99 protein-coding genes and 2 tRNA genes (2 of these 101 only partly in view) are annotated in these 113,714 nt (G+C 74.3%); 31 read left to right on the forward strand and 70 right to left on the reverse strand.

Annotated elements, in window-relative coordinates; translation table 11 throughout:
* Positions 1 to 989: the beginning of an HAD-IB family hydrolase gene (locus ABEA04_RS21730; RefSeq protein WP_345463989.1), read on the reverse strand. It extends 1,294 nt beyond the left edge of the window; 989 of the gene's 2,283 nt are visible here — the first part of the coding sequence; the start codon lies at positions 987 to 989; its stop codon lies beyond the left edge, outside the window.
* A gap of 161 nt (positions 990 to 1,150) precedes the next feature.
* On the opposite strand from ABEA04_RS21730, the gene ABEA04_RS21735 reads away from it, so the two are divergent.
* Positions 1,151 to 2,590, forward strand: coding sequence for an MFS transporter (locus tag ABEA04_RS21735; protein ID WP_345463992.1), 1,440 nt, complete (start codon positions 1,151 to 1,153; stop codon positions 2,588 to 2,590).
* Between the two features lie 29 nt (positions 2,591 to 2,619).
* Here ABEA04_RS21735 and ABEA04_RS21740 read toward each other — a convergent pair whose 3' ends face one another.
* From ABEA04_RS21740 to ABEA04_RS21755, 4 genes are all read right to left on the reverse strand, one after another.
* On the reverse strand, positions 2,620 to 4,551 hold the full coding sequence (locus ABEA04_RS21740) for an ATP-binding protein (protein ID WP_345463995.1): 1,932 nt from the start codon (positions 4,549 to 4,551) through the stop codon (positions 2,620 to 2,622).
* Between the two features lie 80 nt (positions 4,552 to 4,631).
* On the reverse strand, positions 4,632 to 5,210 hold the full coding sequence (locus ABEA04_RS21745) for a GNAT family N-acetyltransferase (RefSeq protein ID WP_345463997.1): 579 nt from the start codon (positions 5,208 to 5,210) through the stop codon (positions 4,632 to 4,634).
* 30 nt (positions 5,211 to 5,240) lie between these two features.
* Positions 5,241 to 6,350 (reverse strand): carboxylate-amine ligase, encoded by a 1,110-nt coding sequence (locus tag ABEA04_RS21750; protein WP_345463999.1) that lies wholly within the window; start codon positions 6,348 to 6,350, stop codon positions 5,241 to 5,243.
* 607 nt (positions 6,351 to 6,957) lie between these two features.
* Positions 6,958 to 7,031, reverse strand: a tRNA-Pro gene (locus ABEA04_RS21755).
* A gap of 104 nt (positions 7,032 to 7,135) precedes the next feature.
* On the opposite strand from ABEA04_RS21755, the gene ABEA04_RS21760 reads away from it, so the two are divergent.
* On the forward strand, positions 7,136 to 8,026 hold the full coding sequence (locus tag ABEA04_RS21760) for a hypothetical protein (protein WP_345464001.1): 891 nt from the start codon (positions 7,136 to 7,138) through the stop codon (positions 8,024 to 8,026).
* Positions 8,027 to 8,054: 28 nt separating this feature from the next.
* Here the strand turns inward: ABEA04_RS21760 and ABEA04_RS21765 are convergent, their stop codons facing one another.
* From ABEA04_RS21765 to ABEA04_RS21850, 18 genes are all read right to left on the reverse strand, one after another.
* Positions 8,055 to 8,672, reverse strand: a complete 618-nt coding sequence (locus ABEA04_RS21765; protein WP_345464003.1) for a hypothetical protein — start codon at positions 8,670 to 8,672, stop codon at positions 8,055 to 8,057.
* A 108-nt stretch (positions 8,673 to 8,780) separates the two neighbouring features.
* The gene (locus ABEA04_RS21770; protein WP_345464006.1) at positions 8,781 to 12,224 is read right to left on the reverse strand and encodes an error-prone DNA polymerase; all 3,444 of its coding nucleotides are present in this window, start codon (positions 12,222 to 12,224) and stop codon (positions 8,781 to 8,783) included.
* Positions 12,225 to 12,347: 123 nt separating this feature from the next.
* On the reverse strand, positions 12,348 to 13,997 hold the full coding sequence (locus ABEA04_RS21775; protein WP_345464009.1) for a DNA polymerase Y family protein: 1,650 nt from the start codon (positions 13,995 to 13,997) through the stop codon (positions 12,348 to 12,350).
* Positions 13,994 to 14,680, reverse strand: coding sequence for a hypothetical protein (locus tag ABEA04_RS21780; RefSeq protein ID WP_345464012.1), 687 nt, complete (start codon positions 14,678 to 14,680; stop codon positions 13,994 to 13,996). The genes ABEA04_RS21775 and ABEA04_RS21780 overlap by 4 nt, the downstream gene beginning before the upstream one ends.
* Positions 14,681 to 14,846: 166 nt before the next feature.
* Entirely contained in the window at positions 14,847 to 16,238 is a 1,392-nt protein-coding gene (gene der, locus ABEA04_RS21785) for a ribosome biogenesis GTPase Der (protein WP_345464015.1), read from the reverse strand.
* Positions 16,235 to 17,032 (reverse strand): lysophospholipid acyltransferase family protein, encoded by a 798-nt coding sequence (locus tag ABEA04_RS21790; RefSeq protein WP_345464420.1) that lies wholly within the window; start codon positions 17,030 to 17,032, stop codon positions 16,235 to 16,237. The genes der and ABEA04_RS21790 overlap by 4 nt, the downstream gene beginning before the upstream one ends.
* Positions 17,033 to 17,037: 5 nt before the next feature.
* The gene (gene cmk / locus ABEA04_RS21795; RefSeq protein WP_345464018.1) at positions 17,038 to 17,811 is read right to left on the reverse strand and encodes a (d)CMP kinase; all 774 of its coding nucleotides are present in this window, start codon (positions 17,809 to 17,811) and stop codon (positions 17,038 to 17,040) included.
* Positions 17,812 to 17,840: 29 nt separating this feature from the next.
* Entirely contained in the window at positions 17,841 to 18,227 is a 387-nt protein-coding gene (gene aroH, locus ABEA04_RS21800) for a chorismate mutase (protein ID WP_345464021.1), read from the reverse strand.
* A 46-nt stretch (positions 18,228 to 18,273) separates the two neighbouring features.
* On the reverse strand, positions 18,274 to 18,672 hold the full coding sequence (locus ABEA04_RS21805) for a VOC family protein (protein ID WP_345464024.1): 399 nt from the start codon (positions 18,670 to 18,672) through the stop codon (positions 18,274 to 18,276).
* The gene (locus ABEA04_RS21810) at positions 18,669 to 19,475 is read right to left on the reverse strand and encodes a helix-turn-helix domain-containing protein (protein ID WP_345464027.1); all 807 of its coding nucleotides are present in this window, start codon (positions 19,473 to 19,475) and stop codon (positions 18,669 to 18,671) included. The genes ABEA04_RS21805 and ABEA04_RS21810 overlap by 4 nt, the downstream gene beginning before the upstream one ends.
* A gap of 674 nt (positions 19,476 to 20,149) precedes the next feature.
* Positions 20,150 to 20,911 (reverse strand): pseudouridine synthase, encoded by a 762-nt coding sequence (locus ABEA04_RS21815; RefSeq protein WP_345464030.1) that lies wholly within the window; start codon positions 20,909 to 20,911, stop codon positions 20,150 to 20,152.
* Positions 20,908 to 21,579: an SMC-Scp complex subunit ScpB gene (scpB, locus tag ABEA04_RS21820; RefSeq protein WP_345464033.1), complete on the reverse strand. Its 672-nt coding sequence runs from the start codon at positions 21,577 to 21,579 to the stop codon at positions 20,908 to 20,910. Before scpB ends, ABEA04_RS21815 begins: the two co-directional genes overlap by 4 nt.
* Entirely contained in the window at positions 21,576 to 22,430 is an 855-nt protein-coding gene (locus tag ABEA04_RS21825; protein WP_345464036.1) for a segregation and condensation protein A, read from the reverse strand. Before ABEA04_RS21825 ends, scpB begins: the two co-directional genes overlap by 4 nt.
* Before the next feature lie 7 nt (positions 22,431 to 22,437).
* Complete coding sequence (locus ABEA04_RS21830) at positions 22,438 to 22,830, reverse strand: hypothetical protein (RefSeq protein ID WP_345464039.1); 393 nt, start codon at positions 22,828 to 22,830, stop codon at positions 22,438 to 22,440.
* Positions 22,815 to 23,765, reverse strand: a complete 951-nt coding sequence (locus ABEA04_RS21835) for a ParA family protein (protein ID WP_425577066.1) — start codon at positions 23,763 to 23,765, stop codon at positions 22,815 to 22,817. The genes ABEA04_RS21830 and ABEA04_RS21835 overlap by 16 nt, the downstream gene beginning before the upstream one ends.
* Positions 23,766 to 24,055: 290 nt before the next feature.
* Entirely contained in the window at positions 24,056 to 24,862 is an 807-nt protein-coding gene (locus tag ABEA04_RS21840) for a sulfite exporter TauE/SafE family protein (RefSeq protein ID WP_345464043.1), read from the reverse strand.
* Between the two features lie 46 nt (positions 24,863 to 24,908).
* On the reverse strand, positions 24,909 to 26,300 hold the full coding sequence (locus ABEA04_RS21845; protein WP_345464046.1) for a GntP family permease: 1,392 nt from the start codon (positions 26,298 to 26,300) through the stop codon (positions 24,909 to 24,911).
* Positions 26,297 to 26,878: a gluconokinase gene (locus tag ABEA04_RS21850; protein ID WP_345464049.1), complete on the reverse strand. Its 582-nt coding sequence runs from the start codon at positions 26,876 to 26,878 to the stop codon at positions 26,297 to 26,299. Before ABEA04_RS21850 ends, ABEA04_RS21845 begins: the two co-directional genes overlap by 4 nt.
* 132 nt (positions 26,879 to 27,010) lie before the next feature.
* On the opposite strand from ABEA04_RS21850, the gene ABEA04_RS21855 reads away from it, so the two are divergent.
* Positions 27,011 to 27,724, forward strand: a complete 714-nt coding sequence (locus ABEA04_RS21855) for a FadR/GntR family transcriptional regulator (protein ID WP_345464052.1) — start codon at positions 27,011 to 27,013, stop codon at positions 27,722 to 27,724.
* A 121-nt stretch (positions 27,725 to 27,845) separates the two neighbouring features.
* Here ABEA04_RS21855 and ABEA04_RS21860 read toward each other — a convergent pair whose 3' ends face one another.
* The 5 genes from ABEA04_RS21860 to uvrB form a co-directional block, all read right to left on the reverse strand.
* Entirely contained in the window at positions 27,846 to 29,189 is a 1,344-nt protein-coding gene (locus ABEA04_RS21860; protein WP_345464055.1) for a hypothetical protein, read from the reverse strand.
* A 25-nt stretch (positions 29,190 to 29,214) separates the two neighbouring features.
* Positions 29,215 to 29,730, reverse strand: a complete 516-nt coding sequence (locus ABEA04_RS21865; RefSeq protein WP_345464058.1) for a RodZ family helix-turn-helix domain-containing protein — start codon at positions 29,728 to 29,730, stop codon at positions 29,215 to 29,217.
* Between the two features lie 67 nt (positions 29,731 to 29,797).
* Positions 29,798 to 30,439 carry a hypothetical protein gene (locus ABEA04_RS21870; RefSeq protein ID WP_345464061.1) on the reverse strand — a complete coding sequence of 214 codons (642 nt, stop codon included), beginning with the start codon at positions 30,437 to 30,439 and terminating at the stop codon, positions 29,798 to 29,800.
* 178 nt (positions 30,440 to 30,617) lie between these two features.
* The gene (locus tag ABEA04_RS21875; protein ID WP_345464064.1) at positions 30,618 to 30,920 is read right to left on the reverse strand and encodes a hypothetical protein; all 303 of its coding nucleotides are present in this window, start codon (positions 30,918 to 30,920) and stop codon (positions 30,618 to 30,620) included.
* Positions 30,917 to 33,040 carry an excinuclease ABC subunit UvrB gene (gene uvrB / locus ABEA04_RS21880; protein WP_345464067.1) on the reverse strand — a complete coding sequence of 708 codons (2,124 nt, stop codon included), beginning with the start codon at positions 33,038 to 33,040 and terminating at the stop codon, positions 30,917 to 30,919. The genes ABEA04_RS21875 and uvrB overlap by 4 nt, the downstream gene beginning before the upstream one ends.
* A 90-nt stretch (positions 33,041 to 33,130) precedes the next feature.
* Between uvrB and ABEA04_RS21885 the strand changes: the two genes are divergently transcribed.
* From ABEA04_RS21885 to ABEA04_RS21895, 3 genes are all read left to right on the forward strand, one after another.
* Positions 33,131 to 34,294, forward strand: a complete 1,164-nt coding sequence (locus tag ABEA04_RS21885) for a hypothetical protein (RefSeq protein WP_345464070.1) — start codon at positions 33,131 to 33,133, stop codon at positions 34,292 to 34,294.
* A 182-nt stretch (positions 34,295 to 34,476) separates the two neighbouring features.
* A complete protein-coding gene (locus tag ABEA04_RS21890) occupies positions 34,477 to 35,535 on the forward strand; it encodes an AbrB family transcriptional regulator (protein WP_345464073.1) in 1,059 nt (352 codons plus the stop codon).
* 84 nt (positions 35,536 to 35,619) lie between these two features.
* On the forward strand, positions 35,620 to 36,201 hold the full coding sequence (locus ABEA04_RS21895) for a dihydrofolate reductase family protein (protein ID WP_345464076.1): 582 nt from the start codon (positions 35,620 to 35,622) through the stop codon (positions 36,199 to 36,201).
* Positions 36,202 to 36,213: 12 nt separating this feature from the next.
* On the opposite strand, the gene ABEA04_RS21900 is transcribed toward ABEA04_RS21895, so the two are convergent.
* Positions 36,214 to 37,818 (reverse strand): TROVE domain-containing protein, encoded by a 1,605-nt coding sequence (locus ABEA04_RS21900; RefSeq protein ID WP_345464079.1) that lies wholly within the window; start codon positions 37,816 to 37,818, stop codon positions 36,214 to 36,216.
* 373 nt (positions 37,819 to 38,191) lie between these two features.
* On the opposite strand from ABEA04_RS21900, the gene ABEA04_RS21905 reads away from it, so the two are divergent.
* Positions 38,192 to 40,222, forward strand: a complete 2,031-nt coding sequence (locus tag ABEA04_RS21905) for an eCIS core domain-containing protein (RefSeq protein WP_345464082.1) — start codon at positions 38,192 to 38,194, stop codon at positions 40,220 to 40,222.
* Position 40,223: 1 nt separating this feature from the next.
* On the forward strand, positions 40,224 to 40,604 hold the full coding sequence (locus ABEA04_RS21910) for a hypothetical protein (RefSeq protein WP_345464085.1): 381 nt from the start codon (positions 40,224 to 40,226) through the stop codon (positions 40,602 to 40,604).
* A 28-nt stretch (positions 40,605 to 40,632) separates the two neighbouring features.
* Here the strand turns inward: ABEA04_RS21910 and ABEA04_RS21915 are convergent, their stop codons facing one another.
* Positions 40,633 to 41,889: a phospholipase D-like domain-containing protein gene (locus tag ABEA04_RS21915; protein WP_345464088.1), complete on the reverse strand. Its 1,257-nt coding sequence runs from the start codon at positions 41,887 to 41,889 to the stop codon at positions 40,633 to 40,635.
* A gap of 89 nt (positions 41,890 to 41,978) precedes the next feature.
* Between ABEA04_RS21915 and ABEA04_RS21920 the strand changes: the two genes are divergently transcribed.
* On the forward strand, positions 41,979 to 43,169 hold the full coding sequence (locus ABEA04_RS21920) for an MFS transporter (protein ID WP_345464091.1): 1,191 nt from the start codon (positions 41,979 to 41,981) through the stop codon (positions 43,167 to 43,169).
* Between the two features lie 4 nt (positions 43,170 to 43,173).
* On the opposite strand, the gene ABEA04_RS21925 is transcribed toward ABEA04_RS21920, so the two are convergent.
* The 7 genes from ABEA04_RS21925 to ABEA04_RS21955 form a co-directional block, all read right to left on the reverse strand.
* Entirely contained in the window at positions 43,174 to 44,112 is a 939-nt protein-coding gene (locus ABEA04_RS21925) for a DNA-3-methyladenine glycosylase family protein (protein WP_345464094.1), read from the reverse strand.
* Positions 44,113 to 44,159: 47 nt separating this feature from the next.
* The gene (locus ABEA04_RS21930) at positions 44,160 to 44,741 is read right to left on the reverse strand and encodes a DM13 domain-containing protein (RefSeq protein ID WP_345464097.1); all 582 of its coding nucleotides are present in this window, start codon (positions 44,739 to 44,741) and stop codon (positions 44,160 to 44,162) included.
* A gap of 31 nt (positions 44,742 to 44,772) precedes the next feature.
* The gene (locus ABEA04_RS21935; RefSeq protein ID WP_345464100.1) at positions 44,773 to 45,582 is read right to left on the reverse strand and encodes an ABC transporter permease; all 810 of its coding nucleotides are present in this window, start codon (positions 45,580 to 45,582) and stop codon (positions 44,773 to 44,775) included.
* Complete coding sequence (locus ABEA04_RS21940; protein ID WP_345464103.1) at positions 45,579 to 46,397, reverse strand: ABC transporter permease; 819 nt, start codon at positions 46,395 to 46,397, stop codon at positions 45,579 to 45,581. The genes ABEA04_RS21935 and ABEA04_RS21940 overlap by 4 nt, the downstream gene beginning before the upstream one ends.
* Positions 46,387 to 47,340 carry an ABC transporter ATP-binding protein gene (locus ABEA04_RS21945; protein ID WP_425577062.1) on the reverse strand — a complete coding sequence of 318 codons (954 nt, stop codon included), beginning with the start codon at positions 47,338 to 47,340 and terminating at the stop codon, positions 46,387 to 46,389. The genes ABEA04_RS21940 and ABEA04_RS21945 overlap by 11 nt, the downstream gene beginning before the upstream one ends.
* A gap of 70 nt (positions 47,341 to 47,410) precedes the next feature.
* Positions 47,411 to 50,023, reverse strand: coding sequence for an eCIS core domain-containing protein (locus ABEA04_RS21950; protein ID WP_345464106.1), 2,613 nt, complete (start codon positions 50,021 to 50,023; stop codon positions 47,411 to 47,413).
* Between the two features lie 31 nt (positions 50,024 to 50,054).
* A complete protein-coding gene (locus ABEA04_RS21955) occupies positions 50,055 to 51,947 on the reverse strand; it encodes an ATP-binding protein (protein WP_345464109.1) in 1,893 nt (630 codons plus the stop codon).
* 83 nt (positions 51,948 to 52,030) lie between these two features.
* On the opposite strand from ABEA04_RS21955, the gene ABEA04_RS21960 reads away from it, so the two are divergent.
* On the forward strand, positions 52,031 to 52,552 hold the full coding sequence (locus ABEA04_RS21960) for a hypothetical protein (RefSeq protein WP_345464112.1): 522 nt from the start codon (positions 52,031 to 52,033) through the stop codon (positions 52,550 to 52,552).
* A 462-nt stretch (positions 52,553 to 53,014) separates the two neighbouring features.
* On the opposite strand, the gene ABEA04_RS21965 is transcribed toward ABEA04_RS21960, so the two are convergent.
* Both ABEA04_RS21965 and ABEA04_RS21970 read right to left on the reverse strand, forming a co-directional pair.
* Positions 53,015 to 53,470 (reverse strand): HNH endonuclease, encoded by a 456-nt coding sequence (locus ABEA04_RS21965; RefSeq protein WP_345464115.1) that lies wholly within the window; start codon positions 53,468 to 53,470, stop codon positions 53,015 to 53,017.
* 68 nt (positions 53,471 to 53,538) lie between these two features.
* Positions 53,539 to 55,200 (reverse strand): HsdM family class I SAM-dependent methyltransferase, encoded by a 1,662-nt coding sequence (locus ABEA04_RS21970; protein WP_345464118.1) that lies wholly within the window; start codon positions 55,198 to 55,200, stop codon positions 53,539 to 53,541.
* Between the two features lie 94 nt (positions 55,201 to 55,294).
* Here ABEA04_RS21970 and ABEA04_RS21975 point away from each other — a divergent pair, with 94 nt between their 5' ends.
* From ABEA04_RS21975 to ABEA04_RS22005, 7 genes are all read left to right on the forward strand, one after another.
* The gene (locus ABEA04_RS21975) at positions 55,295 to 56,596 is read left to right on the forward strand and encodes a nicotinate phosphoribosyltransferase (RefSeq protein WP_345464121.1); all 1,302 of its coding nucleotides are present in this window, start codon (positions 55,295 to 55,297) and stop codon (positions 56,594 to 56,596) included.
* Positions 56,593 to 57,195: an isochorismatase family protein gene (locus tag ABEA04_RS21980; RefSeq protein WP_345464124.1), complete on the forward strand. Its 603-nt coding sequence runs from the start codon at positions 56,593 to 56,595 to the stop codon at positions 57,193 to 57,195. The genes ABEA04_RS21975 and ABEA04_RS21980 overlap by 4 nt, the downstream gene beginning before the upstream one ends.
* The gene (locus ABEA04_RS21985; protein ID WP_345464127.1) at positions 57,192 to 57,905 is read left to right on the forward strand and encodes an NUDIX hydrolase; all 714 of its coding nucleotides are present in this window, start codon (positions 57,192 to 57,194) and stop codon (positions 57,903 to 57,905) included. The genes ABEA04_RS21980 and ABEA04_RS21985 overlap by 4 nt, the downstream gene beginning before the upstream one ends.
* A gap of 126 nt (positions 57,906 to 58,031) precedes the next feature.
* Positions 58,032 to 58,379: a hypothetical protein gene (locus ABEA04_RS21990; RefSeq protein WP_345464130.1), complete on the forward strand. Its 348-nt coding sequence runs from the start codon at positions 58,032 to 58,034 to the stop codon at positions 58,377 to 58,379.
* A 4-nt stretch (positions 58,380 to 58,383) separates the two neighbouring features.
* The gene (locus ABEA04_RS21995; RefSeq protein ID WP_345464133.1) at positions 58,384 to 59,247 is read left to right on the forward strand and encodes an FHA domain-containing protein; all 864 of its coding nucleotides are present in this window, start codon (positions 58,384 to 58,386) and stop codon (positions 59,245 to 59,247) included.
* Between the two features lie 267 nt (positions 59,248 to 59,514).
* Positions 59,515 to 64,134 (forward strand): ATP-dependent helicase, encoded by a 4,620-nt coding sequence (locus tag ABEA04_RS22000; protein WP_345464136.1) that lies wholly within the window; start codon positions 59,515 to 59,517, stop codon positions 64,132 to 64,134.
* Entirely contained in the window at positions 64,121 to 64,912 is a 792-nt protein-coding gene (locus ABEA04_RS22005; protein ID WP_345464137.1) for a DNA-formamidopyrimidine glycosylase family protein, read from the forward strand. Before ABEA04_RS22000 ends, ABEA04_RS22005 begins: the two co-directional genes overlap by 14 nt.
* A gap of 218 nt (positions 64,913 to 65,130) precedes the next feature.
* Here ABEA04_RS22005 and ABEA04_RS22010 read toward each other — a convergent pair whose 3' ends face one another.
* The 12 genes from ABEA04_RS22010 to ABEA04_RS22065 form a co-directional block, all read right to left on the reverse strand.
* A complete protein-coding gene (locus ABEA04_RS22010) occupies positions 65,131 to 65,439 on the reverse strand; it encodes a helix-turn-helix domain-containing protein (protein WP_345464139.1) in 309 nt (102 codons plus the stop codon).
* 139 nt (positions 65,440 to 65,578) lie between these two features.
* A complete protein-coding gene (locus tag ABEA04_RS22015) occupies positions 65,579 to 66,136 on the reverse strand; it encodes a CinA family protein (protein WP_345464429.1) in 558 nt (185 codons plus the stop codon).
* Positions 66,133 to 72,477, reverse strand: a complete 6,345-nt coding sequence (locus ABEA04_RS22020; RefSeq protein ID WP_345464141.1) for an ExeM/NucH family extracellular endonuclease — start codon at positions 72,475 to 72,477, stop codon at positions 66,133 to 66,135. Before ABEA04_RS22020 ends, ABEA04_RS22015 begins: the two co-directional genes overlap by 4 nt.
* A 328-nt stretch (positions 72,478 to 72,805) precedes the next feature.
* Positions 72,806 to 73,411 carry a CDP-diacylglycerol--glycerol-3-phosphate 3-phosphatidyltransferase gene (gene pgsA, locus ABEA04_RS22025; protein WP_345464144.1) on the reverse strand — a complete coding sequence of 202 codons (606 nt, stop codon included), beginning with the start codon at positions 73,409 to 73,411 and terminating at the stop codon, positions 72,806 to 72,808.
* Positions 73,408 to 74,787 carry a 30S ribosomal protein S12 methylthiotransferase RimO gene (rimO, locus tag ABEA04_RS22030; protein WP_345464432.1) on the reverse strand — a complete coding sequence of 460 codons (1,380 nt, stop codon included), beginning with the start codon at positions 74,785 to 74,787 and terminating at the stop codon, positions 73,408 to 73,410. Before rimO ends, pgsA begins: the two co-directional genes overlap by 4 nt.
* Before the next feature lie 97 nt (positions 74,788 to 74,884).
* Positions 74,885 to 75,925 (reverse strand): 2-hydroxyacid dehydrogenase, encoded by a 1,041-nt coding sequence (locus tag ABEA04_RS22035; protein ID WP_345464147.1) that lies wholly within the window; start codon positions 75,923 to 75,925, stop codon positions 74,885 to 74,887.
* Positions 75,922 to 76,545, reverse strand: coding sequence for a histidine phosphatase family protein (locus tag ABEA04_RS22040; RefSeq protein WP_345464149.1), 624 nt, complete (start codon positions 76,543 to 76,545; stop codon positions 75,922 to 75,924). The genes ABEA04_RS22035 and ABEA04_RS22040 overlap by 4 nt, the downstream gene beginning before the upstream one ends.
* Entirely contained in the window at positions 76,536 to 78,047 is a 1,512-nt protein-coding gene (locus tag ABEA04_RS22045; RefSeq protein ID WP_345464152.1) for an FGGY-family carbohydrate kinase, read from the reverse strand. Before ABEA04_RS22045 ends, ABEA04_RS22040 begins: the two co-directional genes overlap by 10 nt.
* Entirely contained in the window at positions 78,044 to 79,546 is a 1,503-nt protein-coding gene (locus ABEA04_RS22050; RefSeq protein ID WP_345464155.1) for an FGGY family carbohydrate kinase, read from the reverse strand. Before ABEA04_RS22050 ends, ABEA04_RS22045 begins: the two co-directional genes overlap by 4 nt.
* Complete coding sequence (locus tag ABEA04_RS22055) at positions 79,539 to 80,837, reverse strand: sugar ABC transporter permease (protein WP_345464158.1); 1,299 nt, start codon at positions 80,835 to 80,837, stop codon at positions 79,539 to 79,541. The genes ABEA04_RS22050 and ABEA04_RS22055 overlap by 8 nt, the downstream gene beginning before the upstream one ends.
* Entirely contained in the window at positions 80,834 to 81,715 is an 882-nt protein-coding gene (locus ABEA04_RS22060) for an ATP-binding cassette domain-containing protein (protein ID WP_345464161.1), read from the reverse strand. Before ABEA04_RS22060 ends, ABEA04_RS22055 begins: the two co-directional genes overlap by 4 nt.
* Complete coding sequence (locus ABEA04_RS22065; protein WP_345464164.1) at positions 81,712 to 82,791, reverse strand: substrate-binding domain-containing protein; 1,080 nt, start codon at positions 82,789 to 82,791, stop codon at positions 81,712 to 81,714. The genes ABEA04_RS22060 and ABEA04_RS22065 overlap by 4 nt, the downstream gene beginning before the upstream one ends.
* A gap of 238 nt (positions 82,792 to 83,029) precedes the next feature.
* On the opposite strand from ABEA04_RS22065, the gene ABEA04_RS22070 reads away from it, so the two are divergent.
* From ABEA04_RS22070 to ABEA04_RS22080, 3 genes are all read left to right on the forward strand, one after another.
* The gene (locus ABEA04_RS22070; protein WP_345464166.1) at positions 83,030 to 83,836 is read left to right on the forward strand and encodes a DeoR/GlpR family DNA-binding transcription regulator; all 807 of its coding nucleotides are present in this window, start codon (positions 83,030 to 83,032) and stop codon (positions 83,834 to 83,836) included.
* Positions 83,833 to 85,455, forward strand: a complete 1,623-nt coding sequence (locus tag ABEA04_RS22075; RefSeq protein WP_345464169.1) for an MFS transporter — start codon at positions 83,833 to 83,835, stop codon at positions 85,453 to 85,455. Before ABEA04_RS22070 ends, ABEA04_RS22075 begins: the two co-directional genes overlap by 4 nt.
* A gap of 709 nt (positions 85,456 to 86,164) precedes the next feature.
* On the forward strand, positions 86,165 to 86,533 hold the full coding sequence (locus ABEA04_RS22080) for an FKBP-type peptidyl-prolyl cis-trans isomerase (RefSeq protein ID WP_345464172.1): 369 nt from the start codon (positions 86,165 to 86,167) through the stop codon (positions 86,531 to 86,533).
* Positions 86,534 to 86,649: 116 nt separating this feature from the next.
* Here ABEA04_RS22080 and ABEA04_RS22085 read toward each other — a convergent pair whose 3' ends face one another.
* Together ABEA04_RS22085 and ABEA04_RS22090 are read right to left on the reverse strand one after the other, a co-directional pair.
* Positions 86,650 to 86,901, reverse strand: a complete 252-nt coding sequence (locus ABEA04_RS22085; RefSeq protein WP_345464175.1) for an RNA-binding S4 domain-containing protein — start codon at positions 86,899 to 86,901, stop codon at positions 86,650 to 86,652.
* 5 nt (positions 86,902 to 86,906) lie between these two features.
* Positions 86,907 to 88,202, reverse strand: coding sequence for a DUF445 domain-containing protein (locus tag ABEA04_RS22090; protein ID WP_345464178.1), 1,296 nt, complete (start codon positions 88,200 to 88,202; stop codon positions 86,907 to 86,909).
* A gap of 106 nt (positions 88,203 to 88,308) precedes the next feature.
* Here ABEA04_RS22090 and ABEA04_RS22095 point away from each other — a divergent pair, with 106 nt between their 5' ends.
* Positions 88,309 to 89,760: an MXAN_6640 family putative metalloprotease gene (locus ABEA04_RS22095; RefSeq protein ID WP_345464180.1), complete on the forward strand. Its 1,452-nt coding sequence runs from the start codon at positions 88,309 to 88,311 to the stop codon at positions 89,758 to 89,760.
* A 111-nt stretch (positions 89,761 to 89,871) separates the two neighbouring features.
* Positions 89,872 to 91,359 carry a peptide MFS transporter gene (locus tag ABEA04_RS22100; protein ID WP_345464183.1) on the forward strand — a complete coding sequence of 496 codons (1,488 nt, stop codon included), beginning with the start codon at positions 89,872 to 89,874 and terminating at the stop codon, positions 91,357 to 91,359.
* Positions 91,360 to 91,424: 65 nt separating this feature from the next.
* On the opposite strand, the gene ABEA04_RS22105 is transcribed toward ABEA04_RS22100, so the two are convergent.
* From ABEA04_RS22105 to ABEA04_RS22115, 3 genes are all read right to left on the reverse strand, one after another.
* A complete protein-coding gene (locus ABEA04_RS22105) occupies positions 91,425 to 91,895 on the reverse strand; it encodes an SRPBCC family protein (protein WP_345464186.1) in 471 nt (156 codons plus the stop codon).
* A 10-nt stretch (positions 91,896 to 91,905) separates the two neighbouring features.
* Positions 91,906 to 93,075 carry a thiolase family protein gene (locus ABEA04_RS22110; protein ID WP_345464189.1) on the reverse strand — a complete coding sequence of 390 codons (1,170 nt, stop codon included), beginning with the start codon at positions 93,073 to 93,075 and terminating at the stop codon, positions 91,906 to 91,908.
* A gap of 104 nt (positions 93,076 to 93,179) precedes the next feature.
* Positions 93,180 to 94,007, reverse strand: a complete 828-nt coding sequence (locus ABEA04_RS22115) for an aspartyl protease family protein (RefSeq protein ID WP_345464192.1) — start codon at positions 94,005 to 94,007, stop codon at positions 93,180 to 93,182.
* Positions 94,008 to 94,094: 87 nt separating this feature from the next.
* On the opposite strand from ABEA04_RS22115, the gene ABEA04_RS22120 reads away from it, so the two are divergent.
* Complete coding sequence (locus ABEA04_RS22120; RefSeq protein ID WP_345464195.1) at positions 94,095 to 94,718, forward strand: TetR/AcrR family transcriptional regulator; 624 nt, start codon at positions 94,095 to 94,097, stop codon at positions 94,716 to 94,718.
* Positions 94,715 to 95,707: an NADP-dependent oxidoreductase gene (locus ABEA04_RS22125; protein WP_345464198.1), complete on the forward strand. Its 993-nt coding sequence runs from the start codon at positions 94,715 to 94,717 to the stop codon at positions 95,705 to 95,707. Before ABEA04_RS22120 ends, ABEA04_RS22125 begins: the two co-directional genes overlap by 4 nt.
* A gap of 65 nt (positions 95,708 to 95,772) precedes the next feature.
* Here ABEA04_RS22125 and ABEA04_RS22130 read toward each other — a convergent pair.
* From ABEA04_RS22130 to ABEA04_RS22155, 6 genes are all read right to left on the reverse strand, one after another.
* A tRNA-Met gene (locus ABEA04_RS22130) sits at positions 95,773 to 95,849 on the reverse strand.
* Between the two features lie 57 nt (positions 95,850 to 95,906).
* On the reverse strand, positions 95,907 to 99,080 hold the full coding sequence (locus ABEA04_RS22135; RefSeq protein WP_345464201.1) for a UPF0182 family membrane protein: 3,174 nt from the start codon (positions 99,078 to 99,080) through the stop codon (positions 95,907 to 95,909).
* Positions 99,077 to 99,706: a PPA1309 family protein gene (locus ABEA04_RS22140; RefSeq protein ID WP_345464204.1), complete on the reverse strand. Its 630-nt coding sequence runs from the start codon at positions 99,704 to 99,706 to the stop codon at positions 99,077 to 99,079. Before ABEA04_RS22140 ends, ABEA04_RS22135 begins: the two co-directional genes overlap by 4 nt.
* Complete coding sequence (locus ABEA04_RS22145) at positions 99,703 to 100,791, reverse strand: YlbL family protein (RefSeq protein WP_345464207.1); 1,089 nt, start codon at positions 100,789 to 100,791, stop codon at positions 99,703 to 99,705. Before ABEA04_RS22145 ends, ABEA04_RS22140 begins: the two co-directional genes overlap by 4 nt.
* Before the next feature lie 90 nt (positions 100,792 to 100,881).
* Entirely contained in the window at positions 100,882 to 101,247 is a 366-nt protein-coding gene (locus ABEA04_RS22150; RefSeq protein WP_345464210.1) for a hypothetical protein, read from the reverse strand.
* Between the two features lie 65 nt (positions 101,248 to 101,312).
* Positions 101,313 to 101,750, reverse strand: a complete 438-nt coding sequence (locus ABEA04_RS22155; RefSeq protein ID WP_345464213.1) for a molybdenum cofactor biosynthesis protein MoaE — start codon at positions 101,748 to 101,750, stop codon at positions 101,313 to 101,315.
* A gap of 36 nt (positions 101,751 to 101,786) precedes the next feature.
* On the opposite strand from ABEA04_RS22155, the gene ABEA04_RS22160 reads away from it, so the two are divergent.
* Both ABEA04_RS22160 and ABEA04_RS22165 read left to right on the forward strand, forming a co-directional pair.
* Positions 101,787 to 103,169: a zinc-dependent metalloprotease gene (locus ABEA04_RS22160; protein WP_345464216.1), complete on the forward strand. Its 1,383-nt coding sequence runs from the start codon at positions 101,787 to 101,789 to the stop codon at positions 103,167 to 103,169.
* The gene (locus tag ABEA04_RS22165; protein WP_345464219.1) at positions 103,166 to 103,762 is read left to right on the forward strand and encodes an NUDIX domain-containing protein; all 597 of its coding nucleotides are present in this window, start codon (positions 103,166 to 103,168) and stop codon (positions 103,760 to 103,762) included. The genes ABEA04_RS22160 and ABEA04_RS22165 overlap by 4 nt, the downstream gene beginning before the upstream one ends.
* Here ABEA04_RS22165 and ABEA04_RS22170 read toward each other — a convergent pair.
* The 3 genes from ABEA04_RS22170 to ABEA04_RS22180 form a co-directional block, all read right to left on the reverse strand.
* Complete coding sequence (locus ABEA04_RS22170; RefSeq protein WP_345464222.1) at positions 103,687 to 104,226, reverse strand: M48 metallopeptidase family protein; 540 nt, start codon at positions 104,224 to 104,226, stop codon at positions 103,687 to 103,689. The genes ABEA04_RS22165 and ABEA04_RS22170 overlap by 76 nt on opposite strands.
* 162 nt (positions 104,227 to 104,388) lie before the next feature.
* Positions 104,389 to 105,429, reverse strand: coding sequence for a PHP domain-containing protein (locus ABEA04_RS22175; protein WP_345464225.1), 1,041 nt, complete (start codon positions 105,427 to 105,429; stop codon positions 104,389 to 104,391).
* 352 nt (positions 105,430 to 105,781) lie between these two features.
* Positions 105,782 to 106,573: an enoyl-CoA hydratase/isomerase family protein gene (locus ABEA04_RS22180; protein ID WP_345464228.1), complete on the reverse strand. Its 792-nt coding sequence runs from the start codon at positions 106,571 to 106,573 to the stop codon at positions 105,782 to 105,784.
* A 91-nt stretch (positions 106,574 to 106,664) separates the two neighbouring features.
* Here ABEA04_RS22180 and ABEA04_RS22185 point away from each other — a divergent pair, with 91 nt between their 5' ends.
* Positions 106,665 to 106,823, forward strand: a complete 159-nt coding sequence (locus ABEA04_RS22185) for a DUF5679 domain-containing protein (RefSeq protein WP_011754982.1) — start codon at positions 106,665 to 106,667, stop codon at positions 106,821 to 106,823.
* A gap of 85 nt (positions 106,824 to 106,908) precedes the next feature.
* Complete coding sequence (locus ABEA04_RS22190; RefSeq protein ID WP_345464232.1) at positions 106,909 to 107,724, forward strand: hypothetical protein; 816 nt, start codon at positions 106,909 to 106,911, stop codon at positions 107,722 to 107,724.
* A gap of 4 nt (positions 107,725 to 107,728) precedes the next feature.
* Here the strand turns inward: ABEA04_RS22190 and ABEA04_RS22195 are convergent, their stop codons facing one another.
* From ABEA04_RS22195 to ABEA04_RS22210, 4 genes are all read right to left on the reverse strand, one after another.
* Entirely contained in the window at positions 107,729 to 107,917 is a 189-nt protein-coding gene (locus tag ABEA04_RS22195; protein ID WP_345464235.1) for a hypothetical protein, read from the reverse strand.
* 373 nt (positions 107,918 to 108,290) lie between these two features.
* Complete coding sequence (locus ABEA04_RS22200) at positions 108,291 to 108,713, reverse strand: WhiB family transcriptional regulator (protein WP_425577063.1); 423 nt, start codon at positions 108,711 to 108,713, stop codon at positions 108,291 to 108,293.
* A 132-nt stretch (positions 108,714 to 108,845) separates the two neighbouring features.
* Positions 108,846 to 109,088, reverse strand: coding sequence for a hypothetical protein (locus tag ABEA04_RS22205; protein WP_345464238.1), 243 nt, complete (start codon positions 109,086 to 109,088; stop codon positions 108,846 to 108,848).
* Positions 109,089 to 109,199: 111 nt separating this feature from the next.
* Entirely contained in the window at positions 109,200 to 111,278 is a 2,079-nt protein-coding gene (locus tag ABEA04_RS22210; RefSeq protein ID WP_345464240.1) for an ATP-dependent DNA helicase UvrD2, read from the reverse strand.
* Positions 111,279 to 111,371: 93 nt separating this feature from the next.
* On the opposite strand from ABEA04_RS22210, the gene ABEA04_RS22215 reads away from it, so the two are divergent.
* Positions 111,372 to 111,617 (forward strand): mycoredoxin, encoded by a 246-nt coding sequence (locus tag ABEA04_RS22215; RefSeq protein ID WP_345464243.1) that lies wholly within the window; start codon positions 111,372 to 111,374, stop codon positions 111,615 to 111,617.
* A gap of 47 nt (positions 111,618 to 111,664) precedes the next feature.
* Here ABEA04_RS22215 and nudC read toward each other — a convergent pair whose 3' ends face one another.
* Positions 111,665 to 112,585: an NAD(+) diphosphatase gene (nudC, locus tag ABEA04_RS22220; protein WP_345464246.1), complete on the reverse strand. Its 921-nt coding sequence runs from the start codon at positions 112,583 to 112,585 to the stop codon at positions 111,665 to 111,667.
* A gap of 33 nt (positions 112,586 to 112,618) precedes the next feature.
* Between nudC and deoD the strand changes: the two genes are divergently transcribed.
* Positions 112,619 to 113,329 carry a purine-nucleoside phosphorylase gene (deoD, locus tag ABEA04_RS22225; protein WP_345464248.1) on the forward strand — a complete coding sequence of 237 codons (711 nt, stop codon included), beginning with the start codon at positions 112,619 to 112,621 and terminating at the stop codon, positions 113,327 to 113,329.
* 17 nt (positions 113,330 to 113,346) lie between these two features.
* A protein-coding gene (locus ABEA04_RS22230) for an FAD-dependent oxidoreductase (RefSeq protein WP_345464251.1) crosses the window boundary here: on the forward strand, positions 113,347 to 113,714 show its 5' portion. Its footprint extends 718 nt past the window's final position; the window shows 368 of its 1,086 coding nt (coding positions 1-368); it begins with the start codon at positions 113,347 to 113,349; the stop codon falls past the right edge of the window.

Here is a 113,714-nt window from a genome sequence, read left to right on the forward strand (position 1 = left end):
GCGACCACATGGTCGACCGGCACGATGTCGACGGTGTTGTCGGCGGCGCCGGGGAACTCGGGCAGCTCGCCGCGGCCGTAGGCCAGGATCAGCGGCTCGGCCATCTTGAAGCCCTCGATCCAGCCCGGGTGGGGCGTCTCGAGGGCCGACTCGATGATGCTGGGGCGCACGATGGAGACGAGGTGGCCGGCGTCGCCGGCGGCGGCGTGGGTCTCGACGACCCGCTCGCCGAGGGCCTTGGTGAAGGTGTAGCAGTCGGTCCAGCCGAGGCTGCGGGCGCGCTCGGTGCCGAGCCGCACCAGCTCGTCCTTCACCCACTCCTTGCGCTTCTCCTCCGTCGCGCGGGCGGCGGTGAGCAGACCGGCGCGGCCGTGCTCGCGCTCGGCGCGGGCGCGGGCCTTGGGCAGCGCGGTGCCGTTGCGCGACTCGTGCTCGACGCGGTCGCGCTGGGCGAGGCCCCAGGCCAGCTCGGCCTCGAGGTCGACGTCGTGCGGCACGGGCCCCTCGGGGACGGCGCCGCGGCGTCGTCCGGCCACGTAGGCGGTGGAGACGTGCACGTAGTGGACGTCGGGACCGACCTCGACGATGCGGCGCAGCAGGTCGCGGGTGCCGGTGACGTTGGTGGTGAACGCCTGGTCGACCGGCGGGTTGAACGAGACGTCGCCCGCGCAGTGCACGACGGCGTCGACGTCGGCCGGCAGCGCCGGGACGTCGGCCATGTCGCCCTCGAGGACGGCGATGCGGTCGGCCATGAGCGCCGCGACGTCGCCCGCCGCCTCGACGGCGTCGGCGAAGATCGGCTTGCCGAGCAGCGAGCGGATGCGGTCGGTGCCGGGTGTGGTGCCCTTGGGGCGCACCAGCAGCGTGAGCCGGACGCCGGGCACGTCGGTGAGCAGCCGGTGCATCAGGGCCTCCCCCACGAACCCGGTGACACCGGTGAGCACGACGTGGCTGCCGTCGAGACGTTCGACGATCCCGCCGTCGGGCATCGGCCCTCCCCGTTGTGCTGTGCTCCGTGCTCGGACAGGCCAGAAACCTACCCGGTCGCACTCGGCGTCCCGGCTGCCGGTCGACCCGTCAGACATGTCTGACGGGTCAGCGTGCTCATGACGTTTTGGTTGCGGTCGGCAACCACTGTCAGGCTGGTGGGGTGCTCGACTCCGCTGCCGCGCGCTCCTCGCGGCCGATGCTGACCGTCGTCGTCCTGTGCCTGGGCGGCATGACCGTCTCGCTGACCCAGACCCTCGTCATCCCCATCCAGTCGCAGCTGCCCGGGCTGCTCGGCACCGAGCCCTCGAACGCCGCCTGGGTCGTGACCGTCACGCTGCTCGCGGCGGCGGTGACGATGGTGGTCGCCGGCCGCCTCGCCGACCTCGTCGGCAAGCAGCCGGTGCTGGTCGGCAGCGCCGCGATGCTCGTGGCGGGCTCGCTGGTCTGCGCCCTGTCCGACACGCTGGCGCCGGTGCTCGCGGGCCGGGCGCTGCAGGGCATCGCGATGGGCTTCATCCCCGTCGGCATCTCGCTGATGCGCGAGGTGACACCGCCCGAGCTGACCTCCACCGGCGTGGCCGCGATGAGCGCCACCCTCGGCGTCGGCGGCGCCATCGGCCTGCCGTTCTCGGCCTGGATCGTCGAGGTCGGCGACTGGCACACCTTGTTCTGGGTCTCGGCGGCGCTGGCGCTCGGCGTCCTGGTGCTGGTCGCGACGCTGGTGCCCAACACCCACGACGCGCACGGCGGTCGGCTCGACGTCGCCGGCGTCGTCGGGCTCGCCGTCGGCCTGCTCGCCTTCCTGGTCGGCGTCTCGAAGGCCACCGACTGGGGCTGGGGCAGCGCCCGCACGATCGTCGCGATCGTCGGCGGCATCGTCGTGCTGCTCGCCTGGGGTCGCTACCAGCTCGGGCGCGAGGAGCCGCTGGTCGACCTGCGCGCCACGGCCAAGCTGCCGGTGCTGATGACCAACCTGGCTGCCATCGCCGTCGGCTTCGGGATGATGGCCCAGTCGATCGTGATGCCGCAGCTGCTGCAGCTGCCCACCTCGACCGGCTACGGCATGGGCCAGTCGATCCTCGCCGCGGGCCTGTGGCTCGCCCCGGGCGGCCTGATGATGCTCGTCTTCGCGCCCGTCTCGAGCGGGTTGATGACCCGTGCCGGCGCCCGCCGCACGCTCATGATCGGCGCCATCGTGCTCGCCGCGGGCTACGGGCTGGCGACGGTGCTCATGGACGCGCCCTGGCAGCTGCTCGTCGCCTCGTGCGTCAGCTGCGCCGGCGTCGGCATCGGCTACGCCGCCATGCCCACCCTGGTGCTCGACGCCACCGAACGCAGCCGCGCGGCGGCGGCCGTCGGTCTCAACGCCCTGATGCGCTCCACCGGGACGACGCTCGCCGCCGCCGTGATGGGCACGATCCTCGCCAGCCGGACGACGGCGTTCACCGTCGACGGCCAGACCTACGCGGTGCCCACCGAGGGCGCCTTCGTGCTCTGCTTCGCCATCGGCGCCGTGGCCGCACTGGCCGGTGCCGCGCTCGTCGCGCTGGTGCCGCAGTCCCGTCCGGCCGAGCAGCCCGTCGCCGCCGCGCGCGGCTGAGCCCGCCGGCGCCGGCGTCCCGGACGCGGTCAGTCGAACTGGAGGTGGCTGACCGGTAGGCGCACCGTGAAGGTGGCGCCCTCGCCGAGGTCGGAGTCGAGGCGGATCGACCCGCCGTGCCGCTGCACGATGCGGCGCACGATGTTGAGGCCGAGGCCGGTGCCGGGCCGCACCAGGGCGTCGGGGTTGGTGGAGCGGAAGAACTCCGAGAAGAGCTCCTCCTGGTCCTTCTCGCTGATGCCGATGCCGGTGTCGCTGACGATGAACCGGACGAGCCGCTGGTTGGCCTCGGTGGTCACCTCGACCCGACCGCCGGACGGCGTGTACTTGACCGCGTTGTCGACCAGGTTGATCACGACCCGCTCGAGCTCCTCGCGGTCGCCGCTCATCAGGGCAGGCATGCTGCGCGAGGTCACCTCGACGTGGACCCCGGCCGCCTCGGCGCGCGGCCGGGCCTCGGCGACGACGTCCAGGGCCGTCTGGTGCAGGTCGATGACCGAGCGGCCGCTCTCGCTGCCGCCGCTGATGCGTTTGAGGAACAGCAGCTGCTCGGTGAGGCTCAGCACGCGGTCGAGGTTGCGGCGGATGACGTCGAAGTGCTTGGCGATGCCGGAGTCCTCGGGCATCTCGTCGCGGATCAGCTCGAGGTGGCCGAAGATCGAGGTCAGCGGCGTGCGCAGCTCGTGCGAGACGGTGGAGATCAGGTCGTTCTTGTACTGGTCGAGCGCCTCGAACTGCTGCACCAGCACCCGCTCGCGCTCGAGCAGGCGGCCGGTGAGCACGGCCTGGCCGAGGTGGCGCGCGATGCGGACGGCGGCCTCGAGCTCCTCGACCGACCAGCCGGGGTCGTCAGAGCGGATGGCGACGACGTAGCCGAAGCAGTCGCTGCCGGCCCCGATGGGGAGCATCATCAGGTGGCGGACCTCGGCGCTGCCCCCGAGGTGGCCGAGGATCCGGTGCTGCTCGGCGCCGATCGGGTCGAAGTGCCGGGCGCGGCGGCGCACCCAGCCGGCGTGCCCGTCGGCGACGTCGACCCGCTCGAACTGGTCGAAGGCGGTCGAGGTGCTCGACGTCCAGGTGTCGCCCCGCGCGGAGGCGATCGAGATCTCACCGGCCTGCCACAGGGCGCGGGCGTCGCTCAGTGCGTGCGCCAGGATCTCAGGCGGCGCCTCGACCATGGCCTGGCCGTGGGCGCGGGCGGCGAGGCCGGGCCGCGCGTCGTCCTGCGGGTCGAGGACGCGCAGCCAGAGCGCGGTGGCGCCGAGGGCCTCGGCGATCGGCGTGGCGGCACCGGCGGCCAGCAGCGCAGGGTCGTGGTGCTCGGCGATGCTCGCCACCGCGGTCTGCACCGCGGACGCGAGCTCGACACGCTCCTGAAGCGCCGCTGAACGGCTGGCGTTGTTGAGGGCGAGCCCCGCGAGGTCGCCGTACATCTCGAGCAGCTCGCGGCGGGCCTGGTCGGGACGACGTCCGTCGACCGGCAGGTCGACCGAGAGCAGGCCGAGCAGCTCTCCGTCAGGGGCGCGCAGCGGGCAGCGCAGGGTGTCCTCGGCCTGCCACAGCTGCGGGTCGGGCTCGGCCCCGCCGTCGAGGTCGATGCCGTGGGGCGGGGTGGCGTCGGGCGAGACCCAGCCCCCGAACCCCGGGGCGAGCCGCCCGGCCGGGATGAAGAGCAACGAGCCGTGGACGTCGGAGACCTTGAGCTCGACCTCCATCTCGGCCAGCGGCACCTTCGTGCCCAGCAGGTGCTCGCGGGCATCGTCGTTGCCCGCGACCGAGACCACCTCGAAGTCGAGGTCCTGGGTCAGCCAGCTGATCGCCGCGACCCGGAAGCCGACCGCCTCGACGACTCCCTGGGCGACCGCCTCGAGCGCCGCGCGCACGTCGGAGTCGAGGTTGATGCGCCGGATGATGCGGTACATCGGCCGGAACACGTCGACGTCCCGTCGGGCCTGGGCCATCGACACGCCTCCTCCGCTCCGACTTCCCGGCACGCACTCTAGGGGAGAGACGGTGGCCCGCGTGGCGCCTTCGGGTGGTGTCACGGCGTGCGTCGCATCACCAGCCGCGGTCGCCCGCTGCCGGTGGCGTCGGTGGTGCCGACCACCTCGAAGCCGGCCCTCTCGAACATGGCGCGGGTGCCGACGAAGGCCATCGTCGTGTCGATGCGGTCGCCGTCGGCGTCGACGGGGTAGGCCTCGACGGCCGGCGCCCCCTGCTCGACGGCCCAGGCGACGGCACCCTCGATGAGCGGCGTGGTGTGCCCGCGCCGGCGGTGACCACCGCGGACGACGACGCAGATGATGCTCCAGACGTCGAGGTCGTCGACGGGCCGGATCAGCTTCGACCGCGTGAGCCGGGAGTTCTCCGACCGCGGCCCGATGCTGCACCACCCCACCGGCGTCCCGTCGTCGTCGTAGCCGACGACGCCCGGCGGGTGGCGCCGGCGTCCGAGCGCACGGGCGGCCTGCTCGCGCGAGCCCTCGCCGAGATCGGTGATCTCGGCGGCCGTGAGGCGGTGCGACAGGCACCAGCAGTGCGTGCCACGACGGTTCGGGTTGACGACGTCGGCGAAGTCGTCGAAGCGGTCGGGGGTGACGGGGTGCACGGTGAGGGTCACGGCTGCTTCTCCTCCTGCGGTGGTGTGCGGCTACGCGGTTGCCCAGGACCCGCGCGTGCGGGTGACGAGGTCGGCGACGACGCCCTCGACGGTGCCGGTGCGCTCGAAGGCGGCGCGCTGACGGCTGGCCCCGGTGCCGGCGAGCACGCGGGCGAGGCCGGTGCCGACGAGGTCGGCGTCCCCGGTGTCGGCGAGCGGGGCGGCGACGTGGTCGGCCAGTGCCTCGAGCGCCGTGGACGCCGGCACCGGACGCTGCGTGGCGGGGTGCAGCAGGTCGGCCGACAGGCCCCAGCGCGAGGCGCGCCACCGGGCGGCGCGCAGCAGCTCGGTGCGCCACGCCGGGGCGGGGACGTCGTCCGCGGCGTCGCGGGCGCAGCGCTCCACCAGCGCGCGCACCAGGACCGCGACCAGCACGGTGTCGTCGGGGTCGGTGGGGACGTCGGCGACGCGCACCTCGACCGTCGGGTAGCGCTCGGCGAGGCGGGCGTCGAAGTAGAGCATCCCGCGGTCGAGGGCGGCGCCGCTGGCGAGCAGGGCGTCGGTCGCCTGGCGGTAGCCCTCGACGTCCCTGAACGGGTCGGTGGGCCCGGCCGTCGGCATCCGGCCCCACACCTGCAGACGCCACGACGCGTAGCCGGTGTCGTGACCGTCGGCGAACGGGGAGTTGGCGCTCATCGCGACCAGCAGCGGCAGCCAGGGCGCCATCCGGTCGAGGACGGCGACTCCTTCCTCCGGTGAGCCGATGCCCACGTGCACGTGGAGCGCGCAGGTGCCCCCCTCGCGGGCCAGGTCGCCGTAGGCCTCGCTCATGCGGCGGTAGCGGTCGTCGTCGCTGAGCCGGGTGGTCTCGGGCTCGAGCGGCGCGGTACCGCTGGCGACGACGGCGAGCCCCTGCTGCTCGGCGGCCTCCCCCACGGTGGCGCGGGCCGCGCGCACCTGCTCGCGCAGGGCCCCGGCGTCCTCGCACACCCCGGTCTGCACCTCGACCATGTGGCGCACCAGCTCGGCCTCGGCCTCCGGCCTGCCCGCCGTCGCCTCGACCCCGCGGATCACCCGGTCACCCAGCGGCACCGCCCGCCCGTCCGCCGGGTCGACGACGACCAGCTCCTCCTCGACGCCGACGGTGCGCGGTGCGGTCATGCCTCGTGGGTACCGCACCGCCGGGCCCACCGTCACCCCCCGTGGCGATGGGTGGGTGGCGTGGGCCGGCGTGCGGGTGCTGGTGGGCGGTGCATGGGCCATCGTCTCGGGGGTGCGATCGGTGGCTGGTGCACCGCTCCCCTGTCCGAGTCGGGTGGGCGGTGCGTGGGCCACCGTCTCGGGGGCGGGACCGGTGGCTGGTGCACCGCTCCCCTGTCCGAGTCGGGTGGGCGGTGCGTGGGCCACGCATTCCTCGACGGATTCGGTGGCCAGCGCACCGCTGCACCGGCGCGACCCGGGTGAGCGGTGAGCCAGTTCCCGTTCCGGGGCGCAGAACGGTCACTCACTCACCGCCGCACCGGTGCGACCCCGACCAGCGGTGAGCCAGTTCCCGTTCCGAGACGCAGAACGGTCACTCACTCACCGCCGCCCCGGCCCGCCCCCAGCGAGCGGTGAGCCAGTTCCCGTTCCATGACCCGAAACGGTCACTCACTCACCGCCGCCCCGGCCCGACCCCGACGAGTCGAGCCGCGGGGACGCCGCGGCGGCCCGAAATGACGACCGCCCCGCCTGCGTCGATGTGCAGAACGGGGCTGGTCGGATGCGGTCGGGCTGACAGGATTTGAACCTGCGACCCCTTGACCCCCAGTCAAGTGCGCTACCAAGCTGCGCCACAGCCCGCAGCCCCTCGCGGGGCGTCGGGAACACTACCGCAGGCCCCGGGCCGGACCGGCATCGGGTTTCGACCCGGGAACCGCAGCACCGGCGGCGCCGTCCAGTCGCACATGAGGACGACGACGCGGACCGCCCGGCTGATCGGCGCGGCGGCGGTCGCGCTGGCCGCGACGGGGTGCGCACTGACGGGCGGGTACGGCGCGGGCACCGGGGGCACCGGCGGCACCGGCGGGCCGCAGCCCAGCGGGGAGGCCGACGAGGTCGCGCTCGAGGTCGTCACGTTCTCGGCGTGGCCGGGGTGGCGGGTGCCGTCGGCGCCACCGTTCCCCGACCTCGTCGTCTACGGCGACGGGTCGTTCGTCGTCACCACCTACGACGAGGCCACCGAGCGGCACGAGCTGCGCGCGGGCCGGCTGGACGACGCCCGCCTGGCCGACCTGCTCGCCGGCGCCGAGGGGCTGCTCGGCCGCGACTACGGCGAGCCGGGTCTCGACGGCAGCACCACCACCCTGCGGTTCGGACCCGGCACCGACGCGGCCGGCCAGGAGGTCGGCGTCTGGGTTCCCGAGCTGGTCGACGGTTACGAGGGCGCGGCCCGCGACAGCCGTGAGGCGTTCAGCGCCTTCCTGGACGACGTGGACTCCGCCGCCGAGACCGACGGCTCCGTGTGGCGGCCCGACCGGTGGCTGCTGCTCAGTCAGGCACCGCCCGTCGACGACGACGCCGACCGCCCGGCCCCGGTGTGGCCCTTCGCCGTCGACCTCACCGCCGCCCGGCCGGTGCCGGACGCCGCCTTCGCCTGCCAGGTCGTCGGCGGCGACGCCGGCGCCCGGATCGTGGCGGAGCAGGAGCGGTCCGAGGAGCGCCGGGCCGACACCGGGGCGGCCCAGGGCTGGCGGGTGACGGCCGCCGGCGACACGACCGTCGACGTCGTCGTCCTGCCGCGCCTCCCCGGCGTCGGGTGCCGCGACCTCGGCGACTACCGCTACCGGCTCGACTGACGCACCGGCACGACCTCGACGCGGCGGGTCACCCCAGACCCGCCACCAGCTCGAGGACGCCGGTGGTGATCTCTCGCGCCTGGTCGTCGGGCAGCCCGCCCGAGAGCAGCGAGGCGCGCACGATGGTGTCGCCGACCAGCACCAGCCCGATCGCGTCGGGGACGGCGCCCTCCCCCGGTCCGGCGACCACGACGGCGCCGTCGCCGATGCCGTCGAGCGTCTCGGGCTCGCCGTCGATCGGGCCGACGGCCGTGGTCGCGACGTTGGCCGCCGCGCCGTCGAAGCCGTCGGCGAAGTCGTCGACGCCGAACTGCTCGAGGAAGACCGACGGCAGGGTGGGGTCGTCGAGGGCGTAGGTGCAGCCGCCGCCACCCGGCGGCACCTCGGCGGACGCCGTCCCCTCGCCCAGCACCGGGCCCATCTGCTCGGCGGGGATGGCCGAGCAGTCGCTCACGTCGAACGTGGCGCCAGATCCGCCGTCGTCCGGGGCGGCGTCGTCGTCGACGGGGGCGGCCGCGGTCGGGGTGGCGTCCACCGGGTCGGAGGCGCCGTCGCCGTCACCGTCGCCGCCGTCACCACCGCAGCCGGTGAGCGTGCAGGCGGTGAGCAGGGCGGTGGCGGCGAGCGCGCGGCGGAGCTGGGGCACGGCGGGACCTCGTTCGTGGGGTGGAGGACGTCGGAGCCCTCAGACTCGCCACCCGCCCGACCGGCCGCATGACCAGTTCGGGTGGTTCGCCATGGCCCGGTGCGCGCGTCAGCGGAAGTCGCGCGAGCTGGCCCGCGCCTGCAGGATCGCGCCGGCGCCGGGGACGACGGCGTCCAGCGCCTCGACCCGGTCGGCGACCAGGTTGGTGGCTCCCTCGCTGCGCTCGACGATGCCGCGGATGACGACCGCCACCCGGTTGCGGGCAGCGTCGCGGTGGGTGCGCATGACGCCGACCGAGCAGACCACGTTGAGCATGCCGGTCTCGTCCTCGAGGTTGAGGAAGGTGACGCCGCGGGCGGTGCCGGGCCGCTGCCGGTGGGTGACGAGGCCGGCGACGTGCACCCGACGTCCGTTCTCGCAGGTCTCGTCGGAGTGCAGGTCGGCGGCCGAGCGGATGCCGGCCGCGCGCAGCTGGTCGCGCAGGTGCTCGACGGGGTGCCGCTCGGGCGAGATGCGGGTGGCCCACAGGTCGGCCAGGGTCAGCTCGACCTCGCTCATCGGCGGCAGGGACGGCGCGTCGGCGGCCGGGGTGGTGCCGGCCAGCTGGCCGTCGCTCTCGGCGAACCCGGAGGCCCACAGCGCCTGGCGCCGGTCGAGACCGAGGCTCGCGAGCGCCCCGGCGGTGGCCAGCGCCTCCAGCTCGGTGCTGCCGAGGCCGGCCCGGCGCGAGAGGTCGGGGACGTCGGCGAACGGCGCCTCGGCCCGGGCGGCCACGATGCGCTCGGCCGCGTCGGTGCCGATGCCGCGCACCTCGTCGAGCCCGAGCCGCACCGCCAGCCGCTCGTCGCGGCGGTGGGTGAGCGTGGGGTCGGGCGAGTCGGCGCTCCACTCGGTGCGCGCGAACCGCGGCGTGCAGCACGCCTCGAGCCCGGACGGCGCCACGGACGCCGAGCCCGTGGAAGGGGCGACCGGCTCGAGCCCCGCCTGCACCCCCGAGAGCAGCAGGTCGGGACGCCGGATCTCGACGCCGTGCCGCCGCGCGTCGCCCACCAGCGACTGCGGCGAGTAGAAGCCCATCGGCTGGTTGCGCAGCAGCCCGGCGAGGAACGCGGCCGGGTAGTGCAGCTTGAACCACGAGCTGGCGTAGACCAGCAGCGCGAAGCTGAGCGCGTGCGACTCGGCGAAGCCGAAGTTGGCGAAGGAGAGGATCTTGACGTAGATCGCGTCGGCGCGGTCGCCGACCAGGCCGCGCCGGGCCATGCCGGCGTACAGCTTCTCCTTGATGCTCTCGATGCGCTCGACGCCGCGCTTGGAGCCCATGGCGCGGCGCAGCAGGTCGGCGTCGTCGCGGGTGCAGTCGCCCAGCGCCACCGCCATCGCCATCAGCTGCTCCTGGAACAGGGGCACGCCCTTGGTGCGCTCGAGCACCGGCACCAGGTCGGGGTGCTCGTAGCTGACCGGCTCCTGCCCGGTGGCGCGGCGCACGTAGGGGTGGACGGCGCCGCCCTGGATCGGGCCGGGACGGATCAGCGCGATCTCGATGGCCAGGTCGTAGAACTCGCGTGGCCGCAGCCGCGGCAGGGTGCCGATCTGGGCGCGGCTCTCGACCTGGAAGACGCCGATGGAGTCGGCGCGGCAGAGCATGTCGTAGACCGCCGGCTCCTCCTTCGGCATCGTGGCGAGCGTCCACGGCTCGCCGAGGTGCTCGTCGACCAGCCGCATCATGTGGTCGAGCGCCCCGAGCATGCCGAGGCCGAGCAGGTCGAACTTGACCAGCCCCATCGACTCGCAGGCGTCCTTGTCCCACTGCAGCACCGTGCGCTTGTCCATGCGGGCGCGCTCGATGGGGCACACCTCGGCGATGGGCCGCTCGGTGAGCACCATGCCGCCGGAGTGGATGCCGAGGTGGCGCGGGGCACCGAGCAGCTGCTCGGCCAGCTCGACGACGGGGGCGGGGATGAGAGCAGCGCTCTCGGGGTCGACCACCGAGCTCCAGCCGTCGACCTGCTTGCTCCAGGCGTCCTGCTGGCCCGAGGAGTGGCCGAGCGCCTTGGCGGCGTCGCGCACCGCCATGCGCGGGCGGTAGCTGATGACGTTGGCGACCTGCGCGGCGTTGCGGCGTCCGTAGGTGTCGTAGACCCACTGGATGACCTCCTCGCGGCGGTCGGAGTCGAAGTCGACGTCGATGTCGGGCTCCTCGTCGCGGTGCGCGGAGATGAACCGCTCGAACGGCAGCCGGTAGAAGACGGCGTCGACGGCGGTGATGCCGAGGGCGTAGCAGAGCGCCGAGCTGGCCGCCGAGCCGCGGCCCTGGCACAGGATGCGCCGCTCGCGGGCGAAGGCGACGATGTCGTGGACGATGACGAAGTAGCCGGCGAAGTCCTTGGCGCAGACCACCTCGAGCTCGTGCTCGATGCGCTCGCGGGCGACCCGGGCGTGCGGCTCGTGGACGTAGCGCTCGGCGAAGCCGCGCTCGGCCAGCACCCGCAGCCAGGACGACGCGTCGTGGCCGTCGGGGATGCCGTGCTTGGGCAGCCGCGGCGTGGCCTGCAGCAGGTCGAAGGCGCACGCGTCGGCCACCTCGACGCTGCGGCGGACGGCGTCGGGGAAGCGCGCGAGCGCCTGTGCCGTCTCGGCGCCGGAGCGCAGGTGGGCGGCGCCGGAGACGTCGAGCCAGCCGTCCATCTCGGCCAGGCTGCGCCGCGCCCGCACCGCCGCGGTGACCGCCGTCAGCCGCGCGGACGCCGGCGTCGCGTGGTGCACGTTGCCGGCCGCCACCACCGGCACCCCGCAGGCGCGGGCCAGCGCAGCCAGCTCGTCGTTGAGCTCGTCGACGTGCGGACCGGGGTGGGGCGAGAGCTCGACCAGCACGCCGTCGTCGCCGAACCGCTCGACCAGCCGGGTCAGCTCGACGGTGGCGGCCCGGCGTCCGACGGCACCGCCCAGCGCCAGTGCCTGCCGCACCGCGCCCTTGCGACAGCCGGTGAGCACGACCCAGTGGCCGCGGCCGGTCTCGGCGAGCTCGTCGAGGTCGTAGACCGGCTTGCCCTTCTCGTCGCCGCGCAGGTGCGCCTCGGTCATCGCGGCCGAGAGCCGGTGGTAGCCGCCGACCCCGCGCGCCAGCACCAGCAGGTGGCTGCCCTCGGGGTCGGGGACACCGTTCTGCGGACCGCTCAGCCCCAGCGACAGCTCGGCGCCGTAGACCGTGCGCAGCCCGTGGACGGCGGCCGCCTCGGCCAGCATCGGGGCGCCGTGGAAGCCGTCGTGGTCGGTGAGGGCGAGGGCGTGCAGCCCGAGCCGCACGGCCTCGTCGACCAGCTCGGCCGGCGAGCTGACGCCGTCGAGGAAGCTGTAGTGGCTGTGGCAGTGCAGCTCGGCGTAGGGCACCGTGCCCGCGTGCTCGTCCGGCCGCTCGATCGGGGCGGCGCCCGCGTCGCCGGGACGGGCGCGCTTGCGGCGCGAGATGGGGGCGTCGTCGGCACCGTGCCGCGGCACCCCCGAGAGCCGTCGCTCCAGCTCGCGCCACGGGACGGCGGGGTTGTTCCAGCCCATCAGCGGCCGCCTCGCCCCGCCGCACGAACCGAGCGATCGCACGGTTCAGCACCCCGGACCGACCAGACCCACGCACCAACCGAGCGATCGCACGGTTCAGGCACTGCGGTCTCGGTCTCAGTCTCAGTCATAGCCGGCCTCGACCTGCCAGCCGTCGGGGGTGCACTCCAGCAGCCAGGCGCGGCCGTCGGCGCCGACGACCTGGAACCGGGCGGCGAGGCCGGTGCCGCCGTCCCACCACGACTCGTCGGCCGGCCACGGCCCGGCCCAGCCGGTGACCGGCACCCACGGCAGCCAGGACGGCGGGATCGGCAACGCGCCGCCGACACCGCCAGCACTGCCGGCGCCGCCCACTGCCCCCACGCTGCCGGCCCGCATGCGGAACCGGCACGGGTCGCCGCTGACCGCGCCGCGGGCGGTGATGCGCACCGGCCGGTCGCCGGCGTCGAGGACGTCGGCGGGCAGCGGGGTGGCGAAGACCCGCACCGGCGCCGGTCCGGGCAGCCGGCCCGGCCACGGCCGGTCGAGCGGCCGCAGCCCCACGGCCCGCTCGCCCCACGGCGCCAGCGCCTGCCGCGCCGCCGGGCCGCGCCCGCCCTGCAGCACCGGACGGCGCACGGCGTCGAAGCCGAGCATGGCCTGCACCCGGGCCACGCCCTTCTCGACCAGCTCGTCGCCCCCGCCGCCCCACAGCCCGTCGGCGTGGGCGGCGTCGGGCTCGACCGCCTCGGGCACGAACCGCACCCGCTCGATCGGGGCGCCGATGCGCCCGGAGGCGTGGCGCGAGCGCAGCGCCGAGCCCGCGCCGCTGGTGGCGCCGGCGGCCTGCAGCTGCCAGTGCACCCGGTCGACGAGGTCGCGGGAGGTGAAGAAGCGCGGGTGCAGCCAGGTGCGCGAGGAGACGGTGGCGCCGTCGCACTCGGCCTCGACCCGCACGCCGGTGGCGACGAGCTGGCGCTGCGCCAGCCCGGCCACGAACCGCTCGGCGGTGGTGCGCACGCTGAAGCAGACCGCCTCGACCGACTCCAGCGGCGGCTCGAAGGCGATCTCGGTCTCGAGCTCGGGCGGTGGCTGTCGGGCGGCGAACCGCGAGGCGTCGGCGCCGCGCGCGCTGCGCCACACCCGCGCCCCGTAGCTGCCGAACCGCTGCGCCACCGCCGCGCCGGGCAGGCCGGCGAGGTCGCCGAGGGTCTGCAGGCCGAGCCGCCGCAGCAGGCTGACCGTGCTGCGTCCCTGTGCGCCGTCGGCCTCGAGGACGTCGACCGGCAGCGGTCCGAGGAAGGCCGCCGAGCCACCCGGCGGCACCACCCGGCACGCCTGGACGCCGACCGAGCGGGCGGCCTGCTCGGCCGCGAACAGGTCGTCGGCCACCCCGATGCGGCAGTCCCACACCCCCGCCTCGACCAGCGCCTCGGTGAGCGTGGCCGCCGCCTGCTCGTCGCCGCCGAAGTAGCGGCCCGGCGCCCGCACCGCGAGCAGGCCGGGACGCAGCGCGGCGACGCCGGGCGCGAGCTCCTCCACCGTGGCCAGCACCGGCTCGAAGGCGCGGGCGTCACGGTCGTCGTCGGCCTCGAGCAGCACCAGGTCGGGGCAGCGGGACTGCGCGTCGCGCCGACGCTGCCCCCGCCGGACGCCGTCGGTGCGCGCCGCGGTGTTGCACACCTCGACCACGCCCGCGGCCAGCACCGCGGCCGCCGGCGAGGCCGGCCGGTCGGCCTCGGCCAGCGCCGCGACCACCGACCAGTCGGGGCACCACGCCACCAGCATCCTCATGCCTGTGCGGCCCAGCGCGGCGTGGCGGCGGGGGCGAGCGTCGTGAGCGCCTCGTCGTCGTCCCACCAGCGGACGTCGGTGCGCACCGTGGGCGTGGTGCCCCGGCGCACCGCCAGCCGGCCCTCGCGCGAGCGGAGCCGGCCGTGCCCGGCGGAGAGGTCGTCGGCACCACCGAGGCCGCTCCACCGCGGCTGCTCGAGGGAGAGCCGGGCCTCGCAGCGCGGCCACTCCCCCCACACCACCAGCACCGAGGACCGCGAGCGCAGCCGGGCGTCGACCACCCCCGCCGCGCGGGCGTCGACGCCGGACGGCGGTCGCAGCACCACCACGCGCAGCACGTCGACCAGGGCGGCGACCACCTCGAGCCAGTGCTCACCCGGCTCGGGCACCACCACGGTGCGCGAGAGCTCGACGCCCATGGCCGCCGCCGCCTCGACGCCGAGGTCGGGCCAGCCGGCGAACCCGACCCACTCCCCCGCCCGCGAGGCCCCCGCGGCCAGGGCCAGGGCGAGCGAGGCGGAGTCGACGCCGTAGCTGCCGCCGGTGCGCAGCGAGAGGACGCCGTCGAGCGCCGGCAGGGTGGGCACCGCCAGCCGCGACGGCCCGCCCTCGAGCGCCGCCACCCGGTCGCGCAGCTGCTCGAGGACCGGGCGGCCGGGGTCGAGTGCGACGGCGGTGCCCATGCCCACCATGATCGAACAGGTGTTCGAACGAGTCAATCCCGCTCGGGGTGAGCGCCACCGCAAGCGGCGATGTTACTGACCGTTGCGACCAATGGCATGCGCGGAGAACCGCAGCCCAGTAGTCACAACGGTCGGCAACAACCGCGGGGCGGGGCGGGGCGGGCGCCTAGCGCTTGCGCTTCTCCCGCACCCGCTGGTTGATGACGATGGGGGTGCCGACGAAGCCGAACTCCTCGCGCAGGCGGCGCTCGACGTAGCGCTCGTAGGCGGCGTCCAGGCGGCCGGAGGTGAACAGCACGAAGGTGGGCGGCGCGGTGTCGGCCTGGGTGCCGAACAGGATGCGCGGCTGCTTGCCGCTGCGCACCGGGTGGGGGTGCTCGGCGACGAGGCGGCCGAGGAAGCCGTTGAGCTGCCCGGTGGTGATGCGGGTCTCCCAGCCCTCGAGCGCCTTGTCGAGCGCCGGCACGAGCCGGTCGACGTGCCAGCCGGTGCGGGCGGTGATGTTGATCCGCGGCGCCCACGGCACCTGCACCAGGTCGCGCTCGATCTCGCGCTGCAGGTAGTAGCGACGCTCCTCGTCGACGAGGTCCCACTTGTTGAACGCGATGACCAGCGCGCGGCCGGCGTCGCGCACGGTCTGCAGGATGCGCACGTCCTGCTCCGAGACCGACTGCTCGGCGTCGAGCACCAGCACCGCGACCTCGGCGCGGTCGACGGCGGTGGTGGTGCGCAGCCACGCGTAGTACTCGTGGCCCGAGGCCTCCTTGACCCGCTTGCGGATGCCGGCGGTGTCGATGAACCGCCAGGTGCGCCCGCCCAGCTCGACCAGCTCGTCGACGGGGTCGACGGTGGTGCCGGCGACGTTGTCGACCACGACCCGGTCGCTGCCGGCCAGCTTGTTCAGCAGCGACGACTTGCCCACGTTGGGCTTGCCGACGATGGCCACGCGGCGCGGGCCACCGGGCTCGGGGTCGCGCTCGGGCGGGGGCTCGGGCAGGGCCGCCAGGACGGCGTCCAGCAGGTCGCCCGAGCCGCGGCCGTGCAGCGCGGAGACCGGCCAGGGCTCGCCGAGGCCCAGGCTCCACAGGCCGTAGGCCTCGGCCTCGGCCCGCATGTCGTCGACCTTGTTGGCCGCCAGCACCACCGGCTTCTTCGAGCGCCGCAGGACCTTGACGACCTCCTCGTCGGTGTCGGTGACCCCGACGGTGGCGTCGACCACGAACAGGACGGCGTCGGCCAGCCCCACCGCGATCTCGGCCTGCTCGGAGATGCGCTCGGCGAGGCCACGGGCGTCGGGGTCCCAGCCGCCGGTGTCGACGACGGTGAACGCGCGCCCGCTCCAGTTGGCGTCGTAGGAGACGCGGTCGCGGGTGACGCCCGGGATATCCTCGACGACGGCCTCGCGGCGTCCGATGATGCGGTTGACCAGCGTCGACTTGCCGACGTTGGGGCGGCCGACGACCGCCAGCACCGGCACCGGACCCGTGGGCTCGTCACCGTCACCGCCGTCGTCGGCGAGGCCGGTGTGGTCGAGGTCGGGCTCGATGGACTCGCTCATGCTGACTTCTCCGTGACGCCCCCGCCGGGGTCGGGCTCCTGTTGACCCGCAGGGAGCGGGCCGGGGAGGGAACGCCCGGTGAGGCGCTTTGCTTCCTCCAGGTCGGCGAGCATCCGCTCGCGCAACCGGGTCGAGACGTCGGCGACGGCGTCCTGGGTGCGGGGCCAGGGCATCGGGTCGACGGTGAACGGCTCGCCGTAGACCATGTCGATCTCGGCCTTCCTGCCCGGCAGCGACGACAGCGACCCGCCGGGCTCGCGGGTGCCGATCATCATCAGCGGCACGATCGGCGCGCCGGTGACGAGCGCCAGGTAGGCCGCCCCGCGGTGGAACAGCTCGAGCTCGCCGGCACCGCGGCCGCCCTCGGGGAAGATGCCGACGACGTGGCCCTCGCGCAGCAGCCGCAGCGTCGTCTTCACCGCCCGCGGGTCGGTGGCGAACCGGTCGAGCGGGATCTGGCCGCTGAGCCGCAGCACCAGGCCGGTGCGGCCCTCGAACATCTCGACCTTGGTCAGCGCGTGCACCGGCCGCGGCGAGAAGATCGCCATGAGCGGGCCGTCGACGATGCCGACGTGGTTGGCCGCCACGATGGCCGGGCCGTCCTTCGGCAGGTGCTCGGCGCCGTGCAGCCGGATGCGGTAGCGGCGCCGGATGAGGAAGCGCGACGTCGGCCGCCCGCCGTGCAGCAGCCACGTGGCCGGCGTCTCGACGCCGTCGGTGCGCGGCGCGGCGGTGTGGTCGACGTCGGTGCGGGGACGCCGACGGGGGCGGCCGGACGAGCCGGCCCGCAGCATCAGCCTCACCGCACCGGCTCCTGGGCCTCGGACGACCGGGCCTGCGACGACACGGCCTGCGACGACACGGCCTCGTGCACCAGGCCGACCAGCACGTCGACGACCTCGTCGAGGGTGTGGTCGGTGGTGTCGAGGTGGACGGCGCCGTCGGCCATCGTCAGCGGCGCGGTGGCGCGGCCGGAGTCGATGCGGTCGCGCTCGCGCAGCACGGCCTCGGTGGCGCCGACGTCGGAGCCGCCCTCCTCGGCGGCGCGGCGCGCGGCGCGGGCGGCGGGGTCGGCGGTGAGGTAGACCTTCAGCTCGGCCTGCGGCCACACGACCGAGCCGATGTCGCGGCCCTCGACGACGATGCCGCCGACGGGCTCACCGCGCCCGCCGTCCCCCGCGATGACGGCCCGCTGCTCGGCCAGCAGCCGGGCCCGCACCTGCGGGACGGCGCTGACGGGCGAGACGGCCCGGTTGACCTCGTCGGTGCGGATGGCGACGGCGACGTCCTCGCCGTCGACGGTGATGGTGGGCGCGGCGGGGTCGGTGCCCGAGACCAGCACCGGCTCGTCGCAGCGCGCGGCGACGGCGTCGGCGTCGTGGACGTCGACGCCCTGGCGCAGCAGCCACCAGGTGACGGCGCGGAACATGGCGCCGGTGTCGAGGTAGCGCAGGCCGAGGCGGGTGGCGACGGCGCGGCAAGTGCTCGACTTGCCCGAGCCCGACGTGCCGTCGACCGCGATCACCACGCGGTCGAGCCCAGCCGGACCGAGCCCTGCGACGTCCTCACCCACGGGGCGGCAGCCTACCGGTGGGAGACGGTTCAGGCCTGGTCGGGAACCGAGCGCACCCGGGTCAGGTCGCTGCGCAGCGCCGCGGCGCCGTGCAGGTAGCAGTGGGTGAGGTCGGCGCGCGGCAGGTCGGTCTCGACGTGCGCCAGCATGCGCACCACGCGCGGCATCGACCTCTCGATCTCCAGCTCGCGGGCGCAGAGCAGCGGGACGTCGCCGAAGCCGAGCTGGCGGGCGGCGTAGGCCGGGAACTCGCTGTGCAGGTCGGAGGTCGCGGTGAAGACCACCGAGATGAAGTCGTCGACGCCCAGGCCGTTGGACGCCATCACGTCGAGCACCATCTCGGAGGTGCGGGCGAGCAGGTGCTCGCGTTCGTCGACGTCCAGCTGGGTCGCTCCGCGCACCGCTCTCACCGCCACGGTCGCGAGGGTAGCGAGCGGGGCGCGACGGACGGCGGACGGCGTCTCAGGCCGGCTGGTAGTCGCCGAAGGACCAGTGGTTGCCCTCGGGGTCGCGCACGCTGCCGCCGCGGCCGCCGTAGGGCTGGTCGACCATCGGGCGGTCGACGGTGGCGCCGGCGGCCACGGCGCGCTCGAAGAGGGCGTCGGGGTCGGGGGTGACCAGGTAGCAGGCGGCCTGCCCGGGCGGGGTGATGGTCGAGCCCTCGCCACGGTGGGTGCCGCCCATGACGCCGGCGCCGCCGTCCCAGACCCACTCGCCGTGGACGACGACCGACGGGTCGGTCTCGTCGCGGTGCAGCGCGTGCTCGCGAAAGCCGATGGCCTGCAGCCAGGTGCTCATCGCCTCCACGTCGCGGAAGGCGATGCTCTGCCAGTGCCGGATGTCCTGTGCCTGTGCGGTCATGACACCCAGCCTGCCGCCGCGTCGCCGCCGTCGTCTTGGACGGATGGGAGCTCGTGGCGTCGCCACTGCGTCGGGCTGCAGCCGGCCAGGGCGACCCACTCACGGGTCAGGTGCGACTGGTCGGCAAAGCCGCAGCGGACGGCGACCTCGGCCAGCGGGACGCCGGCGCGCACCAGGGTGTGGCTGCGCTCGAAGCGGGCGAGCCGCTGGAAGTCCTTCGGGCCGACGCCGGTCTCGGCGCGCACGAGGTCACCGAGGTGGCGACGGCTGTAGCCGACCTCGTCGGCCACCGCCGCGACCCGGGCGCCGCCGGTGAGCGCGGCCAGAGCGCGGCCGACCTCGGCCCGCGGACCGGGGGCGTCGCGGCGGGCCAGCGCGGTGACGAGGGCCCGCTCGACGAGCCGCCGCCACGCGTCGGGCGGCGCGTCGTGCAGCCGGGCCGACAGCTCGCGCAGCGCCGGGTCGACGTCGCCGGCCTCGGCCAGCGTGCCGGTCAGCGCGGCCGCGGGGACGCCGAGCAGCGCCCGCGCCCCGGCGACGGTCAGCCCCACGTGCACGCCGCGCTGCCGTCGTCCGTGGTGGATGGCGGCGGGGGCGGTGTGCAGGCCGGCGAGGTTGGCCTCGAACCGGCCGCGCCCCGCGGTGCCGCCGGGCCCGGCCCAGCCGACGTCGAGCGGCTCCCCCACCGGCACCACCAGCGTCAGGCTCGTCGACGGCATCCCGATGTGCACCCCCGGGTCGCCGACGACGTCGTAGGCCGTCAGCGCGTCGACGTACGGCGCGAGGACGCCGGTCACGGGCACGTCGTCGAACCTACGCCGCCCGTGCGTGGGACGACGGTGGTCGAGGTGCGAGGCCCGGCGAGGACCACGCGAACCCGGCCCACGGGCCCTGAGCCTGTCGCAGGGCAACCCCGCGCGGACCTCCGCGTGGGCGGGCCGGCGGTCTAAGGGCTCGACCATCGTCGTGCGGCTCCATGGTGGAGCCGGATCACGCGAACCCGGCCCACGGACCCCGAGCCTGTCGAAGGGCAACCCCGCGCGGACCTCCGCGTGGGCGGGCCGGCGGTCTCGAGGCTCGTCGCCAGGGCTCCTCGCACCTCGACCATCGTCGGGCGGCCCCACGGTGGAGCCGGATCACGCGAACCCGGCCCACGGACCCTGAGCCTGTCGCAGGGCAACCCCGCGCGGACCTCTGCGTGGGCGGGCCGGCGGTCTCGAGGCTCGTCGCCAGGGCTCCTCGCACCTCGACCATCGTCGGGCGGCCCCATGGCGGAGCCGGATCACGCGAACCCGGCCCACGGACCCTGAGCCTGTCGCAGGGCAACCCCGCGCGGGCCTCCGCGTGGGCGGGCCGGCGGTCTCGAGGCTCGCCGTCAGAGCTCCTCGCACCTCGACCGTCGTCGGGCGGCCCCGTGGTGGTCGAGGTGCGCGGCCGGCCACGGCCGAGCCTCGAGACAGCCCCGAGACCCGTGCCGCTACCGCTTCACGGCGTCGAGGAGGGTGCCGAGCTCGTCGAGGGTGAGGTCGCGCAGCTCGCCGGGTCGCAGGTTGCCGAGGCCGACGGGGCCGATGTCGGTGCGGGTGAGCCTGCGCACCGGGTGGCCGAGGTGGTCGAGCAGGCGCCGCACGATGCGGTTACGGCCCTCGTGGATGACGAGCTCGACGATCGAGCGGTTGGGCGTGGCGCTGACGATGCGCACGCGGGTGGGGCGCACGGGTCCGTCGTCCAGCTCGACGCCGGCGAGCATCGTCGTGGCGACCTTCCTCGCCACGTGCCCCTCGACCTCGGCGACGTAGGTCTTGTCGACCTCGTAGGAGGGGTGGGCCAGCTGCTGGGCGAACTCGCCGTCGTTGGTCAGCAGCAGCAGGCCCGAGGTGTCGGTGTCGAGGCGCCCGACGTGGAACAGCCGCTCGGCCTCCGGGCGGTCGAGCTCGGCCACGACGTCGCCGAGCGAGCGGCGTCCCTGGGGGTCGCTCATGGTCGAGACCACGCCGCGCGGCTTGTTGAGCGCGAGGTAGACGAAGTCGCTCACCGGCGGCAGCAGCCGCCCGGAGACGCGGACGACGGCGGTGCGCGGGTCGACCTTGGTGCCCAGGCGCGTGACGACCTCGCCGTCGACCTCGACCTCACCGTCGAGCATGAGCTCCTCGCACTTGCGGCGCGAGCCGACCCCGGACTGCGCGAGCAGCTTCTGCAGCCGCACCAGCCCCTCGTCGTCGGTGGCGATGTCCCTCACGCGGTGGGGCCCGGGGTGCGCTCGGGAGCCGAGGTGGACGTCGACGTCGACGCGGACGCCGAGGCGGCGGCCAGCTCGCCCAGCTCGTCGTCGAGCTCGTCGAGGTCGGGCAGGAAGGGCGCGAGCTCGGGCAGCTCGTCGATCGAGGTGACGCCGATGCGCTCGAGGAAGTAGCCGGTGGTGCGGTAGAGCGTGGCGCCGTGCTCGCCGTCGCGGCCCGCCTCCTCGACGAGGCCGCGGGTGAGCAGGGTTCGCATCACGCCGTCGACGTTGACGCCGCGGATGGCCGAGACCCGCGCCCGCGAGACCGGCTGGCGGTAGGCGACCACGGCGAGCGTCTCGAGCGCCGCCTGGGTCAGCCGCGCCGACTGCCCCTCGAGCACGAACGCCTCGACGACGGGCGCGAACGCCTCGCGGGTGTAGAACCGCCACCCGCCGGCGACGTGGCGAAGCTCGAACCCGCGCCCCTGCTCGTCGTACTCGGCGGCCAGGCCGGCCAGCGCGGCCGCGACCTCGCCGGGCGGGTAGCCGACGGCGGTGGCCAGCGTGGCGTCGTCCAGCGGCTGGTCGGCGACCATGAGCACCGCCTCGAGTGCCGGACGCAGCTCGGCGAGCGGGACGGCGAGCAGCTCGCCGTCGTCGGGCGGGACGTCGGGGGTCTCGGTCATGCGGGGTCCTCCGGGAGGGGCAGGGGGGTGCCGTCGAACTCGTCGATGCCGCTCTCGAGCTCGGCCAGGTCGGCGTCGTCGTCGCCGGTCCAGCGCACGCTCAGCTCGCCGAGGGCCTGCACCTGCTCGAAGGCGACGGCCCCCTCGCGGAACAGCTCGAGCAGGGCGAGGAAGCGGGCGACGGTGGTGAGGGTGTCGGGCGCGTCGCCGCAGAGTGAGCGGAAGGTCAGAGTGCCGGACCGCCGCAGCCGCTCGGCCACGACGACGGCCTGCTCGCGCACCGAGACCTGTGGCGCGTGCAGGTGGTGCAGGGTCAGCTCGGGCGGGCCGGGCTTGGGCGCCAGCGCCTTGGCGGCCAGCTGGGCGAAGGCGTCGAGGCCGATGCCGATGAGCACCTCGGGCAGCAGCCCGGCGAACCGGTCCTCGAGCCCGACGGCCCGCGGGTGGCGGAGCGCCTCGTCGTCCAGGCGCGTGGCGAGGACGCCGGCCAGCTGCTTGAACGCGCGGTACTGCAGCAGCCGCGAGAACAGCAGGTCGCGCGCCTCGAGCAGCGCGAGGTCCTCCTCGTCCTCCACGTCGCCCGCAGGCAGCAGCCGGGCGGCCTTGAGGTCGAGCAGCGTGGAGGCGACGAGCAGGAACGAGGTGGTCTGCTCGAGGTCCCAGCCACCGCTCTCGCGCGCGCCGGCCTTGACGTGGGCGATGAACTCGTCGGTGACCCGCGACAGCGCGACCTCGGTGATGTCGAGCTGGTGCTTGGCGATCAGGCTCAGCAGCAGGTCGAACGGCCCCTCGAAGTTGTCGAGCCGCAGCGAGAACGCCGGGGCCGCCTCGGGCGCCTCGGTCGCGGTCATCGGGACCTCACCGGGTCAGGCTACGGACGAGCAGGCTGTCGTCGCCGTTCTCGTGGAAGTCGGCCAGCACGAGGTCGATCGCCTCGCGCACGAGCCGGCCCCGGTCGACGGCCAGCCCGTGGACCGCGCGCAGCTCGAGCCGGGTGCGCTCGAGGTCGAGCAGCTCGTCGGAGGTGACGTAGACCGTCATCTTCTCGTCGTGCCGGATGCGCCCGCTCGCGCCGCGCTTGCCCTCGGCGGCGTCGGGCTCGTCGGGCTGGTTGGGCACGGCGCGCACCGTCGTCTGCGGCTTCCCCACCGCAGCGTCGGCGCCCGCGCGCCCCTCGGCCGGGCCGTCGTCGTCCCCGCCGGTGCGGCGGAAGAGGTCGTCGGCGGCCGGGAGGCTCACTCGGCGGGCCATCTGGCGAGCACCTCCTGGGCGAGCTGGCGGTAGGAGTCGGCACCGGCCGAGCTGCTGGCGTAGCTGGTGATCGGCTCGCCGGCGACGGTGGAGTCGGAGAACTTCACCGTGCGGCGGATGACGGTGTGGAAGACGGTGTCGCCCCAGGCCTGCACCAGGCGCTCCATCACCTCGCGGCTGTGCAGCGTGCGGCCGTCGAACATCGTGCCGAGCACGCCGTCGATCTCGAGCTTGGGGTTGAGCCGCTCGCGCACCTTGTCGATCGTGGTCTTGAGCAGGGCGACGCCGCGCAGCGCGAAGTACTCGCACTCCAGCGGCACGATCACGCCGTCGGAGGCGGTGAGCGCGTTGACGGTGAGCAGGCCGAGCGAGGGCTGGCAGTCGATGAGGACGACGTCGTAGTGCTCGATCGCCGGCGCAAGCACCCGCTGCAGGGTCTGCTCGCGGGCGACCTCGTGCACCAGCTGCACCTCGGCGGCGGAGAGGTCGATGTTCGACGGCAGCAGGTCCATGCCCGGGACGTTGGTCGGCACGACGACGTCGTCGAGCGTGACGTCGCGCTGCATCAGCAGGTTGTAGACCGTCAGGTCGATCTCGTGGGGGTTGAGGCCGAGGCCGACCGAGAGCGAGCCCTGCGGGTCGAAGTCGACCAGCAGCACCTTGCGGCCGAGCTCGGCCAGCGACGCGCCGAGGTTGATGGTGGTGGTGGTCTTGCCGACGCCGCCCTTCTGGTTGCACATGGCCACGACACGGGCCGGGCCGTGCTCGGTGACCGGCGTCGGCTCGGGCAGGTCGGGCATCGGGCGGCCGGTGGGTCCGAGCGGACGGTCGGCGGACGCCGTCGGCTCGCTGGGCCGGGCGGGCTCGGGGCGCTCGAACGGCAGCGTCGTCGCGTCGGTCTGCGGCGCGCTGGGGATCTCGGTGCGGGGGGGCATCGCTGCCGCCCCGAGGGATCTGTCGGTCATGGGGGTGCTCCTCGTCTCGTGCCCTCGGCCGTCTCGTCAGCCGCGGTACGGCCAGTCTTCAATGTCGACACGGCGACTTTGCGGAGGACTCGCCGGGGGACCCTAGTGCCGTCGGCGGCCGGACGCCGCCTCCTCGACGAAACCCCCAGGCCGCGGCCCCGACCTGTGGACGGCGTCCGCCTGCCGCCCACAGGCACGAGGGCCGCTGTGGACGGGCTGTGGACACCACTGTGGACGACGGAGCCCCCGGCCGCGGGCCCTCACGACGCCGTCTGCACGACGTACCCGACCCCCACGGCCAGGGCGAGGACGCCGAGGCCGACCCGCAGGAGCGTCTCGGGCACGCGGGGCTGCAGCCGGGCGCCGACGTAGCCGCCGACCAGGCCTCCCAGGCCGAGCGCGAGGCCGAGGCCCCAGTCGGGCGCGATCGGCCCGCCCGCCGTGGCGGCGGCAGACTCCGAGGCCAGCGCGCCGATGACGGCGAACGAGACGACGCCGGCGACCGAGGTCACGAACGTGCTCAGCAGCGCGGCGGGGGCGACGGCGCGCACCGACAGCCCGGCGCCCACCAGCAGCGGGCCGAGCACCGATCCCCCGCCGATGCCGTAGACGCCGCCGACGGTGCCCACGACGAAGGCGAGCGGCGCCACCCGGGAGGTGCGCCGGGCCCAGGGGCGGACGTCATCCGGCCCGCGGGCGCTCGGGCTGCGGCGGCGCAGCAGCACCAGCCCGGTGGGCACGAGCACGGCGGCCGCGACGAGCCGGAACGCGTCGGCGCCGGGCAGCACGAAGACCCGCAGCACGGCGCCGACCGCCACGCCCGGGAGCGAGCCCGCGAGCAGGGCGCGCACGAGGGCGACGTCCCACTGCTGCTGGCGGCGGTAGCGCAGCAGCGCCCCGGGCCCGGAGACGACGTTGTAGAGCAGGTTGGTGGGCGTCACCCGCGGGTTCGGGACCCCGAAGCCGCTCAGCTGCACGGGCAGCAGGAACACCGCGCCCGAGACGCCGACCGGCGCGGTGAGGGCCGCGACGCCGAAGCCGACCAGGAGGGCGAGGACGACGGTCATCGCGCCTCGCCCACCCGCCGCACGGTAGCGGGGTCGGCGGCCCGCGCTAGACGACGAGCCCGAGGAGCAGCACGAAGACGAGGCCGCTCACCGAGAGCACGGTCTCCATCAGCGACCACGACCGGATGGTCTGGCTGACCGAGAGCCCGAAGTACTCCTTGACCAGCCAGAAGCCGGCGTCGTTGACGTGGGAGAAGAACACCGAGCCGGCGCCGATGGCGAGCACGACGAGCGCGACCTCGGTCTGCGGCATGCCCTGCACCAGGCTCGCCATCAGCGCGGACGCCGTGATGGTCGCGACGGTGGCCGAGCCGGTGGCCAGGCGGATGAGGACGGCCACGACCCACGCGAGCAGCAGCACCGAGACGTTGCTCTCCTTCGCCCAGTCGGCGAGCAGGGTGCCGACGCCGGTGTCGACCAGCACCTGCTTGAAGCCGCCACCGGCCGAGACGATGAGCAGGATGCCGGCGATGGCGGGCAGCGAGGTCTCGACGGTCTTGGTGACCTTGGCGCGGTCCATGCCGACGGCGAAGCCGAAGGTGACCATGGCGGCGAGGGTGGCGAGGAGCAGGGCGACGAACGGGTTGCCGATGACGTCGAGGGTCTGCCGCACCACGGAGTCCTCGTCGAGGGTGATGTCGGCCAGCGACCTGCCCATCATCAGCACCACGGGCAGCAGCACGGTGGCGACGGTGACGCCGAAGCCGGGACGGCGCGCGTGCTCGGACTCCTCGACCTCAAAACGGTCGGGCGCCGGGACGTCGACCCAGCGCCCGGCCAGCTTGCCGAACAGCGGGCCGGAGACGATCACGGTGGGCACGGCGACGATCACGCCGAACAGCAGCGTCGTGCCGAGGTCGGCGCTCAGGGAGTCGATGGCGGCGAGCGGACCGGGGTGGGGCGGCACCAGGCCGTGCATGGCCGAGAGGCCGGCCAGGGTCGGGATGCCGATGGTGATGATCGACTGGCCGGAGCGGCGCGCGACGAGGTAGATCACCGGCATCAGCAGCACGAGGCCGATCTCGAAGAACATCGGCAGGCCGATCAGCGCACCGACGCCGGCCATCGCCCACGGCAGCGTGCGCGCCGAGGCCTTGCCGACGATGGTGTCGACGATCTGGTCGGCGCCGCCGGAGTCGGCGAGCAGCTTGGCGAACATCGCGCCGAGGGCGATCAGGGCGCCGACGCCGGCGGCGGTGGAGCCGAAGCCGGTGCTGAAGCTGGTGATGACGTCGTTGACGTTCTGGCCTGCGACGATGCCGACGGTCAGGCCGCCGAGGATCAGGGCCAGGAACGGGTGCACCTTCGCCCACGTGATGAGGACGACGATCAGCGCGATCGCGATCAGCGCGGCGGCGACGAGCCGGCCGCCGGGGGCGACCGGGTCGACGAGCTCGGTGGCCTGCACCAGCGGTGCGGCGAGGGCGGTGGCGGTCATCGGGTGGTCCTGTCGGTCTGGTGGCTCAGGTCTGTCTGGTCTGCCTGGTCGGCGGCGTGGTGGTCGACGTAGGCCTGCACGAGGGCGTCGACGGGCTGGGCGACGTCGACGACGAGGCCGTGCTCGTCGTCCCCGAGGGGCTCGAGGGTGGCGAACTGCGAGTCGAGCAGCGAGGCGGGCATGAAGTGCCCGGGACGGCTGGCCTGCCGGGCGGCGATCACCTCGCGCGGGCCGTGCAGGTGTAACAGCTCGAGACGGGGCGCGTGGGTGCGCAGCTGGTCGCGGTAGGCGCGCTTGAGGGCCGAGCAGCTCATGACGCCCCCGGTGCCGTCGTGCGCGCCGAGCCAGGCGCCGACGGCGTCGAGCCACGGACGTCGGTCGTCGTCGTCGAGCGCGTGACCGGCGGCCATCTTGGCCACGTTGGCCTGCGGGTGCAGGTCGTCGGCGTCCTCGTAAGGCACGCGCAGCCGCTGGCTGAGCGCGGCGCCGACGGTCGACTTGCCCGAGCCGGACACGCCCATGACGACGACCAGGGGCGGCGCGCCGGGGTCGGCGGGGGTGGGGGTGGGGTCGGGCATGGCGGCTCCAGGGGTGACGGGCGTCTCGTGACGGCAGTCACAGCATGCCGTGAAAGATCAGATCTTTGCAACCGCTCTGTCGTAATACATCGGATCTTTACTGGCGGTGATCCGGCCTGGGAGGATCGCGCCATGGGGACGACGGAGCGCCGCGCCAGCGGCGCGTTGCACGCCGAGGTGCTCGACGCGCTCGGCGAGCAGATCGTCGGCGGCGACCTCTCCCCCGGCACCGTGCTGACCCTCGAGGGCGTCGCCCGGCTGCACGGGGTCTCGGTCGCCATGGCCCGCGAATGCGTGCGCGTCCTGGAGTCCATGGGCATGGTGACCTCGCGCCGCCGGGTCGGGATCACCGTGCGGCCCCGCGACCAGTGGCACGTCTTCGACCCGCGCGTCATCCGCTGGCGGCTCGCCGGCCGCGACCGGGCCGCCCAGCTGGTCTCCCTCGGCGAGCTGCGCTCGGGCTTCGAGCCGGTCGCCGCACGTCTCGCGGCGCAGCGCGCGGACGCCGGGCAGTGCGCCGTCCTGGCGGCCGCGGTCAGCGACATGACCGTGCTGGGGCGCGCCGGCGACCTCGAGGCCTACCTCGAGGCCGACGTCCGCTTCCACGACACGCTCCTCGCGGCCAGCGGCAACGAGATGCTGCAGGCGCTCTCGGGCGTGGTGGCCGAGGTGCTCGGTGGCCGCACCCACCACGACCTGATGCCGGCCCGCCCCAACCCCGCGGCCATCGCGCTCCACGACGATGTCGCCCGCGCCGTGCGGGCGGGCGACGCCGACGCCGCCGAGGCGGCGATGCGCGCCATCATCGACGAGGCCGCCAGCGCCGTCGCCGAGACGGCCGACTGACGGAGGTCTCGAGGCTCGGCCGTGGCCGGCCTCGCACCTCGACCACCGTGTGCTGACGATGGTCGAGGTGCGGGGAGCCCTGGCGACGAGCCTCGAGACCTCCGCTCCTCGGGTCCGCGGTCTACAACCCGAAGATCAGGTAGAGGCCCCCGAAGGTGAACGCGACCATCACCAGCAGCAGCGGCAGCTGACCGGTGTCGTGACGGCCCTTCGGCAGCAGCCGCAGCGCCCGGTCGTGGGCCGCGACGACGCCCACGAGGTGGCCGAGCACGATGGCGAGCACCTTGATGCTGGCCAGCAGCGTCGGGTGGGTGCTCAGCCAGATGTCGACGTTGCGGTCGGCGGTGCCGAACAGGTTCGCGCCGGTGCCGAGCGGGTCGCTGGCCTGGATGAGGGTCAGCTGGCCGGTCTCGACGAACAGCGTCAGGTAGTGGGCGGTCATGTAGCCCACCACGATCGGCACCACCGAGTGCGCCAGCAGGCCCGGCACGTCACGGCGGGCCACGCCGCGGGCCGGGGTCGGCGCCGCGGTGGCCGCGGCGAAGACCGCCGTCACCAGGGCGCAGGCCGCGACGAGGAGCAGCGTCTCCCACAGGGTGATCGAGTCGGGGTGGTCCTGCCGGAACCGCACCCAGGTGGCCGAGTCGCGGAAGCTGTCGAAGGCGGTCGAGCCCAGCAGGACGCCGACCACCGCCACCAGCCCCGGTCGCACGACCACCCGCGGCAGGTGGCGCAGCGGGCTGACCACGACGAGCCGGCCGGTGCCGTCCCGCGACCACGGCGAGAGGTGCGCGACGAGCGTCGAGTAGACCTCGAACGGGTCGGCCCGCTCGAACCAGCGCTCGCCGAACAGCAGGCCGCCGCCGACCATCACGACGAAGTAGCCGACGAACCAGGTGGCGACCGTGGCCAGCACGGTGCCGTTCGGCGAGACCAGCTCGAGCCAGGTGAAGGCGACCAGGCCGACCGCCGCGGGCCAATAGCCCACGGCGTCCGGCAGCCGGACGACGCCGTCGCGCCGCTCGGCCGGCAGCAGCCGCACCAGCAGGTCGCGCAGCGTGCGCGCCGGGCTCACGGCCCTGACGGCCGGGCCGAGCAGCAGCGAGGCCGGCACCAGCCCGACCCACAGCACGACGTAGACCAGGCCGAAGACCGGGTTGGTCGAGGTGTCGTCCTCCCCGGCCACCACGCAGACCACCGCGAAGGCCAGCACGGCGAGCCCGACGACCCGCAGGGCGACCGCGAACGCCCGGCTGTCGACCAGCCGGGCGAGCACGGCCGGAGCGGGCCGGTCGCGGTGCCGCTGCGCGGCGGGGGCGCTGGCGTCGTCCTGGTAGCGCGGCTTCGACCACGCCAGCACCAGGACGGCGAAGGAGATCGTGAGCGCCGCGGTGGCACCCAGGATGGCGGTGGACGCCGGGATCGGCAGGTCGCTGCCGGACCCGACGCCGTGGGCCCACTCCATCAGCGCTGCTCCGACGCAGCGGCCGTCACGAGACCTCGATCAGGGCGACGACGGCGTCGCTGTCGTGCTCCTCGACCTCGACCTCGCCGGGGGTCTCGACGACCAGCTCGTGCTCGCTGGTGCCGGCGTCGAACTCGACGTACTGCTCGGGCTTGGAGTGCACGTGCAGCTCGCCGGCGCGGTCGGAGGTGATGACGAGGGTCAGCGGCTCGCCGGTGCCGAGCTCGAGCTCCTCGGCGTTCGGGCTGATGTCGTCGCCCTCGATGGTGATGTCGAGGGTCGGTCCGGCCGGGGCCTCGCTCTCGCTCGGCTCCTCGGCGGGCTCGGAGGTGACCTCGGCGGGCGAGGTGGCCTCGCTCGGCGCGCCCGACGCGCTCGGCTCGCTCGCCTCGTCGGTGGGCGCGTCGCTCGGCGTGCTCGCGCTGGTGGGGTCGGTGCCGGTGGCGCCGGTGTCGTCGTCCTCGTCGGGGCCGGCACAGGCGCCGGCGACGAGGACGAGGGACAGGGCCAGGCCGGGCAGGACGGATCGCTTGATGCGCATGGTGGTTCCTTCGCGTGGGTCTGAGGTGCTCGGGGTGGTCGGACGGCGCCGACGGCCCGAGGGGTGCTCAGGCCGGCAGCGCGGTGGTCGGGGCGCGCAGCGGGCCCGGGGGGCCACGACGTCCGACCGGTCCCGCGGCCGCCACCCGGCGCACGCGGAGGAGGGCGGCGCTCCAGCCGGGGGTGCCGGCCGCACCGGGGCCGGACGTCGGCCGGCTCAGCCACCAGTCGGCGACCAGGCGCGCCCAGGCGTGCCGGCCGAGCAGGGCCACCAGCCACCACACGGCGCGCTCACCGAGCAGCAGCCAGCCCGCGACGCCGGCGGCGGCGGCCAGGTGGCCGACCGCCATGACGAGGTGGGGGCCGGTGAGGTCGTCGCGCAGGTGCTGCAGCGCGTGGGGCAGCGCGCCGGCCCCGGCCTCGGCGTGGTCACCGGCGTGGCCGGAGACCATCGTGAGCACGAGGTGGATGGCGGCCTGCCCGCCCGCCACGAGGGCGAGCAGGGTGCGGTAGGACGCCGGCCGGCCCAACAGCACCGCCGAGACGACGGCGAGCATGACCACGAGCGGCACGACGACCCCCGGGCCGGGCAGCACGCCGCCGGCGGTGACGTGCCCGGTGACGCCGAGCAGCACCGCGACCCCGGCGACCGCGAGCGCGCGCACACACCGCAGGTCGGCGGGCGCACTCGCGCCGCTGGACTGGCTCACCGGTCCATCATCGCCGACCGTCTCAAGGCTCCGGGCGCCCGGTCGGCGTGCTGTGACGGGGGTCTCGAGGCTCGGCCGTGGCCGGCCTCGCACCTCACGATGGTCGAGGTGCGAGGAGCCCCGGCGACGAGCCTCGAGACCACCGGACCCTGACGCCGGCCTGCGCTGCGTCAGTCGGTCAGTCGTCGTCGGGGGTGGGGACGTCGGCGTCCCAGCGGGCGCGGCGCTCGGCGTCGGACTGCTCCCACCACGGGGTGCCGCGCTCCCCCAGCGCCACCTTCGCGGCCTGGACGCCGGCCCGGGCGCGCCGCAGCGCGGCCCCGTCGTCGTCCACGCGCTTGGCGGTCTTGACCTCGCGCCGCCACGCCATGAGCACCGTCTGCAGCTCGCTGCGCCGGGCGTCGGGGTCGGTGGCGCGCCAGCGGCGTCCGTCGACGACGATGTGGCGGCCGTCGGGCGTGAGCGGCGGACCGTCGCTCACGAGGCGGCCATCATCGACCGCAGCTCCTTCTTGAGGTCGTTGATCTCGTCGCGCAGCCGGGCCGCGACCTCGAACTGCAGCTCGGTGGCCGCCGCGCGCATCTGGTCGGTGAGGTCCTGGATGAGCTGGGCCAGCTCGCTGCTGGGCAGGCCGGCCAGGTCCTTGGCGTGGTGACCGGCGGCCTTCTCACCGAGCACGGGCGTCGGCTGGCGACCCTTCACGCCGCCCGCCCGGCCCTTGGCCTCGGTGCCGGCCCAGGTCTCGAGCAGCGCCTGGGTGTCCTCGCCCTCGCGGGCCAGCATCTCGGTGATGTCGGCGATCTTCTTGCGCAGCGGCTGCGGGTCGACGCCGTTGGCCTTGTTGTAGGCGACCTGCTTCTCGCGGCGCCGGTTGGTCTCGTCGATCGCCGACTCCATCGACGGCGTGATCTTGTCGGCGTACATGTGCACCTCGCCCGAGACGTTGCGGGCGGCACGGCCGATGGTCTGGATGAGCGACTTGTCGGAACGCAGGAAGCCCTCCTTGTCGGCGTCGAGGATCGAGACCAGCGACACCTCGGGCAGGTCGAGGCCCTCGCGCAGCAGGTTGATGCCCACCAGCACGTCGTAGTCGCCGAGCCGCAGGTCGCGCAGCAGCTCGATGCGCTTGAGGGTGTCGACCTCGGAGTGCAGGTAGCGGGTGCGGATGCCGGCGTCGAGGAGGTAGTCGGTGAGGTCCTCCGACATCTTCTTGGTCAGCGTGGTGACCAAGACCCGCTCGTCCTTCTCGGCGCGCGTGCGGATCTCGTGGATGAGGTCGTCGATCTGGCCCTTGGTGGGCTTGACCACGACCTGCGGGTCGACCAGGCCGGTGGGCCGGATGATCTGCTCGACGACGTCGCCGCCGACCTTGTCGAGCTCGTAGTTGCCGGGGGTGGCCGAGAGGTAGATCGTCTGGCCGATGCGCTCGAGGAACTCCTCCCACCGCAGCGGCCGGTTGTCCATCGCACTGGGCAGCCGGAAGCCGTGGTCGACCAGGTTGCGCTTGCGCGACATGTCGCCCTCGTACATGCCGCCGATCTGCGGGACGGCCACGTGCGACTCGTCGACGACGAGCAGGAAGTCCTCGGGGAAGTAGTCGAGCAGGGTGTTGGCCGCCGAGCCGGGCGAGCGGCCGTCGATGTGCATCGAGTAGTTCTCGATGCCGGCGCACGAGCCGACCTGCCGCATCATCTCGATGTCGTAGGTGGTGCGCATGCGCAGCCGCTGCGCCTCGAGCATCTTGCCCTGCTTCTCGAGCTCGGCGAGCCGCTGCTCGAGCTCGGCCTCGATGCCGTTGATCGCCCGCTCCATGCGGTCGTGCCCGGCGACGTAGTGGGTGGCCGGGAAGATGTAGAGCTCCTCGTCCTCGGTGAGCACCTCGCCGGTGACGGCGTGCAGGCTCATCAGGCGCTCGATCTCGTCGCCGAAGAACTCGATGCGGACCGCGTGCTCCTCGTAGACCGGGAACACCTCGAGGGTGTCGCCGCGGACCCGGAAGGTGCCGCGGGTGAACGACATGTCGTTGCGCGTGTACTGGATCTCGACCAGCCGCCGCAGGATCGAGTCGCGGTCGTGCTCCTCGCCGACCCGCAGCCGGATCATGCGATCGACGTACTCCTGCGGGGTGCCGAGGCCGTAGATGCACGAGACGGTGGAGACCACGATGACGTCGCGCCGGGTGAGCAGCGAGTTGGTCGCCGAGTGGCGCAGCCGCTCGACCTCCTCGTTGATCGAGGAGTCCTTCTCGATGTAGGTGTCGGTCTGCGGGACGTAGGCCTCGGGCTGGTAGTAGTCGTAGTAGGAGACGAAGTACTCGACCGCGTTCTCGGGGAACAGCTGGCGCAGCTCGTTGGCGAACTGCGCGGCCAGCGTCTTGTTGGGCTGCATCACCAGGATCGGCCGCTGCACCTGCTCGGCCACCCACGCGACCGTGGCGGTCTTGCCCGTGCCCGTGGCACCCAGCAGCACGACGTCCTGCACGCCGCCCTTGATGCGCTGGGAGATCTCGGCGATGGCCGACGGCTGGTCACCGGACGGCGAGTAGTCGGAGATGACCTTGAAGGGCGCGACGCGGCGCTCGAGGTCGGTGACTGGACGCATGCTGCGAGCCTACGACCGGCCACCGACAGTCCGCCCGGACGACGACCACCCGGCCACAACCAGACCGCCCGCACCGTCGTCACACCTGCCATGAACACCCTCCCTCGCCTCTCCCGGTCGGCCCTCGCCACCGCCGCCGGCGCGCTGCTGCTCGTCGGCGGCACCGCCGGCTCGACGGCCGCCCCCGTCCCCCCGCCCGAGTCCGCCGCCGCCACTGACGCCGTCGGGAAAGCCCCCGCAACGCCGTCCACCCCTTCCACCCGGTCCACGAGCGCGCCGACGTCCCTCGACGTGACCGCGCTCCCCCGCGGCCCACGCCCCGACCTCACCTACGCGGTCGACCGGCACCCGGTCTTCGGCGACGGCGACTTCCACCTGGTGCGCGGCCGCAGCGGCGAGCGACGTCCCCTGCCCGAGGGCCCGCTCGGCGACTTCGTGCACTACCCCGGCAGCGGCCACACGGTGCTGTCGTACGGCACCGAGGCCGGCGCGGTCGTCGAGCTCGTCGGCCGTGACGGCCGGATGATCGAGCAGCAGCGCGGTCTCGACGGCTACGGCCTGGCCACCACGCCGAGCGGCGACATCGTCGGCTGGCAGCAGGACGACGGGCGCGTGCGCGTGCTCGAGCGCGGCGCCCGCCGCGCCCTCGAGCTGGCGCCGGTGCGGCGCGGTGCCTCGCTCGGCGCCCTCTGGGGCCGCGGCACCTGCAAGGAGCAGGCCCCCGAGGGCGGCGGCTGCACCGCCTTCCTCAACACCGCCGACGACCGCCGGGTGTGGCTCACCAGCTCGCACGGCATCGTCGACACCGTGCCGCGCGTGCACCGGGTCGTCGACGTCGGCCCCGGCGGCCGGCTGCTCGGCCTGGTCGAGAAGCGCGGCGACCACCGCGGCTGCTGGGGCGTGGTGACGCCCCGCCGCGTCGCCTGGCGCACCTGCGAGCGCGAGCTCGTCGCCTTCTCCCCCGACGGCCGCCACGTCGCGGGCGTGGCGGGCAGCCGCTACTGGGCCACGACGCGCGGGGTGACGATCCTGGACGCCGCCGGCGCCACCGTCGCCGACTGGCGCCTGGGCCGCGGCGCGAACCGCCTCGTCGGCCAGCTGGTGTGGGAGGACGCCGAGCACCTGCTCGCCGTCGTCTCGCAGGGCGACACGTTCGCGATCGTGCGGTTCGGCGTCGACGGCACGGCCGAGCTGGCCGGCCCGACGATCGACGTCCCCGACCGCTACTCGCCGTTCCGACTGCCGCTGGCCTGAGCCTCGACTCGCTGTCCCGCCACCGGACGCCGTCCGACCGCCACCTTCTCGGGTCCTCCCTCCGCTTCTCGGGGGCTGCACTGCCCGAGAAGGTCAGGGACACCCGGTGAACCGGGTGTCCCTGAGACGGGTGGGGCGAGCGACCGGCCGGCCCGGCCGAGCGCCGTGGGACCCTGGTCGCGATGGCCGACCAGGAGCGCTCCCGCGCGGCGAGCGTGGCCGTCGTGCTCGGCGTCACCGTCGCGGCGAGCGTCGCGCTGACCCTGCTCGGCGTCGGCTCGGCGGTGCTGTTCGGCTCGCTGCTCGGCGGGATGGCGCACGCGCTCACCTCGCCGACGCCGCTCGACCTGCCGCGCTGGTCGTTCCGGCTCGGGCAGGGCCTGATCGGGGTCACGATCGGAACGCTGGTCAGCGGCGCGGCCCTGCGCCGCATGGGCGAGGACGCCGTCGCCGTGGTCGGCGTCACCGTGGCCAGCGTGCTCATCAGCCTCGCCGCCGGTGCCGTGCTCGCCCGGCGTCGCGACGTCTCGGCCGTCACCGGGGCCTTCGCGATGATCGCCGGCGGCGCGTCGGGCGTGGTCGCGGTGGCGCGCGACCTCGGCGCCGACGAGCGGGTGGTCACGGTGGTGCAGTACCTGCGGGTGCTCGTCGTCCTGGCCTCGCTGCCGCTGGTGACGGCGCTCGTCTTCCACCCGGACTCCGGCCGGGGCTCGGCCGGCACCGCCGACGCGCCGCTGTGGGCCGACCTGGTGTGCACGGGCGTCGCCCTCGTCGTCGGCCTGGGCGTCGCCGGGCTCGTGCCGCTGCCGACCGGGTCGCTGCTCGGACCGCTGCTCGTGGCCGCCGTGATCGCCTCGGCCGGCTGGCTCGGCGAGGTCAGCCTGCCGACGCCGCTGGAGTGGCTGGCGTTCGCGATCATCGGCGTGCAGGTCGGCCTGCGCTTCACCCGCGCCAGCCTGGCCGCGATCGCGCGCATGCTGCCAGTGGTGATGACCGTGCTGGTGGTCATGATCGGCCTGACCGCGACGCTCGGCGCCGGGCTGGCCTGGACGACGTCCGTCGACGGCCTCACCGCCTACCTCGCCACCACGCCGGGCGGCCTGTTCGCCGTGGTCGCCATCGCCGCCGACAGCGGCGCCGACGTGACCTACGTGACCGCGATGCAGCTGTTCCGGCTGCTGCTGATCCTGGCGATGCTGCCCCTGCTCGCGCGCTGGCTGCGCCGGTCGGCGCCGTCGTGACCGCGGCCCACGGCCGATGTCGAGAACCGCGGCGCGGCTCCGTCCCCGGGTCGACCACACCACTCGAGACGAGGAGCCACCACCATGGGTGACATCGTGATCAGCCTGGCGATCAGCGCCGACGGCTACGCCTCAGGACCCGGCGACGACCTGTCGGTCATGCCGTTCGACCGCGCCTTCAACCTCCACAACGCCGCACTCGTCGGGCGCGCCGCCGCGCTGCTGCTCGGCGCCATCACGTTCCGCCAGATGCTCGGCTACTGGCCGCACCAGCGCGACGCCGCCGACCCCTCCGAGCGCGCCATCGCGCAGCGCTACGCCGACGGGCTGCCGGTCAGCGTCGTCTCCGACTCCCTGGGCCCCGACGACACCGGCGTCTGGCGCGACCAGACCACCGTCGTCCCGCGCGACGACGTCCGCACCGAGGTCGAGCGGCTGCGCGGCCTGGACGGCGACGTGGTCGTCTTCGGCAGCACGACCCTCGTCCGCCACCTGCTGCGCGAGGGCCTCGCGGACGTCGTCCACCTGCTCGTCGGTGCCGGCCTGGTCGCGGGTGACCGGCCGGCCCTCGCCGACACCGCGGCGACGGCCCTGCGCCTCCAGGACGTGCGCCGGTTCGACGGCGCCGACAGCGTGCTGCTCAGCTACGCCGTCGTCCCGGCGTGAGCCGGGCCCCGGTCAGCGACCCGCCGAGAAGTCGCTGACCAGGGCGGGGACGGCGGCGTCGAACCCGGCGACGTCGAGCATGCCCGCGTCGGTGGGGTCGGCGATGCTGAACCGCGTCGCCGTCATGCCGACGACCACCAGCCGCGCGTCGATGCCGGTGCGCTCGCGGTAGCGCCGCAGCGCCTGGTGCGGGTGCACCTCGCCGTGCCAGGTCTCGTTGTCGGTGTAGACCACGAAGGTCTCCACCTCCCGCCCCTGGTCGAGGGCCCACAGCATCGGCTGCGCGCAGTCGGTCGCACCGAAGGGCAGCCCGCCGACGGCGTGCACGGCGTCGGCGAGCCGACGGCGCGGGCCGAGGTCGAGCCGCCGCAGCGCGGCCCGGGCCCGCGTCGACGACGACCGGCCGTCCGCGGCGGTGAAGCCGACGACCTCGCACGAGGGCTCGGTCGCCGCGGTGACCAGCGCCAGCGCGGCCGAGGCCTCGCGGCACGACAACGGCAGCCCGCTGATGCGCGCGCCCATGGAGCCCGAGACGTCGAGCGCCAGCAGGGTGCGACGTCCGGCCGGCTCGACCGCGCCGAAGGCGGCGTGGAACGCGGCGTCGAGCGCGTCGACCACCTGCGGCACCGGCTCCCACGTGCCCGCACCCCGCGCCGAGCGGCCGGCGGCGTAGGTGCGTGCGGCGACCAGCACCGACACCGGGTGCACCCGCGCCCGGCGCAGCCGCTCGGGGTCGGTCAGCCGGTCGAGGACCGCGTCGAGGTGCGCCGAGCCGGGCTCGAGCAGACCGAGGCGCGTCAGCCGCGGCAGCTGGCGCAGCAGCGCCGTCTGCGGCAGCCCGGCGTCCAGCAGCGCCGCCCACGTGGAGGCGCGGGTGAGTGCCTCGTCGGGCAGCGTCTCCCAGCCCAGGCGGTGCGCGGCGACGAGGGCCGGCACGTCGGCGTCCGGCTCGTGCGCGGCGAGGTGGCCCGTCACCAGGGACGGCGTGTCGTCACCGACCGTGCCGCGCACGATCCACTCGAACAGCGCCCGGCGGGCGGGCTCGGTGGCCGCCGGGTGCGCCAGGCGCAGCAGGTCGCGATGGCTCCAGCCCCCGCGCGAGCGGTACTTCACCACCTGGTGGGCGACCGCGTCGACGTCCGGGCGCAGGTACCAGTCCCCCACGGCGCGCCGCAGCGACCGGCCCCAGCCGCGGAACTGCTCGACGTAGCCGGCGAAGGTCAGCAGGTGGGTGCCGGTGCGCGCCACCCGCGGCAGGACGGCGAGCGCCCGCCCGCGCTCCTCGGCGGTGCCGTGCGACGCGGCGATCGCCAGCGCGAACAGCGCAGGCTGCTGGCGCGGGGCGCGGCCGGACTCGGACACCTCGACGACCGTGTCGACGAGCGTCGCGTGGTCGGTGCCGGCGAGCCGCAGCACGACCTCGGCGTCCTCGACGGTGAGGGCCGGCGCGTCCACGTAGTAGGTGCCCCCGTCGGTGCCGAGCGTGAGGAACCGGCGCAGCCGGGCGACGTCGTCCAGCTCGAAGGTGAACCCGCCCGCGCTGTTGCGCACCTGCCGCGGGTCGGCGCGGCGGCGCTGCGGGGTCAGGCGGGTGCGGAAGCGGCGCAGGATGTCCATGTCAGGGGCTCGGGTCGGGGCTGTCGGGGCTCGGGTCGGGGCTCGGGCGGGCAGGGCACGACGACGGGACGGGACGGTCGTGGGTGTGACGACCGGGCTTCGGCTGCTCTGCCACTGAGCTACGCGCCGGTCCGGGCGAGCCGGTGCCGACGGCCCGGGGTCGAACCGGGGGCCTTCCGATCCGGTGAGAGTGATAACCGACCGTCGCCGGCCCGTCCCGTCCCACCGTCGTGGAGCGGCGAGCCTACGGGCGTGCCACCACCGCCGACACCTGCTTTCGCACGCCCAGGCAAAGAGTCCCGCGAAAGCCCGCGGGCCCGGGCCGCGCCCGGCAGACTCCAGACCGTCTGTCCAGACTCTCGAGGGGACTGCCATGGAGACCGAGCGCGAGATCCGGGCCGCGACGCCGACGACGCACGACGCGGCGGCGGAGGTGCGGCGGGTCGCCGCCCCGGTCGCCGCGGCCCCGGTGCCCCTGCAGGTCGGGCACGCCGAGGACGTCGCCGAGACCGAGGCCGACCGCATGGCCGACACCGCGCTGCGCCGGCTGGCCGGCTCCGAGGCGGCCGTCGCGCCCGTGGCCGACCAGCACCAGCACGGTCCCGGGTGCGAGCACGTGCGACGCCGCATGGGCGGCAGCGGCGGTGCCGTCGTCGGCCGGGAGGGCGGCGCGCTCGACGCCGACACCAGCGGCGAGATCAACAGTCACCGCGGCGGTGGTCGCCAGATGGAGTCCGGCGTCCTCGACCGCATGCAGACCGCGTTCGGACGCGACTTCTCCGGTGTCCGCATCCACGACGACGCACCCGCGGCCCGGTTGAACCGCATGGTCAGTGCCCGCGCCTTCACCACCGGTCGGGACGTCTTCTTCGGCGCGGGCGAGTACCAGCCCGGGACGGCGGCGGGCGAGCGCGTGCTCGCCCACGAGCTGGCCCACACCGTGCAGCAGGAGTCGACCGTCTCGCGGCTGGTCCAGCGCAAGGCCTCGAAGGTCCAGGACAACGTCGCCGCCCTCGAGTCCATCGAGCGCACGCTCCGGCTGCTGCGCGACCACCGCTTCGGCTCGGCCGACCGCGAGCGGGCTCGTATCCCCAGGAGCGGGATGTTCGGCTCCCGCACGGCGCCGCACTCCAAGATGGGCCTGGCCGAGATGGAGCGCGCCAAGGAGGCGGCCAAGAAGGTCGGCAAGACCCTGGCCAAGAAGGGGACGCCGGCCACCGACGTCGCCAAGCTGCTGGCGCAGTCCGCCGGCGCGGTCTACGACGAGTTCGCCGCCGCGCAGGGCGCGGTCGACCAGCAGTACGAGGGCGACCTGGCCCGCATCGGCGCCAAGGCCGTCGAGGCGCTGGCTGTGGGCCTGACGCCCGAGGTCCTGGCCGCCGAGCCGCAGGTGCAGGAGATCTTCGGCAAGGGGGCCGCCGAGCACCAGGACATGATCGCCTCGGGCAAGGGCCGGTTGAACGAGCTGATCGAGAGCGGCGAGATCGAGTCGAGCGGCTTCCACGGCACCAGCTCGCCGATCCTCGCGGGTCTCGCCTCGGGGGGTGGCGAGCTGCTGTCGATGAAGCAGCTGGCCAGCAAGAACATCGCCCAGACCACCGGCGAGGGCGACACCCTCAGCGGCGCGGCCGGGCTCAAGGACGACATCTCGATCGGCATGGGCGAGGCCGGCCTCGGCACGAGTGCCGTCTACGCCGCTCTCGGCATGAAGGTGACGCACTACAACGCCACTCTCTACACCTACGACGAGCTGGTCGAGGAGATCCGCAAGCTGAAGATCCTGAAGGACCTCGCTGCCTTCAAGCTCGAGAAGCTCGACATCCCCGCCATGCAGCAGGCCGCCAACGACCTCGGCGTGCCGGTCGGGCTGCTCACCGGCATGATCCAGCGCATCACGCCGGGCAAGGACGGCTCGGCGGCCAGCCTGCACAAGCGGCTCACCGACGAGCTGAAGACCCGTCGCAAGTTCCCCAAGGGCAGCCCACGCCGCGAGGGTGGTGAGCACAACGCCACCACCTACCCGATCCTGTTCGAGTTCGGGATCGAGAAGGTCACGAGCCAGGAGTACGCCGACGGCAAGGCCACCAGCGGTGGCACGGTCGGTGCGAACACGTCGGGCACGCTGCCCGGCGAGGGTGTCGTCAAGGGTCGTATCCCGCTCGGCACCACGCTCAAGCGCGCGTGGTGCCCGGCCGCCAACGTCAAGACCTTGAAGGCCGAGCTGAAGAAGATGTTCCCCGGCCTGGACGCCGAGGTGCTGCCGCTCGAGGCCCTGCAGGCCCTGCCGCGGGGAGAGGGCCGCGGTGGCGAGGTGCTCTGGAGCACCTTCAAGAAGATGAAGGGCGAGGCGGCCAACATGGAGACCGCCCGCGACCTCCTGGCCGCTTCGCAGCAGAACCCCTGAGGTGGCCACGCCCACGCTGGTCGCCCCACCGACGCCCTACCTCGTGGTGGCCGACCCGGAGCAGCCCGACGAGCCGCTGGGGTTCGTGCACCGGCCGGACGACGCACCCGCCTGGCGCTACGCCTTCGCCCCGACGGCCGAGGGCGCCGAGGCGCTGCGCCGGCTGCTCGACCTGGTCGGGCAGCTCGGTTCGGCGTCCGGGGCCGGGCACTCCGACCTGCCCCGGGCACGGTACGACGCCGACGGCGTTCCGCTGACCGACGACGACGGCGCCCTCGTGCTCGACGGTGTGGCGGAGGCCGACGGCGACCGGGTGGCCTGGTTGCGCAGCCTCGCTGCCTTCGCCGACGCGCTGTTCGCGGTCGAGGTCGTCACCGGCTGAGAGGGCGACCGCAACGCGGCGGCGGCGCTCAGAGCAGCGGGCGCAGCGGGCGCAGCAGGGCCTCGGTGAAGCGGCGGTGCAGGTCGCGGGTCTCCCAGTCGGCGCTGGTGAGCGGGGCGCAGTTGCCCTCGTCGGTGCGGAAGACGTCCTCGAGGGCGGCGGCCAGGCCGCGGTCGATGACCTCGACGTTGATCTCGTAGTTGCCGGTGAGGCTGAGCCGGTCGATGTTGGCGGTGCCGACCGTCGTCCAGTTGCCGTCGACGGTGGCGGTCTTGGCGTGCACCATCGCGCCGCGGAAGCGCAGGATCTTCACGCCCGCCTCGAGCAGCTGGGAGAAGTAGCCGCGCGAGATCCAGTCGGCCACGATGTGGTTCGACTTCAGCGGCACCAGCAGGCGGACGTCGACGCCGCGGCGGGCGGCGTCCTTCATCGCGTCGACGAAGTCCTGGTCGGGGATGAAGTAGGCGGTGGTCAGCCACACGTTCTTGCTGGCGCGGTTGATCGCCTCGAGGTACATCGCCCGGATCGGGAACATCCACAGCCGCGGCACGTTGCGCTGCACCCGGATGCGCGGCTCCCACGTGGAGGCAGTCTCGAGCAGCAGCGGCCGCTCGCTGTGGCGGATGCGGCGGCGCCGGTGCAGGTTCCAGAAGTCGGCGAAGGCGCGCTTGAGGTCCCACACCCCGGGGCCGGTGACCCGCACGTGGGTGTCGCGCCACTCGGTCTCGTAGGCGTCACCGATGTTGTAGCCGCCGACGAAGCCGACGGCGTCGTCGACCACGAGGATCTTGCGGTGGTCGCGGCCGTAGCGACGCAGGTCGAAGAACCGCCACCCGGCCGCGTAGACCGGGTACTTGAGCACCTTCATCGACGGCGGGAAGTGCTTGAAGACCGGCGAGACGACGAGGTTGGCGAACCCGTCGTAGATGCAGTAGACCTCCACGCCGCGGTCGGCCGCCTGCGCCAGCGCCCGCTTGAACCGCTCGCCGGTGCGGTCGCCCTTCCAGATGTAGGTCTCGAAGAGGATCTGCCGCTGGGCGCCCTCGATGGCCGCGATCATGTCGTCGTAGAGGTCGCGGCCGTAGGTGTAGGTGGTGACCGTGCTCTCGCCGATGCTCACCTGGTTCGGCGGGGTGGTCGGGAACGGCTTGGGCTTCTTGCCGCGCCGGCGGTAGGAGTCGACGAGCGACATCGCGATCGCCACGACCAGCTGGACGCCGAGGATCGTGAGCATCACCCGGCGCAGGGTGCCCATCGACCGCTCCAGACCCGACCGCCACCTCACGTGGTCAACCTATCGGCCGTCGGATATCTCACGGGCCGCACCGCGAGACCGTCGCCCGACCGCGCCGGGGCGTGTCGTTGGATGCGGAGGTGACCAGCACCCTGCCCGACGTCGGCGGGCGCCGTCGCGCCGCGATGCTGGCGGCCGGCACGGTGGCGCAGTCCGGCTCGGCGGTGACGGTGCACGGCGCCCCGTTCCTCATCCCGGCCCTGCGCGACGACTACGGCCTCTCGCTCGCGGGCGCGGGCGTCGTGGCGGCCGCCCCGACGTTCGGCCTGGTGCTCACGCTCGTCGCGTGGGGGCTGGTGACCGACCGCCGCGGCGAGCGGTTCGCCCTGCTGGCCAGCCTCTCGCTCACCGTCGCCGCCGGCGTGCTCGCCGCCGTGCTCGGGACGACGCCCGCGGCCCTCGCCGTCCTGCTGTTCCTGGCCGGGGCGGCGTCCGGCGGCACCAACGCCGCGAGCGGACGCATCGTGGTGGGCTGGTTCCCGCCGCTGCGCCGGGGGCTCGCGATGGGCGTGCGGCAGATGGCCCAGCCGGCCGGCGTCGGCCTCGCCGCCCTCACCATCCCCGCGATCTCGACCACGACGGGCGTGCGCGCCGCGCTCGTGGTGCCGCTCGTCGTCGGGACGGCGGCGCTGCTGGCCGTCGCCGTGGTCGTGCTCGACCCGCCGCGCCCCGACCGGACGCCGGAGCGGTCGGCCTCGCCCTACCGCTCGTCCTACCTCCCCCGCATCCACGTCGCCTCCGCGCTGCTGGTGGTGCCGCAGTTCGCCGTGTGGACCTTCGCGCTCGTGTGGCTGGTCGACGACCGCGGCTGGTCGCCCGCCGCCGCGGGGACCCTCGTCGCCGTGGCCCAGCTGCTCGGTGCGCTCGGCCGGATCGCGGCCGGGCAGCTCTCGGACGCCGTCCGCTCCCGCCTGCGGCCACTGCAGTGGGTGGCGCTCAGCGGGGCGGGCGTGATGGCCGCGCTCGGGATCGCGGCCGGGGCGGGGTCGGCGGTCGCCGTCCCGCTGGTGGTGGTGGCCGCCGTGGTCACCGTGGCCTACAACGGCCTGGCCTACACCGCCGTCGCGGAGCGGGCCGGGCCGTTCTGGTCGGGCCGGGCGATGGGCCTGCAGAACACCGGTCAGTACCTGGTCGCCACCGCGGTGCCGCCGCTCGGCGGCCTGGCCGTCACCCACGCCGGCTACGCCTGGACCTTCGCGCTGGCCGGCGCCTTCGCCGTCGGCGCCTGCCTGCTCGTGCCCGCCGGCGACGAGGCCCTGCTGGGCCAGTAGCCCGTCAGTGCCTGGTCACCCTCGACGGCAGGTGCGTGCGGGGCGCCATGCGGGCGCCCCGGCGGGGACGGTGCAGCCCGGCCATCGCGATCAGCGCCGGCACCCGGCCGCGCTGCGGCCGGTAGGGCTCGAGGTAGGCCTCCATCTCGTCGTCGTCGAACGGCGTGCCGGTCAACGCCCAGCCGACGTCCTTGGCGACGTGGTAGTCGCCGAACGAGACCGAGTCGGGGTCGCCGAAGGTCTTCTGCATCACCTCGGCGGCGGTCCAGCGGCCGATGCCGGGCACGGTGCGCAGCAGCCGCTCGGCCTCCTCGGGCGGGCGGTCCGCCAGCCGCTCCAGCGAGTCGGCCACCCGGGCGGCGCGCACGATGGTGCGCGAGCGCGCGGGGTCGATGTGCAGCCGCAGCCACTCCCACGAGGGGACGACGCGCAGCTGCTCGGCCGTCGGCGCCACCCACAGACGCCGCTCGACGCCGGGGCCCGGCGCCCGCTCGCCGAAGCGGTGCACCAGCATGCGGAAGCCGGCGAAGGCCTCCTGACCGGTGACCTTCTGCTCGATGATCGCCGGCACCAGGGAGTCCATGACCAGGCCGCTGCGGCCCAGCCGGGCGTGCGGGAAGCGGCGGCGGGCCTCGGCGAGCACCGGGTGGCGCGGCTCGAAGCCGTCCCACGAGTCGGCGGCCCCCAGCAGGTCGGGCAGCGCGTCGAGCGCCCACTCGGCGCCCGGACCCCACGCCTCCGCCCGGACGACGCCCTCGGGGGCCCGCGACTCGACCACCGTGGTCACCGGGCCGAGCGGGGTGCGGGTGCCACGCCAGATGCGGCCGCCCTCGTCGACGCGGAAGGTCGGGTCGCCACCGCCGTGGCGTTGCTGGTGCAGCACGTGTCGCACCGGGCACGGCCAGTCGGGCCGCCACTCCCGCACCCGCCCCGCCGCGCTCACGACGTCCACCCTAGGAGCGGACGCCGACAGCCGCCGCGATCCGCTGGTCAGGCGGCGACGTCGGCGGTGCCGAAGGCGACGTTGAACCGGTCGCACCACACCACGACGGTGGTGAGGCCGTCGAGGTCGACGTCGTCGGGGATCTCGTAGTTCTGGTTGCCGTGGGTGGCCTTCAGCTCGCCGAGGCCGACGTAGCGACCGTCGTCGTAGGAGCCCCAGTCGCCGCCGCTGGGCGCGTCGGACAGTGCCACGTGCAGGTCGGGGCCGTCGGAGGAGGCGAGGTCCTCCAGCCGCACGAAGCGCGAGCCGTCGGCGGCCTCGACGACGACGGCCAGGCCGGTGGTCTCGTGCTCGGCGTCCTCGAACTCGCCGGAGCCGAGCACGGTGAGCCGCGGCTGCTGCGACGGCTCCTCGCTCGGCCGGGCGTCGCGCTCACGCGTCGTGCCGCCACCGGGGCGGGCGTCGGTGGTCTCGGCGACGTCGAGCACCGAGGTGTCGGCGTCGACGTCCTCGACGCCGGGGATGGCCTCGTCGGTGGTGCTCGACGTCCAGAGGCGCCAGGGCTCGAAGGCCCACAGCCCGACCCCGATCACGACGAGAGCGAGGGCGCCGACGATCCACTTCACCATGCCCCGGAACGGTAGTGGCGCGGACGGCCGCTCAGGTGAGCAGAAGTGTGTCGAGGCGCTTACGGACGACGAGCAGCCCGAGCAGGCCCATCACCACCAGGTAGACCACCGAGATCGCCGAGTCGATCGTCACCGTGCCGGTGGTGAGCTCGCGGCACAGCACCACGCCGCGGTAGAGCGGCGTGCACTCGACGACGACCTGCAGCCAGCGCTGGTCGAAGGCCTCCAGCGGGAAGAACGTCGCCGAGAACAGGAACATCGGCAGCTGGACCAGCGTGATCTTGTCGAAGTCCTGCCACGACGTCATCCACGTCGTCAGCGCCATGCACACCGCGCTGAAGGCGAACCCGATGAGCAGCGCGGCCGGCAGCGCCAGCACCGCCCACCACGAGGAGACCAGGCCCAGTGCGGCCATGACGAGCAGGAACGCCGCCGCGTACGACGCGCCGCGCAGCTGCGCCCAGATGATCTCGCCGCGCGCGATGTCGGCGGTGCGCAGCGGTGTCGCCAGCATCTGGTCGTAGAGCTTCTCGTAGCGCAGCTTGAAGAAGACGTTGAACGTGCTGTCGATCAGCGCGCCGTTGAAGGCGGACGCCGCCAGCATGCCGGGAGCGACGAACTCGGCGTAGGGGATCGACTGGCCGTTGAACTGGAAGCTGTCGATGAGCTGGCCGACGCCGATGCCGATCGAGAACAGGTAGAAGACCGGCTCGAGGAAGCCGGTGAGGAACAGCTTCCAGGCCTGGCGGTAGACGATGTAGTTGCGCTCGACGAGCAGCCGGGTGGCCTGCCAGGAGGTCAGCGGCCGCACCGCGGGGTCGGCGGCGGAGTCGGTGCTCACGAGACCAGCCGCCGCTCGAGCCCGGTGACCGACCAGCGCCACCCCACCGCGGTGAGCACGACGAGCACCGCGACGTTGACCAGCGCCACGACGGCGTCCACGTGGTCGACGGCGAGCATGCGCGACAGGTTCACGCCGTGCCACAGCGGCGTCAGCCGGGCCACCCAGGCGCCGACGTCGCCGAGGTTGGTGACGGGGAAGAACGCGCCGCTGAACAGGAACAGCGGGAACACCCCGAGACGGAACAGGACGCCGAACGCCTCCTCGGAGCGGATGCGGCAGGTGAAGCCGTAGACCAGGCCCGCGAACGCCGTCCCGGTGAGCACCTGCACGACGAAGGCGAGCAGCGCGCCCCACCAGGTGGCGAACACGCCGAACGGGGCGAGCGCCAGGTTGAAGACCGCGCAGGTGAGCGCGAGGCGGAAGACCACGAACCCGAGGTGCGCGGCGACGACGTCGCGCACGGCCAGCGGCGTGGCCAGCATCGACTCGTAGACCCGGTGCCACTTGATGTTGCCCATCACCGGGTAGGTCGTCTCGCTCACCGCGGTCTGCATGGCGTGCGCCGCGATCAGGCCCGGGACGACGAAGGTGAGGTAGGACGTCGCCCCCTCGAGCCGGTCGGGGTCGCCCTCGATGAAGCCGCCGAGCAGCACGCCCATCGCGAGCACGTAGAGCAGCGGCGAGGCGAAGCTGGTGAAGACCGTGGCGCGCCAGGTGCGCTTGGAGACCGTGGCCCAGTAGTCGACCTGGCGGCCGACCCCCTGGGCGAGCGACAGCCCGCTCCCCCGCTCGGCCCGGGCCTCACTCGACAAGGGTCCGGCCCGTCAGGCGCAGGAAGACGTCCTCGAGGGTGCTGCGGCGCACCAGGGTGGCGACGGGGTCGAGGCCGCGCTCGTGCACCTTCGCCAGGACGGCGTCGCCGTCGGCGGTGTAGACGAGCAGCCGGTCGGGCAGCACCTCGACCCGGTCGCCGAGGTCGCCGACCTTCTCGGCCAGCCGCTCGAGGTGGTCGGAGCCCTCGGCGCCGAGACCGAAGCGCAGCTCGGCGACCTCACGGGTGGAGTGCTCGCGGATGAGGTCGAGCGGCGAGCCCTCGGCCGCGATGAGGCCCTTGTCCATGACGACGAGGCGGTCGCACAGCTGCTCGGCCTCGTCCATGTAGTGGGTGGTGATGACGAGGGTGACGCCCTGCTGCTTGAGCCGGAACAGCTGGCCCCACAGCAGGTGACGCGCCTGCGGGTCGAGGCCGGTGGTGGGCTCGTCGAGCAGCAGCAGGTCGGGCCGGTTGACCAGGCTGCGGGCGATGGTCAGCCGCCGCTTCATGCCGCCCGAGAGGTCCTCGACGCGGCTCTTCGCCTTGTCGGTGAGGTTGACGAACTCGAGCAGCTCGTCGGTGCGGTCGCGGACGACGTCCTTGGCGATGCCGAAGTAGCGGCCGTAGATGTAGAGGTTGTCGCGCACGTTGAGCTCGTTGTCGAGCGTGTCCTCCTGCGGGCACACCCCCAGCCGGCCGCGGATCAGCGGGCCGTCGGTGGCGGGGTCCATGCCGAGGATGCGTAGCTCGCCGCCGCTGACCGGCGAGACCGCCGCGATCATGCGCATGGTGGACGACTTGCCCGCGCCGTTGGGGCCGAGGAAGCCGAAGGCCTCGCCGCGGCGGACGTCGAGGTCGATGCCCTTGACCGCCTCGAACGCCGACTCCCCCGAGCCGAACGTCTTGCGCAGACCACGCGCGTGGATCATCGACTCGCTCACGAGCCGCGAGGCTAGCCGTCGGCGGTGACAGCCGCGACGGAGTACCCCCGAGGCGCGCCGTCCGGCCTGCTCAGGGCTTCTTCGGACGACGCGGGCCGCGACCCGAGAGGGCGCCGGCGGCCTGCTTGAGGTCGGCGATCGCGCTGGGCGCCTCGGGGCCGTCGTCGCCGCCGTCCTGGTCGGCGACGGCGCCGACGGTCGACCAGAGCCCGACGGCGGCGTCCTGGACGTCGGCGAGCCGGTCGGCGTCGTAGTCGTCGAACGGGCCGCCGGGCGGCGGCTCGACGGGGGCGTCGGCCGCGGCCTGGGGGCTGGTGTCGGAACCGCCGGCCACGGCGGTGTGGTCCTGCACGAGGTCCTCGAGCACCCCGACCTCCTCCCCCTTGGCGAGGTTCTTGCCGTCGGTGAGCGACAGGGCGCCGCCGGCCACGAGGGTGGGCAGCGCGTCGAGCATCGTGTCGACGTGGGGGGCCATGGTGAAGGCCTCGGCGGCGGGCGAGACCGGCGCCGCGGCCTCGGGCTCGGGCAGGCCGCGCAGGTGCTCGGGCTTGTCGTCGTCCCAGAAGCCCTGGCCGTAGGCCACGACCTCGCCGTCGAGCTCATCGGCCTCGAGGTCGTCGTCGTACTCGCCGTACTCGTCCTCCTCCTCGTCCTCCTCCTTCTCGGGCATCTCGGTGCGCAGCGCGAGCCCGAAGGCGTCGTTGAGGGCCTCGAGCGCGGCCTTGGCGTCGCTGCCGGCGCGGGCGGCGCGGGGGCCGAAGACGGCGCGCAGCTCGGCGGGGCCCGGGGCGGCGGGGGCGTCGTCCTCGTCGTCCTCATCACCGCCGTAGACGGTCTCGGCGAGCTCGGCGGCCGCGGCGACGGCGGCGCGCAGCTCGGCCACCTTCACCTCGGCGGCCTCGGGGTCGACGGGGTCGGCGATCTGCAGCTGCACCAGCTCGTCGCGCAGCCGCCACACCTCGGCCAGCTGGGCGTCGTAGGCCTGACGGGCCGCCGGGTCGGCGTCGATGCCCCCGCCCGCGGACTCGGCGCCCTCGGCCCGGTCGAGCGCGACCCAGGCCTTGCCGAGCCGGGACTTGAACTCCAGCGCCTGGTTCCAGGCGTACTCGTGCTTGTCGAGCTCCTCCTGCTTGGCCGCCTCGTCGGTGAGGTGCGCGGTGGCCTCCTCGGTCATCCGGCCCCAGACGGTCTCGGAGACGAACTTCGCCACCCGCACCAGCTCGAGCGTGGCGGCGTCGGCCTCGCGCAGCTCGGTGGGGATGTCCTCCTTCTCCACCACGATCGGCTCGGCCTCGACGGCCGGCAGCCGCGGGCGGACGGCGAGGGCCAGCGCCGCCGGCTGCAGCGACCCGCCGGTGACGCGGCCGAGGGCCTCGGTGAACAGCTCGGCCCCCCACTCGGGGTAGCGGCCGACGACGGTGACGATCGACTCACCGCCGGCGGCGTCGCCCTCCGGTGCGCCGAACGTGGCCAGCAGGTCGAAGCGGCCGGGCCCGCTGCCGAGCTCGACGCGGTCGATGTCGAGGTCGAGGGCGCGGGCCGCGGGGCTGCCATTGATCGGGCCCAGCTTGGCGCGCTCGCGCTGCAGCCGGCTCAGCAGCATCGGGCCGGCCTCGGCGGCCACCGCGGTCAGGACGCCGTCGCGCCAGGTGCGCAGCGCCCGCAGCAGCGCGGCGGCCGCGTCGGCGCCGAACCGCTGCTGGGCGGCGCCCGGCCAGGCCCCGTCCGCCAGGCAGCCGGTGGCCTGGGCCCAGCTGCCGGCGAACGGACCGGTCAGCAGCCCCTGGAGTGGACCGCTCGGGCGCGTGTCGGAGGCGAGGGCGAGGACGTCGTCGTCCGAGAGCTCGGCGACTGCGGCGACGGTGGACGGGACGGTGACGGTGGTGAGCCCGGGCCCGTCGGTGCCGCCCTCGGCGCCGTCGGCGTCTCCCGTCTCGCCCGTCTCGCCGGCGGCGAGCGTGCCGGCGCCGCCGCGGCCGAGCAGCCGGGGAGCGGCCGGAGCCGAGACGTCGCCGGTGGCGGGCGGCTCGCCGACGAGCCGCCGCACGCCGCCGTCCTGGAGCATGCGGGTCACGCTGACCGGCGGCTGCAGCGTGTGGGCCAGCTCGTGGGCGAGCACCCGCTCGCCGTCCGGCGTCTCGGGCGCGTACTGGCCGGAGCCGAAGAAGATGTCCTTGCCGGTGGTGAAGGCGCGCGCGCTCACCTGGTGGTTGAGCTTCGCCGCGGTGGCGTCGTCGTGGATGCGGACGTTGCCGAGGCCGGTGCCGAACGCCGTCTCCATGCGGCGCAGCACCGGGCCCTCGAGCGGCCGGCCGCGGCCGACGCGGCTGCTGATGGCGGCGCTGGTGTCGCCGTCGAGCGCGCCGCCCTCGTAGCCCACGACGGGGGCGCCCGACGGCACCGGCGCCGGGGCGCGACGCACGTGGTCGCAGCCGGGGCCGTGCTGGTGGGCCTCGCCGTCTCCTCCGGCGCCACTGCCGGTGCCGGCCTCCTTCGCGGCCAGCCGACGCAGGGCGACGTCGGCGCGGGCGTCGGCGTCGGTCTCGGCGCGGTCCTCGGCGTGGCCCACCATGACGGTGCCCATCGCCATCGGCACCGGGGCGGCGGGCGCCGGCGGCTCGATCTCGGGCGCCTTGACCGGCACCGGGGTCGGGGCGTGCTCGTGCTCGTGGGTCAGCTCCACCGCGGCCTCCCCGGCGCGGCCGGCGACGGGCTCATCGCCGCGTCCCGGAGACGGCGGCGAGCCGCGGGTGGGCCGGTGGCCGGCGTCCCATCTTCACGTGCTCGCGGCGGACGGCGTCGTCGACGTGACGCATGCCGATCGGCACGCCCTGGGCGACCGCGGAGTAGACGGCCGAGAGCACCATGTTGCGGATGTCGCCGCCGGCCATCTCGACGTGCTCGCTCAGCCAGTCGAGGTCGACGACGTCGTCCTGGTCGAGCGTCAGATCCGCGAGGTGGTGCTCCCACAGCCGGCGACGGGTCTCGACGTCGGGGGCGGGGAAGGCGACCATGAAGTGCAGGCGGCGCGCGAAGGCGGGGTCGAGGTTGCTGCGCAGGTTGCTCGCCAGCACCGTGATGCCGTCGAACTGCTCCATGCGCTGGAGCAGGTAGGCGATCTCCTGGTTGGCGTAGCGGTCCTTGGAGTCCTTGACCGCCGAGCGCGAGCCGAAGATGGCGTCGGCCTCGTCGAAGAACAGCACCGCGTTGGTGGCCTCGGCCTCGGCGAAGACGCGCTCGAGATTCTTCTCGGTCTCGCCGATGTACTTGTCGACGACGCTGGAGATGTCGACCTGGTAGAGGTCCATGCCGAGCGAGTCGGCGATGACGTGCGCGGCGAGCGTCTTGCCGGTGCCCGGCGGGCCCGAGAACAGCGCGCAGATGCCGACGCCCTTGCCGCCCTTGCCGTGCAGCGGGCCGAGGGCGACCACCTCGTCGCGGTAGCGGGCCCAGTCGAGCAGGCGCTGCACCTCGCCCTTCGCGGCCGGCGGCAGCACGAGGTCGTCGAGGGTGGCGGCGGTCGAGGCGTTGGCGCGCACCGAGCGGCCGCGACTCAGGGTGCGGGCCGAGTGGCGCACGCGCTCGGGCGAGACGCCGTCCTCGCCGTTGACCGCGGCCGTGGCCTCGGCGTGGCGGCCGATGGTGGCGATCTGCTCGGGCGAGAGCGGCATCGCGGTGATCTCGCGGCTGGTGGCGGCGTCCCCCAGCATCGGGCGCCACAGCGCCTGCCGCTGCGCGACCGAGAGACGCGGGGCGAGCACGGTGACCGGCAGGTCGCCCGACCACTCGGGGTCCCAGGGCTCGACGCTGACCGCGCACACCGGAACCGCGGAGTGCCACAGCCAGTCGGGGCGGGCGCGCTCGGCGCCGACCAGGATCAGCACGGTGCCGGCGAGCCCGGCCTCGACGAGCAGCGCGGCGACGCCGTCCTCGACCGGGACGGCGGGGTCGAGCCGCGCGAGGTCGGCGACCATGCACGAGACGCCGACCTGGCGGCAGGCGGCCGCCGCCAGCGCGGCGCCGGCGCCACCACCGGGAGCGTGCACCCACACCAGGGCGTGGTCGGCCCGCAGCGCGGCGACCACGTGCTCGACGCCCTCGACCTCGACCGGGACGGCGTCGAGCAGCATCGAGAGCACGCGCTGCGGCGGGACGTCGTCGCCGCCGAGGTAGGCCGCGACCCGGTCGTTGACGACGAGCCGGCGACTGAGCAGGACGTCGGTGCCCGCGGCCTGCACCAGCCCGTAGCGCACCAGCGGCGACCGGGCGCCGAGGTGGGCGCGGGCCGAGCGGACGTCGGGCGCGACGCCGGCCAGCTCGAGGGCCAGGGCCGCGGTCGGTCGCCCGGGGCGGTCGTCACCCGAGAGCAGGCCGAGGAGCAGGTGGGCCGAGACGCTCTGCTCGGCGGCGACCGCCACCTCGAGCAGCGCCGTCTCGACCGGGGCGAGCCCGAAGGTGCGGGTGACGGTGGCGAGCAGCTCGGCGAGGCCGGCGTCCTCGCCGTCGGCCTGCAGGGCGGCCAGCGCGCCGCGGGCCTGGTCGGTGGAGGCCCACCCGAGCTCGGCGCGGCGCGCCACCGCGGCCTCGCACGCCGAGAGGAAGCCCATGTCGCGCGATGCTGCCAGAGGTGATGGGTTCGCGTGGGCGAATCGGGAGGCCGGTCACGACGCGCGGGACGTACCGTGCCGTCGTGGTCGCGCCGCGGGTGCTGGTGGAGGGTGACAGCGACCGGCGCGCGCTCGAGGTGCTGGCGCGGCGGCTGGGCGTCGCGTGCCCGGAGGTGGTGGTCATGCAGGGGATCACCAACCTGCCCGCGCACCTGCGCGACGCGGGGCCCGTGCGCCTGCTGCACGACGCCGGGGAGTCGGACTACGTCGCGCGGGTGCTGGCCCGGGTGCTCGTCGACGTCACCCCGTTCGTGTGCGACGCCGACCTCGAGGACGAGCTGATCCGCGCGGTCGGCGTCCCCGGTGTCCTGGCGGTGGTCGAGGCGCAGGGCGAGCGCGGCCGGTACGAGCGGATGGCGCAGCAGCCCGCCCAGCGCGACCGCCCCGACCACGCCCGCCTGCACCGCTGGCTCGGCGCCCGCAGCGGCCACAAGCTGACCTACGCCGGCCTGCTCGCCGACGCCGTCCCCCTGGACGACGTCCCCGCGGCGTTGCTGGGGGTGCTGGGGGTGGGGTCTGGGTCGCCTGCGTCGGGGCGGCGGTGAGCTGATGACCGAATCGGCCGCCCGATTGGGAACTGGCTCACCGCTGGGCGGGGGGTGAGCCGGGGCGGCGGTGAGCTGTTGACCGAATCGGCGACCGGAACGGGAACTGGCTCACCGCCGGGCGGGGGTGAGTCGGGGCGGCGGTGAGCTGGTGACCGAATCGCCCGCCCGATTGGGAACTGGCTCACCGCCGGACGGGGGTTCGCCGGGGCGGCGGTGACCTCGTTACCGAATCGGCCGCGCGAACGGGAACTGGCTCACCGCCACCGTCATCCGGCCCCGTCGGGCGGTGCCCCAGCCACCGAACCGACGTCCAGATCTGTGGCCCACGCACCGCCACCCGACCCGACCCCACCGGGCGGTGCCCCAGCCACCGAACTGACGTCCAGAACCGTGGCCCACGCACCGCCACCCGACCCAGCCACCCCAGCCACCCCGCCCCAGGCGCCGGGCGGACCGACCTCAGGCCCAGGCGGCGATCTGCGCCCGCGTGGGGTGCCAGGGCTCGAGGAGCAGCCGCATGCCGGCCTCGGACGGCGTCCGGTTGCCCTTGCGCTCGTTGCAGGAGCCGCAGGCGGCGACGGTGTTGAGCCAGGTCCAGGTGCCGCCGCGCGAGCGGGGCACGAGGTGGTCGACGGTCTGGGCGCGGGCGCCGCAGTAGGCGCAGCGGTGCCGGTCGCGGGCGAGCACGCCCTGGCGCGTGTAGCCGGCGGGCCGGTAGAGCCACTTGGTGGCCACGTAGCGCACCAGCCGCAGCGCGCGCGGCCACTGGTAGGGGCCGATCATCCGCTCGCCGTGCGCCTCGTGGACGACGGCGACCTCGCGCACCAGCATCTTCACCGCGTGCTTGAAGCTGACCCGGCCGAGCGGCTCGAAGGAGGCGTTGTAGAGCAGCACCGAGCCCATGAGCGTGGTCATGGCGCTACCCCCTCTCGCCCTTCGCAATGTGCCGAATCGTAGTCCGCGTGCGCGGAAACGGTAGGCAGTCAGCGGATGGCGCGCACCGGGGTTTCGCAGCGTGCAAGCCACCACTCGAGCGCGCCGTCGTCGCCGTAGGCGGCGCACATCGTCTCGGCACAGGCGCGCAGGACGTCGGGCCGGGCGTCGTCGGGGGCGAGCTGGGCCTCGCGGGCGAGGCGGGCGCCGACGTCCCAGCAGGAGCGGTCGGCGGGCAGCGGCAGGTCGGCGAGCCCGCCCGCGCTGAGCTTGATGGCGCCGGACGCCATGGCGGTGCCGGCGTAGCGCGCGGCGGCGAGCGCGACGACGGGCGGGGCGAGCAGCACCGCGAGCGCGTGCCAGAGGCGGTCGGGCGGCGGGACGAGCGTCAGCACCGGCACCGACGGCAGCCAGTCGCCGTGCTCGTCGACGACCGCCTCGACGGTGCGTCCCTGGGTGGCCACCAGCACCTTCGGCACCAGCCGCGCCTCGACCCACCGCGCCAGGCGGGTGCCGCCGGCGGCGGCCCGCAGCGCGTCGACGTCGACGGTGGGCGCGGCGAGGGTCCGCTTGGCGAACCGGGCGCGGACGGCGCCCCAGCGGCAGTGGGCGGGCTCGATGAGACCGGTGGTGATCAGGGGCGCGCCGGGGCCGCCGTCGTCCACGTAGGGCACGAGCCCGTAGTACTCGTCGCGGAACCCGGCGCTGCACGGGCCGAGGTCGCCGAGCCGGCCGGCGGTCCGCGGCGCCACCACCGGGATGCCGAGGGCCGGGGCGTGCAGCGGACCCCACTCGTCGGGCGGCAGCGCGACGCCGGTGCGCGGCTCGGGTCGCGCCCCCGCCCACGTGGCCACGCGGCCCTGCTCGCGGCCGGTGACGACGACGGGCACGCAGGTGAGCACCGGCGTCCCGGCGAAGACCGGGGTGGTGCTCGACCAGAAGGAGGTGACGGCGCCGGCGGCGCGGACGGCGTCGCGCACCGGTCCGGCGTCGCGGGCGGCGAGCAGCGAGAGCGGCTGCACGAGCGCGACGGTGCCGCCGGGGCGCACGAGGTCGATCGCCCGCAGCAGGAACGCCGCGCTGGTGTCGGTGTAGGGCGCGGGCGAGGTGGCGGCGAGCGGCCCTCGCGGTCGCAGCCGGCCGCCGAAGGGCGGGTTGCCGAGCACGGCGTCGAACGGCGCGTCGGGGTGCTCCCCCAGCCCGTCGGCGACGCGGACCGTGCGCTCGAGGACGGCGGGGTCGACGTCCGGCACGGCCAGCCGCAGCCGCAGCCGCGTGATGGCGACGGCGACGGGGTCGAGGTCGGTGCCGTGGAGTCGGCCGACGACGTCGGCAGCCGCGTCCGGGCCGAGGCGGCGCAGCGCTGCGACGAGCACGTTGCCGGTGCCGCAGGCCGGGTCGAGCAGGCGGCGGTGCGGGTGACGCGCGCCGTGGGTGCGCCCGAGGGTCTGGTCGAGCAGCCAGGCGACCAGCCGCGGCGGCGTGTAGAACGAGCCGGTGCCGGTGCGGTCGGCCAGCAGCGACTCGTAGACCTCCCCGAGCGCCTCGGCCGCCGCCGGGTCGCGCCACGCCTCGAGACCCGGGACGTCGGGCGGCGCGGCGTCCGGCAGCCCGGCGGCGTGCGCGACGGTGGCGAGGACGGCGTCCCACGCGGCCGCGTCGGACCCGAGCCGCTCGCGGGCCGCCAGCACCCCGGCTCGCAGCGGCGTCATGGCCGACATGGTGACGCACCGCGCACCCCGCGCCGGGGGCGTCTCGACGACCACCGTGTTATAGTCATAGTGACTACAAACCAGGAGCGCAGCGATGGACCTCACGGGACTGCTCACCGACCGCTACGAGCTCACGATGCTCGACTCGTTCGTCACCGACGGCAGCGTCGGGCACGACGCCGTCTTCGAGGCCTTCGCGCGGCGCCTGCCGCCCGGGCGACGCTACGGCGTCCTCGCCGGGCTGGGGCGGCTGCTGCCCATGATCGAGGCGTTCCGCTTCGACGAGGACGACGTCGCCTGGCTCCTCGAGCAGGGCGTCGTCGGCGAGCAGACGGCCGACTACCTGCGCTCGTTCCGCTTCTCCGGCGACATCGACGCCTATCCCGAGGGCGACCTCTACTTCCCCGGCAGCCCGGTGCTCACCGTGCGCGGCACGCTCGGCGAGTGCGTCGTGCTCGAGACGCTGGTGCTCAGTGTGCTCAACCACGACACCGCCATCGCCAGCGCGGCCGCCCGCATGACCACCGCCGCGCAGGGCCGGCCGCTGGTCGAGATGGGCAGCCGCCGCACCCACGAGGAGGCCGCGGTGTCCGCGGCCCGGGCCGCCTACCTCGCCGGGTTCGCCTCGACGTCCAACCTCGCGGCCGGACGACGCCACGGCGTCCCCACCGTCGGCACCGCCGCGCACGCCTTCACCCTCGCCCACGCCAGCGAGGTCGAGGCGTTCCGCAGTCAGGTCGAGGCGCAGGGCGTCGGCACCACGCTGCTGGTCGACACCTACGACACCCCGCAGGGCATCCGCCACGCGATCGAGGCGGCGGGCACCGGTCTGGGTGCGGTGCGCATCGACTCCGGCGACCTGGCCGACGAGGCCCACGCCGCCCGTGCGCTGCTCGACGAGCTGGGCGCCACGCAGACCCGCATCGTGGCCACCAGCGACCTCGACGAGTACGTCATCACCGCCCTCGCCGACGCCCCCATCGACGGCTACGGCGTCGGCACCCGCGTCGTCACCGGCTCGGGCCACCCCACCGCGAGCATGGTCTACAAGCTGGTCGCCGTCGCCGACTCCCCCGGCGGTCCGCTGCGCGCGGTGGCCAAGAAGTCGCACGACAAGATCAGCGTCGGCGGCGCCAAGACCGCCCACCGCCGCTACGACGACGGCGTCCTGGTCGAGGAGTGGTTCGCCGTCGACGAGCCCGAGGGCGCAGGCGCTGCGACGCCGGTGCAGGTGCCCGTGGTGCGCGGCGGCGACGTCGTCCACCGGCCCGACCTCGAGGCGGTGCGTGCGCACTGCGCCGCGGCGATCGCCTCGCTGCCCGACGTCGCGCGCATCGTCGCCGACGGAGACCCCTACCTCAGAGTCGGACCCCGACCGGAAGGAGCAGCACGATGAGCACCACTCCCGAGCAGACGCCGGGGCGCACCGCCCTGGTCGTCGTCGACGTGCAGAACGACTTCGTGGAGGGCGGTGCGCTCGGCGTCGACGGCGGCACCGAGGTCGCCCGCCGCATCAGCGCCCACCTCGCCGCGCACGCCGGCGACTACGCGGCCGTGGTCGCCTCGCGCGACTGGCACGACGGCGACAACGACAACGGCGGGCACTTCGCGCCCGCCGGCGCCGAGCCCGACTTCACCGTCACCTGGCCGGTGCACTGCGTCTCGGGCACCGACGGCGCCGACTACGCCCCCGACCTCGACACGAGCGCGGTCACCCACCACGTGCGCAAGGGCATGGGCGAGGCGGCCTACAGCGCGTTCGAGGCCGTCACCGACGACGGCGAGACGGTGCCCGACCTGCTGCGGCGGCTCGGCGTCACCGCGGTCGACGTCGTCGGCATCGCCACCGACTACTGCGTGCGGGCCACGGCGCTCGACGCGCGACGGCACGGGCTCGGCGTCCGGCTGCTCGGCGGCCTGCACGCCGGCGTCGCGCCGCACACCAGCGAGGCCGCCCTGGGCGAGCTCGCGGACGCCGGGGTGGTGCTGTCGTGAGCGAGCACCCGCCGTTCGCCGTCACCGTCGACCTCGCGGTCTTCACCATCCGCGACGGCGCGCTGTCGGTGCTGCTGGTCGAGCGCGGCGAGGAGCCGTTCGCCGGGTCGTGGGCCCTGCCCGGCGGGTTCGTCGAGCCCGACGAGGACGCCGAGACCGCCGCCTGGCGCGAGCTGCGCGAGGAGACCGGGGTCGAGCGGTTCGGCGTCGACACCGGCCACCTCGAGCAGCTGCGCACCTACTCCGCGCCCGACCGCGACCCGCGCATGCGGGTGGTCTCGGTGGCCCACGTCGCGTTCGCGCCCGACCTGCCCTCGCCCGAGGCCGGCACCGACGCCGCCGACGCGCGCTGGTGGGCGGTCGACGACGTCCTCGACGCCGACGCGCCCGTGCTCGCCTTCGACCACGCCGAGATCCTGCGCGACGCGCGCGAGCGGATCCGGGCCAAGCTGGAGTACACGACGCTGGCGCTCGACTTCGTCACCGAGCCGTTCACGCTGCCCGAGCTGCGCCGGGTCTACGCCGCGGTGTGGGGCGCCCCGCCCGACCTCGGCAACTTCCGCCGCAAGGTGCTCGGCACCGACGGGTTCGTCGTGCCGGCCGGCGCCTCCGACGGTCCCGGCGGCACCGGGGGCCGGCCCGCCGCGCTCTACCGCCGCGGCGGGGCGACCGCCATCCAGCCGCCGATGCTGCGCACCGTCGTCGCCTGAGCCGCCGGCCGCCTCGCGCCGTCACCCGGTCGGGCGACCGCCACGGCCCACGTCGGGTCGGCGGGGTGAGCCCGAGCCCCCGGGCCGGCGGCGCATGGTGAGGGTCCACCCACCGAGAGGCACACCATGAGCAACAGCCAGACGACCAGCGGCGACCGCACCGGCGACCGCGACGGCGAGGTGGTCGACTGGACCGACCTCGGCAAGGGAATGTGGGACTTCCTCACCGGCCGCGAGGCCGCGATCCACTACCGCCTCGAGGACATGACCGTCGAGGTGCCGCGCGACACCGGTGTCGGCGCGCCCCGCGCGGTCTGGAAGCTCGACGGCGTGCTCACCATCACCACCGGGGACAACGCCTCCACGGGCACCGCCGGCACCGCCGGCACCGCCGGCACCGCCGGCACCGCCGGCACCGCCGGCACCGCCGGCACCGCCGGCACCGCCGGCACCGCCGGCACCGTCGCACGCTGAGCCGGTGCCCACCGTCGTCGGCGCCGACCTGCGCTTCGAGATCGAGCGACCCGACCTGCCCGCCGTGCACGGGCGGGTGTTCGGCGCCGGCAACCGGCTCACGCTCGACGTCGACGACCCGGGCGCCTTCGCCGGGCCCGGCGACGCCGGCCTCGTGCGTGCGGCGGCCGCGGTGCTGGCCGCGCGCGGCATGAGCCTCGAGATCGTCTCCCAGGGCGTGCCGCTGGTGACCCTGGGCGCCGTGCGCGTCTCGTGGTGGCAGCGTCGCGTCACCCGCTCGCGGCACGTCCGGCTCGGGAGCCTGCGCGGGGCGTGGACGGCGGCGCGCCCGCGCCGGCGAGGACGCTCGGTGCTGCCCGACCCGACCATGCTGCCGCCCGCCACCGCCTGGCCGCTCGCCCCCACCTTCGTGCGGCGGCCCCGTCGTCCACCGACCACCACGCACGACCCGGAGCGCGGGGGCGGGCCGCGGCTGGTCGTCGAGCGGTCGCGGCTGTGGGACGGCGAGCGACGTCCGGTCTTCTGGATGCGCTCCGACTCGCTCACCATCGGCTCCGGACCCGAGTGCGACGCCCGGCTGCCGGGGCTCGCCGACGTCCACGCGGTCGTGCGGCACGGCGACGACGACGAGTTCGTCATCGAGCCCGTCGGCGGCACGCTGCGGGTGCACGGCGCCGGGGTGGGCGGGCGCACGACGCTGCGCACCGGCGCCCGGATCGAGATCGGCGACCACGTGCTCGCCTTCTACCGCGAGGAGTTCGCCGACCACGGCCGCCCGTTCGGTGGCCGGATCGGCGGTGAGGCCGGCCGGCAGCTGCCGCAGGCCCCGCGGCCCGGACGGCGCGAGCCGCCGTCCGACGGCGCCTGACGGGGCCGACGCGGCTGACTGCCTGACTGGGCTGACGGCGCCCGGCGTCGCTGACGCGCGGCCGGCGTCGGTCGTCCCCGACCCGGCCGCCCGGCCCCCACCTTCTCGGGCACTCCCTCCGCTTCTCGGGCGTTGCAGTGCCCGAGAACGTCAGGGATACCCGGTGGACCGGGTATCCCTGAGACAGATGGGACGGATGGGACGACGCCCCCGCACCACCCGCGGGAGGGGGGACGGACTGTCGGTGGTGGCGGTCATGATGGCGAGGTGACCCCCTCCGCCCCGGCCGCCCCGGCCGCCCCGGCCACCCCGGCCACGGCGCCCGCGCCCGCCGACGCCCTCGCGGCGTTCAGCGAGCCCACGCGCGCGTGGTTCTCGGCGGCGTTCGCGGCGCCGACGCCGGCGCAGGCGGGGGCCTGGGCGGCGATCGGGGCGGGCCGGCACGCGCTGGTCGTGGCGCCCACCGGGTCGGGCAAGACGCTCAGCGCGTTCCTGTGGTCGATCGACCGGCTGCTCACCTCGCCGCCCCCCGCCGAGAAGCGCCACCGCACCCGCGTGCTCTACATCAGCCCGCTCAAGGCGCTCGGCGTCGACGTCGAGCGCAACCTGCGGGCCCCGCTCACCGGCATTCGCGTCACCGCCGAGCGGCTCGACCAGAAGCTGCCCGAGGTGACGGTGGGCGTCCGCTCGGGCGACACCGCCGCCGGCGACCGGCGCAAGCTCACCACGTCGCCGCCCGACGTCCTCATCACCACGCCCGAGTCGCTGTTCCTGATGCTCACCAGCCAGGCGCGCGAGTCGCTCAAGGGCGTCGAGACGGTGATCCTCGACGAGGTGCACGCCGTCGCCGGCAGCAAGCGCGGCGCCCACCTCGCACTCAGCCTCGAGCGGCTCGACGCCCTGCTCGAGCGGCCCGCCCAGCGCATCGGGCTCTCGGCCACGGTCCGCCCGCTCGAGGAGGTCGCGCGCTTCCTCGGCGGCAGCGCGCCCGTCGAGATCGTGGCACCGCCCGCCGAGAAGCGCTGGCAGCTCGACGTCGTCGTCCCGGTCGAGGACATGACCGCACCCGACGGCGAGGCCGACGTCGACGACCGCGACGCCGACGACGGGCGCACCGGCAGCATCTGGCCGCACGTCGAGGCCAGCGTCGTCGACCTCATCGAGCAGCACACCTCCACCATCGTCTTCGCCAACTCCCGGCGCCTCGCCGAGCGGCTGACGGCCCGGCTCAACGAGATCGCCACCGAGCGGGCGGCCGGCGACGACGACGAGCAGGACGACGATTCCCACCGACAGGCCCAGGGTCCGTCGGGGCCCCCGGCGCAGGTCATGGCCCAGAGCGGCGCCACCGAGGGGGCCGGCACCGTCATCGCCAAGGCCCACCACGGCTCGGTCAGCAAGGAGCAGCGCGCGCTCATCGAGGACGACCTCAAGCGCGGCCGGCTGCCGGCCGTGGTGGCCACCAGCAGCCTCGAGCTCGGCATCGACATGGGCGCGGTCGACCTCGTCGTCCAGATCGAGTCGCCGCCGTCGGTGGCGAGCGCCCTGCAGCGGGTCGGCCGCGCGGGTCACCAGGTCGGCGAGGTCTCGCGCGGCGTCCTCTACCCCAAGCACCGCGGTGACCTCGCGCAGACCGCGGTCGCCGTCCAGCGCATGCGCACCGGCGGCATCGAGGCGCTGCGCATCCCCACCAACCCGCTCGACGTGCTGGCCCAGCAGGTGGTGGCGGCGACGGCGCTGGAGTCGGTCGGCGTCGACGACCTCTACGACCTCGTGCGCCGCAGCGCGCCGTTCTCCCAGCTGCCCCGCTCGGCCTACGACGCCGTGCTCGACCTGCTGGCGGGCCGCTACCCCAGCGACGAGTTCGCCGAGCTGCGCCCGCGCATCGTGTGGGACCGCGTCACCGGCGAGCTCACCGGCCGCCCCGGCTCGCAGCGGCTGGCCGTCACCAGCGGCGGCACCATCCCCGACCGCGGCCTGTTCGGCGTCTTCCTCGTCGGGGCCGAGGGCCCGGGCAAGCGGGTCGGCGAGCTCGACGAGGAGATGGTCTACGAGTCGCGGGTCGGCGACATCTTCGCCCTCGGCGCCACCAGCTGGCGCATCGAGGACATCACCCACGACCGGGTCCTGGTCACCCCCGCACCCGGCATCCCGGGCCGGCTCCCGTTCTGGAAGGGCGACACCCTCGGCCGCCCCGCCGAGCTCGGCGCGGCCATCGGCGAGTACACCCGCGAGCTCGCCGCGCTGCCGCGGGCGAAGGCCGAGCAGCGCGCCCGCGACGACGGCCTCGACGCGTGGGCGGCCGGCAACCTGGTCGGCTACCTGCACGAGCAGCGCGAGGCCACCTCGGTGCTGCCGTCCGACCAGACGCTGCTCGTCGAGCGGTTCCGCGACGAGCTCGGCGACTGGCGGCTGGTGCTGCACTCCCCCTACGGCGTGCCCGTGCACGCGCCGTGGGCGCTCGCCATCAACGCCCGACTGCGCGAGCGCTACGGCGTCGACGGGCAGGCGATGGCCTCCGACGACGGCATCGTCATGCGCATCCCCGACTCCGACGCCGAGCCGCCCACGGGCGAGCTGGTCGTCTTCGAGCCCGATGAGATCGAGCAGCTCGTCACCACCGAGGTGGGCGGCTCGGCGCTGTTCGCCGCCCGCTTCCGCGAGTGCGCGGCCCGCGCCCTGCTGCTCCCCCGCCGCGACCCCGGACGCCGCTCGCCCCTGTGGCAGCAGCGCCAGCGCGCGGCGTCCCTGCTCGAGGTCGCCTCGAAGTACCCGTCGTTCCCGATCGTGCTCGAGGCCGTGCGCGAGTGCCTGCAGGACGTCTACGACCTGCCGGCCCTCACCGCCCTGATGCGCAGCGTCGACCGGCGCGAGGTCAGCGTCACCGACGTCGCCACCACCTCGCCGTCCCCGTTCGCCGCCAGCCTGCTGTTCGGCTACGTCGCGCAGTTCCTCTACGAGGGCGACTCCCCCATCGCCGAGCGGCGCGCGGCCGCGCTGTCGCTCGACCAGGGCCTGCTGGCCGAGCTGCTGGGCCGCGCCGAGCTGCGCGAGCTGCTCGACCCCGAGGTGCTCGCCGAGGTCGAGGCCGAGCTGCAACGGCTCGCCCCCGACCGGCGGGTGCGCGACGCCGAGGGACTGGTCGACCTGCTGCGGCTGCTCGGGCCGCAGTCGACCCCCGAGGTGCACGAGCGCGCGGTGCCCGACGCCGACCCCGACGCCTGGCTGCGCTCGCTGACCGAGAGCCGCCGCATCGTCGAGGTGCGCCTGGCCGGCGAGCCGCGCTGGGCCGTCGTCGAGGACGTCGGCCGCCTGCGCGACGGGCTCGGCGTGCCGGTGCCGCCCGGCACGCCCGACGTGTTCACCGAGCCGGTCGACGACCCGCTCGCCGACCTCGTGGGCCGCTTCGCCCGCACCCACGGCCCGTTCACCACCGACCAGGTCGCCGAGCGGCTGGGGCTCGGGACGGCTGTCGTCCGGCACACCCTCGAGCGGCTCGCCGCCCAGGGCCGGGTGCTCGACGGCGAGTTCCGCCCGCACGGCACCGGTGTGGAGTGGTGCGACGCCGAGGTGCTGCGGCGGCTGCGACGCCGCTCGCTGGCCCGGCTGCGCAAGGAGGTCGAGCCGGTCGAGCCGCCCGCGCTGGCGCGCTTCCTCGGCGCCTGGCAGCACGTCACCGGCCGGGGCCTGCGCGGCGTCGACGGCGTGATCACCGCCATCGACCAGCTGGCGGGCGCCCCGGTGCCGGCCTCGGCGCTCGAGCCGCTGGTGCTCGCCGCCCGGGTGCGCGACTACGAGCCCAGCCTGCTCGACGAGCTCACCGCCTCCGGTGAGGTCGTGTGGGCCGGCCACGGCTCGCTGCCCGGCTCCGACGGCTGGGTCAGCCTGCACCTGGCCGACCAGGCGCCCCTCACGCTGCCGCAGCCCGAGCCGCTCGAGCTCGGCCCGGTGCACGAGGCCCTGCTCGCGGCGCTCGACGGCGGCGGCGCGTGGTTCTTCCACCAGCTGGCCGCGGCGGCGCGCCGACACCTGGAGAAGCCGAGCACCACCGACCAGGTGCTGAGCGCCGCGCTGTGGGACCTCGTGTGGGCCGGCCGCGTCGGCAACGACACCCTCACCCCGCTGCGGGCGCTGGTCCGCGGCGGTCGAGGCACCCACCGCACCCGCAAGGCCCCGCCGCGACCGGGCCGGGTCGCCCGCACCGGACCACCCGAGACCGCCGGTCGGTGGGCGCTGCTGCCCGAGGTCGACGCCGACCCGACGCGGCGCGGCAAGGTCGCCGCCGAGCGGCTGCTCGACCGGCACGGCGTCGTCATCCGCGGTGCGGTCGTCAGCGAGCGGACGCCGGGCGGGTTCGCCGCGGTCTACAAGGTCCTGGCCGCCTTCGAGGAGTCGGGGCGCTGCCGTCGCGGCTACTTCGTCGAGGGCCTCGGCGCCGCCCAGTTCGGCACCGCCGGCGCCATCGACCGGCTGCGCACCTTCACCGAGCTGCCCCCCGAGGCCAAGCCCGACGCCCTCGCGCTGGCCGCCACCGACCCCGCCAACCCCTACGGCGCCGCGCTCCCGTGGCCGGCCCAGGAGTCCGGTCACCGCCCCGGCCGCAAGGCCGGCGCCCTGGTGGTGCTGGTCGACGGGGCGCTCACCCTCTACGTCGAGCGCGGCGGCCGCACGCTGCTCACCTGGTCTGACGACCCCGACGTCCTCACCCCGGCGGCCGGGGCGCTGGCCGACCGGGTGCGGGCCGGGGCCCTGGGCCGGCTCACCGTCGAGAAGGCCGACGGCGCCGCACTGCTCGGCGGCGGCTCGACGCCGCTGCGCGAGGCGCTCGACGCCGCGGGCTTCGTCGCCACTCCCCAGGGTCTGAGGCTGCGCGGTGCCCGAGGGTGACACCGTCTACCGCGCGGCCCGGCTGCTCCACCGGCGCCTCGCGGGGCAGGTCCTGCGCGCCACCGACTTCCGGGTGCCGCAGCACGCGACCGCCGACCTCGCCGGCGGCCGGGTCGTCGAGAGCACCTCGCGCGGCAAGCACCTGCTGACCCGCCTCGAGCACGACGGCGACCGCTGGACGCTGCACACCCACCTCAAGATGGAGGGCGCCTGGCGGGTGCTGGCGCCCGGGGGGCGCTGGCCGCGGCCGGCGCACCAGGCCCGCGTCGTGCTCACCACCGACGACGCGCAGGCGGTGGGGTTCTCGCTCGGCATCGTCGAGCTGCTTCCCACCGCCGAGGAGCACACGGTGGTCGGCCACGTGGGGCCCGACCTGCTCGGCCCCGACTGGGACGAGGCCGAGGCGCTGCGCCGCCTCGCCGGCGAGCCCCGGCGACCGCTCGTCGAGGCGCTGCTCGACCAGCGCAACCTGGCCGGCATCGGCAACATGTACGCCGCCGAGCTGTGCTTCGTCGCCGGCGTGCACCCGCTGCGCGCGGTCGGCGACGTCGACCGGCTGCCGCGCCTGGTGCGCCGGGCCAAGCAGATGCTCGAGCTCAACAAGGAGCGCCCGGTGCAGTCGACCACGGGCGACCTGCGCGAGCGCGAGCGGATGTGGGTCTACCGCCGCGACCGGTCACCGTGCCGCCGCTGCGGCACACCGGTGCGCGTGGCGATGCGCGGACCCGCCGAGCGGGAGCGGGCGACGTACTGGTGCCCGGCCTGCCAGCCCGAGTGACCCGAGTCCCGCCCACGACGGTCGAGGTGCGAGGCCGGCCACGGCCGAGCCTCCAGACCTCGCAACCAGCACGCGAACGCCCCGGGCGACGCGTCGGCCTCGGGGGGCCGGCGGTCTCGGGGTCGTTGCCAGGGCTCCTCGCACCTCGACCATCGTCAGCGCGCGCCCCACGATGGTCACGGCCGAGCCTCGAGACCTCGCGAACGGCAGGCGAACGGTCAGGCGGCGGGCGCGACGACGACGTCGTGCCGCTCGCGGCCCACGGTGATCGGGGTGGCCAGCCGGGCGGCGGCCTCCTCGGCGGCCACGGCGACCGCGACCTCGCCCAGCACCTCGGACAGCGGCGCGTCGAGCGCGGCACACAGCGAGGCGAGCAGCTCGGAGGAGGCCTCCTTCTGCCCACGCTCGATCTCGGAGATGTAGCCCAGGCTGACCCGGGCGGCGGCGGAGACCTCGCGCAGCGTCAGCCCGCGGGCGACGCGACGCTCGCGCAGGACGTCGCCCAGTCGGCGCCGGAGAAGCACCATGTCGACCTCCTGCGGGTGGTGGGCTGCTGGTGACCGTGTGGCCACTGGTGGGAGAACGCTACCGGAGCGGCGGTTCTTCCTCCTCGATCATGGCAGACCTGTGGACGACGGCCGTTCACCCGCGCGCGGGGCGTCGCGCTCAGTCGGGCTGCGGGTCGGGCTGCGGGTCGGGCTGCGGGTCGGGCTGCGAGTCGGTGGTGAGCGCGTCGAGCAGGGCCTGCAGCGCCTCGTCGCAGGTGCGCTCGACGATCTCCTCGCGGGTGCCGCGCAGCTCGAGCGCCGTCGTCCGGACGCCGTCCGGGCTGCTGACGGCGACGAAGACCGTGCCGACCGGCTTGCCCTCCTGCTCGGTGGGGCCGGCCACGCCGGTGGTGGCGACGCCGTGGGTGGCGCCGGTGATGGCGCGGACGCCGTCGGCCATGGCCGCGGCGCACGCGGCCGAGACGACGCCGTGGCGCGCGACGAGCTCGGCGGGCACGCCGAGCACCGCGATCTTGACCGAGGTCGCATACGACACGACGCCCCCCAGATAGGTCTGGGAGGCGCCGGGTACGGCACTCAGCCGGGCGGCCAGACGGCCGCCGGTGAGCGACTCCGCGGTCGCCGCGCCCGACCCGGACCGCCGGAGCAGGTCGTGGACCTGCTCCGACAGCCCGTGGTCGTGCTGGGCGCGGCGCCCGCGGAAGGAGACGATCAGCCGACCTTGATGGTCTTGGAGGCCGTCTTCTTGTTGAGGTTGGCGTTGCCGACGTACACCACGGTGACGGTGGTGTTCTTGGTCAGCTTGGCCAGCTTGAGGCTGGCCTTCTGACCCGACAGCGTCTTGGTCACGGTGCGGCCGTTGTACTTGAACTGCACCTTGCCGGTGACCGTGAGACCGGTCGCCGCCAGCTTCACGCTGACCGTCGGCGTCGCGTTGCGCTTCACCTTGGCCGGCGCGGTGACCGTCATCGACGGGGTGGCCTTGGCCACCGAGACCGTCTTCGGCGTGGCCGCCGCGGCGACGTTGGCGTCACCGAGGTAGCGCACCTGCAGCGCCTGGTTGCCCGCCGTCTTGAACACCGGCAGGACGATCGTGGCCTTGCCGCTGCTCAGGGTGGCCGAGCCCAGCACCTTCGTGCCCTGCCGCACCTCGACCGTGCCGGTCGGCGTGACGCCGGTGGCGTTGACCGTGACCGCCACGCGGGCGCGGTCCTTGCCCACCACGGGCTTGGCCGGGGTGACCGTCGCCGACACCGTCGCCGCCGCCTTGACCACGGTGACCGTGACCGAGCCGGTGTCGCTGGTGTAGTTGTCGTCGCCGGAGTACTCCAGGTCGAAGGTGTACTGACCCGGGGCCAGCGACAGCGCCGCGACCGGCACCGTGGCGGTGCCGTTCTCGAGCGAGGCGGTGCCGATCACGGTGTCACCGTTCTTGACGGTGACGGTTCCGGTGGCCGGCTTGCGGCTCTCGGGACCGACCGACACGGTGATCGCGCCGGGCTGGCCGTAGGTGATCTGCGCGGACTCGCCGGTGACGTTCGCGTTGACCTTGGTCACCGGGACGCTCACCGAACCGGTGGACGGCTCGTAGGTGTCGTCGCCCTCGTAGCTGAGGGTGAAGGCGTTCGAGCCGACCTCGAGCGACGCCGCCGGGACCGTGATGTTGCCGGTGCCGTCGACCAGCTCGACCGAGCCGACCTCGGTGGTGCCGTTGAGCAGCGTGACCGTGCCGGTCGGGTCGCCGTAGTCCTGACCCGGGGTGACCGTGACGATCACCGTGGCGGTGTCGCCGTAGGTGACCGGGTCGGCGGTGCCGCTGACCGTGGTCGCGACCTTGGCCACCGAGATGGTGACCGTGCCGGTGCTGGCGTCGAACGCACCGTCGCCGAGGTAGGCGAGGGTGAGCTCGTTGTCACCGGGCACCAGGGCGTCGCCGTCGACCGTGATCGTCGCCGAGCCGTTGGTCAGCGTCCCGGTGCCGACGACCGTGTCGCCGTCCCGGATCTCGACCGTGCCGGTGGGCACCTCGTCACTGTTGGTCGCGTCGACCGTGACGAGCACCGAGGCGTCCTGGCCGGCCGAGACCGGCGAGGCGGTGCCGGTCACCGTGGTGGCGAAGCGCTCCACGGTGATCGGGAGACCGATCTCGGTGCCGGTGGTGGCGCCCTTGACCGTCAGCGTCTGGACGCCGCCCGGCGCGTTGGCCGGGAGGACGAACGAGACGCTCGCCTTGCCCGACTCGTCGGTGGACGCGCCGTCGGCCTGACCGGTGCCGGTGCCCGGGTTCGGGATCGTCTGGTCGACCGTGTAGGTGCCGAGCACCGTCTCGCCCAGCGACACCGTGACCTGGGCGTCCTTGACGTCGGCCTGGCTACCGGCGTTGCCGGTCATGATCAGCGAGCTGAGGTCGAAGCTGACCGTCTCGCCCGGTCGGTAGGTGGTGTCGTTCGGGTTGGGGAACTTCACGCCCACCGCGCGCTGCGAGTAGTCGACCTCGAGCGGGGTGGTGCCCACGACCTGCTCGAAGTAGTCGACCTGGGCCTGCAGGTCGGCCTTGCCGGTGTCGCGCTTCTGCGTGCCGTTGTTCAGCTCGCGGAAGTTGTCACCGCCCGAGGCCAGGAACGAGTTCACCGTGACCGAGTAGGTCTGGGTCGGGTCGAGCTCGACCCCGTTCAGCTTCATGCTGGTGATCTCACCCTGGGTGTAGGTCGCAGCACCGTCCGTGGTCGACGGCGTGGGCAGCACCGCCGTGTCGTAGGTGTACTCGAAGCCCTCCGACTGACCCAGCTTGAGGAACGGCCGGGTCGGGACGATGCCCGCGGCGGTCAGCTGCCACTGCTGCTCGAGCACGGTCTCGATCTGCGCACCCGTGAGCCGCATGTTGACCAGGGTGTTGGCGAACGGCTGTACGTTGGCCGCGTCACGGTAGGTCACCGTGCGCGACGGGTTCGAGCCGTTGCCGGCCAGGTCGGCCCGCAGACCACCGGGGTTCATGAAGGCGATCTGCGCGGAGCCCGACTCGGGGTTGCGCGTGGCCCACCGCTGGATCTCGGCGACCAGGTTGCCCAGGGTCGACTCGCCACCGCGGTTCTCGCGGGTGCCGTCGCCGAACTTGGCCCGCGAGAGCGGGGCCTCGATCTTGCCCACCTCGACGGCACCGAGCACGGCGGCCTGGTTGATGGCGTCGTTCACGATCGGGACGACGTCCGGGTCGGCCGGGTAGAGCGGCGCGAACGGGGTGGTGGAGTTCTTGAGCGGCAGGAGGGCCTGCGTCTTGGACTGCACCACACCGGTCTGGGTGTCGACCACGAACTTCAGCTGGTTGAGGTTCGTGCCGTACTGGCCGGCCGAGACCACCGGGCGCTCGACCGTCTTGCCCGTCACCGGGAAGGAGCAGTTGTAGGCGAGGTGGGTGTGACCCGACACGATCGCGTCGACGTCGGCGCTGGTGTTGACCACGATGTTGCCCCACGTAGTGGCGGGGTCGGTCATGGTCGCGCAGCTGGTGCTGGGCGAGCCCTCGTGCACCAGCAGGACGACGAGGTCGGCTCCGCCGGCCTTGAGCGCGTTGGCGGCGGCGTTGGTGGAGTCGACGATGTCGTCGACCGTGACGCCCTGGATGCCCGCCGGGGAGACCAGCGACGGCAGGTCCTCGGTGACGGCGCCGACGAAGCCGACCTTGACGTCACCGAACGTCTTGCCCCACGTGTCCATGAGGTCGTTACGGCCGTTCGGCTCGTTGACGTTGGCGGCGATGTACTCCCAGTCGGCACGGTCCTGCACGCGGCCCACGAGGTCCTCGTAGCCCTTGTCGAACTCGTGGTTGCCGGCGGCCGAGACCTCAAGGCCGGCCTCGTTGAGCGCATCGATCGTGGGCTCGTCGTCCTGGATGAAGGACTCGAAGGTGGAGGCACCGATCAGGTCACCGGCGGCGGCGAACACCGTGTCGGGGTTCTCGCCCCGCAGCTGCTTGACGGCACCGGAGAGCACCGCGGCGCCGGCCTGGCCGTCGGTCGAGGTGTTCGGGCCGGCCGGGTTGCCGGTCTGGCTGCCCGGCGCACCGGCCTGGTTGTTGAGCAGGCGACCGTGGAAGTCGTTGGTGGCCAGGATCTGGATGGTGCGGGTGGCCGGCTCCTGCACGGTGAGCTGGAGCGTGTCGGTGCCGGCGTCGTAGGCCGCGTCACCGCTGTAGTCGACGACCAGGGTGTAGGTGCCCTTGGCGAGGCCCGAGGTGTCGGTGACGACGTTGGCGGTGCCGTTGACCAGCTGGCCGGTGCCGAGGGTGTCGGCCCCGTTGCTGATGGTCACCGAACCCGTCGGGGTGCCGGCGGTGCCGGTGACGGTCACCGGGATGACCGCGTCGCTGCCGACGTTGACGGTCTGGTCGGCGGCGGTGACGGTGGCGGCGACCCGCTCGGCGACGGAGATGCCGACGACCTCGGGGTTGTGATCGGAGGAGCTCCACGGCGTGGCCGCGTAGTAGTCCTCACCGTGGTAGTTACGACGCGAGTACTGGTAGGCCAGCGACTCGTTGGCGTTGATCTCCCAGATGTCGCTGCCGGTGGTCACGTCCTGGGCCGCCGTGTTGGCGAGCACGTGGTCGAGCGAGCCGGAGAGGCCGTCGAAGCTGTACGACGCGTCGGTCGGGTCCTCGGACGCCAGGTTCTCGTAGCCCGCGTCGTAGAGGACCTGCATGGGGTCCTCCTGGGTGTAGGCGTTGAAGTCGCCCACCAGGAACATCGCGTCGACCGAGCGCGAGGCCTTGAAGTCGTTCGCGAAGGTCGCGAGGGCGGTGGCCTGGTTGACGCGGTCGGGGTTGGCGTTGCCCTGGCCGGTGCCGTCGTCGGTGCCGGAGCCCTTGGACTTGAAGTGGTTGACGATGACGCCGAAGGCGCTCGAGTCGGGCTCGCCCTTGGGCTTGAAGGCCTGGGCCAGCGGCTCACGCGCGTTGTTGAACGCGGGGGCGGTGGTCAGCACCTGCGAGGCGCCGACCAGGTCGACCGTGCTCGGGTTGTAGATGAACGCGGTGCGGATGACGTCCTGCTCGGCGAGCGTCGGCAGCACGGACGGCGAGGGCACGAAGGCCCAGCGGGCGGTCGGGCCGCCGGCGTCGGCGTTGAGCGCGGTGACGAGGGTCTGGACGGCCTGGTCGCGGTTCGGGCTGCCGGGCATCTTGACCGAGTTCTCGATCTCCTCGAGGGAGACGATGTCGGCGTCGATGGTGTTGATGGCGTCGACGATCTTGGCCTGCTGGGCGATGAAGTCGTCCTGCTGGGCCGCGCCGCGCGGACCGTTGCCGGTGCACGAGTTGACCGCGACCCGGTTGCCGTTGCGGTCGGTGAAGTACGTGCAGGTGCCGGCGCCGGAGGCCACGTAGGCCTCTCCGGTGGTCGGGAAGTAGTTGAGCACGTTGAAGGTGCTCAGCTTCAGGTCGCCGCCGACCGGGGCGGGCTGCAGGTTGTTGGCGCGGTCGGTGCCGAAGGTGGCGGTGTTCGCGCCGTTGCCGGTGATGCGCTGGGTGGGCTGGAACTTCCAGGCACTGTCGCGGTACTCGAGGATGACCGGGCCGGTGAAGGTGACCGGGGCGCCCATCCGCGGCGGGTTGGCGTTGTTGGTGATCCACGGCAGCGGCAGCGCCTGGTTGGCCGAGGACATGTAGTTCGCGCTGGAGCCGTCGTCGAGCACGACGGCGCGCGCGGCGTTGTCGGCCACGACGCCGGCGGTGTCACCGTTCTGGGCGTCCTCGACGTCGGTGGGCTGGATCAGCGGCTTGGTGCCGGAGGCCAGACCGATCGAGGCGAAGGCGTTGGCGCCGCCGGTGATCGAGTAGACGTTGCTGACCGTGAAGGGACCGGTGGGGGCGAGCAGCTCGCCCTCGTGGGCCTCGCGGCCGGCGTCCGTGCCGGGGTAGGCGATGGCCGCAGGGGTCACGGGCGCCTTGGCGGCGATCTTGGTGACGCCGCCCGAGGCGGGGGTGATCTCGGTCGTGCCGGAGAACTCCGAGACCGGACCCGTCACGCGCACCGTGTCGCCGATGGCGACGCCGGACGGCTGGGAGTTGGCCCCGAAGACGAAGATCGCGTCGGAGGCGCCCGGGGTGGCGTCGGCGGTGCCACCGGTGCCGGGGGTCTGGATGTAGATGCCGTTGTAGTTGCCGGCGCCGCTGGCGTACTGCGCGGTCACGATGCCCTCGGTGGTCACCGTCTGGCCGCTCAGCGGGCTGGTGTCGGTGTCGGTGCCCTGGATCTGGGCGATCGGCGTGATCGCGAGCGTCGCCGAGACCGTGTAGGTGAAGGTCGTCTGGGCGGTCGCGCTGCCGTCGCTGACGGTGGCGGTCACCGAGAAGGGGCTGCCGGTCGTCGTGGTCGGCGTGCCGGAGACCTGACCGCTGGACGAGGCGGTGATGCCCGGGGGCAGACCGGTCACGGTCCAGGTGTAGCTGCCGCTGCCGCCGGAGGCCTGCAGCTGGAAGGGCGTGATGGCCTCGTTCAGCACCGCCGACTTGTTGCCGGGGTTGGTCGCGGAGAGCGCGCTGCTGCCGCCGGTGTTGGAGGCACCCGGCGTGGGGTCCTGGGAGGCGAAGTCGGTGGAGTTCGCGTCGGTGTCCGTCGCGTTGACCCGACCGATGCTCTTGGTGACCGAGTTGCCGGTCGCCGCCGTGCCCTCGGGAGCGTTGCTGGTGCCCCACCCGAGCTTGTCGACGACGGCGGTCGAGGACGACGGGTCGACGGCGGTCGTGCCGGTGACCAGCGTCATGGTGCCGCCGGCGTTGCCGGGGTTGATGTTGGTGGAGGTCTGCCCAGGGCTGGCCGGCACGTCGGCGCCGATCGAGCCGTTCGAACCGCCGACGACGACGTAGTAGCCGTTGCCCGGGATCGTGCCCGTCAGCGCAGCGACGCCGGTGGAGCTGCCGGTGCTTCCCGGCGCGCGGTACTGGACCGACATCGGTGTCGTCGAGAAGTCGACCGCGGACGAGCTGAGGTTGCGGATCTCGACGTACTTGCTCTTGTAGGTGGCGCTGGCGGAACCGCCGTTGATGTACACCTCGTTGATCACGAGAGTGCTGCTGGCGGCCTGGGCGGGCGCGGTCGCGAGACCGAGCGCTAACGGCGTGGCGACGAGGCCTGCGACGAGCGTCCCGATCAGGGCGCGTCGCGGTGAGACGTGCGTGGACACAGAGGGTGACCCTTCAGGTAACCGGAAAGGAGGTGGAGCAGGGAGCGAGCTGGACGTGCACAGGCGGGGCGCATGGGGTCGCCGCCCGGGGGAAGGTCGGAGCACCTTACGACGGGAGGACAGGCCTCCGTCCACGACTTCGGGAAAACGATGCGAAAACGTCCGGTGGTGTGACCGATGCCCGCGACGGGCGTCACATCGGGCCGTTTCAGGCCGACTTCTGCCGCCGCTGGCGCCAGAAGTCGCGGTAGAACTCGTAGCCCGACCAGAGCGTCATGGCGACGGCCGCGGCGAGGAAGCCCTGGGCCACGTAGAAGAGGACGTCGCCGGGCACGTCGGCCCAGCCGTCGAGCTGGCGCAGGGGCAGGGTGAGGAAGCCCAGGGCCACCGCCTGCAGGGTCGTCTTGACCTTGCCGTTCCAGCTGGCCGGGATCACGACGTCCCGCGCCACCGACAGCCGCAGGAGCGTGACCGACCACTCCCGGGTCAGCACCACGATCGTCACCCACCACCAGATGTCGCCGGTGATGGAGAGGGCGATGAAGGCCATGCCGGTGAGCGCCTTGTCGGCGATCGGGTCGGCGATCTTGCCGAAGTCGGTCTCGATGTCGCGGGCCCGGGCGATGTCGCCGTCGATCTTGTCGGTGGCCATGGCGACCGCGAAGACGACCCAGGCGAGCGTGCGCCACAGCACGGAGTCCTGGTCGTGGCCGAGCAGGAACCAGCCGTAGACCGGCACCAGCACGATGCGGAGCGTGGTCAGCGCGTTCGGCAGGTTCCAGTTGCTCGTGGCCGGGCGCTGCTCGGTGCTCATCGCACGACCCCCGCTGCGACCCGGGGCCGGGCGACGAGGTCGACGCCCTCGGTGGCGGTCACCACGGCCGGCACCAGGTCGCCGACGGCCAGGCCCACGGCGTCCTCGAGACGGGTGGTGCCGTCGACCTCGGGGCCCTGGTGCGCCGCGCGGCCCTCGGCGACGCCGTCCTCGAGCGACTCGACCAGGACGACGACGTCCTCGCCGAGGCGCTCCTCGGCCCGCTGGGCGTTGAGCTGCTCGACCAGGTCGCCGACGTGGCGCACGCGCTCGGCCACCTCGTCGTCGTCCAGCTGGTCGGTGAAGCCGGCCGCCTCGGTGCCGTCCTCGTCGGAGTAGCCGAAGACGCCGGTGACGTCGAGGCGGGCGGCGACGAGGAAGTCGCACAGCGTCTGCAGGTCGTCCTCGGTCTCACCGGGGAACCCGACGATGACGTTGGAGCGGACGCCGGCGGTGGGCGCGAGCCCGCGGACGCGGTCGAGCAGGCCGAGGAAGGAGTCGGGGTCGCCGAAGCGGCGCATGCGGCGCAGCACCGTCGGACTGGCGTGCTGGAAGGAGAGGTCGAAGTAGGGGACGACGCCCGGCGTGGTGGTCATGGCCTCGATCAGCCCGGGGCGGATCTCGGCGGGCTGCAGGTAGCTGACCCGTACCCACTCGACGCCGTCGATGCCCGCGACCTCGGGCAGCAGCGTCTCGAGCAGCCGCAGGTCGCCGAGGTCCTTGCCGTAGGAGGTGGAGTTCTCGGAGACCAGGAACAGCTCGCGCACCCCCTCGCCGGCCAGCCACCGCGCCTCGGTGAGCACGTCGGAGGGACGCCGGCTGACGAAGGAGCCGCGGAAGCGCGGGATGGCGCAGAAGGTGCAGCGGCGGTCGCAGCCGCTGGCCAGCTTCAGCGGCGCCATCGGGCCGCTCTCGAGCCGGGCGCGCGGCGTGGGGGCCGCGGGAGCGCCGTTCTGGCGGTCGACCGGGCTGATGGGCAGCAGCCGGCGCCGGTCGGAGGGCGTGTGGGGGTGGTGGGTCTCCCCCGCCACGATCGAGCGCAGCCGGGCGGCGATGTCGGGGTAGTCGTCGAAGCCGAGGACGGCGTCGGCCTCGGGCAGCGAGTCGGCGAGGTCCTTGCCGTAGCGCTCGGCGAGGCAGCCGACCGCGACGACGGCCTGGGCGCGGCCGCCGCCACCCGCGTCGTGCTTGAGGTCGGCGGCCTCGAGGAGGGTGTCGACGGAGTCCTTCTTGGCCTGCTCGACGAAGCCGCAGGTGTTGACGACCACCGTGTCGGCCTCGGCGGGGTCGTCGACGAGGCGGAAGCCGTCGGCGGCGAGGCGCCCGGCGAGCTCTTCGGAGTCGACCTCGTTGCGCGCGCACCCGAGGGTGAGCATCGCGACGGAGAGCGGCGCTGGTGCCGGTGGTGTGGTGGTCACTGCCGTCGAGTATGACGCCGCGGCGCCACTGCACCCGAATCTGACGCGCGCCCCGTCACGCTCGCGCGATGTTGACCAGGGGTTCGCCGCGCGCGAACCGGCCCACCTCGGCGGCGCACAGCGCGGCCGCGTTGTGGGCGGTCTCGCGGCTCGCACCGGCCAGGTGCGGGGTCATCACGACGCCCTCGGTGGTCAGCAGCCGCGAGCCGTCGGGCACCGGCTCGGTCGGGAAGACGTCGAAGGCGGCCCCGAACAGCCGGCCCGCGTCGAGCGCGTCGCACACGGCGTCGTAGTCGACCAGCGAGCCCCGCGCGCAGTTGACCAGGACGGCGCCCTCGGGCAGCAGCGCCACCCGCTCGGCCGAGACCAGGCCGGCCGTCTCGGGCGTGGCGCGGGCGTGCACGGTGACGAACGACGAGCGCCGCATCAGCTCGTCGAGGTCCTCGACCGCCTCGACGCCCGCCTCGGCCAGCGCGTCGGCGTCCGCGTAGGGGTCGAAGACGACGACCTCGGCGCCCAGTCCCTGGAGCCGCTGCGCCACGAGCGCGCCGATGGCGCCGTAGCCGACGATGCCGGCGGTGGCGCCCGCGACCTCGGGGCCGACGGCGTCGTAGCGGTAGTAGTCGCCCCGCCAGGTGCCGCCGCGCAGCTCGGCGTGCACCGCCGGCACCCGCCGGGCGGCGGCCAGCAGCAGCGCGATGGTGTGCTCGGCGGTGGCGACCGCGTTGCGGCCCGGCGCGAAGGTGACGGTGACGCCGGCCTCGGCGGCGGCGGCCAGGTCGGCGTTGACCGGTCCGCCGCGGCCCACGCAGAACAGCCGCAGGTCGGGACAGGCGTCGAGCACCCGGGCGGTCAGCGGGGCCATCTGCGTCACGCAGGCGACGACGCCGTCCAGCGCCTCGATCATCTGATCCTCGGTGCCGGAGGCCTCCTCGACGCCGCCGACGGGGCCGAACGGCACGTCGGGCCACGGCAGGGTGATCTCGCGGACGTCGGCGTCGGGCACCTCGGCCCGCACGGCGTCGGCCAGGAGGCCGGGTCGCACGAAGAGGTCGCCCGCCGCCAGCACCCGCAGCACGTCGGTGTCGCCGCTCATGTCCACTCCCCCGCGGCGCAGTTCAGGCGCAGCAGCGCGACGGCGCCGCCGTCGACGCGCAGCTCGGTGAGGGCGCAGTTGTCGAGCCGCGGGAAGACCGAGCGGTAGGCCGCGAGGTCGAGCCCGAGCAGGTGGCACAGGGTCAGGCGGATCATCGTGTTGTGGCCGACGACGAGCACGGTCGCGTCGGCGTCGCCCGCCTCGGGCGCCAGCTCGTCGAGCACGGCGGCGTAGCGGGCCACGGCGTCGACGGGGTCCTCGCCACCCGGGAAGTAGGAGCCCACCGGGTCGCTGAGGAACGCCGCCAGGGCGGCGGGGTCGTGCTGACCGAGCTCGGCGGTGGTGAGCCCCTCGGCCACGCCGAAGTCGAGCTCGACCAGCCGCTCGTCGACGTGCAGCGGGACGCCGGCCCCGCTCGCGGCCGGGACGGCGGTCTGGTGCGACCGGGTCAGCGGCGAGCACCACACGGCGTCCAGCGAGGCGCCGGCGGCCCAGCCGCCCAGGCGCGCGGCCTGCTGCACGCCGTGATCGGTGAGCGCCACGTCGGTGCGGCCGGCGTAGCGGTTCTCGGCGTGCCAGACCGTCTCGGCGTGCCGCGTCAGGTACAGGTTCAGGCCCATGTCGGTGTCCTCTCGAGGGCGTGACGGGCGACGTCGTCGGCCAACCAGCCGCGCTCGGTCAGGGCGCCGACCCAGCGTCGGTAGCCCTCGGCCAGCCGGTCGCCGCGGTCGCCGCCATGGCCTGGGCCGGCGCCGGGCTCGACGACCTCGGCGATGCGGACCATGCGGACCACGACGTCGGCCAGCGGGTCGCCGCCGACCGTCGCGGCCGCGAGCGCGGCCATGCCGAGCGCGGGCTGGGAGTTCTCGGGGCGCTCGAGCGGGCGGCCGAGCACGTCGGCGCGCAGCCGGGTCCAGGCCGGGTTGCGGGTGCCGCCGCCGGTGACCCGCATCGCCCCGTCGAGCGGCACGCCCATGAGGTCGAGCCGGTCGAGGCAGAGGCGCTCGGCGAACGCCACGCCCTGCAGCCCGGCGGCGAAGGCCTCGACGTCGTCGCGCGGCTGCCCGACCACGAGGTCGTGCGCGTCGCCGGCCACGAAGGGGAACCGCTCGCCCTGACCGGCCAGCGGGTAGCGCAGCACCCCGGTGGGCAGCGCGGCCTGCGCCCCCTCGGTCAGGCGGGCGAGGTCGTCGTCGGCCAGGCCCGCGGTGACGGCGCCCGCGCCCGTGCTCGACGCGCCGCCGGGCAGCCAGTGCCCGGCCGGCGAGCGGTGGGAGTAGACGACGCCGGTGGGGTCGTCGACGGGGCGCTCGGCCACCGCCTTGAGCACCAGCGTGGTGCCGAGGACGGCGTTGACGGCCCCCGGCGTCACGCAGCCCGCCCCGAGCTGCGAGGCGCAGCCGTCGGTCATGCCCGCGACCACCGGCGTGCCCGCGCGCAGCCCGGTCGCCTCCGCGGCGGCGTCGCCGACGTGACCGAGCACGGTGCCGGGCAGCACGACGTCCGGCAGCAGCGAGGGCGGGACGCCGAGCGCGGCCAGCGTGCCGCCCGGCCAGCCGACCCCGTGCAGGTCGGCGCCGGTCTTGAGCGCCGTGCTGGTGTCGGTGGCGACCGGGTGCCCGACGAGCCGCTCGTTGACGACGTCGCCCTGGTGCGCCAGCCGCACGCCCGGCTCAGGACGGCCGTGCGTGCGCAGCCACCACACCAGGCGCGGCAGCGCCCACGACCGCTGCATCCGGCGGTAGCCGGCCGTCGCCCAGTCGGCCGCCCCCAGCCGGTTCACGTCGTCGAGCAGCCCGGCGGTGCCGCCGGCGCGCGCGTCGTCGTACATCAGACCGGGGGCCACGGGCCGGCCGCCGGCGTCGAGCAGGGTGAAGGTGCCCGAGGTCGAGTCGACCGCGACACCCGCCACGTCCGCGTGCTCCCCCGCGGCGGCCGTGGCCTCGCCGAGGGCGGCGGTCGTCGCCCGCCACCAGTGCTCGGGGTCCTGCTCGTGACGGCCGTCGTCGCGCCGTCCGGTCAGCGGGGCCGCGCCCTCGCCGAGCAGCCGGCCGTCGTCGTCGACCACCACGGCGCGCACGCCGGTGGTGCCGAGGTCGACGCCGGCCCAGGCGCGAGTCACCGCGCCGCCCACGTGGGGGCGAGGGTCTCGCGCAGGGCGCGCTGCTCGGCCAGTCGCTCGGCCCACCGCGCGCCGGCGCCCTCGCGCGGCTCGACCGGCTCACCCAGCCGCACGTGCGCGGCGGCCGCGGCGCCGAGGTCGGGCACGTCGCCCAGCGCCACCAGTGCGACCAGCATCGCGCCGCGCGCACCCACCTCGCTGTCGGCGCACCGGCGCACCGGAAGCCCGCACACCTCGGCCAGCACACCGGTCCAGAGGTCGGACGCCGCGCCACCGCCGCACACGGCGAGGCCGCTGGGGTCGACGCCCTCGGCCGCTGCGAGGTCGAGGCACTCCAGCACGGTGAGGCTGAGTCCGTCGACCATGGCGCGGGCCACGTCGGCCGGCTCGGCGTCGAGGCTGAGGCCGGTGAGCGAGCCGCGGGCGCGGGCGTCGGCGAACGGGGCGCGCTCGCCGGCCGGCGCGAGGTAGGGCAGGAACCGCACGCCGGCGGTGTCCTCGGCGGCGTCCGCGGCGAGGTCGAGCAGGGCGGGGGCGTCGTCCACGCCGAGCAGCCGTGCGCCCCACTGCAGCGCCTCGCCGCCGGTCATGGTGGGCAGCGAGCGCAGCCAGCGGCCGGGGGCGCCGAGCGAGACCGTGATGCCGATGCCCTCGGTCTCGCGCGGGGCGACGCGGTCGACGACGACCTGGGTGGCGATCGTGGTGCCGAGGATGATCGAGCCGTCACCGGGCTCGAGGGCGCCGGCACCGATCGCGGTGGTGCACACGTCGTACGGCGCCAGCACCACCGGCGTGCCCGCGGGCAGACCGAGCTCGCCGGCCGCCTGCTCGGTCAGCGGCGCCGACGCGCCGGCCCGGACGACGGTGGGCAGCAGCCGGCGGCGTGCCCGTAGCCCGTAGAGGTCGAGCAGCGCGTCCGACCAGTCGGCGGCGGCCGGGTCGAGCAGCGGGGCCGAGGCGTCCGACTCCTCCAGCCAGCGCTCGCCGGTGAGCCGGTGCATCACCCAGCCGCCGGCCGAGAGCGCGGACGCCGACCGGTCGAGCACGTCGGTGTCGTGCCGCTCGAGCCAGCGCAGCAGGGGCGCCGACATGCCGGCGGTGACGCGTGAGGGGTTGCCGGCGCGGGCGGCCTCGTCGAGGACACCGTCGCGGCGCCACTGCTCGAGCACGTCGGTGGCGCGACCGTCGTTCCACAGCATCGCCGGGCCGGCGGGGCGTCCGTCGTGGTCGACGAGCCACAGCCCGTCGCCCTGGGCGGTGATCGCGAGGGCCGCGACGTCAGGGCCCGGGGTCGCAGCCACCTCGCGCACCGTCTCGGCCACGGCCTGCCACACCGCGTCGGCGTCCTGCTCACACCATCCGGCGTTCGGCCGGCCGACCGCGACCGGACGACGGGCCAGCGCGGCCTCGCGGCCGGCGTCGTCGTAGCGCACCGCCTTGACCAGCGTCGTCCCGACGTCGACGGCGACGACGCGGCCGGGGCCGTTGCCCTCAGCCACGACCGCTCGCCTGCCTCGACCGACGGGCCACCGAGTCGAGCGCCACGGCCAGCAGCAGCACGGCGCCGGTGATCATGAAGCGGTAGCTGGAGTCGAGCTGCTGCAGCGTCAGGCCGCTCGAGATCGAGCCGATCACGAGGATGCCGAGCAGCGCCGAGATGGCCGTGCCGCGACCGCCGAACAGGCTGGTGCCGCCGATGACCGCCGCGGCGATGGCGTTGAGGTTCACGTCGCCGGTGCCGGTGTCCTGGGTGGCGGCGCCGAGACGCGAGGCCGCCAGGATGCCGCCGAGCGCGGCGAGCGAGGAGCACAGCACGAACGCCGAGGTGTAGACCTTCCGCACGTCGATGCCGGCCCGGCGCGCCGCCTCGGTGTTGCCGCCGACGGCGTAGAGGTTGCGGCCGAACCGGGTGCGGGTGAGCAGGTACTGCATCGCCAGCACCAGGCCGATGAAGCAGACGAACAGCCACGGCACGCCGCGCTTGAGGCTGAGGTAGTAGACGGCGAAGGCCAGGGCGAGCAGCAGGACGGCGCTGCGCAGCAGCAGCCACTGGGTCGAGACCGCCGGCAGGTCGTGCGCACGGCGGGCCCGCGAGCCGGCCAGGCCGAGCCCGAGCGAGGCGGCGACGGCGACCACGACGAGAGCGTAGGCGAGCCAGGCCGGCACGAAGGCGAGCGAGGTGAACCGCACGATCGGGGAGTCGAAGCCGAGGTTGTAGCCGTCGCGACCGGTGAGCACCCACAGCTGCACGCCGAGCAGGCCGAGCAACCCGGCGAGGGTGATGACGAACGACGGCACCCCGAGCCGGTTGTAGGCCTGGGCGTAGATCCACCCGACGAGCGCGCCCGCGGCGAGCGCGGCGAGCACGCCCAGCACGAGCGGCAGCTCCCACCGGATGAAGACGGTGCCGAGGACGGCGGCCGAGACGCCGCTCATCGAGCCGACCGAGAGGTCGATCTCGCCGACGAGCAGCACGCACACGATGCCGAGCGCGATCACGCCGACCGGGACGAGGTCGATCGTGAGGTTGATCAGGTTGGTGCTGGAGAGGAACGACCGGTTGGTGAGCTGGAAGACGACCCAGATCACCACGATGCCGCCCACGACCGGCAGCACGCCGAGGTCGCCGCCCCGGGCCCGGCGGATCGTGCCGCGCACGACGTCCCCGATGCCCTGCGGCTCGTTGGCGAGCTCGCGCTGCAGCCGGACGGCGGCCTCGGTGCCGGCGTCGGTGCCGGCACCAGCGGACGTGCCGGTGGTCGCGACGGGCTCGCGCACCTCCTGGCTCATGGGGTGACCTCCTGGTCGGTGGTGGTGCTCGGGGACGTCGTCGGCTCGGCGCCTGCGGCTGGCGCGGCGCCGGCGCGGCGCTCGGCGCGCCGCGAGACGGCGTTGTCGTCGGCACCGGTGATGGCGGCGACGAGCTGCTCGTTGGTGACGTCGTCGACGGCGAAGTCGCCGTTGTTGCGGCCCAGGCGCAGCACGCAGATGCGGTCGGCGACGGCGCGCACGTCCTCCATGTTGTGGCTGATGACGATGACCGCGAGGCCGTTGTCGCGCAGCCGCTCGACGAGGTTGAGCACCTCGGCGGTCTGGGCCACGCCGAGCGCCGCGGTGGGCTCGTCGAGCACGATCACCCGTGGGTCGCCGAGCAGGGTGCGGGCGATGGCGACGGTCTGGCGCTGGCCGCCCGAGAGCGACGAGACGGGCACGCCGAGGGTGGGCAGCCGCGCCGACAGCTCGCGCAGCAGCGTCCAGGAGCGCACCTCCATGCCGACGTCGTCGAGCGCCCACGGCCGCAGCTCCTGGCCGAGGAACAGGTTGGCGGTGACGTCGAGGTTCTCGCACAGCGCGAGGTCCTGGAACACGGTCGCGATGCCGAGCCGGCGGGCGTCGGCCGGCGAGCCGAGCTGCACCTGGCGGCCGTCGCGCTCGATGGTGCCCGCGTCGGGCGGGTGCACCCCCGAGAGCACCTTGACCAGGGTCGACTTGCCGGCGCCGTTGTCGCCGACGACGGCCACCACCTCGCCGGCGCGGACGTCGAGGTCGACGCCGCCGAGGGCGGCCACCGCGCCGAACGACTTGCTGATGCCGCGCAGCCGCAGCACCGGCTCGGCGCCGCCCGGACCGCGCCGGTCGCCGTCCGCCCTCGTCTCAAGGACCGTCACGACTCGATGCCGAGCGTGCGGCAGCCGGCGGCGTACTCGCCGGCGCACACCTCGGCGGGGTCGAGGACGCCGTCCGGGCCGAAGATGACCTCCTTGAGGTTCTCCTGCGTCACGACGGTCGGCTCGAAGAGCTGCGACGGCGTGTCGAACAGCGTGGTGGTGGGCTCGGGCTCCTCGCCCTGCACCATCTGCCAGGCCACCTCGGCGGCAGCCTCGGCAACGGTCTTGATGGGCTTGGAGATGGTGTTGTACTGGTCGCCGTTGATGATCCGCTGGACGGCGGTCAGCTCGGCGTCGTTGCCGGTCACCGGAGGCACGGGCGCCCCGGCGGCCTTGAACGCCGCGATCGCCCCGCCGCCGGTGCCGTCGTTGGCGGCGATGACGCCGGCGATGTCGCCGTCGAACTTGGTGATCTGGCCCGCGACCCACTGCTGGGCCTTCTCCGGCTGCCAGTCGGGGGTGTCGTACTCGGCGAGCTCCTGCCGGCCGCTGGCCTCGACGGCCTCGTCGATGCCCGCCTTGATCAGCTGGGCGGCGGCGTCGGTGGGCGAGCCGTTGACCTGCAGCACGCCGCCCTCGGCGCCCTGCTCGTCGAGGTCGTCGAGCAGCGACTGGGCGATCGAGGAGCCGATGGCCTTGTTGTCGAAGGAGACGTAGAAGTCGGCGGGCTTGTCGGGGATCGGCCGGTCGTAGGCGATCACCTTGACGTCCTGCGACTGGGCGGTCTGCACGATCTGGGCCGCGGCCTTGGAGTCGACCGGGTCGAGCACGATCACCGAGGCGCCCTCGGCGATGGCTGAGTCGGCCTGGCGCTGCTGGGCGGCGGCGTCGCTGTCGGCGTTCTGGTAGATGACCGTGCAGCCTCCGCACAGCTCCTTCATCTTCGCCTCGAACAGCGGAGCGTCGTAGAGCTCGTAGCGGGTGGAGGCGAGGTCGGGCATGAGGAAGGCGACGGTGGCCTCCTCGGGGTCGCCGCCACCGGCGCCGGGCTCCTCGGCGCACGCGGTCAGGGCGGTGGCGGCGAGCAGGAGGACGCCGGCGATCCCGGCCCCCCTGCGGATGCGTCGTGTGGTCATGCGATCTGACTCCTCCGGTGGGTGACGGCGCTCACACCGTCCTGCGCCCACCGTCGGCAAGCGGGCGTGAGGGTGTCAACGAAGCCGCAGAAGCGAACATCCACCGTGTGCTCACGATCCGGCGTAGTGTTCAGTGCGGCCGGCTCGACCGGGTCGATCTCGCGCTGCGACGCCGAATTCGCGGGTCCAGCGGGCCACCGGCGGGGCGTGTTCGGTTCACACGAAGGGAACATCGACGATGGCGGACGCCGTGGGCCTGCGGGCCCGACGCGAGCACATCCGCGAGCGGGTGGTCGACGAGGGGTTCGTCAGCGTCGACCAGCTCGCCGAGCGGCTCGGCGTCACCCCGATGACGATCCGACGCGACCTCGACCACCTGCAGGCGCGGGGGTGGCTGCGGAAGGTGCGCGGCGGGGCCACCGCGCAGCCCTCGGCGGTGCACCACGGCGACGTCCGGCACCGCACGCAGGCGATGGCCGAGGCCAAGGAGGACCTCGCCGCGGCCGCGCTGGCGCTGGTGCGGCCGGGCCAGTCGGTCATGTGCGACGAGTCGACGACGGCCCTCACCCTCGCGGCCCTGCTGCCGCAGCGCGCGCCGTTGACGGTGATCACCAACTTCGTGCCGATCATCCAGCGGCTGGCCGGCAGCGCCGGCATCGACCTGATCTCGTTGGGCGGCGCCTACTACCCGGCCTACGACGCCTTCCTCGGGCTGCGCACGGTCGACAGCATCGCCACGCTGCGGGCCGACGTCCTGTTCGCCTCGACCACCGCCGTCACGCGTGGCGCCTGCTTCCACCAGTCGCAGGAGACGGTGGCGGTCAAGCGTGCTCTGATGGCGGCCTGCGACCAGAGCGTGCTGCTGGTCGACCACACCAAGTTCCAGCGACGGGGGTTGTTCCACATGGCCGGACTCACCGCCTTCGACCTCGTGGTCGTCGACTCCGGGCTGCCCGCCGACGACGTCGAGGCGCTGCGCACGCTGGGCGTCGAGGTGCGGGTGGCGCCGTCCCGCCGCGAGCACCGGCAGGAGGCGGGCGCGTGAGCGAGGTCGCCGCTCCCGCCCCCGGCACCGGGCTCGTGCTCGGCTCGCCGGCGGGCCGGTGGGTGCTGGTCGCCACCATCCTCGGCTCGGCCATCGCCGGCATCGACGCCACCGTCGTCAACGTGGCGCTGCCGGCCGTCGCCGCCGACCTCGACACCGACTTCGCCGCGCTGCAGTGGACCGTCTCGGCCTACGCGCTCACCCTCGCCTCCTTCATCCTGCTCGGCGGCACGCTGGGCGACCGGTTCGGACGCCGCCGCGTCTTCGTGGTCGGCGTGGTGTGGTTCGCGGCCGCGTCGCTGCTGTGCGGCCTGGCCGTCAACGCCGAGATGCTCATCGGCGCGCGGGCGGTGCAGGGCATCGGCGCGGCGCTGCTGACCCCCGGCAGCCTGGCCATCCTGCAGGCCTCGTTCGCGACGTCCGACCGGGCGCGGGCCATCGGCGCCTGGTCGGGGCTCGGCGGGGTCGCCACGGCGATCGGGCCGCTGCTCGGCGGCTGGCTGGTCGACGTCGCCTCGTGGCGCTGGGTGTTCCTGATCAACCTGCCGCTCGCCGCGCTGGTGGTGTGGCTCGCGGTGCGCCACGTGCCCGACTCGCACGACGCCGGCGCCGACGGCACCCCGGTCGACTGGGCCGGCGGGCTGCTCGGCGCACTGGCGCTGGCCGGGGCGACGTACGCGCTCATCGAGTCCGGCGGGGGTGCGGCCGTGGTGGTGCCGAGCGTGGCGGTGGCCGTGGTGGCCGGGGCGGCGTTCGTCGTCCGGCAGCGGCGGACGCCCTACCCGGTGCTGCCGCTGTCGGTCTTCGGCTCGGCGCAGTTCAGCGCGGTCAACGCGGTGACGTTCCTGGTCTACGGCGGCATCGGCATCGTGTTCCTGCTGCTGGTGCTGCAGCTGCAGGAGGCGACGGGGTTCGGGCCGGTGGCCGCGGGGTCGGCGCTGCTGCCGGTGACCGCGCTGATGCTGGTGCTCTCGTCTCAGTCGGGGGCGTTGGCGGCGCGCATCGGGCCGCGGCTGCAGATGACGGTCGGACCGGTCGTGTGCGCCGGCGGCATGCTGCTGCTGGCGCGGGTCGGCGAAGGCGACTCCTACCTCGTCGACGTGCTGCCCGGCGTGCTGGTCTTCGGTCTCGGCCTCTCCGCGATGGTCGCGCCCCTCACCGCCGCCGCCCTCGGCGCGGCGCCCGACGAGCACGCCGGCCTGGCCTCCGGCGTCAACAACGCGGTCGCCCGCACCGGCGGTCTGCTCGCCGTCGCCGCCATCCCGGTGGTCGCCGGCGTCGACTCCGAGTCCGGCGCCGGCCTCGGCGACGGCTACTCCGCCGCGCTGCTCATCTCGGCCGGTGTGCTCGTGGTCGGCGCGGTGGTCGCGGCGCTGACGGTGCGCAACGACGTCCTCGACCCCGGGCCTGCCCCCGCGTCGACGTCCGGGCCGACGCCCGCGTCGACGCCCGGTGGCCCCGACGCCGCCCCGGACGTCGTCCCGGCCGCGATGGCCGGCGCCGACCCCGTCCGCGAGCCCGCCCCCTCGCGCCAGCTCACCCACTGCGGCGTCGGCGCCCCGCCCGTGGTCTCGGCCTGCGACGACGCCGGCCGCCCCTGCAGCGGCCGCCGCGGCTGACCGCGTCTCCTGCGGCCGGGTCGGGGCGGGCCGGGCGGGTCGGGGCGGGTGGGCGGTGCGAGAGCCACGCTCTCCACCGCTCGGACGGTGGCTGACGCACCGCTGAGCGGGCCGGGTCGGGTGGGCGGTGCGAGGGCCACGCTTTCCGCCGCTCAGACGGTGGCTGATGCACCGCTGAGCGGGCCGGGCCGGGTGGGCGGTGCGTGAGCCACGCTTCCCGCCGCCCGGACGGTGGCTGACGCACCGCTAAGCGGGCCGGGCCGGGTGGGCGGTGCGTGAGCCACGCTTCCCGCCGCCCGGACGGTGGCTGACGCACCGCTAAGCGGGCCGGGCCGGGTGGGCGGTGCGAGGGCCACGCTTTCCGCCGTCCGGACGGTGGCTGACGCACCGCTGAGAGGGCCGGGCCGGCCGGGTGGGCGGTGCGTCAGTTGCCGAATCGGACGCCCGAACGGGAACCACCTCACCGCTGACCCCGGTGAGCGGTGCGTCAGTTACCGAATCGGACGCCCGAACGGGAACCACCTCACCGCCACCCAGCGCCACCCCCGGCGAGCGGTGCGTCACTCACCGAACCCCACGACCGAACGGGAACCACCTCACCGCCGACCCCGGAGCCCGCACACCCCGCACAACCCGCCGGGGCCATGGAGGCCGCGGGGACACCGGGGACGCTGATCCGACCGACCGGCGCGCCCCTAGGGTGGTCGGCATGGACAAGCCCGAGATCGAGTTCCCCGACTCCGACCCGCCCGCCGACCTCGTGGTCACCGACGTCACCGTGGGTGACGGCCCGGAGGCCGCGGCCGGCCAGACGGTCAAGGTGCACTACGTCGGCGTCGCGCACTCCACCGGCGAGGAGTTCGACGCCTCCTACAACCGCGGCGAGCCGCTGCAGTTCCGCCTCGGCGTCGGCCAGGTCATCAGTGGCTGGGACACCGGCGTGCAGGGCATGAAGGTCGGCGGACGCCGCCAGCTCGTCATCCCGCCCCACCTCGGCTACGGCGACCGCGGCGCCGGCGGGGTCATCAAGCCCGGCGAGACGCTCATCTTCGTCGTCGACCTGCTCGAGGTCCGCTGACCCGAGCACGACCGGCCCCGGCCGGAGACGCGACGAAACTCCCGGTTCTGCGACGAAGCTTCGTCGCAGAACCGGGAGTTTCACCACTTAAGTGGTGAAACTGCCAGACCCCAGGATCACCAGGGGAAGTCGTCCGGCGTCGACCCGTCGGCGACGCGGGCGGAGGCGGCTGCGACGGTGACGAGGTCCCCGTTGACGAGCTGCCGGCCGCGGCGGGTCTCGGGCTGGCCGTTGACCCGCACGACACCGCCGGCGAGCAGCGCCTTGGCGTCGGAGCCGGAGTCGACGAGGTTGGCCAGCTTCAGGAACTGGCCGAGCTTGATCGACTCGTCGTCGATGTGCACGAGCGGGACGTCTGCCGTTGCCATGGGTTCTAGTGAATCACCACGGTCGCCGCGTGGATCAGCAGGCCCACCAGTCCGCCGACGATGGTGCCGTTGATCCGGATGAACTGCAGGTCCCGTCCGACGTGCAGCTCGATGCGTCCGGCGGCCTCGCGACCGTCCCACCGCTCGATGGTGGAGGTGATGACGCCGGTCAGCTCGGTGCCGTAGCGGTCGACGGCGAAGACGACCGCGTTCGCGAGCCGCTCGTCGAGGCGGGCCCGCAGCGCGTCGTCCGACCCCAGTCGTGCGGCGAACGCGCGCGCCTCGGTCATCAGCCGCAGCCGGACCGCGCCCTTCGGGTCGGAGAGCGAGGCCGACAGCGCCCGCTGCAGCGCCTGCCACAGCGAGATGCCCGAGGAGACGACGGCGGGGTGGTCGAGCAGGCGGTGCTTGAGGCGCTCGGCGCGCTCCTGGGTGGCCGGGTCGGTGAGCAGGTCGTCGGCGAGCCGGTTGAGCATGGTGTCGAGCGCGAGGCGGGCGCGGTGCTCGGGGTCGTCGCGGATGTCGTCGACCCACCGCACGATCTCGACGTGGATGCGGGCGGTCACCTTCTCGTTGATGCTCTCCGGCGCCCACCAGGGCGCCCGCTCGCCGAGCACGTCCTGCACGGTGCGCGGGTTCTCGACCAGCCAGTCGTGCAGCTCGGTCAGCACGAGGTCGACCAGGCCGTGGTGGACGTCGTCGCGCAGCACCCCCTCGAGCAGGCCGCCGAGCAGCGGCGAGATCGGCTCCTCGCGGAACCGCGGCACGAGCGCCTCGGTGACCAGCGCCTCGACGTGCTCGTCGCGCACCTTCGACAGCGCGATGCAGGCGACGTCGGCGACCTCCTCGACCACGCGCGCCGCGTTGGCCTCTACGGCGAGCCACTCACCCAGCCGCTGCGCGGGCGTCACGGCGGCGATGCGTTCACGGATGATCGCCTCCTGCAGGAAGTTCTCGCCCACGAAGTCCTGCAGGCCGCGGCCGAGCTCGTCCTTCTTGCGCGGGATGAGCGCCGTGTGCGGGATCGGCAGCCCCAGCGGGTGCTTGAACAGCGCCGTGACGGCGAACCAGTCGGCGATGGCGCCGACCATCGAGGCCTCGGCGCCGGCGTTGACGAATCCGAGGACGCCGTCCTGGTTCAGGGTCAGCACGTAGACGATCGCCGCCGCCACCAGCAGGGACGTCGCCACGGTGCGCATGCGCCGCAGCGCGCGGCGGCGCTCGGCGTCGGCGAGGGGGTCGGCCGGGAGCGCCGGCGCGTCGGACGTGCTCGCGGCGGGCGGCGAGAGAGTGGGAGCCACGCCCTCATCCTTGCCGAGCCGCGGGCACGAACCGTGGAACACTCGACGCGCGCTTCCCCCAGCCCCACCTGACCCTTCCCCGAGTCCCTGTCACGGAGCTGATCGCATGCCCCGTCGCGTCCTGCGCGCGTTCGCCGTCTCGACGCTGACCCTGTTGGTGGTGCTCGCGAGCCTGCTGGTGGGCCCGCCGGTCACCGCGGACGACGGCGACGGCACCGCCGACGGGAGGCACGCCGAGCCCCTCGACCGGGCCGACGGCGCCGAGCGCACCCTGGTGCTGCGCGACCTGTTCCTGGCCCGCCCCACGCTCGAGGGCCTCGGGCGCGAGGTCGCCGACGGCCTGCTCGCCCGGCCCACCGACCGCAGCGCCGACCCGTTCGGCGACGGCTACGACGCGCCCTCGGTCCGCGCCTGCCGTAGGCACGTGTGCGTGCACTGGGTGCGCCGCGGCGCCGACGCCCCCGCGAGCCGCGCCTGGGTCGAGACCACGCTCGGTGTGATGGAGAAGGTGTGGCGCCACCACGTCGGCCGCCTCGGCTACCGCGCGCCGGCCCCCGACGGACGCCGGGGCGGCGACGCCCGCTTCGACGTCTACCTCAAGGACCTCGGCGCGCAGGGGCTCTACGGCTACTGCGCCCCCGAGCGCCGTGTGGCCGGCAGCACCCACCGCGCCGTCGGCTACTGCGTGCTCGACGACGACTTCTCCCGCGCGCAGTACGCCCGCCCGCCGATGCAGAGCCTGCGGATGACGGCGTCCCACGAGTTCTTCCACGCCATCCAGTTCAACTACGACTTCGCCGAGGACCCCTGGCTGCTCGAGTCGACCGCGACCTGGATGGAGGAGCAGTTCGCCGACGGCGTCGACGACAACCGCAGCTTCCTGCCCGCGGGCCAGATCGGGCAGCCGGGCGTGCCACTCGACCGCTACGACACCGCGGGCCTGGCCCACTACGGCAACTGGACGTGGTGGCAGTTCCTCGCCGGCCGGCTCGGCACCGACGTCGTGCGCAAGGTCATCGAGCTGACGCCGCGCACCCACTCGGTGGCGGCGCTGCGGCGGGTGCTCGGCTCGCGCGGCGGTCTCGGACGACGCTTCGCCGGCTACGCGCTCGGCAACACCGCGCCCGCCCGCACCTACCCCGAGGGCGCCGCCTACCGCGCCGCGCCGGTGCCCGAGCGGCGCCTCGGCCCGCGCTCGCCGCGGGGCCGGCTCGAGACCCGGGTCGACCACCTCGCCTCCGCCAGCCTCCGCCTCCGTCCCGGCCCCCGGGTCGGGGACGGCGCCCGCGTGCGGCTGCGCGTCGACGCCGGCCCGCGCTCCGCCGCCGTCCTGATGGTGCAGCGCCGCGACGGCACCGCCCGCTCCCGCCGCATCGCGCTCGACCGTGACGGCCGCGGCTCCGCGCTCGCGCGCTTCTCCCCCTCCGTGCGGTCGGTGACCGTCACCGTCGCCAACGTCTCGACCCGCTACCGCTGCGACCGCGGCACGGTCTACGCCTGCCACGGCGTCCCGCGCGACGACGGCCGGCCGGTCGTCGTCCGCGCCGCCCTCGCCTGAGGGGGGTGCAGCACCGCGGCTCCGCGGGAGTAGCGTCGACGGTCGGTTGCTGAGGTCAACCAACGGCTCGACCACCCGGTCGACCCACCGACCACGAGACGGAGGAGCGCGATGAGCACCGGGACCAGCGACGCGAAGCCGGTCGACCACGGCGGGCCCGACGACGGGCGCGACCGCGGCTTCCTCGGCCAGCCCTGGCCGCTGGCGACGCTGTTCGGCGTCGAGGTCTGGGAGCGGTTCAGCTTCTACGGGATGCAGGGCATCCTCGTGCTCTACCTCTACTACTCCGCCGCCGAGGGCGGCCTCGGCATCGACCGGGCCACGGCCACCGGCATCGTCGGCGCCTACGGCGGCACCGTCTACCTGACCACCATCGCGGGGGCCTGGGTCGCCGACCGGCTGATCGGCCCCGAGCGCACGCTGTTCCTCTCCGCCTCGGTCGTCATGGCCGGGCACGTCGCGCTGGCGGTCATCCCCGGGCGCCCGGGCGTGGCCGTCGGGCTCGTGCTGGTCGCGGTCGGCAGCGGCGGCGTCAAGGCCAACGCCACCTCGCTGGTCGGCTCGCTCTACGCCGAGGACGACGAGCGCCGCGACGCCGGCTTCTCGCTGTTCTACCTCGGCATCAACCTCGGCGCCTTCGCCGGACCGCTGCTCACCGGCCTGCTGCAGACCCACCAGGGCTTCCACTGGGGCTTCGGCATCGCCGCCGTGGGCATGGCGCTCGGCCTGGCGCAGTACGCCGTCGGACGCCGCCGCCTGCCCGAGTCGACCCACCACGTGCCGAGCCCGCTGCCGTCGTCCATGCGTGCGCGGTACGCCGCCGGCGTCGTCGGGTTCCTCGTCGTGGTCGCCGTGCTGCTGCTCACCGGAGTGATGACGGGCGAGAACCTCGCCGACTGGGTGCTCGGCATCGTGGTCGCCGCCTCGGTCGGCTACTTCGCGCTCATCCTGCGCTCGCCGCAGGTCGACGCCACCGAGCGCAGCCGGGTGTGGTCGTTCCTGCCGCTGTTCGCGTGCAACGCGGTCTTCTGGTCGCTCTACCAGCAGCAGTTCACGGTGGTCGAGATCTTCAGCGACGAGCGGCTGAACCGCGACCTGTTCGGCTGGGAGATGCCGGTCTCGTGGGTCAACTCGATCAACCCGGTCTTCGTCATCCTGCTCTCCGGCGTCTTCGCGGCGCTCTGGACCCGCCTCGGCAGCCGCCAGCCGGTCACGCCGGTCAAGTTCGGTCTCGGCACCGTCGTGATGGGCCTGGCGTTCTGGACGTTCCTGCTCAACCCCTCCGGCGAGGCCGCCGCGCCGCTGCTGCTCCTGGTGCTCACGCTGCTGGTCTTCACCCTCGGCGAGCTGCTGATCTCACCGGTCGGGCTGTCGCTGTCGACGAAGCTGGCCCCGCGCCACTTCCGCACCCAGATGGTCGCGCTCTACTTCCTCTCGGTCGCCTTCGGCACCGCCATGGCCGGCAAGCTCGCCGGCTACTACGACCCGAAGGACGAGGCCCCCTACTTCCTCGTCCTCGGCGCCATCGCGGTCGTCACCGGCGCCCTCGTGCTGGTCTTCACCCGCCCCATCACCAGGCTGATGGCCGGCGTGCGCTGACCGACCACGGACCCTGAGCCCGTCAAACGGCCCCGACCCACGGACCCTGGGCCCGTCGAAGGGCCTCAGCCGACGAGCAGCCGCTCGATCTCGTCGAAGGCCTTGCGGGCCGCGCCCTGCCACACCGGGCCGAACCCGAGCATCGCGAGGCGGCCGGGCGCGGTGGGGGCGACGTCCCACGACCACGTGATGCGGACGCCGGTGCCGGCCGGCTCGAAGCGCCACGCACCGTCGACGCGGCCGATGAGCAGCTTCATCGGCCCGTGCAGCTCGGCGAGCCGGTAGCCGAAGCCGCGGGGCGGGTCGAGGCTGGTGAGGGTCTCCACGGCCCGGCCGCCGTCGGAGAACTGCAGCGTGCGCCGTTGGCCGACGCGCTCGCCCCAGGCCTCGAGCGCGTCGTCCGGCTCGGCCGAGACGACGGCGGGGATGGCGAGGTGTCGATGTCCGAAGACGTGCTCGAGCGGCACGGTGAGCACCCGGCCGTAGGCGTCCTCGACGGTGGCCGGGAAGGTGCGGGAGTGCTCGAGGAACGTCATGCGCCCGACGCTACGAGACGTTCTCGAGGACGACGGCCAGCGCCTGCCCGACGCCGATGCAGATCGCCGCGACGCCCCACCGGTCGCCCGACTCACGCAGCCGGTGCGCGAGCGTGCCGAGCACCCGGCCGCCGCTGGCGCCGAGCGGGTGGCCGATGGCGATCGCGCCGCCCTTGGCGTTGACGATCTCCGGGTCGACGCCCCACGCGTCGACGCACGCGATCGACTGGACGGCGAAGGCCTCGTTCAGCTCGACGGCGGCGACGTCGTCCCAGCCGATGCCGGCGCGAGCGAGCGCCCGGTCGGCCGCCTCGACGGGGGCGAACCCGAAGTCCTGCGGCGCGAGGGCATAGGTGCCGCGGCCGGCGAACCGTGCGATCGGGTCGAGGCCGAGCCCGGCGTCACCCGAGCCGATCAGCACCGCCGACGCGCCGTCGTTGAGGGGCGAGGCGTTGCCGGCGGTGATGGTGCCGTCGGGCCGGAACGACGGCTCGAGGCCGGCCAGCTTCTCGACGCTCGAGCCGGGCCGGATCCCCTCGTCGCGCGCCAGCTGCTCGAGCGGCGTCACGAGGTCGTCGTAGAACCCGGCCTCCCAGGCGGCGTGGGCGAGGTCGTGCGAGCGGACGGCGAACGCGTCCTGCCGCTCGCGCCCGATGCCGAACCGCTCCCCCAGCTGCTCGTTGGCCTCGCCGAGCGAGACGGTCCACTCCGCCGGCATCCGCTCGTTGACCAGCCGCCAGCCGAGCGTGGTCGACACGGCGGTGGTGTTGCCCGCCGGGAAGGCGCGCGACGGCTTGGGCAGCACCCACGGCGCCCGCGTCATCGACTCCACGCCACCGGCCAGGACGACGTCCGCGTCGCCGGCCTCGACGGTGCGGGAGGCCTGCATCGCGGCGTCGAGGCTCGAGCCGCAGAGCCGGTTGACCGTCACCGCCGGCACCGAGACGGGCAGCCCGGCGAGCAGCACAGCCATGCGGCCGACGTTGCGGTTGTCCTCCCCCGCCTGGTTCGCGCAGCCCCACACCACGTCGCCGATGCGCTCGGGGTCGAGTCCGGGCGCCTTCGCCAGGACTCCGGTCACCGCCGCGGCGGCCAGGTCGTCGGGTCGCACCTCGGCCAGCGCGCCGCCGAACCGCCCGAACGGCGTCCGGGTGGCGGCGTAGAGGTAGGCGTCGGTCACGGGGGCTCCTCGGTCGTCGGGGTGGGCGTTCGCCACCAGTCAACCGCCCCGCGCGGACGGCGACGCCCCCGGCGAGGCAGAACGTGCCAGATCGACACAGCCCGTCAGGCCCCGGCGAGCGCCAGGACCCCGCGGCCGAGGTCGACCACCGCCCGGTGCTCGAGGAGGAAGTCGCAGCCGAGGTAGCCGGCGAAGGTCTCGTCCTTGCCGGTGCGCGGCGTGGCGGCGTAGGCGTAGAGGTCCGACGCGATCGCGTCGTGCACCGCGAACGAGCGACCGCCGACGTCGACCGACCACGGGCCGGTGACGTGCCGTGTCGTCACCACCGTGCCGGTCGGGCCGCCGTCGTCCTCGGCCGCGTCGCCGAGGGCGAGCCCGAGCCGGTGCGCCGCCGGCGCGTCGACCAGCACCCCGGCCACCGTCGAGACCACCCACTGCGCCGCGCGCCCGTTCACGACCGTGTCGATCACCCACGCGTCCCAATCGGGACGACGCCGCAGCACGACCCCGTCGATCGGCCCGCCTCCGGGCACCACCAGGCGGCGGGCGAGGTCGACGACGACCCCGCGCCCACGCAGCCACCCGAGCCCGAGCATCCCCTCGACCGGCTCCTCGTCGGGCTCGGTCGGCAGCTCGAACACCGTCGCGCGGACGTCGGTCGCGACGTCGTCGCCCACCTGCAGCGAACCCACCGCCGCCGACGCCCGCCCCCGCCCGCCGAGCCGGCCGACGGCCGCGATGCCGTAGTCCGGGCGCTCGACGTCACCCGTGGCGAGCCCGACCCGCGCCGCGGTGTCGTGGGTCAGCATCAGCCCGAGCGACGCGTTCGAGTGCACCATCAGGCTCACCGGGACGCCGTCGACCAGCGCCGGCACGAACGGGCGGGTGCCCGACGCCTGCCGCAGCTCGAACGCGACGGCGGCGGGGGTCACCGGTCGAACCTAGCAACGCGGTCCGTCCGGTCGACCGATTGAAGTATGGTCGTACTCCCATCACGACCCACTGCCGAGGGAGCCCACGTGGCGCGCTACCCCGCCGATCACAAGCCCGCCGTCCGGCGCCGTCTCGTCGAGACGGCCGGACGTCGCCTCAAGCGCGACGGCATCGACGGGTCCGGCGTCGCCGCCCTCGTGGCCGACGCCGGACTGACCAACGGCGCCTTCTACGGCCACTTCGCCTCGAAGGACGACCTGGTGGCCGCGGTGGTCGCCGACCAGGTGCGGGCGCAGGCCGCCCGCGTCGAGGCCGTGCCGCCCGGACCCGCCTCGGTCGAGGCGTTCGTCGACGACTACCTCGCGCCGTCCCACCGGGACGACCGGGCGGGCGGGTGCCCGGCGGCCGCGCTGCTCGCCGAGATCGGCCGGTCCGACCTCGCCACCCGCACGGCGTACACCACCGGCGCCACGGCACTGGTCGACGCGCTGGCCGGGCTGCTCGACGACGGGGACAGCGGCGACGGCGGCTCCGCGCGCGAGCGCGCCATCGGTGTGCTCGCGCTCCTCGTCGGCGCACTGCAGGCGGCCCGGGCGGTCACCGATCCTGTGCTCTCGGACGCCGTCCTCGACGCGGCGCGTCGCGGCGCCCTCACCCTCGCCCGCCCGCGGACGACACCCCGGGTCGCCACCCACCGGGAGTCGGCGTGAAGGCCTTCGTCGTGCGCCGCTACGGGCCCGACGGCCTCGGGCCCGCCGAGCTGCCCGACCCGCGCCCCGGGCGCCACGACGTGCTCGTCGACGTCCGCGCCGCGAGCATCAACCCGCTCGACCGGCTGGTGCGCGACGGTGAGTTCAAGCAGCTGCTGCCCTACCGGCGCCCGTTCGTGCTCGGGCACGACCTCGCGGGCGTGGTGACCGAGGTCGGGGCCGACGTGCGCGGCTTCGCCGTCGGTGACGAGGTCTGGTCCCGTCCGCGCGACCTCCGCATCGGCGCCTTCGCCGAGGCCGTCGCCGTCGACGCCGACGACGTCGCCCTCAAGCCCGCCTCGCTCTCCTTCGCCGAGGCGGCCGCGGTGCCGCTGGTGGCGTTGGCGGCGTGGCAGGCCCTGGTCGAGGTCGCCCGGGTCCGGCCCGGTCAGAAGGTGCTCGTGCACGCCGGCGCCGGTGGGCTCGGCTCCACCGTCATCCAGGTGGCCCACCACCTCGGGGCCCACGTGGCCACCACCGCCCGCGCCGGCGACGCCGACCGGCTGCGCGCGCTGGGCGCCGACGAGGTCGTGGACTACACCACCACCGACGTCGCCGACGTGCTCAGCAGCTACGACGTCGTCGTCGACTCGCTCGGCACCGCGAGCCTGCGGGCGTCGATGGCGGTGCTCGCCCAGGGTGGGCTCGTCCTGAGCGTCGTCGGGCCGCCCGACCCGGCGTTCGCGACCCAGCTCGGCCGGCCGCTGCTGAAGCCCGTGATGGCACTGCTGAGCCGCTCGGTGCGACGCGAGGCCCGCCGACGCGGCGTGCGCTACGCGTTCTTCTTCATGCGCGCGGACGGCGACCGCCTCGCCGCCCTGGCCCGGCTCTACGACGACGGCACGCTGCGCCCCGTGCTCGACCGCACGTTCCCCTTCGAGGAGACGCTCGAGGCGATGGCCTACGTCGAGGGGGGACGAGCCAAGGGCAAGATCGTCATCACGCGGTGACGGTCGCACCAGAAAAGCAGCGGGACCGCGGCCCTCGAGAGGGCCGCGGTCCTGATCTACTGCGTTGGTAGCGGGGGCAGGATTTGAACCTGCGACCTCTGGGTTATGAGCCCAGCGAGCTACCGAGCTGCTCCACCCCGCGTCGGTGAGAAGAACACTACCGGGCGGGGTCCTGGGGCCCAAATCGGGCCCCGCCCGGTCAGCCGCCGGCCGCCGAGGTGCTGCCCTCGTCGGGCTGACCGCCGGTCTGCCCGTCGCCGTCGCCCGACTGCTGATCGCCGTCCGACTGACCCGCCCCGTTGCCCGACGTCCCGTCGGAGGTGTCGGTGCCGCCGGTGGACGTCGTGAGGTCGGCCGGGGCGGGGTCGTCGGGCTGGGTCTCGCCGTCGTCGAGCAGCTGGCGCAGCTCGCCGGCCTTCGACAGCGCGGCCTCGGCCGCGTCGACCTCGACGAGGTACTGGGCGAAGTCACCGTCCTGCTGGGCGCTGTCGGCGCGGGCGAACGCGGCCAGCGAGGCGTCGATGGCGGCGTCCAGCGCCTCCTGCACCGTCTGCTCGGTGCCGCTCGGCGGCTCGGTCGGCGGGTCGATGGGGTCCTGGCCGCCGTTGTCGGTCTCGCCGCCGGTGGAGTCCCCCGTCGACCCGAACACCTTGCGGATCGCGGTGGGCAGGTCGACGCCCCACCCGACGCGCCGGTCGTCGTTGCCGTACTTCACCAGCACGACGCGCAGCTCGGGGTAGCTTGTCGTGTTCGACTGGTTGTTCTGGGCGTAGACCGGTTGCACGTACATCATCTGGCCCGCCACCGGGAACGTCAGCATGTTGCCGAACGTGACCCGCGCGTTGATGCGCAGGTCGGTGAGCACCTGGTTGATGCTGTCGTTGTTGGCGAACTCGTTGGCCACCTGGCCGGGTCCGGCCGTCTGGTCGGCCTCGTCGGCGTCGGCGTTGCTCAGCTCGAGCACGCTCATCTGGCCGTAGTCGGCGCTCGACCCGTCGGAGTTCACCGAGACGAACGAGGCCAGGTTGTTGCGGTTGAACGGCGTGTAGACCGAGGTCAGCACGAAGTTCTGGGCGTCCTGGCCGTTGACGAAGACGCGGTAGGGGGCCTGGTAGGTGCCGTCGCTCTGCGGGTCGGCCGGCACCGACCAGCGGTCGTTGTTCTCGTACCAGTCGTTGGCCTGCTCGACGTGGTAGCGGGCGAACTGGTAGCGCTGCACCTTGAACAGGTCCTCGGGGTAGCGCACGTGCTGCAGCAGCTCGGTGTTGGCCTCGAGCGCCGAACGCGGCTCGACCGTGCCGGGGAAGGCGCCCTCCCACGCCTTCAGCATGGGGTCCTCCTCGTCCCAGGCGTAGAGGGTGACCTCACCGGAGTAGGCGTCGACCGTCGCCTTGACCGCGTTGCGCATGTAGTTGATCTCGTCGGTCGGCAGGGTCTGGATGCCGGTCGTGTTGTCCTGCAGCGCGTCGTCGATCATCTCCTCGAACGAGGCGCGCTGGGAGTTCGGGTAGCGGTCGGTCGTGGTGTAGCCGTCGAGGATCCAGAGGATGCGGCCGTCGACGATCGCCGGGTAGGCGTCGCTGTCGACCGTCAGCCACGGCGCGGCCTTCTCGACGCGGCTCTGGGGGTCGCGCTCGAAGAGCACCTTCGAGTTGTCGTTCACGCGTCCGGAGAGCAGGAAGTTGGGCTCGCCGAACTTGATGGCGAACATCAGCTGGTTGAAGGTGCCGCCGACCGAGGCGTCACCCTCGCCGTCGTAGGTGGTGGTGGTGCCCAGCGTCGAGCCGGGCACCGGCAGGTTGAGCTCAACGTCCTCGGCGTCGTCGGACGACTTGCCGACCACCGAGTAGTCGGGGCTCTGCTCGCCGTAGTAGACGCGGCTCTCGTAGTCGCCGACCTCGGCCGTCAGGTCGTCCTGGCTGCCGAGACCCTGCGCCCACTCGATGCGTCCCGAGGTGTCGGTGGACTCGGGGTCGCTCGGCGCCTGCGAGTTGTCGTCGCGGTCGCGCTGGTTGGCGTAGGCCGCGATCATGCCGTTGCCGTGCGTGTAGACGGTGTGCAGGTTCGACCAGTTGCGGGCGTCCTCCGAGACGCCGTCCTGGTTGAGCTCGCGCAGGCCGAGCACGAGCGCGCGCTGACGTCCGTCGATCTCGTAGCGGTCGACGTCGAGGACGTCGGAGACCGAGTAGTAACCGCGCTGCTGCTGGAGGTTCTCGAACGCCGGGGACACCAGCCGCGGGTCGACGGTCGGCACCGAGCTGGTGAGACCCACCAGCTGCTCGCCGAAGGTGGCCGCGTCGGTGTCGGTGATGTCGTCGGTGGGCTCGAAGGAGCGTGTCTGCACGCTCTCGAGGTCGTAGGCGGCCCGGGTGGCCTCGATGTTCTGCTGGATGTAGGGGTCCTCGCGGTCGGCCTCGGACGGCTTGACCCGGAACTGCTGCACCACGGCCGGGAAGATCATCCCGATCAGCACCGCCGAGAGCGCGAGCAGCGCGAGGCCGACGACGGGCAGCTGCCAGGTGCGGCGCCACACGTTGAGGAAGAACAGGATCGCGCAGATCACCGCGACCGCCATGAGGATGTTCTTGGCCGGCAGCACCGCGTTCTCGCCGGTGTAGTTCATGCCGGTGAACAGCGAGTTCTTCTGCGTCACCAGGTCGTAGCGGTCGAGGAAGTAGTCGACACCCTTGGCCAGCACGAACAGGCCGAGCAGCACCGAGAGCTGGGCCTGCGCCGGGCCGGAGAGCCGGTCGTGGGTGGCCTGCAGCCGGATGCCGCCGTAGAGGTAGTGCGTCACCAGCGCCGCGATGATGGCGATGACCATCGTGGCCATCACGAAGTCGACGACGAAGTGCCACCACGGCAGGTGGAAGACGTAGAAGCCCATGTCGTGGCCGAAGTAGGGGTCGTCGGTGCCGAACTCCTGGGCGTTGCGCCACAACAGGTAGGTGCGCCAGTGGCTCAGCCCCGACGCGCCGGCGAAGGCGCCCACGACGAGGGCGACGCCGATCAGCACCCAGGTGCGGATCGGGGTGAGGACGTCGCGGTAGCGGTCGAGGTTCGACTGCTCGCGCGACGTCGGCCGGAACAGCGGCCGGTAGCGGTAGGCCAGGTAGACGTTGGCCGCGACCGCACCGCCCAGCAGCGCACCGAAGACCAGGAACAGCCCGATCTTGGTCCACAGCAGGGTGCTGAACACCTGGCCGTAGCCGGCCGACTCGTACCAGAGCCGGTCGGTGTAGATCGAGGCGAAGCCGGTCAGGGCGAAGATGAACAGCACCAGCACGATGCCGGTGATCAGCAGGGCACGGCCGCGCGATCGCCTCGGGCGCGCGGGCGCCGCCCGCGGGTCGTCGTCGAACAGCTCGCTCACGGGTTCTCCTCCAGCGGCCCTCGGGCCGGCTCGGTCTCGTCGTCGTCCAGGGTGGCGCTCAGCAGGCCGAGCAGGCCCGGCACCAGGTCGATGCTCCCGACGACCGAGGCGTCGTCGTCGTGGGAGCGCATGCGCAGGGCGCAGTAGGTGGCCCCGCCGCGGGTGACGCCGGCGACGATGCGCACCTCCTGCCGGTCGGGGTGCTCGCGTGCCGCCGCGAGCTGGTCGTCGGGGTCGTCGGGCAGCTCGGCGTCGCTGCCCGGCGGCAGCACGAGCCGCTCGACCATGGCCGCGCAGCCGTCGACGCCCGGCGGCCAGGTGATGCCGGTGAGCACGTCCTCGATCGGGACGGCGGGGTCGAGGTGCTCCTGCTCGACGGCGGTCAGCGACCCGGCCTCGGCGGGCGCGTCGAGCCCGAGCGCCGCCGACAGCGCGGGCTCCTCGGCCGCGAGCCGGGCGGTGTCGACCAGCGCGTAGAGACGCGCCGGCTGGTCCCAGCCCTCGGTGGCGAGGTGGCTCTCGATCTCGAGGACGGCGGTCGCCAGCGCCGGATCGGCGTCGAGGTCGGCCATGCGCGGGTCGTCGAGCGCGTCGTTCGGCTCGGTCGGCTCGGGCAGCCCGCTCACGAGGCCTCCGCCAGGATCGCGTCGGCGTCCTCGCAGGACGGCAGGTCGGCGTCCGGGTCGGCGGCGTAGTCCTCCAGCGCGAGCCGGACGTCGTGCATGTCCTGCGCCATCATCAGCCGCATGTCGCCGTTGTCGGCCTGCAGCGCGTCGTCGCAGTTGTCGATGGGCACCAGGAACAGCTCGGCGCCGTCGCCGCGGGCCCCGGCGATCTTCTGCTGGATGCCGCCGATGGGGCCGACGCTGCCGTCGGGGCGGATCTCGCCGGTGCCGGCGATGGCGCGGCCGCCGGTGAGCGAGCCGGGCGTGAGGGTGTCGTAGACCGCGAGCGAGAAGATCAGGCCGGCACTGGGGCCGCCGATCTCGGGCGAGATGTTGATCTTCACCTCGAAGGGGAAGTCGAAGTCGAAGCCCGGCGTGATGCCGATGCGCTGGACGCCGGCGTCGTCGACCACCGGCGTGATGGAGATCGTCTGCTTCGTGCCCTGCCGCTCGATGCCGACCTCGACGGGCTTGCCCTGAGGGGCGTCGTTGATCAGCTTCACCAGGGCGTCCTGGTCGGTGAAGGTCTGGCCGTTGATCGTCAGCAGCACGTCGCCGACCTGCAGCTTGCCCTGCGCGGGCAGGCCCTCGGTGAGCGCGGCGACCTTGAGCACCTGCGGGACCTCGATGCCCATCTCCTCGAGCGCGACCTCGACGGCGGCGTCCTGGGAGGTGGCCATCTGCACGGCTCCCTGCTGCTGGTTGCTCTGCTGGGTCTCGCCCTCCTCGTGGACGGCGCCGTAGGGGTAGACCGCGTTGTCGGGGTCGAACCAGGTGCCGAGCAGGCTGACCAGGCCGATGCCGCGCTCGTCGGGCAGCTGGGCCGGCGAGACCCGCACGGTGGTCATGCGCAGCTGGCCGTCGTCGCGGTAGACCTGGTGGCCGTCGACCTGGATCACCTCGGCGTCGTTGCTGTCGGACCCGAGGACGTCGACGGTGCCGCCCGGGGAGTAGGTGGCGTAGGGCAGTCGGTTGAACAGCGCCACCAGCAGCAGACCGATGATCGCGGGCACGGCGATGCACGCGGCCACCAGGCGCTGGTTCATGGCGCACAGCCTCTCATCCGACCCCAAGGCACCCGGCCGCGCCGTCGGGCGCACACACGGACGGGCGGGACGCGCGGATCGGCGCGGGGCTCAGGACGCGCGGCGCTGCTCGCCGCCGCGCTGACCCGGGACGGGTGGGGCGGGCGTGGCGGGCGGGGTGCCCGTGGCGGGGCGCGCGGGCGTGCCGCCCGGCGCGCGGCGCACCACGACACCGGTGCTGCGCTCGGGACGGCGGCGCGGCGAAGGCCAGGCGGCGACCGTGCGCGCGAGGCGCCGGGCCCGGCGGCGCGAGGCGCGTGCCCGGCGTCCGCGGGCGCCGTCGTCGAGGACGGCGGTCATGCGGCGCAGCGCCTCGTCGCGGTCGACCTCGCCGCGTCCCTCACGGCCCAGCCAGGCGACCCACACCATCGCGGCCACGGTGACCACGACCGGGGGCACGAGCCAGAGCAGGACCATGACTCGACGGTAGGTCGAGCGCGACCCGCGACCGGGGAGACGCGCCGGGGCCGGCCGTCAGCAGGTCAGGGCGTGCCGACCCACTCGTCGGTGCCGTCGACGAAGCGCTGGTGCTTCCAGATCGGCACCTCGGCCTTGAGGGTGTCGATGAGGTCGCGGGTGGCCTCGAAGGTGGCGGCGCGGTGCGCGGCGGCCGTGCCGACGACGACCGCGAGGTCGCCGATCTCGAGGTCGCCGACGCGGTGGACCGCCGCGACACCGTGGACGTCGTGCCGCGCGGCCACCGTCTCGCACACGGCGCGCAGGCGGTCGAGGGCGCTGGGGTGCGCGGAATAGCCGAGCCCGGAGACCGAGCGGCCGCCGTCGTGGTCGCGCACCCGGCCGACGAACAGCGTGACGCCGCCGTCGGCGTCCTGGTCGAGCGCGGCGAGCACCGCCGCGACCTCGAGGGGGGTCTCGAGGATCTCGACCAGCCGAACCGCCTCGCCGTCGCGCCCGCTCACCGGCCCCACCCTACGGCGCGCCGGTACCGTGGAGGCATGGCCGATGACCCCGACGAGCCGCGTGACCCGGACGAGCAGCCCAACCCGTTCAAGGGCACCCCGTTCGAGCAGCTGTTCTCGGGCCTGGGCGGTGCCGGGGGCTTCAACCTCGGCGCGCTGGGCCTGCCCGCCAACTTCCAGGGCATGCCCGACCTCGGGCAGCTCTTCGGGCAGCTGCAGTCGCTGATGCAGCCCTACGACGGCGCGCTCAACTGGAACGCCGCCACCGACATCGCCCGCAAGAGCGTGGCCCGCGAGCCCGACCCCGTGCCGTCGCGCAAGCAGACCGAGGCGGTGGCGGACGCCGTCCGCCTGGCCGACCTGTGGCTCGACACCACCACCGAGTTCCCCTCGGGCGTCACCACGACGGCGGCCTGGAGCCGCGCCGAGTGGATCACCGGCACCCTCGAGGTCTGGAAGGTGCTCATCGAGCCGGTCGCCGAGCAGTCGGTGCACGGACTCAAGGGCGCGCTGCCCGCCGAGGCCGCGGCGCAGGCCGGGCCGCTGCTCGGCATCATCGGCCAGGCCGTCGGCGCCATGCTGGCCAGCCAGGTCGGCTCCGGGTTCGGCGAGCTGGCCGGCGAGGTGCTCACCGCCTCCGACATCGGCCTGCCGCTCGGCTCGGCCGGCACCGCCGCGCTGGTGCCCACCAACATCACCAAGTTCGCCGAGGGACTCGACGTCAGCGAGGATGACGTCGTCCTCTACCTCGCGCTGCGCGAGGCGGCCCACCAGCGGCTCTTCGCCCACGTGCCGTGGCTGCGCGAGCACCTCATCGGCGCCGTCACCGACTACGCCCGCGGCCTCGAGCTCAACGCCGAGAGCATGCAGCGGCGCATCGAGGAGCAGATGCGCGGCATCGACCCGACCAACCCCGAGTCGATGCAGCAGCTGATGGAGGGCGGGCTGTTCGACGTGCCGCGCTCCCCCGCCCAGTCGGCGGCGCTCGAGCGGCTCGAGGTCGCGCTGGCACTGGTGGAGGGCTGGGTCGACGAGGTGGTCGGCCAGGCCACCGCCGAGCGCATGCCGGCGGCGGCCAGGCTGCAGGAGGCCGTCCGCCGCCGCCGCGCCGCGGGCGGGCCCGCCGAGCAGACCTTCGCCGCGCTGGTCGGTCTCGAGCTGCGGCCCCGCCGGCTGCGCGACGCCTCCACGCTGTGGGGCTCGCTGCGCACCCGCCAGGGCACCGAGGGCCGCGACGGCGTCTGGCTGCACCCCGACCTGCTGCCCACGGCGTCCGACCTCGACGACCCGCTCGGCTTCCGCGAGGAGGCCACCGCGCCCGACTCCCTCGACGAGGACGCCTTCGACGCCGAGCTGCGCAAGCTGCTCGACGGCGAGGACGGCGAGGAGCCGGAGCACCCGGGCGAGAAGCCCGCGTGAGCCTGCACGGCGACGCGCTCGCCGTGCTGGAGGCCTGGGCCCCGCCGGACGCCGCGCAGGCGGCGCTGCGCGAGCGCTACGTCGGCTACCTGCGTGAGCATGTCGACGCGATGACGCGCGCCGGCCGCCCGCACCACCTCACGGCCAGCACGCTCGTGCTCAGCCCCGACGGCGCGCACGTGCTGCTGACGCTGCACGCCAAGGCCGGCCGGTGGTTCCAGTTCGGCGGCCACTGCGAGCCCGGCGACGACACGTTGGCCGCGGCCGCCCGCCGCGAGGCCGAGGAGGAGTCGGGGCTCGCCGACCTGCGACTGCTCCCCGAGCCGGTGCAGCTGAGCGAGCACGCCGTCCCGTTCTGCGCCGACGACGGCGCCCTGGTGCACCACCTCGACGTGCGCTACGCGGCCGTGGCGACGCCCGACGGTCGCCACGCCGTCAGCGACGAGTCGCTCGACGTCGCGTGGTGGCCGGCCGACGCGCTGCCGGACGCCGAGCTCGCACCGCTCGTGGCCCGGGCTCAGTCGGCGCTGGCGTCGGCGTCGAGCTCGGGGGGCGGGTCGATGCGCGCCGCCTCCGACCAGCCGATCAGGTAGCCCTTGGCCCGCTCGGCCTGCGGGTAGCGGTCGACCCAGGCCCAGAACGCGGCGTCGTGGTGCGGCTCGAGCAGGTGGGCCAGCTCGTGGACGATGACGTAGTCGAGCACCCAGCCGGGCATGCGCTGCAGCCGCTCGGACAGCCGGATGGTGCGGTCGCCGGGGGTGCAGGACCCCCAGCGGGAGCGCTGGTTGGTCACCCACCGCACCGACCCCGGCGCGGCGAGGCCGCCGAGGTAGCGGTCGTCGAGCAGCCGGGCGCGGGCCAGCAGCTCGTCGTCACTGCGGGTGCCGCGGCCCTCGGCGCGCTCGACCTTGGCGACCATCAGCTCGACCGCCTCGGCCTCGTCGGCGGCAGTGTAGGTGGCCGGGATCATCACCACGATGCGGTCACCGTCGCGGTAGGCGGACACGGTGCGCCGACGGCGCCGCGAGCGGCGCACCTCGACCCCCGGCCCGTCCATGCGCCGAGGTTACTAAGAGCTCGCACGGCCAGGTCCCGCCGGCGGGCGCCGCCGTGGCGGCGCATGGCGGCGTTGCGGGCTCTCGACAGACAACCCCGGTATGCCTTCGAGCCCGCGCCTTGCCCTGCATCCACCACGACGACGCCCGCTGATCGGCGCTACCTAGCCGCGCGAGCTCCGCGCCCACTCCAGCAGCCGCTCCCGCGGCCACGTGTTGACGATGCGGTCGGGGTCGATGCCGGCCTCCTCGGCCCGCTCGCAGCCGAGCACCTGGAAGTCCAGCTGGCCCGGGGCGTGGGCGTCGGAGTCGATGGCGAACAGGCAGCCTGCGTCACGCGCCAGGGCGAGCAGGTCGGACGGCGGGTCGCGCCGCTCGGGCCGGGAGTTGATCTCGACGGCGACCTCGTTCTCGGCGCAGGCCTCGAAGACCGCCCGGGCGTCGAACTGCGACTGCCCGCGGGTGCCGCGGCCGCCGGTGACGAGCCGCCCGGTGCAGTGGCCGAGCACGTTGGTGTGCCGGTCGCGGACGGCGCCGATCATGCGTCGCGTCATCGGGGCGGCGTCCATGGCGAGCTTGGAGTGCACGCTCGCCACGCGGACGTCGAGCCGGTCGAGCATCTCCTCGGTCTGGTCGAGCGAGCCGTCGTCGAGGATGTCGACCTCGATGCCGCGCAGCAGCGTGAAGTCGCCGGCCAGGTGGTCGTTCACGGCGGCGACGACGTCGAGCTGGCGCGCCAGCCGCTCGGCCGAGAGCCCGCGGGCCACCTTCAGGCGCGGCGAGTGGTCGGTCAGCACCAGGTAGTCGTGGCCGAGCTCGATGGCGGTCATCGCCATCTCCTCGATCGGCGAGCCGCCGTCGCTCCAGTCGGAGTGGGAGTGCAGGTCGCCCCGCAGCGCGGCGCGCACCTCCGCGCCGCCGTCGGTGAGCGGGCCGGCGTGCTCGGCCTCGAGGGCGGCGAGGCGCTCGGGCAGCTCGCCCCGGACGGCGGACGCGATCACCTTCGCCGAGCTGGCCCCGACGCCGGGCAGGTCGGTGAGCGTCCGCTCCTCCACGGCGCGGGCCAGCTCGTCGTCACCCATCGGCAGGATCGTGGCGGCGGCGCCGCGGAACGCCTTGACCTTGTAGGTGTCCTCCCGGGCGCGCTCGAGCAGGAAGGCGATGCGCCGCAGCGCGGCGACCGGGCCGCCGTCGTAGCCGGTCATCGGGCCGCTCCCCCGCCGGATTTCTTTCCTCCACACCCCGTGCAGCGCCGTCCGTGCAGGTCAGGCCGCCGCGGGGTCACCGGCGTCCGGTGATATCCACAGGCTGTGCACATCGGTACCCGCCGCTTCTCCACGGATCCCGCCCGTCGTCCACACCTTTGTCCACAACCCTGTCCACAGGCGTGGACGACGCCCCGTTGACCCGGCCGCTCCGGCTGCCTAGCGTGGCTCTCCGATGGCCCCCGGGCCGCCGAGCGACCTTCGCAAGGGGAAGGCAAAGGTCGTGACCGCGGTACGGGGGCCACCGACGTCCCCGGAGCCGACCGGGTATCGCGCGTCATCGTCGGCGCCGTCACTCGCCGCGGAAGACCGGCCGGCGCTTCTCCTTCGCCGCCCGCACGCCCTCGTGCAGGTCGGCCGTGGCGAGCGTGATCGGCTGCGCCAGCGCCTCCCACTGCAGCCCCGACTCGAGGTCGCGGTGCCGCACCGCCAGCGCCTGCTTGGTCAGCCGGGTCGCGATGGGCGCGTTGGCGGCCACCTGGGACGCCGCGGCGAGCGCCTCCTCGAGCAGCGCGTCGGGCTCGACGACCCGCGAGACCAGGCCGAGGCGCAGCGCCTCGTCGGCGTCGACGACCCGTCCGGTGAGCAGCAGGTCGCGGGCGGCGGCGGCGCCGACGACGTCCGGCAGCAGGAACGTGGCGCCCATGCCGGGGTGCATGCCCAGCCGGACGAACGGGGCGCCGAGACGGGCGCCGACGGCCGCGAAGCGCAGGTCGCAGGCCAGGGCGAGGCAGAGGCCGGCGCCGATGGCGGGGCCGTTGACGGCGGCGATGACCGGCACCTCGAGCCGCCTCACCGAGAGCCAGTCGCGGTAGAAGGCCATCATCCGGGTGCGCAGCCGGTCGACCGATGCGTCGGGCTCGCTCGCGATCCAGTCGGTGTTGCCGCCGGAGCAGAAGGCGCTGCCCTCGCCGGTGACGACCACGGCGCGCACCGTCGGGTCGCCCGCCAGCGCGTCGATCGCGCGGACCCACGAGGCGGTCATCTCGGCCGACATCGCGTTGCGCAGGTCGGGGTCGTCGAGCACGAGCAGGGCCACGCCGTCGGCGGGTCGCTCGAGGCGCAGCTGCGTCAGGTCCGGCATGTTGCGCACCCTACTGAGCGCGGCTGCCGTAGGGTCGGCCCGCCAGCCGGCGCGGCCGGCAGTTGGCGACATCGAGGGCGAGGAGGCCGTCGTGGCTGAGACCTGGAGCGGTGAGTTCTACTGCGTGAAGTGCAAGGAGAAGCGTGAGGCGGAGGGCGAGGTGAAGGTCAACGACAAGGGCACGCGCATGGCGAAGGCCGTCTGCCCCGTCTGCGGCACCAACCTCAACCGCATCCTCGGCAAGGCCTGACCCCCCCGTCACAGCAGTCACGGGGCTCCCGCGCGCCTGTGGAGAGCCCCGGCGGTAGGCGTCTGCTCGTGTGAGGCTCGACGGCATGGCTCGGACCCTGCCGCCCGCCGCACCGCCACCTGCGCCGCTGCTCGACGCCGTCCGCCTGCGGCCCGGCGTCCACGTCGTGCGACGCGACGCCGAGCACCTGCAGGTCGGTCTCGACGCGCCCGGCCGCGTCATCGTCCGTGGCGACGGCCCGGTCGCGGCCCTGCTCGACGACCTGACGCAGGGCCGCGCCCCGCATCGGCCCGACGAGCGCGGGCGGCGGTTGCTGAGCCGGCTGGCCGACGCCGGGCTGCTCGTCGGCCCGGACGACGACGACCCGGCGCCGCGGGGCACCGTCGAGCTGGTCGACCGCGGCCTCGACCTGGGGCCGCTGCGCCCGCTGCTCGCCGCCAGTGGCATCGCGTGCGCCGTCGACGGCACGCCGCCCGCGCTGCGGGTCGTCGCGTCGTCCGCGCCGCTGCCGCGGGCGGTCGTCGACCCCTGGATGCGCGACGGCGTCCCCCACCTCGTGCTGGCCGGCACCGGCGGGCCCGGCAGCCTGCGCCTCGGGCCGCTCGTCGCGCCCGGCCGCTCGGCCTGCCTGCGGTGCGTCGACGCCCACGAGGCGGTGCTCGACCCGCGCCGTCCGCTCATCGTCGAGCAGCTGGCCGACCGCCCGGCCGTGCCACCGTCACCCGCGCTGCTCGCCTTGGCCCTCGCCTGGACGGCGCGCGAGGTGCACGCGCACCTCACCGGCGAGCGGGCGACGACGTGGTCGGCGACGCTCGACCTGCACGACGGCGTCCCCGAGCTGCGGCGCTGGGAGCGTCATCCGCACTGCGGCTGCGCCTGGCACGAGCTCGGCTACCGGTGACGCCTCACCAGAACTCGCTGTCGAGCTTGCCCTCCATCGACCGGAGGTTGCGGCGCGAGCAGACGTCGCAGTAGCGGCGCTGCCGGCCGTTCTCGACGCTGGTCGACCACGTGAGGGTCTCGGCTCCCTCGGCTCCTTCGGCGTCTTCGGCATCCTCGGCCCGGCGTCCGCAGAAGTCGCAGGTGAGCGTCACGCGCTCACTGTAGGACGCCGAAATGGGCAACGGCCCCGGCACGAGGGGTCTCGTGCCGGGGCCGTTGCGTGGTGCACCCGCGATCTGGGTGTGTGGAGGTGAGTCCACAGGTGTTACAGAGCGCGAGCGAGGGCGAGGCGTGCCTGCTGCGCAGCCCGCTCGGCCTTGCGGCTCAAGCGGCGGGCGCGGGCCAGCTGCTGGCCAGCGCGCATCTGACGCGCCTCTCCCAGGCGCGTGGCCATGTGGGCCCGCGCGAGGTCTTCGTGCATGGTGTTCATCTCGTGTCGCTTTCGGTTCGTGGTTCGGGTGGTGGTTCGGGTGGTGCTAGGGAGCCCGAGGCTCGTGGTCGGGGCCGTGCCGGTCCTGGCCGGCGTCACGCGGCGGCGTCCTTGCGGGGGCGGCCACGGGGACGCTTGCGGGGGATCACCGTTCCCTGCAGGAACAGCTCACCGCCCCAGACGCCCCAGGGCTCGCGACGCTCGAGGGCGCCGCCCAGGCAGAGCTGCCGCACCGGGCAGGCCTGGCACAGGGTCTTGGCGAACTCGACGTCGGCCGGGAGCTCGGCGAACCAGAGCTCCGGGTCGTTGACCCTGCAGGGCAGCAGGGACTCGTCGACCTTCGCCGCCTCGTCGTGCAGGCCGCCGAGGCCGGCCCCAGAAGTGGCCTGGAACTCGACCAGCTTGCCGTCGCTGCGCTCGAGAACGCTGGCGGTCATCGTGTCACCTCTTTCTTCCTGATCGCGGATGGTGCTGTTGGGGGTGCTGGTGATGCGGGTGGTGCTGGTGGTGCTGTTCATCTCCGCCTCTCGGCTGGTGGATGAGCGGGTGGGAGGCCCCTGGTCGCCGCCGGTGAGCCGGTCGGACAAACAGAAAGGCCGCGGATCCCGGGGTACGGGTTCCGCGGCCTGGAGGCTGCTGAGCTGTTGGTGTCAACAGATCGGCGGACTCCAGGCGGGGTTCCCCGGGACGTAGGCGACGAGACCCACGTGACCCTTGGCAGCGTCGTCCTGGCGGTCGCGGATCACGGTGCCGGTCGACAGACCGGTGGCCGGGATCGAGGCGAGGCCGACAAAGGCGATGGCGCAGCCGCGGGTGGGCATGGCGAAGCCGGACGTGCTGCTCAGGTCGGACTGAGTGCGGGACGTCGGGTTCGAGATCATGCTGTTCTCCATCGGGGCCACCTCCTTCGGCGGGATCGTGCGCGGGCGGTGTCAGTGCCCTGGTGCGCGGACGGCTTGCGTGGGTGGAACGCTATCGCTCGTCCTTGTAAGGAGCAAACTATTTTATGACTTGTTTTCTTCCGCGTCGTCGAGCGGTCGTTCGAGGGGCTCGCCGGCCACCAGCGCGAGCACCTCGTCGCCGTACTTCTCGAGCTTGTCGGGGCCCACGCCGCTGACCGCGAGCAGCGCCCGCTCCGTGGTGGGCAGGGCCTCGGCGAGCTGCTCGAGCGTGGCGTTGGAGAAGACCATGAAGGCGGGCACGTCGTCGGCGCTCGCCCGCTCCTTGCGCCAGGTGCGCAGCCGCTCGAAGGTGGCCTCGTCGTAGGCCACGGGGCACTCGGCGCAGCGTCGCCGCGCCCGCTCGGCGGGCGTGAGCGGCTTGCCGCACTCGACGCAGGTGCGCGCCCCCTTGCGCGAGCGCGAGGTGACGGCGGGCTTGGCGGAGTCGGGCAGCAGCGGGTCGAGAAAGCGGGAGGGCTGGCGGCGCGGCGCCTGACCGGGGTTGCGGGCCCGGGCCCAGGTGAGCGACAGGTCGTGTCGCGCGCGGGTCATGCCGACGTAGAGGAGCCGTCGCTCCTCCTCGACCGCCTCGGGCGTCTGGGCGTAGGTGATGGGCAGCGTGCCGTCCTGCAGGCCGACCAGGAAGACCGCGTCCCACTCCAGGCCCTTGGCGGCGTGGAAGGTGGCGAGCGTGACGCCGCCCGCGACCGGGGCGTGCTGCTCGGAGGCCCGGCGGTCGAGGTCGTCGACGAAGGAGCCGAGCCCGGCGTCGGGTGTGCCCTCGGCGTAGGTCTCGGCCTGGCTGACCAGCGCCTGCCACGACTCCCACCGGTCACGGGTCTGCCCGCGGGCGGTGGGCGGGTCGGGACGCCAGCCCATGCCGCCGAGGGTGTCGCGCACGAGGTCGACCCAGGTGTCGCCGTCGGCGGGGACGGCGTCGGAGCGGGCCGTGCCACGCAGTCGGGTGACGGCCTCGCGCACCTCGGGTCGCTCGAAGAACCGCACCCCGCCCCGGATGACGTAGGGCACGCCGTGCGCCGTGAGCGCCTCTTCGTAGGCCTCGGACTGGGCGTTGATGCGGAACAGGACGGCCACCTCGGAGAGCGCGTGGCCCTCGGCCTGCAGCCGCGCGATGCGCTGGGCCACCGCCTCGGCCTCGGCGACCTCGTCGTCGTGGCCGCCGTAGCGCACCTCGGGGCCGGCGGGCCGCTGGGCGCGCAGCTGCACGCCGGTGCTGCCGGTGCCGGCGAGCAGCGTGTTGGCGGCGCCGACGACCTGGGGCGTGGAACGGTAGTTGCGCACCAGCTCGACGGACGTCGTCCCGGGGTGGCGCTTGGGGAAGTCGCGCAGGTAGTCGGCGTTGGCGCCGGCGAAGGAGTAGATGGTCTGGGCGGGGTCGCCGACGACGCAGATCTCGTCGCGGCCACCGAGCCAGAGGTCGAGCAGCGCCGACTGCAGCGGCGAGACGTCCTGGAACTCGTCGACGACGAACCACTTGTACTGCCGGCGCACCTGGGCGGCCACGCGCTCGTCGTCGGCGAGGACGCCGGCGGTGAGCAGCAGCACGTCCTCCATGTCCATGCGGCCCTGGTCGCGCTTGACCTCCTCGTAGCCGGCGAGCACCCGGCCGACGGTCTCGACGTCGAGGTTGGCCACGCTGCGGCCGCGCGCGGTGGCGACCGCGGCGTAGCCGTCGGGGGTGACGTTGGAGACCTTGGCCCACTCGATCTCGGAGGCGAGGTCGCGCAGCCCCGCCTGGTCGACCCGCAGTCGCAGCCGCCGGGTGGCGCCGGCCACCAGCGGGATCTTCGACTCAGTGAGGGCGGGCAGCTCGGTGCCGTGCACGTGGGGCCAGAAGTAGCGCAGCTGACGCAGCGCGGCGCTGTGGAAGGTGCGAGCCTGCACCTGCGGTGCGCCGAGCGCGCGCAGCCGGCCGCGCATCTCGCCCGCGGCCCGGGTGGTGAAGGTGACCGCCAGCACCTCGGTGGGCACGTAGACCCCGGTGCGGACGCCGTGGGCGATGCGGTGGGTGATCGCGCGGGTCTTGCCGGTGCCCGCGCCCGCGAGCACCCGCACCGGACCGCGGAGGGTCTCGGCGACCTGGCGCTGCTCGGGGTCGAGCGCGTCGAGGACGTCGGGCACGGGAACAAGCACCTCGGCTCAGGGGGTTCGGGTGATGATGGGTTCGTCGAGATCGACCGACCCGACCCTAGACGCCGGAGGCGACAGTCCGAGATGAGCAGCTTCACGATGTACTCCACGCCTTGGTGCGGCTACTGCCACCGCCTCAAGAGCCAGCTCGACCGCGAGGGCATCGCCTTCGACATGGTCGACATCGAGCAGCAGCCCGACGCCGCCAAGATCGTCGAGTCCGCCAACAACGGCAACCAGACCGTGCCCACGCTGGTCTACTCCGACGGCACCGCCATGACCAACCCCTCCCTGGCCCAGGTCAAGGAGAAGCTGGCCTCCCTCGCCTGACGCGCTGACCCGTCGCTTATAGGCGACGGGTCAGCGTCGATCCCGGGTCACCAGGAGCCGGGGAGGGTGTCGCCGTACCAGTGCTCGATGAGCGAGCGGCTGATGGAGACACCGCCGGGCAGCACGATCGCGCCCGACCCGGCCTCGGTGGCCAGCTGCTCGCGGGTGAACCAGCGGGCGTCGACGAGCTCGTCCTCCTGGACGACGACGTCGGTCGACTCGGCGCGCGCGAGGAAGCCGAGCATCAGGCTCTGCGGCAACGGCCAGGGCTGGTTGCCGAAGTAGGTCACCTCGCCGACCCGGACGCCGGACTCCTCGGCGACCTCGCGCCGCACCGTGTCCTCGAGGCTCTCCCCCGGCTCGCAGAAGCCGGCGAGGGTGGAGTAGCGGGCGTCGGGCCACTGCGGTGAGCGGCCGAGCAGGCAGCGCTCCTCGGGCGAGCCCGGCTCGCCGTGGCTGACGAGCATGATGACGGCGGGGTCGGTGCGCGGGAACTGCGTGCGGCCGCAGCCGCCGTCGTCCTTCGGGCAGTTCAGCTCGTGGCCGGCCGAGACCGCCACGAGCGCGTGGCCGCAGCGCGGGCAGAAGCGGGTGGCCCAGTGCCACTCGGCCAGGCCGAGGGCGTGGAAGACGAGCGGGGCGTCGTCCGGCTGGCCGACGAGGGCGGGCAGCAGGCCGCGCAACGGATACCACTCGCCCTCCTGGGAGGCCGCCGCCTCGGGTCCGGTGATGACGGCCCAGGACGTCGTGCCGTCGCGCTCGCCGAGCAGCACGCGGACGCCGTCGGGGGCCTGGTCGGCGGGCACCCACGGCAGCGTGCCCTCGACGGGCCGCACTCGGGTGCCCGAGACCACCAGGACCCGCGAGGAGGGGTCGTCCCAGCGGCGGTCGAGCCACGCCTGGTCACGCCGGTGCAGGCCGAGCCGGTCGTGCGCGCGGGCCACGAGGCGCTGGTGGGGGTAGGTCACCCGATCAGCCTAGGTTCACCTACGTTGGCCCCCGTGAGCACCCACATCGGCGCCGAGGCCGGCGCCATCGCCCCGCTCGTGCTGATGCCGGGCGACCCGCTGCGCGCCCGCTGGATCGCCGAGACCTTCCTCGACGACGCCACCTGCTACAGCGAGGTGCGCGGCATGCTCGGCTACACCGGCACCTGGCAGGGACGACCCGTCTCGGTGCAGGGCTCGGGCATGGGGCAGCCGTCGATGGCCATCTACGTCAACGAGCTGTTCCGCGACTACGACGTGCAGTCGGTGATCAGGGTCGGCTCGTGCGGGGCGCTCAGCGAGCGGCTGGCGCTGCGCGACCTCGTCATCGCCTCCGGCGCCTGCACCGACTCCTCGATGAACCGGATCACCTTCGAGGGCCTCGACTACGCGCCGGTGGCCGACTTCGGGCTGCTGCGCGCCGCCGCGGACGCCGCGCCCGAGGCCCACGTGGGGCTGATCCTCAGCGCCGACTCGTTCTACGCCACCAGGCCCGAGCTGACGACGCGGATGGCCGAGCACGGCGTGCTGGCCATCGAGATGGAGGCCAGCGCGCTCTACACGATCGCGGCCCGCCACGGCCGCCGGGCGCTGGCCGTGTGCACCGTCAGCGACCACATCGTCACCGGCGAGGAGACCACCGCGGCCGAGCGCGAGCAAACGTTCGGCCGCATGGTCGAGGTGGCGCTCACCGCCGGGCTCGGGATCGGGACTACCGCGGGCTGACCCGGCGTTCACCCGTCGTGGACGACGGCAGCGACGTGCTCGACAGCGTGGTGGTCGGCGCCGGCCAGGCCGGGCTGTCGGCGTCCTACCACCTGCGCCGGCGCGGGCTCGAGCACGTGGTGCTCGACGCGGACGCCGGCCCCGGCGGCGCCTGGCAGCACCGCTGGGACTCCCTGACGATGGCCGACGTGCACGGCGTCGCAGCGCTGCCCGACAGCGACCCGCCGGGGCGGCCCGACGGGCGCGCCAACACCGTGGTGCCGGCGTACTTCGCGGCCTACGAGCGCACCCACGACCTGCCGGTGGTGCGCCCGGTGCAGGTCGACCGGGTGGAGGACGCCGGCACCGACGACCTGCTCGTGGTGCGGGCCGGCGACCGGTCGTG

The organism is Nocardioides marinquilinus (genome assembly GCF_039543705.1).
Classification (GTDB): Bacteria; Actinomycetota; Actinomycetes; order Propionibacteriales; family Nocardioidaceae; genus Nocardioides; species Nocardioides marinquilinus.

What these genes read in the sequence shown, in the direction of transcription:
- ABEA04_RS21750 (WP_345463999.1), bottom strand. Translation starts at nt 6,350, where the DNA reads ATGACCGCACCGCGCACCGTCGGCGTCGAGGAGGAGCTGGTCGTCGTC.
- ABEA04_RS21890 (WP_345464073.1), top strand. Translation starts at nt 34,477, where the DNA reads ATGGCCGACCAGGAGCGCTCCCGCGCGGCGAGCGTGGCCGTCGTGCTC.
- ABEA04_RS21855 (WP_345464052.1), top strand. Translation starts at nt 27,011, where the DNA reads ATGGGGACGACGGAGCGCCGCGCCAGCGGCGCGTTGCACGCCGAGGTG.
- der (WP_345464015.1), bottom strand. Translation starts at nt 16,238, where the DNA reads ATGAGCGAGTCCATCGAGCCCGACCTCGACCACACCGGCCTCGCCGAC.
- ABEA04_RS22145 (WP_345464207.1), bottom strand. Translation starts at nt 100,791, where the DNA reads ATGAACCAGCGCCTGGTGGCCGCGTGCATCGCCGTGCCCGCGATCATC.
- ABEA04_RS21905 (WP_345464082.1), top strand. Translation starts at nt 38,192, where the DNA reads ATGGAGACCGAGCGCGAGATCCGGGCCGCGACGCCGACGACGCACGAC.
- ABEA04_RS22080 (WP_345464172.1), top strand. Translation starts at nt 86,165, where the DNA reads ATGGACAAGCCCGAGATCGAGTTCCCCGACTCCGACCCGCCCGCCGAC.
- ABEA04_RS22095 (WP_345464180.1), top strand. Translation starts at nt 88,309, where the DNA reads ATGCCCCGTCGCGTCCTGCGCGCGTTCGCCGTCTCGACGCTGACCCTG.
- ABEA04_RS21980 (WP_345464124.1), top strand. Translation starts at nt 56,593, where the DNA reads ATGAGCACCACTCCCGAGCAGACGCCGGGGCGCACCGCCCTGGTCGTC.
- ABEA04_RS22180 (WP_345464228.1), bottom strand. Translation starts at nt 106,573, where the DNA reads ATGCCGGACCTGACGCAGCTGCGCCTCGAGCGACCCGCCGACGGCGTG.
- ABEA04_RS21885 (WP_345464070.1), top strand. Translation starts at nt 33,131, where the DNA reads ATGAACACCCTCCCTCGCCTCTCCCGGTCGGCCCTCGCCACCGCCGCC.
- ABEA04_RS22150 (WP_345464210.1), bottom strand. Translation starts at nt 101,247, where the DNA reads ATGGTCCTGCTCTGGCTCGTGCCCCCGGTCGTGGTCACCGTGGCCGCG.
- ABEA04_RS22100 (WP_345464183.1), top strand. Translation starts at nt 89,872, where the DNA reads ATGAGCACCGGGACCAGCGACGCGAAGCCGGTCGACCACGGCGGGCCC.
- ABEA04_RS22010 (WP_345464139.1), bottom strand. Translation starts at nt 65,439, where the DNA reads ATGGTGCTTCTCCGGCGCCGACTGGGCGACGTCCTGCGCGAGCGTCGC.
- ABEA04_RS22170 (WP_345464222.1), bottom strand. Translation starts at nt 104,226, where the DNA reads ATGGACGGGCCGGGGGTCGAGGTGCGCCGCTCGCGGCGCCGTCGGCGC.
- ABEA04_RS22055 (WP_345464158.1), bottom strand. Translation starts at nt 80,837, where the DNA reads ATGAGCCAGGAGGTGCGCGAGCCCGTCGCGACCACCGGCACGTCCGCT.
- ABEA04_RS22175 (WP_345464225.1), bottom strand. Translation starts at nt 105,429, where the DNA reads ATGACCGGCTACGACGGCGGCCCGGTCGCCGCGCTGCGGCGCATCGCC.
- ABEA04_RS22215 (WP_345464243.1), top strand. Translation starts at nt 111,372, where the DNA reads ATGAGCAGCTTCACGATGTACTCCACGCCTTGGTGCGGCTACTGCCAC.
- ABEA04_RS22085 (WP_345464175.1), bottom strand. Translation starts at nt 86,901, where the DNA reads ATGGCAACGGCAGACGTCCCGCTCGTGCACATCGACGACGAGTCGATC.
- ABEA04_RS21830 (WP_345464039.1), bottom strand. Translation starts at nt 22,830, where the DNA reads ATGGCCCGCCGAGTGAGCCTCCCGGCCGCCGACGACCTCTTCCGCCGC.
- ABEA04_RS21860 (WP_345464055.1), bottom strand. Translation starts at nt 29,189, where the DNA reads ATGGAGTGGGCCCACGGCGTCGGGTCCGGCAGCGACCTGCCGATCCCG.
- ABEA04_RS21780 (WP_345464012.1), bottom strand. Translation starts at nt 14,680, where the DNA reads ATGGGCACCGCCGTCGCACTCGACCCCGGCCGCCCGGTCCTCGAGCAG.
- ABEA04_RS21850 (WP_345464049.1), bottom strand. Translation starts at nt 26,878, where the DNA reads ATGCCCGACCCCACCCCCACCCCCGCCGACCCCGGCGCGCCGCCCCTG.
- ABEA04_RS21760 (WP_345464001.1), top strand. Translation starts at nt 7,136, where the DNA reads ATGAGGACGACGACGCGGACCGCCCGGCTGATCGGCGCGGCGGCGGTC.
- ABEA04_RS21790 (WP_345464420.1), bottom strand. Translation starts at nt 17,032, where the DNA reads ATGCTGCGGGCCGGCTCGTCCGGCCGCCCCCGTCGGCGTCCCCGCACC.
- rimO (WP_345464432.1), bottom strand. Translation starts at nt 74,787, where the DNA reads ATGCTCACCCTCGGGTGCGCGCGCAACGAGGTCGACTCCGAAGAGCTC.
- ABEA04_RS21900 (WP_345464079.1), bottom strand. Translation starts at nt 37,818, where the DNA reads ATGGACATCCTGCGCCGCTTCCGCACCCGCCTGACCCCGCAGCGCCGC.
- ABEA04_RS22035 (WP_345464147.1), bottom strand. Translation starts at nt 75,925, where the DNA reads ATGAGCGGCGACACCGACGTGCTGCGGGTGCTGGCGGCGGGCGACCTC.
- ABEA04_RS21895 (WP_345464076.1), top strand. Translation starts at nt 35,620, where the DNA reads ATGGGTGACATCGTGATCAGCCTGGCGATCAGCGCCGACGGCTACGCC.
- ABEA04_RS21955 (WP_345464109.1), bottom strand. Translation starts at nt 51,947, where the DNA reads ATGGGCTTCCTCTCGGCGTGCGAGGCCGCGGTGGCGCGCCGCGCCGAG.
- ABEA04_RS21835 (WP_425577066.1), bottom strand. Translation starts at nt 23,765, where the DNA reads ATGCCCCCCCGCACCGAGATCCCCAGCGCGCCGCAGACCGACGCGACG.
- ABEA04_RS22200 (WP_425577063.1), bottom strand. Translation starts at nt 108,713, where the DNA reads ATGAACAGCACCACCAGCACCACCCGCATCACCAGCACCCCCAACAGC.
- ABEA04_RS22190 (WP_345464232.1), top strand. Translation starts at nt 106,909, where the DNA reads ATGGCTCGGACCCTGCCGCCCGCCGCACCGCCACCTGCGCCGCTGCTC.
- ABEA04_RS21965 (WP_345464115.1), bottom strand. Translation starts at nt 53,470, where the DNA reads ATGACCACGCTCATGGGCTCGGTGCTGCTCTACAACGCCTCCTTCGAG.
- pgsA (WP_345464144.1), bottom strand. Translation starts at nt 73,411, where the DNA reads ATGAGCACCGAGCAGCGCCCGGCCACGAGCAACTGGAACCTGCCGAAC.
- ABEA04_RS21825 (WP_345464036.1), bottom strand. Translation starts at nt 22,430, where the DNA reads ATGACCGCGACCGAGGCGCCCGAGGCGGCCCCGGCGTTCTCGCTGCGG.
- scpB (WP_345464033.1), bottom strand. Translation starts at nt 21,579, where the DNA reads ATGACCGAGACCCCCGACGTCCCGCCCGACGACGGCGAGCTGCTCGCC.
- ABEA04_RS21845 (WP_345464046.1), bottom strand. Translation starts at nt 26,300, where the DNA reads ATGACCGCCACCGCCCTCGCCGCACCGCTGGTGCAGGCCACCGAGCTC.
- ABEA04_RS21840 (WP_345464043.1), bottom strand. Translation starts at nt 24,862, where the DNA reads ATGACCGTCGTCCTCGCCCTCCTGGTCGGCTTCGGCGTCGCGGCCCTC.
- ABEA04_RS21970 (WP_345464118.1), bottom strand. Translation starts at nt 55,200, where the DNA reads ATGACGCCGCTGCGAGCCGGGGTGCTGGCGGCCCGCGAGCGGCTCGGG.
- ABEA04_RS21805 (WP_345464024.1), bottom strand. Translation starts at nt 18,672, where the DNA reads ATGACCGCACAGGCACAGGACATCCGGCACTGGCAGAGCATCGCCTTC.
- ABEA04_RS21930 (WP_345464097.1), bottom strand. Translation starts at nt 44,741, where the DNA reads ATGGTGAAGTGGATCGTCGGCGCCCTCGCTCTCGTCGTGATCGGGGTC.
- ABEA04_RS21740 (WP_345463995.1), bottom strand. Translation starts at nt 4,551, where the DNA reads ATGGCCCAGGCCCGACGGGACGTCGACGTGTTCCGGCCGATGTACCGC.
- ABEA04_RS21770 (WP_345464006.1), bottom strand. Translation starts at nt 12,224, where the DNA reads ATGGGCTGGAACAACCCCGCCGTCCCGTGGCGCGAGCTGGAGCGACGG.
- ABEA04_RS22070 (WP_345464166.1), top strand. Translation starts at nt 83,030, where the DNA reads ATGGCGGACGCCGTGGGCCTGCGGGCCCGACGCGAGCACATCCGCGAG.
- ABEA04_RS22040 (WP_345464149.1), bottom strand. Translation starts at nt 76,545, where the DNA reads ATGGGCCTGAACCTGTACCTGACGCGGCACGCCGAGACGGTCTGGCAC.
- ABEA04_RS21975 (WP_345464121.1), top strand. Translation starts at nt 55,295, where the DNA reads ATGGACCTCACGGGACTGCTCACCGACCGCTACGAGCTCACGATGCTC.
- ABEA04_RS22105 (WP_345464186.1), bottom strand. Translation starts at nt 91,895, where the DNA reads ATGACGTTCCTCGAGCACTCCCGCACCTTCCCGGCCACCGTCGAGGAC.
- ABEA04_RS22205 (WP_345464238.1), bottom strand. Translation starts at nt 109,088, where the DNA reads ATGGAGAACAGCATGATCTCGAACCCGACGTCCCGCACTCAGTCCGAC.
- ABEA04_RS21775 (WP_345464009.1), bottom strand. Translation starts at nt 13,997, where the DNA reads ATGAGGATGCTGGTGGCGTGGTGCCCCGACTGGTCGGTGGTCGCGGCG.
- uvrB (WP_345464067.1), bottom strand. Translation starts at nt 33,040, where the DNA reads ATGCGTCCAGTCACCGACCTCGAGCGCCGCGTCGCGCCCTTCAAGGTC.
- ABEA04_RS22065 (WP_345464164.1), bottom strand. Translation starts at nt 82,791, where the DNA reads ATGACCACACGACGCATCCGCAGGGGGGCCGGGATCGCCGGCGTCCTC.
- ABEA04_RS22160 (WP_345464216.1), top strand. Translation starts at nt 101,787, where the DNA reads ATGGCCGATGACCCCGACGAGCCGCGTGACCCGGACGAGCAGCCCAAC.
- ABEA04_RS21990 (WP_345464130.1), top strand. Translation starts at nt 58,032, where the DNA reads ATGAGCAACAGCCAGACGACCAGCGGCGACCGCACCGGCGACCGCGAC.
- ABEA04_RS21865 (WP_345464058.1), bottom strand. Translation starts at nt 29,730, where the DNA reads ATGCGCATCAAGCGATCCGTCCTGCCCGGCCTGGCCCTGTCCCTCGTC.